Raw genomic sequence first — 80953 nt, 5'->3', positions numbered from 1 at the left:
ATTGTCTGTTCTAACTGACTTGACTGTTCCTACCCAGTTACGATAAGCTTTCAAATCACTTCCATTTGATTCATAAGATGCATTTGCTCTTATTTGAACAGTATCTCCTACTTTGTATTTCAGAGCAATTGGTTGTTGAAGATCTTGCTCTAAAACATAAACACTTTGAACAGTATTTTGGCCATTTTTATATGTTACTGTATATGAATAATTTGATTTTGATTTATTGTCTGCTCTAACTGCTGATATAGTACCTACCCAAGTACGATAAGCTTTCAAATCACTTCCATTTGATTCATAAGATGCGCTTGTTTTTATTTGGACAGTATTACCAATTTTATATTTTGCACCTCGTAAGTCTGTATTAACTTTTTGTTTATAATAATTTGCTACTAAATCTCTAAATTGATACATATCATAACCTTGAGCAAAAAAACGGTTACCTCGATTTGACCAATACCAATCTGGGTCTACGTGATCAGTTCCACCCCATTTATATGATATATTTCTATGACTTGCCAAATTCCCATCCAACTTTTTGTTTGACTCAGATACTACTTTTGGCTCACCCAAATTATATGCAATTAATTGATCAGCTGTCCAACTTGCTAAGTTTGTTATTTGTCTTGCAAATTGTTCTTTTGAAGTTACCCTCGTTTGTTCAATTTGAATACCATACTTATTTCCAAACGGTCCTGACCCCCACGCCTTCAAACGTGTATTGGCTATTGTCTTAATAGAATTAGCATCAACAAATGAATGAACAAAAGCATTTTCTTGATTTCGTACCATATAGGTAATCTCATTATCTACAGTAGAACCTTCCGTAGCCACTTCATGAATAATTACTAGAGATGGTTTACCTGAATCAAATTCCATGCTAAATCCACCATTTTTTTTTGAATCTTGCATATTAATTTGAAGTTTCACACTCTCACTTGCTGGCTTTATTTTATTTTTCAAAATATAATCATTTACAGCGCTTGCTGCAGAAACTTCACTTGAAAAAAATATACTTGCCATAGACAATATAAACACAATTAACGATATCTTATTCTTATTTTTCACTCAATACTCCTTATCTACACGCATATTTACATTATAATGTTATAACAGAGAAAAAGCAAAAAATGTTTAAATTTATATTTTAAAATAACAAAACTAGCCTAAGTGACTCGTACATTATTTATCAATTCTACAGACTATCTATAAAATATTATACAAATTTACAAACAACACATAAAATTATAGTTTTGAATATATTTATCTCATATTTTATATATGATAATTATGTTTTGTCCGAAAACGAAAAAGAGTAAAATAAATTCAATCCCTTACTCTTAAAAATTCAATTGCTCAATTCTGTAGTTTTATATATATTCTTAAACTGACAAGATAATAGTTGTCTTTTAAGTTAATAATACAAACTATAGATAACATTAACTATAAAGTAATACTTTAACTCTAAGCACATTAAAAGCACATGTAATCTGCTGCACGATGTGAAAACGATCAGTAATAATTTCAGCATTTGGGAACACAACTTTAATTAATCTGCCATAGCTAGCATTCATATCCATAACCAAATATTTAACCTTAGTTATTTCACTTTGAGGAGATTGAAGGAAGTCATTGATTAATGAATAAATCCTTCTATCATCAATCAACGTATGAAGTTCATGAGTAACTCCATCAATTGCTATGAAAGCCATTTCTTTTTAAGATCAAATAGTATGTGGTAATATAGTTTACAAGATATACTTTGCCTAGGTAGTACAAATTTACTAGGTAGTTGAGAAGAAGAGGTTGATGAGCAATGGCGGCACATAAAATGAGGTGTTGATAATTTAAGTATTGTTTTCAAACCATTAATTTCAGTTGATTGAATTTTTCTTTTATTTGGAATATTACCGTGATCATACAAATTAGATGAGTCTAACCAATCTACATCAAATTTTTATAATGGGAGGGAATTAGTTCGTAGCTTCCAGTGATTATATTACATGTAATTCCATACTTGTAATATTCATAGAATAAGCAGTCATCATTGAATTTTAAAAACTCATTTTGTAAATCTAGTAATTCTCGTGTAAACTTATCCATGTAACAACTCCTTTAACTTGTTGGTTTTGACGCATATCACTGTAAAGTAGTTGCTATTTTTTTGCAAAAAAATCGTGTGGATTTTTTACAATTCCACACGATCTATTATAGAGCCAATATAATTTAATAAACTTTAATTTACAATGAAAATTCGATACTATTTTTTATTACAAACATTCTCAAACTTTTCACTAGTCACTTTCCATGTAAAATTATTTTCTATTCTCTCATGAAGATTTTCTTTTATACTATCACGATAATTTTCATCATTTATTAATTTTTCAAGTGCAGATGTCAAGGAATCTTGATTTTCTTCAATAATAATTCCATAATCAGGAGAATTTATTACCTCGACAGTCCCACCTCTGTCAGTGGCGATAACAGCACATTTCATAATCCCAGCCTCTAAAATAGAAGTAGGCAAGCCCTCAGGATACATAGAAGGATAGCAGAAAATATCAGTTCTGTTTAATAAAGTAATTGTATCATCAAAGTCTAACTTTCCTACGAATAATATATTTCTTTGTTTATATTGTTTCTTCAACTCATCTAATATAGGACCATCACCTGCTATTACTAACTCTATATTTTCAGTATTAGCTAAAGACATGAAAGACTTTAGCAACATTTCCACACCTTTTTCTTTTATTATACGACCAGCATATGTAATGACAAGTTTATTTTTAAATTCATGCTTAAATTTTTTATTTTTAAAAGAATCATAAATTGTCTCATCAACTGAATTATAAATAACACCTCTTGATCTTATTTTAAAATGTTCAAGCCAAGATGTGGAACGCTTAGATACTGCATAAAAGTTATCAGTTAGCTTTTTTAGCCTCCATGTTAGCATATGTTCATAGATGGCCCCAAACCAATCCAAAAATTTATTATTAACAGTAAAGTGATCACTTCCATGTTCAAGAACCATTGAAGGAATATTAAATTTTTTTGCATATTTTAAACCTACCAAAGTTGTTAGATGGAATCTTGTCTGACATGCAATAAAATCAATGTTTCTCTTCTCAAGTTCTTTCATAATTATTTTGTATTCACTATTTTTTTTAATAATAGGATAACGACTTTTAAAAAGATTGTATACTGGTAATCTAAAAATTTCAAATCCTTCATCATTTACTTCATAGTCTTTTAATAAATCGTCATACTTGGTTGTCACAATGATGATTTTATAATTCTTTTTTTTCATTTCTAACATCAACTTATCAGTATAGCGCTCAACTCCTCCCAAAAAAGGAAGATAGTATCCAGAAAAAATTGCTATTGTTTTATCCATTTTTTGCCTCTTTATTTCTTACTGTATTTACCAGATTCATTAACTCCTTAATAATATCTGCTCTTAAAATGACTAAAACTAATGTATAAACCATCACTCCAACACCCGCTTGTATAATATAATTCAAGAAAGATATCCTCATAATATTATTTAAATATCTAACAATAAAAAATACAATCACTCCACTTATTAAATATTTCCAAGTGTCTTTCATTAATCTTGAAATTTTAAAAGTGTCTCTCAAGACCCAAAATTGATATAAAGTAACAGCTGCTTCGGTAGAAACAGTAGCCGCTGCAGAGCCATATACACCCCATATAGGTATCAAAATTAAATTCAGTACAATGTTTGTAATTAACCCCATGATCGCGGACATTGTAAAATCTTTTAATCTATTAGTTGGTAATAAATATTGCATACCAGTTATATTTGCCCATGCAACAAATACAATCATTATTGATTGTATAAACATCACTAACCCTACAGGCTCATATTCACTACCAAAAAAATAAATTGCAAAAGTGCTTGAAACAGCCATAACACCAAACATTAAGAGTATCCCAATAGCATTTACTAAAGAAAAAGTCTTCTGAATTATTTTTTCAACTTCTTCATGTTGATTATTTGAAACCAGATTAGAAACTCTAGGTATTACTGCGGCACTCAAACTTGTAACAATCGTTAATGCAACCCTAATTATTTTATCTGATTGATCAAAAAATCCCGAAGATACTACTGAATCCATACTTTCAAGCATAACTTTATTTAAAGCAAGATATACTTGCATAATAATTTGAGGTAAAAATAGCATAGAAACAGGCTTAAAATGATGTTTTAGGTTTATTTTCCTTATATCAAGGGGGGCAATTTCATTTTTGATAAATGTCCACGTACTCAAATTACCTAATAATGATGATACAGGTGCGGTAGCTATGTAAATCCACAAATCAGAAGGTTCTTTTACAAATACAAAGGTTACTATTACAGTTACAATCCTGACGACAGTATTCCTTAAAATAATCTTTTTAAATTCCTCTACTCCCATGAAATACCAAGAGATATCTGTAAGAGTAGCTATTAGCATAATTGATTGTATCAGATAGTAAGAATACCATTTTCTAAAAAAGAAGAAGAGAAGGAAAAGAAATAGTGCTATAGAAATGAAAGTCGCGAAGGCTTTGATGATCATAAGTTCCCAAAAGATTATACTCCTTTTTTCCTTATCATCTTGTACATATGCTATCTCTCTGTTTCCATAAGTTAAAACACTCAGATTGGCAAATAATACAAAGAATGATAAAACTGAAAAAGTATAAGCATTAATACCAATTCCTGTTTTCCCCAATACTCGAGAGACATATGGAACTGTTATTAATGGAAATAAAAGCATCAAGACTTGATAACCAGTATTATATATTATGTTTTTAACAACTTTCATTAATTAGTCTCCTGATGCTTATTATTGTTTTATTAATCCGTATATTGTTGTAAAAATTAGATGAAAATTTGAAAATACTGCAATAGCAAAAACTCCTATCATAAAATATTTATTTTTATTAATTTTTAATTTAAATTTATCATATCCAAAGAATATAAGTAAAATTGGTATCATAGGTGTAAAATATCGACCTTGCGCTCCACTAATTGCTCCCGTAGTTGCACCATCAAAGCTTAAGAATCCATAGTAAACACCAAATAAATTAAGAGCAAAAATCAATAGGGCAAAAATACTCATTGAAATCTTATTTACAAACTTCATTTCGCTTAATAATATCAAAGCCATCATCACCATCCATATTCCGTATTCCCATTTAGGTACGAAATTAAATTCTTGATATGGTGCAACTAGCAAGCCCATAGATGGGTCTCGACCATCTCCACCGTTATTAAAAATAAATGTTCTGATCATTCTCATAATAACATGAATTGGCCCACCGTAGCTCATTGACATAACTGTAAATAAAGCGAATGCAAGTGTCAAAATACCCATTCCCAATAATACTTTCATACTATTCCTTAGAGAACAAATCCAATTCCATAGTTTTATTACTTTTTCTTTTATTTTATTGAGAAAAACAATTTCATTATCACAATATAATATTAATGCTGGGATCAATAATATCAATAAGTAGAAATTTCTTTTTGCAAAGAGGGCAATCAATATAGTAGATATAATTAACTCTTTACCAGTGGATTTTGTAAATTTACGTTCATAAATAGCGTTAATTGCTAACATTAGAAAATAACTTGTAATTACATAACTAGTAGCATCATAAGATAAACTTGCTGATTGATTTATTATAACAGGACTAAGTGTTACAGCTGAGAATAGTAACCTTCCAACTTTAAGTCTCTTAATAATAAAGTACATAGATATAATAACAAATAGCATGGATATAAGACGAGCAAATATGATTATAACACCCAGAGAAGAATATACATGGTAGCCTATCCATACACCTATAGCTGGAACTATATGACCCCAAAAAACGTAGTCATAGCGATAATCAATGTTTCTAGGTAGGTTTTCATAGTTTGTCGTCTTCACTTTGGTAAAGTAATATTTTTTCAAGACAACATCTAATCCATTTTCATATGGTTCTTTTTGTTTCTTCATTCCTGAGCTTATATTAGTTTCACCATAAGTGGATACATCAATATTAATTCCAACAATTTTACCTGACACAGCTAAGTGATAACGAGCATCTGGCTCATTAAAAATTGGCATTACTAGTGTCATTATAGTACCAACAAATAGACCAATAATTAAAAAATATCTAGGTATATTTTTTTCTTTAAATTTATTTATTTTTTTAAATTCCATATTTACCTCGATAATTAATATTTTTTAAGTATTAAAATGCCTGATAGCATTACAATTAATAATATTGATACAAATATTATTCCTATACGTAAGTAAGGATTAATTGGAGTATCTGTTTTTTCACCATTCTTCAATAATTCTATAGCATTATACTCATTATTATTGGTAGAATAGTCAGGTATATAACCATTTACAAGATAATTTTCAAACTGAGCTTTTGAAATACTATCAGTGCTAACTGAAAACTTATAAATTTTATTGTTATCCTGAATACCCGATTTTTGATTTACTTGACATATAAAGTAATCACCATTATCAGAAAGACCTCTTAACTGGATCAATGATTTATTAGCTTGTTCATTTTCCTTTTTATTGTAGCTAAATTGAGTTTTTGACAATTCAATCTCATCTTCTGTCCCATCAATATTAATAACTTTACCACCGTCGAAAACAAAATTTGAATTCTCTCTTACTTTTGAAGCTAAATCCTGTTCATAAATGTTAAAGTCTTCTTTTTTCCACGAAAAGACATCTTTGTCCTTTGATAATAGATAGACATCTCCATTTTCTGAATATTTACCAATAGTATAAGAAGCTCCATGTAACAAATTATTTTCGTGTCCATCAAAAGTAACAAAATTAATTCCATATGTTCTAATCAATGGAGAAACTGCTTGGATTATTTGTCCATTCTCATCAGTATAATCAACATAAACTCCCTGAATTTCACTATTGTTTTTTGAAGTAAATTTATAATTAGGAAATTCCTTATAACCACTTCCATCATTAAATTTGAAGTCAATATTATAATCTGCTTGAGATGAAACATGACCAGTAACGATAATTTTATTTGTACTGATATCTTTTAAATTTACAGAGTATGACTTAATAAATAGTGCATTTGCAATTTTACGATTAACAGATTTTTCTGCATCCTCAAAATTTGAAAACTGATAATTAATATAATTTCCTTGTTGTGGACCAACTTCAATTTTTTTAAAATTATCAATTAATTCATCTTCATGTGGAACATTTATATTTTCAACAACGAAGTTGGGAGAAGCATGTAAAGTCACAACTCCATTTCCAGATAATTTTTTTCGATCAATATTTAACTCATAAATTACTTGCTGTCCATAGTCAGCAGACAGAGCATTTGAATCATTTTTAGCTTTAATATTGGATATGTCTATTTTTAATCCATCAACAATTTTCGAAGAACCAACTTCAACAATATCTGTATCATCGTTGATAAATGTACCAGTTACCATTCTTCTTTTGTAATCTGTTTCAAATATAGTATATCCCTTTTTTAATTTTGCAACTATTTTTCCGTCCTCGTTTGTCATAAACGATCTATTAGACCCCGGAGTTGTCATTTTTACTGGTTTTTCTTCTTTACCATTATCATCATTATTAAGATAATTTAAAAAGTCCTTACTATTTTTATATAGGCTACTAATAACAACTGTAGCTTCTTCGGATTTTAATTTTTTCCCAGGTTTTAATTCAATCCCTTTGGAAACTTCAACTGAAAAATCTGTACTTGTTTCTGCATATTTAACTCTTACTATGGAATATGATTGATGTTGAAAATTTTCTTTAGTCAATTTTCCATTTATCAACTTATCATATACTACCGAATAATTTGTAGCTAAAACACCTCTTCCAGATTCTGGAATATTATTATACAGAATCTGGGCTATTACTTCTTTTTCATCATCCTTAACATCTGCCGTAACTGTTACAGAAGGAAGTATTGCAATTAAAAAAAGCAATAAAATCTTAATTTTCTTCATAGCTAACCTCCTACTTTTTAAATAGAAACACTATGTCCCTTGCCCAATTTGAGAAATCAACATAATACTTTCTCGAAAAGAGCAATTGACGTATTGTTCCACTAAATCTTCTATCTTTTGCATTATTATATCTTTGAAGATAAAAATTTAAATAATTTTTAACTAAGCCACTTTTATCTGAATTTCTTTCTTGAGCAACATCGTATAGAATTTGGTAATAACTTAATACAATTAATAGCTCTGAAACATGTCTTGAATACGGTTGTTTTAGATTTAACAAATTTCCACTAGCATTTCCTCCATGCCTTTTATGGACTCCTACAGCTTCATTTAAATTGTAGCCTGTTCCTAAGAATCCCGATATACCAGCAAATAGATTGTCGTGTGAAAGTATTCTATCCTCCGTCCATTTAGGAGTAATTTGATCTAAAAATGATTTTCTTATGCAAAAAGTCCAACCTTGTCTGTAATTTACATAATTTATATTATTTGGATATTGACTTATTTTTTGAGAGTCATCTTTAAATTTATATTGATTAGGAACTGTTGCTTCTTCAGATATTTTTATTATATCAATATCGGCACTCAAAACATCAATTTCCTTATTATTTTCCATTATGTCTACTTGTTTTCTATTTTTATCTAGATACCATGTATCATCTTGATCTGAAAAGAAAACATAGTCAACCTCATAATTTAAGACATCAAAAAGTAATGCACGAAAATTTAATCGCCAACCTAAATTTTTTTTGTTTTTTTCTATAATCCAATTAGACAACGAATTTTCTTCAATAAAAGATTTTACAATTTCTACTGTAGAATCAGTAGATTGATCATCTCTGATAAAAACATAATCTGGTTTCAATTCTTGATTTTTTATTGATTCTAATTGTTCCTTAACAAATTTTTCACCATTATATGTGGCCATTAAGACTGCTGTTTTTACCATCTTATTCCTCTATTGCTTTTATTGTATTAACAAGTCCCTGCTCTAAAGAAACTTTTTTACGCCAACCCAGAAGCTCAATTTTTTCTGTGTTCAATCTAGTTCTTCCCATTTTGCTATATCCTAATCCCATCTGCTTTGGAATATCAAAAACTACTGATATATTTCTTTCCGCAAATATTTCTGTTAACTTTTTAGCTAATTCTCGAATTTGGATAGGTTCATCTTCATTAGCAACGTTATAGGCATTAGCATTTTCTCCGTCAAGCAAAACCAAGAATAAAGCTGATACTGCATCAGCAATATAGCAAAATGCTCTCTCAGCAGTTCCGTCACTCTTTAATATAATGTCTTCTGAGTTAACAACGTTTAATAATAGGTCACTCATTATACGTCCATCATCCTTCAATTGCATACCTGGACCGTATGAATGTGCAATCCTAGTAATAGTAAATGGTACACCAAATTGATCATTAAATGATTTTAAGAGTGTTTCCGCCATGCGCTTACTTTCTGGATAACATGCCCTACTTTCTAAGATATCAAAACCACCATAGGAATTTTCATCAATATAATCACTGATAGCTTTACCATAAACTTCACGAGTAGATAAAAATAATAAATTTTCTATAGGATGGTCCTTAGCAAAATTCAAAAGATTTAGAGTCCCAATTGTATTAGCATTAATTATCCCCACAGGGTCATTTATAATAAATTTTGGACTTGCATTACTTGCTGCATGAACAATATAATCAATTTTCCCATCATATGTAAACTCTTTTGTTACGTCATGTCTAATTAAATCAAAATATTCATTTGAAATTAAAGAAGAAAATTTTAAACTTGCTTTTTCAATGTTCCTAACAGTTCCAATAATTTTTATATTATATGCAAAATTATCATTTAAATAGGCAAGTGTATAAATCATATAAGTCGCCAACATCCCGCTAGCACCCGTTACTAATACTGTTTTACCTTTTAACTTATCCCAAGAAATATAATTTTGACTTGTAATTAATTTCAAATCGTTTTGTATAACTTCGTCTTTATAATCTATCATTACCACTAAATCCCATATATTTGTTCATTTTCTCGTGCATCAAATAGAGCCTTAAACATATAAAAATCATCAGGTGTTGTGATCTTTATATTTTCTGTTGGACCTTCAACAACAGATAATGACTTACCATATCCAAACATTAATGTTGAAGAATCAATTGAATCAACTATACCATCACTTAACGCTTGTTCATGAACTTCTAAAATTTCATCTAACCAAAAGCTTTGAGGCGCTTTCGCTATTAATGAATGATTCCTATCTGGGACTGATTGGACTTTTTTCTCATCATTAACAATTAGAAATGTTTCCTTAGCTGGTGCTATAGTAACTGCAGAGCTATTTTTTTCCACTGATTTTATATTATCAACAATTACTTTTTCATTGATCAGCGGTCTAACTCCATCGTGAATAATTACAACAGCTTTTTCATCTCCAGAAATTTCTTTAGCAGCAATTAGCCCATTATATATTGAACCTTGACCAGTTTCCCCACCAGGGACGATACTTTTTACTTTTGAAAGTCTAAATTTATAAGTTAAATCTTCCATATAATTTATCCAATCAGCAACACAGACAACTACCACTGCATCAACTTCAGGTGTATTTTGAAACAATTCAATGGTATGTACAATTATTGGTTTCCCATGAACTTCTAAAAATTGTTTTGGCTTGGCTTTTTTAGATTTCATACGACTGCCCACACCACCTGCAAAAATAAGACCAATATTCATTGTTTATCTCCTAATCTTTCCAATACCATGTATAGTAACTATGATTTTCTCTTTTATTTTCTGGTGGTAATTCCATATATGAATCACCATATAACTGTTTTAGATATCTATCATGGTCCTGTATTTTTCTTGCCTTAACATCTTCGAACATAATATCTTCATATTCTTCAAATATCTCTTTAGGGAAAAATTCCTTAGCCCTGTACCTAGAATCCGTAAAACCGATATATGGGACATCCTGATTATCATATTTTTGCATTAATTGATCTAGAATTTCTGCCCTCTCTGTCCATTTTCCATGATAAACTACAAACCTAGGAAAGCGTAAAAATAATCTTGCAAATGCATAAATTGCTTTAGAACCACTTGCATATGCAGGAAAACTTGTACTAAGTAAATTTTCAGCATTATTTTGGACACTCTTCATAAAGCTAAGTCTTTCATGCTCATTTTCAGGTAATCTATCCATAGGAAAAATGTCGATAAACAATCCTGTCCACGGATGCATCTTATCTGTTTTGCTGATAAATTGAGTGCTATTATCATATAATTTTGCAAATGATAATAGATTTTTTTCAGTTGAGTAATGAAGAAGCGAATATCTATCATCTTGTGATTTCTTCAATTCCTCAATTAATTTATTATAATCCGAACGATATAACATTATATCAATGTCATCGTCCCAAGGAATAAAACCTTTATGCCTTATTGAACCTAGTAATGAGCCACCACCAAGTGAATATTCAATATTATTTTCTCTAGCAATACTATCAATGTAACTTAACATATCTAGTTGAATTTTTCTAATCTCTTCTATCGTCATTTTTTTCATAAAGACTATGGTTACTCCTTTTTAGACTCTTCTAGTTCACTTTTCAGCAAAGATACTTCTTGTATTAAGACCTTTATTTGGTTATCTTTTTTTGTGTCACTGCTTGTTTTCATAAGTTCTAAAACAAAAACAAATACTAGTCCTACAAATAGGAGAAAGTTCATTGTTAATGCAAATCCAAGCTGATGAGCAACAAAAGATACCACCTGTGGAAAAAGTGCAATAAAAATAATTCCTAAGCCGACAACTAACCACGGAGCAGAACGTCTTAATGAAAAAGCATTTTTATTTATCATTTTAACTATGTAATAAAAAATAGCAAGTGCTAAAATAATCATTTCAATTCTTAAAAACGTAGACATTATTCAGCCTCCTTCATTATTCCAGCAATCAAAATAGAAGTCAGAACATCCATCATGTACGTAACTGATTTAAGCGCACTTATACTTGATTCCCCCTCTGTTCTTTCAAACATATGAGCTGGAACCTCCTTTACTTTATATCCATGTTTCATCAATCTAACAATACTTTCAGGTTCTGGATATGCCATTGGATAATTTTTAGAAAAATAATTAATAACTGATCTATTAGCTGCTCGATACCCACTAGTAGTATCATAAATTTTATTACCCGTTACAAACTTTATAGCAGCAGAAATTAAATTGATGCCCATTCTTCTTGCTACTGTTGATTGAAAATTATCACTGCTTTCATCAATAAATCGAGAACCTATAGTAAAATCATATTCTTCATTCAATAATGGAGTAACGACTTCCTCAATGCTTGCTATATCATGCTGTCCATCACCATCAAACTGAACAGCAATATCATAACCTTTTCTTAGAGCATAAAGATATCCTGTTTGAACCGCACCACCAATGCCTAAGTTTTGAACTAAATTAATATGATTTAATTTATTTTCTATCAAAACATCTAAGGTTTTGTCTTTTGAGCCATCATTAATTACAACATAATCTAGCACAAATGGTACTGTATTATGCTCTTTATAATTTTCAACCATTCTAACAGTATTTAAAATACTCTTTTCTTCATTGTATGCAGGTATTATTAAAAGTACTTTCTTCATGCTACTCCTTATTATATAAATTAAACAATATTAAAGCTCTAAAAACAATTATATGTTTTTTTTGATTTTTTGTATATTTATATTTTATTAATCTTTTAAATCTTTCAATAAAGCTCTTCTTGTCTATATCAACAAAATTTTCTATTAGTTCTTTATCACGGTCACCTATCTGGTCAGAAAAAAGTTTAACTATAATCTCTGCTTGATCTTGTGATTGATGTATTAAAGTCCAGTATCTAGTGAATATTTTTTTAGGACCTTCTCTTAAAATTTTAAATTTTTTATCTAATGTTCTAGCCCCTAATACATTATTATCGTGTTGTCGATATAATTCTGTCGGTTTATCAATATATACTAATTCTCCAAGCGCACTTGCCAAGAGTGCTAGATACCAATCATGCATAATTATATTATCCGTTACCGTCCATTTATCAGCGAGGGCATTATTAATCATACTTACACCGCCAGTAACACTATTCTCCGTTAACTCTTGAATCAACTTAGTATTTGCATGGCCGCTCTGAGATTTAATCATACTTTCATTTAGAACTTTCAAATCTCGGTCAACAACCTTCAAGTCGGTATAATACATCATTGGTTTTGAATTATCATGTTTCTTTGCCTCAGTTAAAGCTATTTCAAGTTTTTCAGGTAACCAATAATCATCTTGATCACTAAAAAAATAGTAATCTGCTTTGTTATATTTAATTAAAGAATAGAAAGACTTTATAACTCCAAGATTCTTTGGTTCTTCTTCATTAATAAACTTTATTCTGCTATCTTCAGATACATATTTTTTTATAGTCTCAACAGTACTATCAGTTGAACCGTCGTCCCTTATTAACAATGTCCAATCAGAAAATGTCTGATTCTGAATGCTTTCTATTTGTTCAGCCAAATATTTCTCACCATTATAAGTTGACATTACAATATTAACTTTCATCTGTAAATAACTCCTCATATTGTGATACTATCTTTTCCCAAGTATAATTTTTGATAATAATATCGCATGATTTTCGTCCATAGGCTTTTTTTTCGTATTTGCTTATTTCATCAGCCCTGTGAATTAGGTCAGTCAATTTATTTTTTTCCCAATAAAGAACACTATCTTGGGCAACATTTCTATTAAATGAGACATCTAAAACTAGACTGAGCTCTGTCGACCATAGAGCTTCAAGAAGTCCTGGATTTGTCCCTCCAACTTCATGTCCATGTATATAGGCATGTGCATTTTTACGTATATTTTTCAGCAATTCCTTATTATAGACTGTACCAACAAATTTTATTCTTTCATCCTGTTCAAAGTTAGTTCTTTGTTTCAGTTCTTCATAGAAATTATTTTGTTCATAATTTGTAATTATGACTAAATCTTTAGTAGTTGTCGATTCCATGAAGGATTTTATTATTACTTCGTAATTATTTTCTGGAACAAATCGACCAACAACTAAATAATACTCATCAGGTACTACATCCTTTTCCCTATACCATGGTGTGGCAATTTTATTTTGATCACTTATATCAGTACCATACGCAATAACTTGGGACATAAATGGCTTATATTCTTCTTTTAGGTAATCATCTATTCCTTGATTATCTGCAATAATTAAATCCGCCTTTTCAACCATTTTTCTCTCAGAATACTTCAAATATTTTCTTATCGGATAACTCCATTTTGAGCGTCGCCATTCCAGACCATCTGGATTTACGAATAACACTCCCCCTGCCTTGTGGATTTTCCTAGCAACAGGAGAAATGAACGCTCCAATTGTATTTCCCAGAATATAAAAAATTGGTTTTTCAATATTTTCATTGCCAATAAGACTTAAAGAATATTTTATGGCGTCTAGATCATAGAATATTACCTTGGCACCACCCATATTACGAGCTTTAATATTAAAAACATCTGCACCTTTATAATCGAAATGAGTGTGATTTTCACTATCAGAAAGATTAGCAACATGATATTTGATATTTTTATTTTTTTGGTTAGTAACAAGTTCATCAACAAAGGTTTCAAATCCACCATACTTAGCAGGTAAACCACGTGAACCAATTATAAAAACGTGTCTCATATTGCTCAACTTTCTATTATTTATTTCATCATTTCATTCAATGCATCTTGCCATGTAGGAACAATAAAGCCCGTTGCTTTCGTTTTTGCCAAACTCATAATTGAATTTTTAGGTCTCTTAGCTTTTTGGACAAATTGGCTACTGTCAACTGGTGTAATTGAAACATCAGAATCTTTTAATATTTCTTTTGCAAATCCATACCAATTCGTTACTCCATCATTTGAAAGGTGGTAAGTCCCAAATTCTTTGCGATTGTCAACTAGATATGTCATAAATTCCGCAAGAGTCCTAGTCCATGTTGGACGACCAAATTGATCATCAACTACTGTCAAAGTATCATGTGTTTTTGCTAATTTTTGCATTGTAAAAACAAAATTATTTCCGTATTTTCCAAATACCCAACTGGTTCTTATAATATAGTGGTTAGGTACATACTTTCTTACTGCTTCTTCACCTAAAAGTTTTGTTCTACCGTATTCAGTTTGTGGATCAGTTTCATCTTCTTCAAACCACTCCTGATCAGTAGGTTTGTCACCATTGAATACATAATCTGTAGAAATGTAAACAAGCGTAGACTTATATCTAGCAGACTCTTTTGCTATGTTTTCAGTTCCAACTACATTCACTAAATAATCAACCTCTTTGCCCTCATCTTCAGCCTTATCAACTGCAGTATATGCGGCACAGTGGTAAACAATTGTTGGTTTAACTTCTGCAAATGCTTTTTCAACTGCATCTGCATCTGTAATATCTAACTCGCTTGAGTCGGTTGCAACATAGTCAATAGATCTTTCATCTAAAAGATTTCTTAACTCTGTACCTAACTGACCATTTGCTCCTGTAATTAAAATCATTTTTCCACTTCTTTCTTAAAAATTTAATGAGCTTGTCCATTATGACAAACTGCTTCAATTCTATAACCATCTGGATCAATAATAAAGCAGTCGTAATAATTTTCATGATAGTTACTCCTATAACCTGGAGCACCATTATCAAAACCGCCATTGTTAAGAGCGGATTCATAAAACTCATCTACTTGTTTATTATTTTTCGCTTCAAACGCAATATGCATTGGATAGACTTCACCTTGATAAATTGCAAAATCTCCAAAAGGATCTGCACTTATACCATCAGAAAAGTTAGTATAATCATCTCCAAAACGATGAATTACATAGTCTAAAGACCTGAGAGTTTCCTCATAAAATTTTTGTGATGTTTGATGGTTTCTAACTCCAACAGCAAGATGGTTTATCATAATATCATTTGCCTCTTTAAATCTTATTGATTATTCTTTGCATAATTAGCTTCAACTTCTTCTTTCTCAGCTTTCCACCAATCTTCATGATCTTTATACCAATTAATTGTATCAACTATTCCTTCTTCAAAATTAGTAAATTCTGGCTCCCAGTCCAATTCATCACGTAATTTTGTAGAATCAATAGCATATCGTAAATCATGGCCTGCACGATCTTGAACATGATCATATGCATCAGAATCTTGTCCCATTTTTTCTAAAATTAACTCAAGAACTTCCTTATTATTTTTTTCTCCATCTGCACCAATTAGGTAAGTTTCTCCTTTTTGACCTTTAGTCAAAATAGTCCAAACTGCAGAAGAATGGTCATTTGTATGAATCCAGTCACGAACATTTTTACCATCACCATATAGTTTTGGCTTAATTCCACTCAAAATATTAGTAATTTGACGAGGTATGAATTTTTCAATATGTTGATAAGGACCATAATTATTTGAACAATTAGATATTGTCGCATCTAACCCAAATGATCTAACCCAGGCGCGAACTAATAAGTCTGAACCTGCTTTTGTAGATGAATATGGACTTGATGGATTATATGGAGTTTTATCAGTAAATTTTTCTCCATCTCCTTCACCATGACCGGGCAAGTCTTCACGTAATGGAAGATCTCCATATACTTCATCCGTTGAAACATGGTGGAAACGAATTCCATACTTACGGGCTGCTTCAAGCAAGGTAAAAGTTCCAACTAGATTTGTTTGAACAAATGGACTTGGATCTTTGAGTGAATTATCGTTATGACTCTCTGCAGCATAATGTACAATAGCGTCTGCATTTGATGCAACTTTATCCACAACATCAGCATCAGCAATATCACCAACAACTAGCTCAACTCTATCACCTAGAATCTCTTCTATATTAGCTTTGTTTCCTGCATAAGTTAATTTATCAAGAACAGTAATATGTACATCTGGATAATTATTATATACATAGTGGACAAAATTACTTCCGATGAAGCCAGCTCCACCTGTTACTACTATATTTTTATATTCAGTCATTTTTCTAATACTTCTTTCAACTATTTAATTTTTTCAACTATATATATCTATAATTCTTCTTTTTTAAGCGGAACTACATCTTTTAACAGCGGATGATTCTCATCTGCTTCTGAAACTTCTGCAGCTTCAAGATTTTCCCATTTAATATCTAATGCTGGATCTGCAAAATTTACAAATGCATATTTTGGTTTAAGTTCTAAGGCCCAGTAATCATTAACAAGATAGCTATAAGAAACTTTATCGCTTAAAACCTGAAATCCATTGGCAACTCCACGTGGCACAAAGATACCTTTGCTTGCATCAATTTTAGTTTGATAAACATTACCAAAAGTATCACCTTCACGTAAGTCTACCCAAGATCCAAGGACTTGACCTTCATCAGCTACTGAAATATATTTATCCCAAGGTTCTGCATGAAGGCCACGCAAAACATTTTTTCTAGAAAAAGATACATTATTTTGTAATTTTCCTTCAGCAAAGAACGATTCAGGAAAACCTAGAGGTATCATTTTTTCTTTTTGAAAGTTTTCTTTAAACCATCCACGATTATCTCCGTGGACAGGTATATCAAATTCCAACATTCCTGGAATTTCTTCAATTTTTTTTGCTGCTAGCTCTTTCCCAAAAAAAGTATCAGTCATTTTACAATTCATCCTCAATCAGTCTTAACAAGTATTGTCCATATTCATTTTTCTTAAGTGGTTGCGCAAGTTGACGAACTTGATCGGCAGAAATATATCCCATACGATAAGCTATTTCTTCAAGGTTAGCTACTTGAACACTCTGCATTCGTTGCACTGTTTCAATGTATTGGGCTGCTTCCAACAAGCTTTCGTGTGTTCCTGTATCAAGCCATGCAAATCCACGCCCCATTAGTTCTACTTCTAAGTCCCCACGATTTAGATAAGCAGCATTAATGTCTGTGATTTCAAGTTCTCCACGAGGACTTGGTTCAATATTTTTAGCGATTTCAACAACATCATTATCATAGAAATATAGACCCGTGATAGCATAATTCGATTTAGGTTTCTCTGGTTTTTCTTCAACAGATATTGCTTTCATATTCTCATCAAATTCTACAACACCAAAACGTTCTGGGTCTTTAACCAAATAACCAAAAACCGTTGCCCCACTGTCTTTTGCAGCAGCCTTCTGAAGCATTTTTGAAAGCCCAGGTCCGTGATAAATATTATCTCCTAATATTAAAGCTACTGAATCTTCTCCAATAAAATCTTCTCCGATAATAAAAGCTTGAGCTAATCCATCAGGACTTGGCTGTTCAGCATAGGATAAGTTTATTCCAAATTCGCTTCCATCTTGAAGTAATTCTTTAAATCTTGGCAAGTCTTGTGGTGTAGAAATTATTAGTATATCCTTAATTCCCGCTAACATCAATGTTGATAATGGATAATAAATCATCGGTTTATCATAGACCGGCATAAGTTGTTTACTTGCAGCACGAGTGATAGGGTATAAACGTGTTCCTGAACCGCCTGCTAAAATAATTCCTTTCATATTCACCTCTTTTTTAAAAAGTCATTCTTTAATATTATACCATAATTTATAATTTTTTTATCGGTCTTATATACTAGTTATATCAATGTCTAGCATTTTTCTTACTTTTTTTGAAAACTATTTCATACAAAAAAAGCAAAGTGGGATGTACTTTACTTTACTTTACTTTTCTTTTCTTTTCTTTTCTTTTTTAACTTAATATATATTTTTTTACTGAAGGTATCCTTTGCAACGCAGGTACAATCAACATAATAATTATAATTCTAACCGGTATCTCAAAGATCTTAAAGATTCTACCTTGTGCAAAGTATTGTACTTTGACTGGAACTTTAAAGTAAATTTGAATTAAAAGTGGTGTAAAGATAAATGTTCCTATCAACATAATCACTATAACAGCAAAGCTAGTATAAGCCCAATCTTTTGTACTTTTGGCATCTAATTTTTTCTTATAAAAGAATAATCCATAAAAGAAACCTTGAACAGCCTCTAAAAGAGTAAAGGCAAGTATAAAGTGACTTCCGCCGCCACCACCAGTTGCCATATTAATAATATCTGATAAAACAAAAGTAATTGGAGCAAGTATTGGACCTGCAACAGCACCAATAAGTACATTTGGAACAAAGCTAAAGCCAACTTTTAAAGTACCTGGAATTATCCACACTGATAATTTTCCAATAATAAATTTCAATGCCATAAGCATTGCTAGTGTAACCGTAAGCCTAGTTGTTAGTTTAGGAAGGTATTTGTCTGTAAATTTTTTCATTGAGCTCTCCTCTGAATTTTGGTGAGCTGTTAAAAATTGCTTGGAATATCCAATATAATTTCTTGACAGCGAATGCATTCTACAAACCGCGTCGATTGAATCGGCTTCGTTCCGGGGCAACATCCCATCCCACGGACACTTGACGCTTGTAAAACTACTCTGTAATAAAATATTACTTTCTGATTATAGCATAAAAAATGAATCTAAGTATCGAAATAAATACTATAAGAACTTATAGTATTTATCACAGCACTAATTGTTATGTTTTCTTTAATAAATTAAAAGCTCCAAATATTAATTTCCTAAACTTTTCTCAAGATCCACGCTAACTAGATAGTCTAAAATCTTATCTGCAAATTTAGGGTTTTCTTTCAGTTCATTGATAACCCCATTTAAATCAGATGAGTTATCAGTAATGATGCCATCAACGTTAATTAGTGCCATTTTTTTCATACTATCAATATCGTTAACTGTCCATGCATAGACATTTTGCTTTCTCAGATGTGCCTCATCAACAAAAGATTCATTTAAAGTCGTTTGCTCCATCGTATATCCATCTGCATCAGTACGTGGGAAAATAAAATTATAGGGCAGAATAAAATATGTCTTGAGTTTACTGTTTTTCTTAACTTCTTTCACAGCATTATAATCAAGAGAATGTATTTCATGACCATAATCCATTAGTTCTTTTTCATACTGTTTAACAAAATTTGATACATAATCTTTGGAATCATAACGTGTAGTCTTGATTTCAACTAAAAGTTTTTGTTTATGAGAATTTGCTGCTTTCAAGTAATCATCAAAACTTACAACTGGCGCTGAAGAGCCATTTTCTTTTGCAACAAGTTTCGTCAATTCTGCAAGTGTTAATTCTTGTGGACGCTTGTTAACACCCGTAAGAACTCGCAAGTTTTCGTCATGCATAACTACAAACTTCTTATCAGATGTTTCTTGAATATCCATTTCAACATAATCAGGATGAGCTGTTTTAATAGTATGCTGCAAGGCTGGAATAGTATTTTGAACACCATATCTTGCATCAACTCCACGATGTGAAATATTGAGAGCAGGATGTTCAACTGTATCTACTAAGAATATCCAATTCCCTACAACGTAAAAGAAAACTGTAAAACTAACAAATGTTAAAACAAGCCATCTTGGAAAACGAGTTTGTTTGACATCTTTTTGATTAATTAGTGCATCTGGCTTAACTTTTTCATTTGATAAAAGAAGTTGAATTAGGATAAAGTTAGCCCACAAAATGATAAACAAACTGACTAATTGTACTAAAGATAGGTTTAATATTCCCATAATCAGAGGAATTGGTTTAGCAAGTCCATCTTCAATATATTGGAATATGTAGACTAATATATATACAATTACTGCAACAATTGTAGAAATTGCTGATACCATAAATAATCGAAGAGTATAATACCAAAACTTTTTTTTAGTAATAGCTAAACTTTCCTTCATCGCCTGGGCAAAACTCATGTCGTTCATAATCATCAAAGGCAGTACAAACATCAACCTCAAACCAATATAAGCGACCGCAATCGATAGAACTGCAATACCTAGAGCAATCCACCCATTGTTTGATAGAAAATCTAAAATAAATTGTGGTATGACTACCTTATCAAGCAATCGTGTTTTGAAAATCGTTCCAGCAAAGGGGATCACCAGAATGAAATATATAGTCAAGAATATTGCGGAGGGTCCAAAAAGTCGCGGAATAGATCTATAAGTATCTTTGATAATTCTACTAATTTGAAATGTTGAACTATCAATTTGACTGATACCTCTAATTAAAAAGCTAAATTGAATAAAAACCGAAAAGATTATAAAAAGAAAAATCAGTATAAATCCTAATAATGCAAACGGTTTAGAGAGGAACATCCCCAAATTATTGTAGGAAATGTATGGGATATCATTCCACTCCATTACTTTATGAAAGCCAAAATTTGCCGAAAAAATTACTATGTCTAAATAAAAACTTATAAACAGTGATAGAAAAATTGTCCTATCCCATTTTTTAAAAAACTGCTTGGTGTTTGATTTAATAAAAGTTAAACTTGATTTCATATTCCAACCCCTTTCAATTTACAGATTTGATTATATAAAAATAAACCACTGATTTCTAGCGGTTTATTTTTTTATTTATAATCTCAATAAGGATTTTATTAATTTTGGAAGCTTTGAACATCACGCGCAATAACTAATTCTTCATCAGTTGGAATTGCAAGAACCTTAACTTTTGCATCATCAGTTGAAATAACACCTTCGAATCCACGAACGTTTTTAACTGGATCAATTGTTAAACCAAACCAACTTAAGTCAGTAGCAACTCTTTCACGAATGTCAGCAGCATTTTCACCAACACCAGCTGTAAATACAACTGCATCAGCTCCATTTAATACTGCAAAGTATTGACCAATGTATTTTTCAACACGATCAAGATACATTTCATAAGCTAAAATAGCTTTTTCGTTGCCTTCTTTTATACCAGCTTCAACATCACGCATATCACTTGAGATATCACTGATTCCAAGAAGACCAGATTGTTTGTTTAACATATCAACAACGTCTTGAGCAGTTTCTAGATTTTCATCTTTAGAAATGATGTATGGGAAGATTGAAGGGTCAATATCGCCAGAGCGAGTTCCCATCATGATACCTGCAAGTGGAGTGAAGCCCATTGAAGTATCAACTGATTTTCCACCATCAACAGCAGTAATTGAACCACCATTTCCAAGGTGACATGTGATAATCTTAAGATCTTTGATATCTTTTCCAAGAATTTCAGCAGCTTTTTGACTTACATATTGATGGCTTGTTCCGTGAGCACCATATTTACGAACTGAGTAATCAGTATAGTATTTATTTGGCATTGGGTAACGGAAAGCTTTTTCTGGCATTGTAGTGTGGAAAGCAGTATCAAATACAGCTACACTAGTAATGTTTGGAAGTAGGTGTTTAAAAGCTTTAATTCCTTGTAAGTTGGCAGGGTTATGAAGAGGAGCCAACTCAGATAATTCAGCAATTTCTTCCATTACTTTATCATCAATAAGAGTTGATTTTTTGAAAATTTCTCCACCAGCAACAACACGATGACCAACTCCTGTTATTTCATCATATGAAGAAATGATTCCAAGACGGATTAAGTCATCTAAAAGGATTTTTACAGCTTCTTCATGATTTGGAATATCAAGAGTTTGAGTATCTTTTTCATCTCCCCATTTAACTGTTGAGATAGATTGAGGGAGTCCAACACGCTCGATAAGTCCTTGAGCTAATACTTCTTCTTGAGGCATTTCATATAGTTGCCATTTAAGACTTGAACTTCCAGCGTTAATTGCAATTGTTTTTGACATTTTTAAATCTCCTAATTCTTAAAATCATTCAACGAATTTACTTGTAACCGTTTTCGAATTAATTATAACACATTCTTTGTGAATTCAGCCATAAATTGCTGTACTATTTCTGTCTCAGTTAGACTTGATAAGTTATATACAAAAGTCGGTTCGTTTGTGATTTTTTTATCGAATACAAAAATTGCCTTAGGAGAATTCTTAAACAGATTTTGCGGTAAAGCAATCAATGCTGATAAGTGGGCTGAATCTTTCATCCATCCCTTCAATTCATCTGCCTGTCCACTAGTCAATAAATCTACAGGAGCAAGGAAAATAGCAATACCATCATCTTTTAGATAATTAAGTGCCTGTTCCATCAATAAATGGTGAGCATATGTATGTTCATCTTTATCCGTTGCGACATGGAAATTATTTGCTTCCTCATCATCAGGATAAAAACCAATTGGTAAATCGCTAATGACTACATCGCTAGGTTCAATTAAAAGTGGCTTGACAGCATCCTGTTGCATAAATTCAACCTTAAGCTTTATAACATCAGCAATACTTGCTGCCAAATCAATTAAGAGATCATCAACTTCTATTCCAGTATAAGATATATTCTTATCAGAGTTTGATAAAAGCGTTGATGCCATATTACCAGTACCAGAACCAAGTTCAACAATTGATATGTCTTTTTGTGGTTTTAATGTATCAATTATAAAATTGATAATATAAGCAATACTATCAGGAGTAAATTGATGATTTGCCTGTAATTTTGCAAATTGTCCTCCTTTGATTAGAACAAATTGAAATGCTTTTTGCCATTCTTGTTGACTAAGATTTAAAGAATGAAGTTTCTCATTATTTTTTTCAACCATTTCGTTTGAAGATTTACCTTCCACATAAGCAACATTTTGCTCTATCAAAGCATCGTAGAAATGAGTATGTAATTCTTGCTCAAGTGTTTGTGTGTTTTCAATAATTAAATTAAAAGCTTCTTCAACTTTTTGAATATCCATCTATTTTTCACCAACCTTCCAAATCATGTTAAACCATTCTTCACCACCAAGGTTTGATTTCGACTCACCGTCATAAGTAAAACCTTTTTTTTCATAATATTTGATAAGGTAATCATGACAAGTCAGAGTAATTCCTTTTCTTTTAGTTCCTCTAGCTAAATCTTTCATTGCTTGAATCAAAGCATCACCGATTCCAGCTCCTTGGAATTTTTCATCAATTGAAAGGCTAGTTATGGCAATATAGCCACCCTCTTCAGGATTTTCATCAACATGACTAAATAGTTCATCTGTTAAGTGTTTATCAGTTATTACTGCACCTTCCATATATCCAGCAAATTTACCATCAACTTCTGCAATATAAAAAGTGTCAGGTGTTTTTTCTGCCCTTTCTTCCATAGCCTCACGAGTTGTTGCTACGTTACCAAAGTTGTCAATCTCAACACGCATTACATCATCGATATCATTAGATTCGACATTTCTAATAATCACTTCTATTTTATTTTTATTCATTATTATTCCTATCTATTAATAAATATCTCTAGTTTAATTATAACATGGACTCATTTATAATTAAATTGCCCAAAAGTCTGAAATAGAAAACAAAAAAACCACCGAAGTGGTTTAATAAAGATGTCTATTAACGACGTAGTCCTAATGAAGAAATTAATTCACGGTAACGTTGAACATCTTTTTCACGTAGGTAACCTAAAAGATTACGACGGTGACCGATTTTTTTCATCAATCCACGGTAAGTAGCGTGGTCTTTTTTATGTGATTTAATATGATCGTTTAGGTGGTTGATTTCCCAAGTTAGTACAGCGATTTGTACTTCTGGTGAACCAGTATCACCTTCGTGACGAGCGTATTTTGCGATAATTTCATTTTTTTTCTCTTTTGAGATTGCCATGTTATTTCTCCTTTAATTTTAAGTACATCCGAGTTAACGTTTGGCACGCGTATTACCAAGATGCCTTCTTGTAGAAAACTACCTAATTATGATAAACTATTATTATTGAAATTTCAAGTAATCAAGCATTTATTTATGCATTTAGCTTGTATTTTATGGTAAAAAGTGTCAAATTATATATATAAAGATTGACAATATTAGAAGGAGAACGTTTTGGAAACTCAAACAATTAAAAAGTTGACCTCTGCTGGTCATTTAATAAATATGGACGATATTATCAGGGAAGGGAACCCAACTTTACGAGAAGTTGCGGCTGATGTTGAATTCCCATTGTCTGATGAAAACATAATCTTGGGAGAAAAAATGCTTAATTTTTTAAGAAATTCACAAGATGAAGTTACTGCTGAAAAAATGGGACTTCGTGCTGGAGTAGGTATTGCAGCACCTCAACTAGATGTTTCTCGTAAAATCATCGCTGTCCTAGTGCCGAATGCAGAAGAAATTGAAGAAAATGAAAAAGGGGAAGAAATTGTTATCCCTCCTAAGGAAGCATATAGCCTAGCAACAGTGATGTACAATCCTCGTGTTGTTTCTCATTCTGTTCAAGATGCTGCTCTTGCCGAAGGAGAAGGATGTCTGTCAGTTGATCGCGATATTCCTGGATATGTTATCCGTCATGCTCGTGCAACAATAGAATACTTTGACAAAGAAGGAAATAAGAAAAAAATTAAACTAAAAGGATATAATGCAATAGTTGTCCAACATGAAATTGATCATATCAATGGTATCATGTTCTTTGATCGTATTAATTCTAAAAACCCGTTTGCTACTACTGAAGGTATGCTATTACTTGATTAATTTGCTAAAAATATAATATTTATTGACTGATATTTTTTATCAGTCTTTTTTATTTTATAAATAAAAAAAAATCGAAGCATAAATGCTTCAATTAATTTTTTAATATATTTAGTAAGTCAAAATTGAATATTTTTTCTTACCACGACGTATAACTGTTAGCTCATCTTCAAGCTTATCTTCACTTGTCAAAGTATAATTTGTATCAGTTTGGCGTTCTCCATTAATATAAATAGCACCATTTTGAACATCTTCACGCGCTTGACGTTTAGAAGGAGAAATTTTTGCAGTTACTAGAATATCAACAATATTTAAATTATCTTCTGGCTTAACAGCATAATTTGGAACATCCTTTAGACCTTGTTTAATTTCTGAAACCGAAAGTTCTTTAATATTTCCTGAAAATAATTGCTCAGAAATTTTAACAGCTTGTTCGTAAGCATCTTTACCATGGACTAGTGTTACAACTTCTCTAGCAAGAACCTTTTGACCAAGCCTCTCATGTGGTGCTGCTTCAAACTCTTTACCGATTTCTTCAATTTCTTCAAGACTTAGGAAAGTAAAAATTTTCAAGAATTTAACAACATCAGCATCTGCTACATTCAACCAAAATTGATAAAATTCGTAAGGTGATGTCTTATCAGCATCAAGCCAAACTGCATTACCTTCTGACTTACCAAATTTCTTACCTGTTGAATCAGTAATAAGAGGCACTGTAATTACATGAGCGGTTTCACCTGTTTTTTTACGGATTAATTCCGTACCAGCAACCATATTACCCCATTGGTCACTTCCACCAACCTGAAGGGTAACTCCTTGGTCTTGGTTTAAGAAGTAAAAATCGTATCCCTGTAATAACTGGTATGCAAATTCAGTATATGAAATTCCTGATTCAATACGGCTCTTAACAGACTCCTTACTCATCATATTATTAATTGTAAAGTGTTTACCAACATCACGTAGAAATTCTAAGACGTTAATTTTACTAAACCAATCGTAATTATTTGCCATTACGGCAGCATTGTCACCTTCAAAATCTAAAAAGCGTTCTAACTGCTTTTTAATTCCTTTTGTCCATTCCAAAACAGTTTCAGTTGTTTGAAGCGAGCGTTCTGTATCCTTGAAGCTGGGATCTCCAATCATTCCAGTTGCTCCTCCTACAAGAGCTATTGGGCGATGACCTGCAAGTTGTAAGCGACGCATATTTAAAATTGGAACTAAATGTCCTAAATGAAGACTATCAGCTGTAGGGTCATAGCCTGTATAGAAAGAAACACTCCCTTCTTGTAATGCTTTTCTTAAAGCGTCTTCATCAGTAGTTTGAAAAACTAAGCCACGTTCGACTAATTCATCAAAAATTTCCATGCTATAACCTCCTTGTTTTTTTTATACTCTATTAACTATATCCAACGTATTTTAAAGCTTAAGAGTATTTTTTAAATTAATATTTTTATTATAGCAAAATTCTACGGCTTTTGTTATAAATTTTTTGATTATTTTATTGTAACTAGTTAGCCGATTACTAACATTTTTGGTATAATTGCGGTATGAGTGATAAGAATAATGAAAAAAATCAAAATAAATCTTCTCAAAGAAAAGACCTGAGCAAAAATAAGGTCAATGTAAATGAAGAAGTATGGTGGCAAAAAACTAAAGATTTCTTCAGTATTGCGTTTATGTCTACTAGAGGTATTATATATACTCTCTTAGTTGTCCTGCTATTAGGAATCTTATTTGCTGGTGGATTAGGAGCTGGATATTTTGCTAGTTTAGTCGATGATGTAAAAGTACCGAGCAAGGAGGAACTTGGTAAGAAAATCAATAATATCCATGGTACTTCTTCACTAGTATACAATAACAATAACTTAATTGCTCCAGTATCATCTGATCTTATTAGGACTAAAGTTGACAGCAAGGATATTTCTCAAAATATCAAAAATGCTATTATTTCAACTGAGGATGAAAATTTCAATGAGCATAATGGTGTTGTTCCCAAAGCAATACTTCGTGCAACCTTAGGTGAAGTTGTTGGTCTTGGAAGCTCTAGTGGTGGTTCAACAATCACACAACAATTAATTAAGCAACAAATTTTAGGAGATAGCCCAACATTTAAAAGGAAGGCTTCTGAATTTGTATATGCACGAGCTGTTGAGAAAGATTTTACTAAGGATCAGATTTTAACGGATTACCTCAATGTTTCTCCTTTTGGACGAAATAATAAAGGACAAAATATTGCAGGTGTACAAGAAGCTGCAAAAGGAATTTTTGGAAAGAATGCATCTGAAGTAAATGTACCTCAAGCTGCATTCATAGCTGGTCTTCCTCAGAGTCCTATTACTTATAGTCCATATGCTGCAGATGCTAGCCTTAAGAATCCTAACGATTTATCATATGGACTTGCTAGAAAAGATACTGTTCTTTTCAATATGTATCGTAATGGATATATTAGCAAAAAAGAATATGAAGAATATAAATCCTACGATTTAACTAAAGATTTCATCGCTTCTAGTTCACCTGATACAATTAGTCATGATTATCTTTACTATACAGTCATTAACGAAGCTGTTGACCACATTTATGACTATCTAATCAAAGAAGATAAGGTTTCTGAAAGTGACCAAAAAAATGATGCTACCAAAGAGGAGTATCAAAAGTTAGCCCTACAACAGCTACAACAAGGTGGGTATACAATTCAATCAACAATTGATCAAGGTATCTATAGCGCTATGCAGACTGCCGTGGCTAATTATGGTGGTATTCTAGATGATGGTACAGGTGAGGTGCAAGTTGGAAATGTCTTAATGGACAATAAAACAGGTGCAGTATATGGATTTATTGGAGGACGCAACTATCAGGAAAATCAAAATAACCACGCTTTCGATACTAAGAGGAGTCCCGGTTCAAGTATTAAACCTGTTCTCACTTACGCTCCTGCAATCGAGCAAGGTATTATTGGAAGTGCAAGTCGTTTAAGCAACTACCCAACAACATATTCAAGCGGTCAACAAATAATGCACGTTGATAGCGCGGGTACAAATGAAATGATGACTGTTCAAGACGCTTTAAATACTTCTTGGAATATCCCCGCGTATTGGCTGCATCAGACAATGCTACAGGAAGATAAATCTCCAGAACCATATATGGAAAAAATGGGATATAAAGTTAGTGACTATAATATTGAGAGTTTACCTTTGGGTGGAGGAATTGATCAATCGGTTGTTCAGCAAACTAATGGATATCAAACACTTTCAAATGGTGGAAAATATCAAAAGCAACACGTTATACAAAAAATAACTGATGACAGTGGGAAAGTTATTTACGAATGGAAATCAGAGCCCGTAAAAGTATTTTCTAAAGCAACTGCTTCAATTATGAATGATTTATTAAGAGGACCGGTAAGGTCTAAAATAACTACCAAATTTGCGGACTATTTGTCTGGAATTAATCCAAACCTTACATCTGCAGTTGATTGGACTGGAAAAACAGGTACTAGTGAGTCATATACAGATGCATGGTTAATGTTATCAACACCTACTGTCACTCTTGGTGGTTGGATTGGACATGATGACAATTCACCACTTGGAAACTACACTGGTTACGAAAATAATTCAAATTATATGGCTAACCTCGTAAATGCAATAAATAATGCTAAGCCAGGTGTATTCGGGGATGGGCAAAAATTTGAAATTGATCCAAGTGTTACCAAAAGTACAGTATTAACTTCTACTGGTGAAAAACCAGGTAGAGTGGAAGGTGGACCTCTTACAATAACTCTGAGTGGACAAACAACAACAAGTTATTGGGCAACATCTGAAGGAGCTCCAGTTACTCGTTACCATTTCGCTGTTGGAGGAACTGATGCCAACTATGCTGATGCCTGGAGCAGGATAGTCAATTTCACTGGTAATAACAGCAGAAACACTGGTAATAATAGATAGTTTTTGAAATTCTTAATAAAAAAGTTTCTTAATCAAATTTAACAAAAAAAACGAGCTATATAAAATTTTAGATTTATAATTTTATATAGCTCGATTTTTTATTATACATTTTACTACAAATATTTTTTTAGAGATATTTTTATTACTAAAAAATAAAAGCATACTCGAAAGTATACTTAGACATAAATATTTTATAAGAAATCCGCAAGCTCTGCATCTTCTTCGTTTTTATTACCTTCTTTTTCAATTGTTGAAATCATAATTCCTTCAACTGCACGTTCAACTAATCCATCAACATCCATACGCTTTTCATATTGAATAGCATTTTCTAATTTAGGATTTGTCTTCGGACTTGGTGGTGCAAAAATTGTACAGCAATCTTCATATGGTTGGATAGAAATATCAAATGTATCAATCTTTTCTGCAATTTCAATAATTTCTAATTTATCCATTGTTACAACTGGACGGATAACTGGTGTATTTGTAACCTCATTAATTACAACCATACTACCTAGAGTTTGACTTGCAACTTGTCCTAGACTCTCACCATTAATAATAATTGATGCCTCTCTGCGATTACGAATTTCATCAGTAATACGCATCATGAAACGGCGAGTAATCGTCATTAAATAAGCTTGAGGTACATTATTTTTAATTTCCTCTTGAATCTCTGTAAATGGGACTTCAATAAAGTTAATATTACCACCAAAAGAAGTAAGCTTTTCAGTTAAATCTTTCGCCTTTTGAAGAGCTCCTGGGCTTGTATAAGGGGGACTTGCAAAATGGACAGCTTCAATTTCAACCCCACGTTTAAGAGCTAAATAGCCAGCAACAGGAGAATCTATTCCACCTGAAAGCATTAGCATACCGCGACCACTAGTCCCAACAGGTAGACCACCAGCTCCTTTAATTGTTTCGTAAGAAAGGTAAGTAGCGTCTGGACGAATTTCAACACGAAGATTTAGGTCAGGCGCCTTCATTTGTACCTTAGCATGGGCAATATTATCAAAAACAAGTCCACCAAGATCTTGGTTAAGTTCGGTACTATCAAGTTCAAAATCATGATCGCTTCGCTTAGCAGTAATCTTAAAAGTCATACCAGCAGTATAGACATCGTTCATAAGCTCAACTACAGCTGCACGGATAGCATCCATATTTTTCTCAACCTTAATACTAGGTGAAAAATTTTGAATTCCAAAAACTTTAGTTAAACGCTCTGCTACAACTTCGTAATCAGCACCATTTAAAATAATGTGAGTTCTATCTCGTTGAGCATCAACTGAAAGCTCAGGCATATCAACAAGAACTTGCTTAATATTACGGGCAAGTCGACCAATGAACTTACCACGATTTTTCCCTTTTGTTGAAAGTTCGCCGTAACGAACCATAATTTCTGTATATTTCACGTATCTCTTCCTCTATTGTCTTGGTTTTAAAAATGCTAACAGAAAGCATCCTGAAGCGAATAAGAATAACTGGTTCCACTTGATTGATAAAAGAAACAATATCAGTGAAACAGCAAGGATCTTATAATTTGGTTTCTTCCTCATATTGTACTTTCCTATCTAATCTTTTGGAATTTATCGTAAAGATGATTAAAGACTGTCAAGAACTGCTCTACCTCAGCCATGCTATTTTCCTCATCCAAACTAATACGAACAGCAGATGTAGCAACTTCTGGTCGAACATTCATTGCAATCAAAGTACTAGCAGCAGATCCAGCTTTTGAACTACATGCACTTGTTGTAGAAATAAAAATTTCTCTTTCTTCAAATGCATGAACCAGAACCTCTCCCCGAACCCCTTTAATTCCGAAGGTAATAATATTCGGTACAAAATTTTCAGTCCCTGAAAAAATCTCAACGCCATCATATGTTGTAAGCTGATTAACTATTACTTCTTTCATTCGTGCCAAATGTTGATTTTTTGCACTCATATCTTCTAGAGTCAGTCGTAAAGCACGTGCAGTTGCAGCAATACCTGCAATATTCTCAGTAGTTGAGCGAAGATTATTTTCTTGACCTCCACCTGAAAGTAAGGGTTCAATTTTTTTGCCTTCCTTTATGTAAGCAAGACCTACTCCTCGAACCCCGTGGAACTTATGACTTGAAAAACTAGCCATATCTACACGGTCAAGTAAGTAATTTTCTACAGGAACCTTACCTATCGCTTGAACAGCATCAACATGAAAGGTAATATTTGGCTTATCTGATAAAAGTTCAGCTATTTCTTTAAGCGGTTGTATACTACCGACTTCATTATTTACAGCCATTATAGAAACAACAGTAGTATCATCATCAATTAAGGCAGCTAATTTATCAACATTGACAAATCCTTTTTTATCAACAGGTGCATAATCAACGTTAAATCCGCGTTTTTCAAGCCAATGAGCAGATTCTTTAATTGCTGGATGCTCAATAGCTGAAACAATAATATGTTTCCCAAACTTTTCTTTTTCAAGAGCTGTACCCTTTAAAAGCCAGTTATCGCTCTCAGTACCACCACTAGTAAAGTAAATTTCATCTGTATTAACATTGATTAATTCAGATATTTGTTTACGACTCAGTTCTAATAATTTATCAGCCGTATTTCCTAGACTATGTAGGCTACTTGGATTTCCCCAAATTCTTGTAGCTACATCTGTATATGTTTTCAAAACCTGTGGATAAGGCTTGGTTGTTGCAGCATTATCAAAATAAATCACAGCTTTCTCCTCTAATTTTTTTATAATATTAAATCTTGTAATCAAGCACTCATAAGTATAACAAAAAAATAGTTCATTTTCATAGTATTTTAGTCAATTTTTATCTATAAATACTTTCTGACAAAAGTATCAAAAAAACCAGTGCTTGGCACTGATTAATTTCTTCCTCCACGATACTCCAGAAAATCATATAATAAGCTACTATATTCTTCATTCATTGAGTAATCTTCAAGAGTATTAACATTCTTACGCATTTGTCGCGCTTTAGCTGAGGTAATTTCACCTCGAGCTTCATATTCTGCAATTAATTTTCTTTCCAAGTAATAACCCCGCGTCATTTCATCAATATTATTTGGCCTATAGTGGGCAAAGAGACGTTTAAAGTCACCTTCCGCAACTAGCTCTGCTGACCGCAATCTATCAGACCCTAATAAATTAATCAAATTTGAATCGTATACATCATACAAGTTATAAAGTGATGATAGTACTAACTCAGTATTTTGAAGGTATAGATCCTTAAGTTCTTGTTTATCTTCATCGGTTAGAATTGGAGTTTTTCTTGCGCTGCCTTTTTTACGACGGAAGAGGTGTAAGAATTCCACAATAGCCATGTGTGCTGCCCTAAAAAGAATTGTAACAGCAAAAGTTAATGACGACACCAAACTATGAGTAATCGAACGCTCTAATTCTTTTAGATAACGATGGTACACACGGTAAGTATTTATACTAATTTCACCATTTGAATAAGCACTATTTAAGCTATCTTCTTCAATTTGTAAAATCATAAGCTGTAAATTGTTGAAATCCTCGGTTGCTTCTTCACTTTCTTGCATCAAAATAAATTTTTGAATTCTTTGAGTATAATTATCAATGGTTGCATAATAACCATCTTTTACACGTGTTTTTTCTAGATCATCTTGTAGGGCTAATACAACATCGTTTAATATCGCAATCTGACCAAAATAATTAACTTTACCTTCTTTTTTAGGAGCAATCATTGGTAAGATTATGATTCCGGACAAGAAGCTTAACATTGTAACTCCTGCTGTAGTAAAAATCATCATATTATATTTTTGAGCAACAGCATGTGGAATCAACATTATAGTAGCAATACTAACTGTACCTTTAACCCCGGCAAAAGTTAAGAGCATCAAGTCGCTTTTATATCTTTCAAAGGGTTGTTTTCTCTTAATACTTATAATCTTATAGTAGATTGCTAAAAGAACGAATCTAGTAGCAAACAAGACTACCGTAAGTACAAATACTATTAATAACAGTGTCCAGTTATCATATGAGTCATTTTTTAAAACAGGATGGGCTATTGTTTCAAGCTCAATTCCAAGAAAAATAAATACTACACCATTTAACATGAAGACAATTGTATCCCAAATTGTACTCGATACTTGATTGACTTGGGCATCAAATAATGTAATTTTTTTAAAGCCCGCTGCCTGAAGAACACCAGCTACTACTACTGCGATAATACCTGATACATGTAGTAACTCTGATAAACTAAAGGCTAAAAGGGGCATCATGAGTTCTAAAAGCAAGTAACCTACTACATCTTGAGCGGCAACATCCTCCATAAGAGAAAGAATTGTATTATTCAGCCAAGATACTAAATATCCAATAAGCGCTCCACCTAGGGCAGATATTACAAATTGAACACTTGCATTTGCCAGTGAAAATTTACCTGTTGTTAAAGCAAGAAGCGCAAACTGGAAGGCAATAATACCACTTGCATCGTTAAGCAAACCTTCTCCTGAAAGGATACTTTTTATTCTTTTAGGAAAATCAAAACGACTTGCTAAAGATGATACTGCTACTGCATCGGTTGGACCTAAACTTGCTCCAATCGCAACACAAGCAGCCAAGGGCATTGTAGGGAAAAATGAATGGGCAGCAAACCCCATGACAACGGCAGTGATAAACACGACTGGAAGAACTAAAATCGCGACAGTTCGCCAGTGTTTCATAATACTTGGAACATTGGCTTCCTCCCCTTCCCTAAAAAGCAAAGGTGCTATTCCAAATGCCAAAAAAACCTCTGGATCAAATTTTAATATTTGATCGGCTCCAAAGGTTGCCATTATTATACCTAATACTACTTGAATAAAAGGCAAGGGGATTTTCGGAAACACTCGGTTTATAATGTTTGATGCTATTAAAGCAGACAAAAAACCGATTATAAAAAATATTAGTTGATGATCCACTAAATTCTCCTTATTTAATCAATTATTAGGAATTATAAATTGTTTAAATCTTTATATTTTTGTTTAAAAAGAGCTTTTTGCATTGCTAATTTTTCATCAATATCAGTACAAGATTTATTATCAATCATACGTTGGCAACGTTTAAATTCTAATTGAGCCATTTTTCTTTTCATTCTAGCTCTCTTTGCTTCATTAGAAGAAAATTTTTCATAGAACTTTTCCTTGTACTCAGGATGTTTTGCTAATTTCTCTTTAAATTCTTGTTTTTCAAGATAGACTTCACGCATCATATTCAAACGTTTCATGAATTCTTCTTCTGAAATATTTTTTCTCATTTTTTTCTCCAAAAATAATGTAGGGTGGAACATTCCACATTTCATTCTGTTATTTTACTATTATACCACCAAAAATACAAGACATACATTTTGATAACTTATCCTTAAAAATACCGTTAATATTTTACTTATAGATAAATTAAGGGTAATATTATAGATAAAAGGAGGTTCTAATATGGAACAAGAGTATACAAAAATTCTGATTGGTGTCGATGGCAGTGATGAGGCTGAAAAAGCTTTTACTAAAGCAGTTCAAGTTGCTATTAGGAATAAAGCTGAATTAGTGATTGTTAATATTATTGATTCAAGAGCCTTTCAAGGAATTAGTGGTTTTGAGAACGTTATTGCTGATGATACACTCAAATCTGCAAAAGAGTTTGTTGGCAGATACGAAAAGATTGCACGTGATGCTGGTGTAGAAAATATTAAGACTAGAATCGAGTTTGGTAGTCCTAAAGTTCTTCTATCTGATACTGTTCCTCGTGAAGAAGGTGTTGATTTAATTATGGTAGGCTCAACTGGTCTTACAGCAATTGAGCGCCTACTTATTGGAAGTGTTGCTGAATATATTATTCGTAATGCTCCTTGTGATGTCTTAGTCGTAAGATAATTTACAAAAAAACTGTTGTAGTCAACAGTTTTTTTGTATGCATTATTTGATAAAAAAATGAAGACCTTAATCTTCATTTTTATAAATACTTTTTAGTCAAGTTTGAAATCTTCACCTAAGAAATCAGCAAGTGAGAATCCTTCTTGAGTTTCTGGTAGTTCGTAATCACGTTGTGGTTTACGTTTGTTATTGTTACGACGTGGTTTACGTTCGCTACGTCCTTCATTATCAGAATCTTCACGTGGAGCACGAGCTGGTGCTTCTTCTAAAGCTTTGATTGAAAGAGATACGCGTTCTTCTTCAGGTTTAACATCAAGAACTTTAACTTTAACTTCTTGTCCAGCAGTAAGAACATCTTTTGGATTTTCAACACGAGTGTGTGAAATTTGTGAGATGTGAACTAATCCTTCAACACCTGGGAAAATTTCAACAAATGCACCAAAATCAGTTAAACGTTTTACAGTACCATCAAGAACTGTTCCAACAGCAGCTTTTTCTTCGATATCAGTCCAAGGTCCAGGTGCTGTAGCTTTAAGTGATAATGAGATACGGTTAGCATCTTCATCAACTTTAAGAACTTTAACGTTGATTTTATCTCCAACAGATACAACATCTTTAGGGTTTCTTACGCGTCCATGAGCAAGTTCAGTAACGTGAACAAGTCCATCAACACCACCAAGGTCCACAAATGCACCGAAGTCAGTTAAACGAGCAACTGTTCCTTCAACTACAGAACCTTCTTCGATTTTTTCGAAAACTTCTTTACGAGCAGCTGCAGCTGATTTTTCAACTACTGCTTTACGAGATAAGATGAAACGGTTTTCTGAAGCGTTAACTTCAATAATTTCAGCTTCAACGTCTTGTCCTACAAATTTTGCAGTATCACGAACGAAATATGTGTCAATCATAGATGCTGGGATGAATCCTCGTACACCTTGATAATCCACTGAAAGTCCACCTTTAACGTTTCTTAGAACTTTAACGGTTACAACTTCGCCTTCTTTACCTTCAAGAGCAGTCCATGCTTTACGAGCATCTAAACGTTTCTTAGAAAGTAAGAATACAGTTGCACCTTCAGACTCTTTACCAACGATTTGTTTTACAACTAAAAGTTCTAATTCATCACCTGGTTTTACAAAAGTATTTATATCAGCGTCACGTTCACTTGTTAATTCACGTAAAGTAAGTACGCCTTCAACACCAGTTCCAACGATAGCTACAGAAGCTTGATCACCATCTACTGAAAGGATCTCACCTTTTACGATATCGCCAACTTTTACGTCACCGACGCTGTTTAATAGTTCTTCAAATTCATTCATTATAAAATTTCTTCCTCCTACGACTTAACTGACACACAGTCTTGTATTGATTTTATCATATAAAGAGAAAAAATAAAAGAGAAATTGTATTTATTCATAAAAATGCAAAAAAAGAACACAAATAAACATCTAATAAAAATAATATTAATTATTCAACTATTTTATTTCTAATATCCCTACCACTCATATCATTGATTTGTTATTTACTTAATTTTAACATTTAAAACTATACAAAAAAACACCTTGCGGTGTTTTTTCTCTGTCATAATAATACAAATTATTCTGCAGCGTTTGCGTCTTTGAGACCGTATTTTTTGTTGAAACGATCGACACGTCCGTCTGCTTGTGTGAATTTTTGACGTCCTGTGTAGAATGGATGTGAATCACTAGAAATTTCAACACGAATTAGTGGATAAGTGTTTCCGTCTTCCCATTCAACAGTTTCTTTAGAAGATTTTGTTGAACCGCTCAAAAATTTGTAACCAGTTGTAGTATCCATGAATACTACTGGTCCATAATTAGGATGGATATCTTTTTTCATTGTCATTTTCCTTTCTGCCCTGAACTGTTTGCCAATTCAGAGATTGGTGAGACCACTCACAGTAGTCAAGCACTATATAGTTTATCAAAATCAAGAAGAATTTGCAATAGAATTTGCTTTATTCTTCAATAATTTTTATATCTACTCCAAGAGACGTCATTTTTTCAATAATATTATCATAGCCTCTTAAAATAAATTCAATATTATTAATTTTAGTCTGACCTTCAGCAATAATTCCTGCATTTACCAAAGCCGCACCTGCGCGAAGATCTGTTGCAGTAACTTCAGCTCCTCTAAGTCTATTTGGTGCACGATAACTAACTATGTCACTATCTACCTTCATATCAGCTCCCATTTTGACAAGTTCACCAACATGATTCACACGCTTTTCATATATTGTATCAACAATTTTTCCATGACCATTGGTCATTAACAAAAGAGGTGTGATAGGTTGCTGTAAATCTGTTGCAAATCCTGGATAAGGGACTGTTTTAATGTTAACAGCTTTCAAATCTTCAGATTTATAGATTTCAATTGAATCTTCTCTTATAGTCATTCGAACACCCATTTCTTCTAACTTAGAGATAAATGATTCAAGATGCTCATAAATAACATTATTAACTACTACTCCGTCACCGAATGCAGCAGCAAGGGAAATATAGGTACCGGCTTCAATACGGTCAGGAATTACTGTATGTCTTGCTCCTCCAAGTGTTGGAACTCCATCAATTCTAATTTCATCTGTTCCAGCACCCTTTATCTGAGCACCCATACTATTCAAAAGAGTTGCAACATCAATGATTTCTGGTTCCCTTGCTGCATTCTCAATAATAGTTCTACCTTCAGCCTTTACAGCTGCAAGCATTGTATTTATTGTTGCACCAACACTAACCATATCCATAAAGATATTTGTTGCTTGTAATTTTTCACCTTCTGTAGTAAGGTGCATTGCATTTTCTTTGTAAGTCATTTTTGCACCAAGTGCTTCAAATGCCTTTATATGAAGATCAATAGGACGAGGTCCAAGATCACATCCTCCTGGTAGACCAACAGTAGCTTCACCAAATTTTCCAAGTAAAGCTCCATTAAAATAATATGAAGCACGAAGACTATTAATCTTACCGTATGGAAGGGGCATACTCTTAACTGTTCTAGGATCAATCGTTAATGTTTCACCATCACGCTTAACCTTTGCTCCCATTATTTCCATTATTTCAATTAAACTTGAAACATCAGAAATATCAGGAACACCATCTAAAACAACAATATCATCTGCTAGGATAGTAGCTGGAATTAGAGCTACTACGCTATTTTTTGCTCCAGATATTGTAACCTCACCTTTTATTCGATTTCCGCCATTAATTAATATTTTTTTCATTTATATACAATCTCACAAATTATTTTTTTATAACAGATGCTATTTTAACACAAAAATTCACCGTTTTACACAAGAAATTATTTATTAGCTACAGCCGCTTGCAATTCTTGGTAAATTTGCTTGTTCTCATCAACATTTTTGCTTACTGCTCCACTCGCAAAAATATGACCACCACCACGATGATTTTTAGCAATCTCATTAATAACGGTTGTCTTACTTCTTAGATTTACTCTATAATATCCTTCAGGCTGTTCAACAAAGAGAACCCATGCTTCAATACTTGCTACACGACCTGGTGTCGGAACAACAGAACTCACTTCGCTTTCTGTAACTCCATATGATTTCAAGAGCTCTTGACTAAGAGTAACATAAGCAGCTCCATTTTCATCAATTATAATATTTTCAAAAACATAGCCTTGAAGTTTTGCAATATTCAAGTCTACACTGTCCATTTGACGACCAAGTTTTGCAAAATCAAAATCTTGTTCTCTCAAAATTGATGCTAAATACATTGTCCTTGAAGTTGTCGCTGGATACAAGAAACGTCCAGTATCTCCAACAATACCAGCATATAACATACGTGCACTTGCTGAATTAAGTTTTAAGCCAAAAGTCATAGCAAATTCCGTGATAATTTCACTTGCAGATGATGCAGAATCATCAACATAAAGAAAATCTCCATAAGCATCATCATTTGGATGGTGATCAATCTTAATTAGAAAATCTCCAGTACTATATCTTGCATCGTCAATTCTTGGAGTATTTGCAGTATCGCAAACAATAACAAGAGCGCCTTTGTATGTATCATCAGAAATTTGATCCATAGTAGTTAAATATGTAAGACTTGGTTCATCATAACCAACTGCGTAAACTTTTTTATCAGGAAAATTTTCTTTAATTATTTCCTTAAGTCCAACTTGGCTTCCCAAAGCATCTGGATCTGGTTTTTGGTGACGATGAATAATAATCGTATCATATTCTTTAATCTTATCTATAACTGTCTTCATTTCTTGCATTTAACTACCACCCTTTTTCACTACTATCTACTTTTTCTTTTGCTGATAAAAATACTATTGAACTTGTACTGTAATCAAAGCTTTACTGATAATTTTATAATCTAAGTAAACCTCAACGTCAATAACTGCGCCACGTCTTGTTTCTGAAATTACTTTTGGATACACCTCTAACTCATCATCGATGCTTACAGCATCCATAAAATAGATATTTAGTTGGTCAATTAGAATATTTTTATTTTTTGTTTTTGTCATCACACGTCCAGCAATGTTTGAAATAATTTCAACCATCACACCATTTGAAATATTACCCATAGAGTTCATCATGAATGGATCTACGGTGAATGTATAATAGCTCTGAACCTCATGAATTGCGTTTGCAACATCATCACTCATAGTGTGAGAAAATTGATTTTGCTCTTGTGATTCTTGTAAACTACGTAGAACATCTCCACGGCTGACAACACCTGTAAACATTTTTTCAGAGTTTACTACTGGCATTAATTCAAAACCATCAAAAATCATTTTTTGACTAGCACTGGCCACTGTCATATCAAGTGGAGCCACAATAGGATTGCGAGTCATAACCTTGTCAATTGATGTGTTTAATGTTTTACCAGCTACATCGCGCATGCTTACGATACCTACAACAAGTTTATGTTGATTTACTACTGCAAAGCGACTATCATTAGTCTTTTTAACCAAATCATTATAATCCTTAATTGTGCTGTCTTCTTTAAGAGTAGGTACATTTGTTTGATAAACGTCAGCTACTGTAACTATATCTTTTTTAATTAGCTCGTTACTCAAGGCACGATTTATACGGCTAGCAACTGTAAATGTATCAAAAGTTGTACGCATAACCGGAATTTCAACTTCATCTGCTAATTTTAATACTTTCTTATCAACAGGTACCCCACCTGTAACAAGTACGGCATTTCCTTCTTCAAGGGCTAAAAGTTGGATATCTGTTCTATCTCCAACAATCAAAAGTCCACCGATAGAAAGGTATTTTTTGATATTTTTTTCAGTCATAGCACCAATTGCAAATTTATTAAATTCACGATCCATACCAGCATGACCACCTAAAATCTCTGCATTTGAGATTTTAGCAATTTCTTCATATGTTAAGCGTTCAATAATTCTTTGTTCACGTGTTGCAATACGAATTGTACCTGCACGGTCAACAACCGCAACCAAACCTCTACGTTCAGCCTCTTTAATGGCACGATAAGCAGTTCCATCACTTACTGAAAGTTTCTGTGACAGTCCTCGAACACTGACTTTTTTCCCGATCTCTAAGTCTTCAATATATTCAATAATTTCCTGGTGTTTACTCATTTTCTTTTAAATATTCCCATCTTTCTATTTTGTATTGTGTGAAAATAACAATTTCTTTTGTATATTTATTAGCCGATTTATAATCTCTTATCTTTTTAAATCCAACATTTTCTGCAACCCTAGAACTGGCAATATTTCTTTTGTCAACAATTATTTCTAAACTCTTAAGTCCAAATTCACGAAAAGAAAAATCAGTCAATGTTCTAATTGCTTCCGTCATGAAGCCCATTCCCCAATATACTTTATTTAGGACATATCCTATCTCAACATTCTTATCATTGAAATTAACCTTTATAAAATCAATAGTACCAATCATTTTACTATTTTCTTTGAATTCAATTGCCCATTTGCCTAAGGGTTTTGCCATAAAATTATGTGTAATGGAATATTTAGTTTCTTCTATGGTTCTATGTGGTGGAAATATGTATATTAAATTCTCTTCATCTGAAGAATATTTAAACATGTCATTCGCATCAGATATTTGAATAGGACGTAGTAGCAACCTCTCGGTTTCAATAACGTTATATTCAGCAAGTTTAACCAGTATATCCATTACAATATTAGTACCTTTCCATATATTACAGAAAAATCAGTTTCTAGTATTATTCTACCATATTTGTTATAATGCAGGTATGGAAACGAATTTAAAAAATAGAATTGATATGGCTGCAAACGGGGAGCATCGCTTTAACCCAGATGAACAAAGAAAATATCTTAATACTTTTCGCGAAAGAGTCATTCTTATCATAACCTACGATGATTGCATGAAGAAAGAGGTTCTTTCATCGTTTGATAAAATCCTTGAAGACATCCAAAGCAAGTATGACGATATCACAGTAAAAATCAATGGGACATTACCAGATGATATAAGCATGGCTTATGTCAAAAAAGCTAAGGACCATAACGCTGCAGTCACAATTGTTGCTGAACCTTGGGAGTCTACTGTATTTGGAATAATAATACATTCAAGTAAAGCTGTTAATATTGAACATTGTGATATTTATGACCAGTACAAAGATATCCTTACTACAAGAGAAACAATAAAAAAGAAAAAAGAAAGCTTGTGGAAGAAAATCTTCGGCTAACTCTCTATTAATAGAAAAGCTAACATAAGTTGGCTTTTTTTATTTTCAAATAAAATCAAAAAAGGGCACATACCTTGCCTACTTAGTGCTGCTACCGTCAGGTCCTGACACGCTTCATAAACAAAATATTGCCCCAAAAAGTATTATAACATACTCTAATTTTTTCGTCTAGCCTTAAAAAACATTTGCATTATTTTACTGCACTCTTCTTGTAAAATCCCTGATTCCACCTGTACTCGATGATTTAACCTGGTATCCTCAAGAATTTGATAAAGTGAAGAAACAGCACCAAATTTAGCATTTGTAGCACCAAAATAAATCTGAGGAATGCGAGCAAGCCCAATAGCTCCTGCACACATTACACAAGGCTCAATAGTTACAAACATAGCACAATCTGTAAGTCTCCAATTCCCAACATATTCATTTGCTAGATTAATAACACAAACTTCAGCATGGTCTACTGCTCTTTGTTGAAGCTCTCTTTGATTAAAACTTCTGGCAATAATTTCTTTATCTTTGACAACCACTGCTCCGATGGGAACTTCTTCATTATCATACGCCTTCTGAGCTTCCTTTAGTGCCTCTTGCATAAAATATTTTTTTTCATCTTCTGTAAAAATTTGGATATCAGAAATCATTAAAATCCCATTTCCTATGTGGCTCAGCTAGTTCAACTGGAATTGCACCTGCCTCAGTCTGAGCTTCATCTCTCAAGATTTCTAAATAATTTTCAGAACTAATATGAGTCGGTGCATGTTGAGGTAAATGTGTCAAGACTAATTTTTTCACACCAGCTTCTCTAGCAATCTTACCTGCTTCAAAGCTTGTCAAATGCGCAAAATGCTTTTCTTGACCTTTAAATAAATAAACATCCGCTAAGAACATATCTGCCCCTTTAGTAAACGGAATTAAATCATCAAACCATCCCGTATCTCCTGTAAAGACAAGAGTCTGCCCTGTTTTTCTTTCAACAATTCTCATAGCATAACATACAACTGGGTGTACTGTTTCAATAAAGGTTATATCAAACGGTCCAATTTTTTGTCCATTTTCATAATCATAAGCATGACCATTAGAAACGTTTGCTAATGTTAAATTTTTAAAGTTAACTTCATCTCTATTGTGTCCATAAATATCTAAAATCATAGAATCCCACTCAGGATCAGTTTTAGGCCAAAGTTGGCGATACTGTTGCAAAACCCCTAAGTCAGCAATATGATCTTGATGATAATGGCTTATAATTACAGCATCAAGTTGTAAGGGAGAAAGTTCATGTTCAAGTTCAGTTACTGCACGACTTCCAGCATCAATTAATAAATTAAAACCAGATTCACTAGTTAACAAAAAACTTGTAGTCCCAGCATCTTTATAGGGATATCCTCCCCAACATCCTAGAGTAGTTAATTTCATAAGAGCCTCGCTTTCTATTATTACCTTAATTATATTTTAAACTTTTTCTACTATATTTAAAAGAAAATAAATATCCTACTAGTTAAAGACTTATGCCTAATTATTTCCTAGACAAAATAAATACCCCCGGTCGCAACCGAGGGTATTTAAGGAGTTTTATGAAAAAGAAAAGTTTACTGATAATTAAATCAGTAGGATAAGTCGCATATACGACTTTTTAAGGGCTACGCTTAGTATATGGTTCAAACCTTAAATGAAACTTAAAATATCAATTGTTTTCCACTTTTATTTTTGTTTACCTTTTCTCAAATTTTTGGTAATACAAATACAATTGTTTTTTTATAATTAAAAAACAGTTTTGAAATTTCCAAAGCTTTTACTGTAAGCTGTTTTTCAAGATATAATTATCGTTTTTTATTTTTACTTGTCAGTTTAATGGCAATATTTCCAATTAATTGAGTGATGAATACCAGGATTAATAGGATAATTAGAGCAGCAAAAGTCACATCATTGTGATATCTTTGATATCCTTTTGAAATTGCAAGCTGTCCAAGCCCACCACCACCTACTGCTCCGGCCATTGTAGTTAATCCAATCAAACTAATCATTGTGAAATTCGATGCACGAATAATAGGAACTAACCCTTCTTTGAGGTAGACACGAAAGACTATCCCAAGGTCACTAACACCCATAGCACGCGCAGCTTCAATGACTCCCGGGTCGACTTCCAACAATGCATTTTGAATTTGACGTGCATAGAATGGGACAGTAGCTACAACTAATGGTGGTATAGCAGCAGTAGTCCCAACAATTGTTCCAACAACAAATCTAGTAAATGGAAAAATAACTGCTAATAAAATAATAAAGGGAATACTACGACCAATATCAACTAATTTATCTAAAAAATTATAAACATGCTTATTTTCTTTTAATCCATCTTTACCTGTAAGAATAAGAACAATACCTAAGAATAAGCCAAGAACGCCTGCAATAAGGGCTGAAACAACAACCATATATACTGTTTCAAGCGTTGCTTGTACAAACTCATCAGGAAGTTGGCTTGCATACGGAAAATATTTTTCTATCATTTATTGCCTCCTAGTTTTTCAATCTTAACATTTTGACTTAGAAGATATTCTGATACTTCTGCTAAATCTGGCTGTTTATCAAAGCTCACTAATAAAGTCCCAAACGGTGTATCTTGTAAATATTCAATATTTCCGTAAAGAATTGTAGCTGTTATACCAAATCTCTTAAATAATTCTATAATCACCGGGTTTACAGTATTATTTCCAGCAAACTTAAGTTCAAAAATATCTGCATCCTTATTATAGGTAAGAATTTTCTTCTCGGCTTGCTCAATGTGTGTAGCTGTTCTAATAAAATCTTGTGTCAAGAGTTCTCTTGGTTCATTGAAAATATCAATTACATATCCATCTTCAAGAACACGTCCTTTTTCCATTACGGCAACCTTATTACAAATTTCTTTTACTACCTGCATTTCATGCGTAATTATAACAATTGTAATGCCTAGAGCTTCATTAACTTCTCTAAGTAATTCAAGAATTGAAAGTGTTGTCTTAGGGTCCAAAGCACTTGTCGCTTCATCACATAGTAGTATTTTCGGATCATTTGCTAATGCACGAGCGATAGCTACACGTTGTTTTTGACCTCCAGAAAGTTGAGATGGATAATAATCTTTTTTATCTAGAATACCTACTAAATCAAGAAGGCGTTCAATTTTCACTCTTTCTTCTTCCTTTGTTAGTCCGCTTCCTTTTAAAGGAAATTCAACATTTTGATAGATTGTTCTACTCTCCATCAAATTAAAATGTTGGAAAATCATACCGATTTTTTTACGTTCTTCCCTAAGTTCCTTATTGCTAAGCTTTTCTAAATTTTTTCCATCAACAATTACTTCTCCACTTGTTGGAACTTGAAGTAAATTTATAACACGAACCAAAGTTGATTTACCAGCCCCAGAGTATCCTACGATCCCGTAGATATCACCTTTGTCAACTCTTACTGAAACGTCATCAACAGCGACTAATTCTTTATCTTTTTGTTTAAACTTTACAACTATATTTTTTAAATCAATCATTATTCATCACCTTTATCATTTAAAAGCCAAAGGAGCCTGAGAGCTCAGACTCCTTTACACTATATTATTTCCAAGCTGGAATATCATTTCCACCTGAAGTTTTAGAAATCAATTCTGCTATTTTATCAGTTTGATAAGCTTTCACAATTTTCTTGAAGTCTTCTTTATCTTTATTTTTACCATCTACAGCGATAACGTTTTTATAGATATCTCCAACTTTATCCAAGTTATCAGTATCTAAATACAAAGCATCTGTTTTAGGTTTAAGACCAGCATCGACAGCGTAGTTAGTGTTAATTACAGCTGCTGCAACATCTGGTAATGCTGCTGGAATTTGAGAAGCATCAAGTTCTTTAATTTCAACTTTTTTAGTATAAGTATCAATATCTTTTACTGTTGGTGACTCTGGTGCATCTGATTTCAACTTAATTACATCAATAGAGTTAAGCAATTGAAGTGCGCGTCCACCATTTGTCACATCATTTGGAATGGCGATTTTGTCTCCGTCCTTGATGTCTTTATAATCTTTCAATTTATCAGAGTATAGACCTAGTGGTGAGATTAGTGTGAATCCAATTTGCGTTAAATCTTTACCTTTTTCTTTATTATAGTTTTCTAAAAAGGCAATATGTTGGAAAGCATTTAAATCAATACTTCCATCTGCTAAAGCATCGTTTGGAGTATTGTAGTCACTAAATTGTTTAATTTTTAAATCAATACCTTCATCTTTAACATCTTTTACAACTTGTTCCCAAACTTCTTTTGCCGAATCTGATACTACACCAACAGTGTAAGTTTTTTTGTCACCATCAGCTTTTTTTGAATCTTTACTCCCACATGCTGCAAGTGATAGAACTGCTACTGCTGCAAATAAACCTGCTATTAATTTACTCTTTTTCATTTATTAAATCTCCTTAATACCTCTGTTTTTTTGATGTAAGAATATAATACCACGGCATTTACAATATGGCAGCAAAAATAATTTATAGGGGGTTAAAAATTTTTTATGGCAAAAAAATACGAATAACTAATCCGTATTTTCTATCTCTGAATACTTAGAATCCTGTTATTTCCAAGCTGGTATATCATTACCATAAGACTCTTTATCTGAAATTTCAATCGTTTTATCAGTTTGGTATGCTTTTACAATTTTTGCAAAATCTGGATTGTCTTTATTTTCTGCCTTAACTGCAATAATATTTTTGTAGATATCTCCTACCTTAGAAAGATTATCCGTATCAAGATAAATAGCATCTTTTTTAGGCTTTAATCCACTATCAACTGCATAGTTTGTATTTATAACAGCAGCCGTAACATCCGGAAGTGTAGCTGCTGTTTGAGAAGCATCTAGTTCTTCAATCTTCACATCTTTAATGTATTTATCAATATCCTTGATTGATGGTGATTTAGGTGCATCATCCTTTAATTTAATAACTTGAATAGCATCTAATAATTGTAATGCACGCCCACCATTTGTGACATCATTTGGAATGGCAATTTTATCTCCATTTTTAATATCTTTATAATCCTTAATTTTATTTGAATATAATCCTAAGGGAGAAACAAATGTATAGCCGATAGAAACTAAATCTTGTTTCTTTTCTTTATTATAGTTTTCCATAAATGCAATATGTTGGAAAGCATTCAAATCAATACTTCCATCTGCTAGCGCATCATTAGGTGTATTGTAATCACTAAATTGCTTTAATTTAATTTTTATACCATCTTTTTCAACAACCTTCGCAACTTCATCCCAAGTTAGTTTGGCGGTATCTGAAACAACACCAATTGTGTATATGCGTTCTTTTTCACCTTCTTTATTCGAAGTTGCTTTTTCCTTGTTTCCACAAGCAATCAAAGTTAATATTGTTGCAGCTGCAATAATTCCTGTAAATAATTTACTTTTTTTCATGATTAGATCTCCAATAATTTTCTCTGTAGTTTTGACTACTCACTCATCTTATCATGTAACTTTTTGTCTAGATCAAAAGTTTTTTTATAGGCACTTTTAATATTCATATAATGAAATTTGGTAAACAAAACAAAAAGGAGAACTTTCGCATTCTCCCTTTTTAATATACAAATTTATTTGGTCCAAGCAGGTATATCATTCCCGTCAGAATTTTTCTTTATTAATTCAGCAGTCTTGTCAGTCTGATATGCTTCAACAATCTTTTTAAAATCTGGATTATCTTTATTTTCAGGCTTTACAGCTATGATATTTTTATAAATATCATTAACTTCTTTTAAACGTTCAGTGTCAAGGTAAATCGCGTCTTTAGTAGGTTTTAATCCTGCATCAAGTGCATAGTTGGTATTAACTGTTGCTGCTGCTACGTCTGGTAGTGAAGAAGCCGTTTGAGAAGCATCAACTTCTGTAATCTTAATCTTTACATTATACTTCTCAATATCATTTACAGTTGGTGAAGCTGGCGCATCACTCTTTAGAGTAATGATATTTATTGCATTAAGTAATTGCAAAGCACGGCCACAATTAACTACATCATTTTGAATAGCAATTTCATCGCCATCCTTGATATCTTTATAATCCTTAACTTTCTTAGAATATAGTCCTAATGGAGAGACATATGTAAATCCTATTGATACAATATCTTGTTTATGACTCGAATTATACTCATCGAGAAATGCAATATGCTGGAAGGCATTTAAATCAATACTTCCATCAACAAGAGCTGCATTTGGCGTGTTATAGTCACTGAATTCTTTTATTTCAAGATCTATTCCGTCTTTTTCCTTTAGATCTGCTGCTACACTCTTCCAGATTTCTTTCTCACTATCTGATACAACTCCAACCTTGTAGCTCTTTGCCTTGTCCTGAGTTTTTGAAGATGATTTTCCATTACCACAAGCAGCTAGAGTTAGTAATGCAGTAGCAGCAACTATAGCTGTAAATATTTTACTTTTTTTCATGAATAAGTACTCCTTAAAATTTATTAAACTTATCATATCATCAAAAAGATTATCTCAACCTTCAAAATTTTTTATGACAACATATGTAAATTATATCGTATCCTTATTTTCACGAATTCGCTCAATAGATTTTTTTAATTCCTCTTTATAGCTTAAATCATTCATCAATGGAAAATCAACTTTTGAAACTACTCCTTCTCTTGATAAAATTGTAGGATAAGAATAAAATATATCTTCTTTTGAATCATAAGTTGATACTGGTAAAGGTTGACCTGTTTCATTCCAAATACTTTTTAATATATACAGAACACTTGGTGCAATGCCAAATGCAGTATATTTTTTTACATTAAAAATTGACCAACCTCCATATCGTGACTTGCTCAAAAGTTCATCTTTTTGAGATTTTGAAAGATCAAGGTCAATTACGGCTACTTGGGTTTCGCCATGTTCTCCAATTATCATACCCTTACTTGCATCATAGTCCGCATCAATAAGTGCATTTCTTAGGCGATTTGTGTCTAATACTGTCCCACTTCCAATAATTTTATGGGCTGGATAATTAAGCAGTTCTTTTAAATAACCTGCAATGACATCACATGGATTTGTTATAGAGATAATCAAACCAGAAAATCCTGATTTACTTATTTTAGGTGCAATTTCACGGGTAATCCTACTAGTTACTCTTAATTCTGCCAAACGGTCACTCTCATGTTCTAGCACTTTAATATCTCCCGGACAATAAATCAATATATCGGCAGAACCTAAGGCAGAATAATCATTTAAAACAATATTTTTTTCAGGATATTCAGAGAGTATCAATCCATCTCTTAAATCCTGATATTCAGCTTGTAACTTATCTTCTTGTTTATCATAGAGAAAGATATCTGAAATCTCTTTTTGCCCCTGAAGGGTATAAGCTATTGTACTTCCTACATGTCCCAGTCCAATTATTGCTATTTTCATTTTCGATTCCTTTTCTCATATTATTTTTTTGTAATATTCTAGCACATATGTTAAGATAAAGATACGCAAGGGGTACTGGAAGTCAATTCTTCTGGTTGAGATTCACCCTCAGAACCTGATACGGTTAATACCGTCGTAGGGATGTGTTACTATATGTTTATAGATAATACATCTTCCTTGTGAATTTTAGGAGGATTTTTTTATGTCAAAAACACAAAAGCTAGACTTGAGGATTCTTGTTGAAGCTTCGCTCTGTGCAGCACTCGCAATGACACTTTCATTTTTAAAAGTTAGATTTGGATGGATTGATGTTAGTCTGGGACAAACCGTAATTATTTTATTTGGTTTAAGACGTGGATTAGCACCTGGGCTTATAGCTGGACTTATTTGGGGGTTACTTCATTTTGCAACTGGAGTTGTTGATTATCTTTCACTTTCCCAAGTTTTCATCGAATATATAGTTGCATTTACCTTTGGTGGTACTGCTGGTATATTTCGATCTCGTTTAAAATCAAATACTATATTTTGGACAATAGTAGCCAGCTTCTTTGCAACTTTCGCTAGGTTTTTCTGGCATTTTATTGCAGGAGTAATCTTCTGGAGTCAATATGCGTGGAAGGGTTGGGGAGCAGTATCATATTCTTTAGTTGTAAATGGGCTAAGTGCCATTTTAACAGCCTTAGTCGCAAGTATAGTCTTATCAGCTATTATTAGTAAGTTTCCAAAAATCTTGCAACCATGATATAATTAACCGTGATATACCTCACGGTTATTTTTTATTATCAAGAAAGAGAGAAATAAAACAATATGAAAGATTGGTTCATTAGAATGTTTAAGGGTGTAATCATTGCCCTTGGATTTATATTGCCCGGAGTCTCGGGAGGCGTACTCGCAGCAATTTTAGGCTTATATGACAGGATGCTTCATTTTCTTGCTCATATTCGCGAAAACTTTAAAGAAAATTTCCTATATTTCCTACCTGTTGGAATTGGTGGAATACTAGGAATCGGAATTTTATCAGCTCCACTTGAATACCTCCTTGCAAACTATCAAGTTATTGTCCTATGGGGATTTGCAGGAGCAATCGTCGGTAGCATTCCTTCACTTTGGCGTGAAGCATCAAGTAAGCAAGCCGGCCAACATACGAGAACTGATTTAACTTGGTTAATAGGTAGTTTTATTATAGGTGGATTATTCTTATACTTCATGCCATATATGTTTGGTACACTACCTGCAAACTTTGCTACATTTATCTTAGCAGGAGCACTTATCGCTCTTGGAGTACTAGTTCCAGGACTAAGTCCTTCAAACTTCCTACTAATATTAGGGTTATACAGCCCAATGCTTGCTGGGTTTAAGAGTTTTGACCTTCTAGGAGTCTTCCTTCCAATTACTATTGGAGGAGTGCTTGCGATATTACTATTTTCAAAACTTATGGAGTATCTCTTAGAACACTACTATTCACGCGTCTACCACTTTATCATCGGTATTGTATTAGCAAGTACACTACTTATTCTAATACCGAATCCTAAATCTGCTGAGTCTATTTCATATGCTGGTGCTGGGTTTGGAACATTTATCATTTCACTTATCCTTTTTGGACTGGGAGTTCTATTAGGCCTTTGGATGAGCGGATTAGAAGAGAAATACAAATAGAAAGAATTATTTATGGCTAAGAAAAAACATAAAAAAACCTTAGTTGAACAAATTCTAGATAAGGCAGGGATTGCTCACATAGGTTTGGAAATAAATGCATTAGAGGGTGAAAAACCAGATAATGTATCAGAAGATGACATCTATAAAACATTAGCACTCATCGGAAATAATACTGGACCAGTAATCGGAATCATCCCAATCACTCAACACCTATCCTATAAAAAATTAGCAACTGCTAGTGGCAATAAAAAAGTTGCCATGATACCACTTAAAGATCTTCAAAAAACGACTGGTTATATTCACGGGGCTAACAACCCTGTTGGAATCTGGCAAACTAAGAAATTCCCAATTTTTATTGATAAAGTAGCCCAAGATAAAGAATTCATGATCGTGTCTGCAGGTGAAGTTGGAAAAAGTATCCAGATAAATCCTCAGGACTTAGCAAATTTTGTAAATGCTGAGTTTTCTGACTTAATAGAGTAATTTATAAGCACTTCTCAATATTTAGAGAGGTGCTTATTTTTTGTTCTTTTTACAAAAAGTATTGCAAAAATTCTGTAAAGTGATATTATTTTAGTAAACCTATAATAATTATAAGGTTTACTAAAATACATGTGCTTTAAACTCATTAATAACTAGCTCTTCGTGTATTTTTAATTAAAAAACTTTATGCCTAAATCACTTGAGTCTCTACCAACTCAAATGATATGAAAGAAATTTGCCATCAACAGATTTCTTTTTTTTACTTTTTCCAATATATCGTTGACAGTTATATCGGAAGGTGATATTTTATTTGTATCGGATTCCGATATAAATAAAAAAAGGGAAATAATTGAGTGAGGAAATAAGATGGAAAAAAAAGTTAAAAAATTTTTTCTCTTCTGGCAGTTTGATGAAGAAGAAAAATGGCTAAATGATATGTCTGCACAGGGTTGGCAACTTACAGAAATCAAAAGAATAAAATATACATTTAAGAGTTGTCAGCCAAATACATATATCTATAAACTTGACTATTTAGATAATAGTAAAGAAAAAAATCAAGAATACTTAAATTCTATCCAATCCTTTGGAATCGAAAAAGTTTATCAAACATATAATTTGTTATATCTATCTATGGAAAATGAAAATTCTAGTGATCAAGTATTTGAACTTTTTTCAGATAAGCAGTACCGTATTAATTTTTTAAATAAACTTCTAAAATCTAGTACAATGACTATTTCTTGTTTTATATTAAATCTTCTTTTAGTATCATCAAATACAGAATTAATGCTAGCTCCTTATATTTCCACAGCACTTATAATCTTGATAATTATATGGTTAAGTGGATTATCAAAAATCAACAAAAAGAAAAATGTTCTCGAAAAACAATTAATTAACTAAAGAGGTTATAAGATGGAAAAAACTGTTTATATAAAATTAAATGATTTTGTTAAAGAAGAAGAATATTTGAATAAATTAGCAAAAGAAGGATGGCGCTTAAAAAGAATTTCTTCTACTAAATATTATTTATCTGATTGTCAACCTGATAGATATCAATATAAAATATATTTTACTGATAGAAATCAAAAAGAGACAAAAAAATATATTGATTTTTTAAAAGAAATGAATATAAGATATATAGGACGAAATAGCGAAAAATTATATTTAGAGAAAGAGACCTCAGATGGGGATTTCGACTTATTCTCTGATAATGTATCAAAGACTAACTATCTAAACAGAGTAGAAAGATATCTTTGGTCATCCTTTTTAGCATTTTCATGCATCATGTTGTTTACTTTTATTCCAGCTATTAAAGAATTTCCAACATGGACGATTACAAGAAAACTATTGTTCTCATTTGGATTCTTGGCAATTAGTATTTTAGTTATAATGCAACTAAGCAGAATTTATAAAATTCATAAAAGCAAAAAAGAGATTGAAAAAGAACAGATAATCAGCGAGTGAGGTTAGGATGACAGAGAAAAAAATATTTAAAGCATTTCTTTTTTGGAATTTTGATAAAGAAGAAAAATGGTTAAATGATATGTCCGCACAGGGTTGGCAACTTGAGGAGGTTAAATTTTCTTTTTATTATAAGTTTTACAAAGGAAAACCTAATGAATATACATATCGATTGGACTATTTAAATGGTGGTAAAAAGAAAAATAAAGAATATCTAGACTTTCTGCAATCATTTGATGTCCAAAAAGTTGGCCAATATTTAAATTGGGTATATTTAGCAAAAGAAAACACTGATAATGAAGAAGAATTTGAACTTTTCTCAGATAACCAATCTAGGATTGACTATTTAAATAAGTTGATAAGATTTTCTATAATATTATTAGTCTTTTCAATACTACTTTTTCTATACTCATTACTATTTCGTGGCACAAAATATTATAAATTACTTTTTATATTATCAATTGTTGATATTTTAATATGGGTACTGTGTTACTTCAAACTTGATGAAAAAAAGAAAATATTAAAAAATGAAAATATAGTTAGTGAGTGAGGGAAAATGGCTAAATCAAAAAAAATAGTATTAACTGAGGCTGTCTACTATATCTTACTGTCTCTCTATGAGCCCTTGCATGGCTACGGAATAATGCAAAATACTGAAGAGATGTCAGGTGGTAGGGTTAAACTTGCTGCAGGAACACTTTATGGAGCCTTAAATACTCTAGTTGATAAAGAATGGATTGTTGAACTCGAAGAAGCCGATAATTCACGTAAAAAAGAATATTTAATAACTGAAGAAGGAAAAACCGTCGTTCAAGAAGAAATCAAAAGACTGCAAGAATTATTAGACAACGGACTAAAAGTAACTGAAGAATATTAGTAAGGAGAACAAAATGAAAAAAGAAAAAACATTATCTGAAAATTTATTTGATTTAATAAAGATTTTTGGTTTTATTATCATAGTATCACTACCACTTTCTTTAATAATGATTGCATCATCATTAAGTACAAACTCACCTATATATATAGATGTATTAATCTCAATCATTTTGCTAGCTTTGATATTATTTATAATAAAATTAACTTTGAATTATTATCGTAATGTCTCAAAAAAACAATTACTTACATTATCAAAAAAAGATGTTTTAAAAGACATACTTTACCTTTTAGCCATTCGTATAATTGTTGTTATCTTGACCATTGCAAGTTCAACTATATTTAAAAGCGATACGACTAGCAATGATCAATTGCTACTAGATTTTGGTAAAAACACATCACTACCGTACTTTATAGCATTTATATTATGTATCATCATAATAGCACCTTTATTTGAAGAACTTGTTTTTAGAGGAATCTTCCCAGAATTATTCTTCCAAAATAAATATAAGAACTTAACAATGATAGTAAGTTCTGCTATTTTTGCTTCTCTTCATGGTTTCGATAATATTATAAGTTTCTCTATGTATTTCTTAATGGGGCTAATACTATATCTTGCATATCAGAGAAAGGGAAATTTATCGGATTCAATTCTGGTACATGCTCTAAATAATTCTATAGGCGCCATAGCATTAATAGTAATGTATTTCACTATATCTTAAGTTTATAAACATAAGATAAATATCAAACAAGGCTTCCTTTACAAATAGTAATGGAAGCCTTGTTTATATTAAAATAAATTTACGATAATACCTATCCCAAAATAAATATTATCGTGCTATAATTAATTTATGTTTTTAAAAATATTTGCCTTAATTTACCCAATAATAGCAATATTGCTGGTAAGTTTATTCTTTCGTTTCTTTCACATTAGAAGCTTTTCAAATTTTAGGGTTCCTGATTTAGTAACCTTCTTTACTATATTTGGAATTCGCTTCTTTTCCCTAAAGTTTACGCAGATGAGTGCACTTCCTTATTTTCTAATCATCATATCAATTGTTGGATTAATCATTTTATTTAATCAGCTATTTAGATTACGTCGATTTGATCTAGGATCTTTTATTAAGCTATTCTGGCGTCTAACTTTCTTTATTGCCCTTGCATTTTACTATGCATTGATAATTATTTTATTTATCAAATAATTACTTGTTTCCAAGTTCTTGTAAAAGGACTTGGAATTCTTCATTTGTAAGGGTAATTCCTTTGCCCATTTTTGTATGATCCGGACTCCACGAACGGATATCATACTTAGCAGGTGCACCGTTCCAAGATACACGATTTAGCTCCTTAGTCCAGCCCTTTTCATTTTCTGATAATACAATTAATGATTCTTCAATTTCAAATTTTAATTCTGCCATAATTAATACCTTCCTTGTCTTTATATACGTATTTATAATTTAAATTTTTCATCTTAAAAACGCCAGTGGCGTTTTTTTTTAATATTCCAAGCGTTGAATCTCGACTCCTGTATACTCTTTCACGGCGTCAATTGCATGGTGATAACGAGCAAGATAGCCGAATTCATCCCGTTCTCCATCTCCCTTATCATCAAGCATAACAACCTTGTCCATAAGACCAAATTCATCAAGTTGACGCATCAATTCTTCATGAAATTCATAGCGACTTTCTTCCCAAACCATGTTTCTAAAACCATCATTAACATATTTAGTAATTGGTGGGATAACTAAGATTAAATCCATTTTTTCCTGTCTAATAGTTCTTTGGAAAAGTGGTTCTAAATCTTCTTGTTCTTCTTTTGATAAATATAGTTTTGCATAAACTCGTGTCACTATAGCATCCGTGTCCAAAAAAACAATTCCGTTATTAGATGGTGAACAAATTTCATTTGAGTTTGCATCATATTGTCCTAAAATGAGGCGGGCATAGTCATCCAAACGCAATTCATCATCATCAATATTTGAAACTTCTTCATAGTAACGAGCATACTCTTCCGAGAATGGTGCACTAATAGAACGTGCTAAACGACGGACAAGTGTTGATTTTCCTGTTGATGCTCCACCCATAAAGGTAACAACTTTTGAAAAGTGACGACGAAATACACGGTTAATATCATTCCAATGAGCTTGCGGATTTTCACGAATCATAGTTGAAGATATTAAAATATCGTGTCGATCTGCTCTTTCAACAGAATATGTATTGCCATCATCTGTTGGGAAACGCTTTGAAAGTTCAGTTACATATTCTTCTTCACCAACATAGAAAGTAATATGGAGATTCTTCTGGACTGTATTTTCGTAAATCAAACTTAATAAGCGTTCAGTCCACACATCCCATCCATCAGGCATTGGTGGCATTCCATTTTCATCAAGTTTTGCTACTTTAATGTCCGCTTCATCATTGAAGGCCTGGCGTAAATAACGGTATCTTTTTTCTAAATTAAGACCAATTTTATCTCCACGATCCCCATCATAGCCAGATGCAACCAATAAAACTCCATCATTAAGAGCTGCCGTTTTGTATATTTGTTGTTGGTGCCCAATATGAAGGGGGGCAAAAGTTCCAAAATATATTCCGATTTTTTGTCCTTTTAATTTTCCTTTTGAAATATTATTAGTAGTCATAATTCTAACCTTTTTTATTTAATATCCTTTTCATTTTATCTCTAATCGCGTACCAAACATAAATACCATAGAGTGAGTTAATAAACATCATTGAATTAAGTACAAGCATTGATAAAGCAGACGACCCGCTTTCTGCTAAGCGTATACTCCATATAATTATATTTATTATATTAACTGTTAGCCAAAAAATCCACTGAGAACTATATCCATAGGTCATCAAAAATTGTGCGATGATTGAAGCCGGAAGGATTGCTGAACTCAACCAAACTAGATTACCCCCAGCCTTAATTGATATATAGACCATTGCAAAGTATAGTACAATTGCACCAACAAATGATAATATAGCAGCTTTTCTTGATAATTTTTTCGGTTCAATTTCGGTAGTAGAGGCATGTTCCATCACCTTCTCCCAAGCATAAATCCCTACAAATTGCATCATCAGATGAAAGCTTTGAGAAATAATATCCCCAACTAGCAGATTATTTACTGCTACAAATAACCAAGAAACACATGAGCCTATTCCCCATAAATAATTTGTTAACTTTCCTCTTGCAATCAAAATCAAATTTACAATTGTGAAAACTCCCGTGATAAATCCAAGTAACCCACCTGAGCCATTTGAATCAAAAATAAAAGCTAAAAAAACGGAAAAAATCATGAAAAATAGTAATAATTTTTCATTTATATCAAGGCTTTTAAGTTCATCCCAAACACGTTTTGGGTTAAATACTTCTTTCATTCCTCTAAGAAAAATATCCATATGACTCCTTATACTAAACATTTTCCTAATTATATCAAAAAAATGAGGTAAGTGCTTTGAGCACTACTTCCTCATTTAAATACATTTATTATTTAACCTTGAAATTAATCTTATCATTGGAAACACCAATAGTTACAGTATCACCCTCTTTAATTTCACCAGCCAATAATTTCTCGCTTAGTTTATCTTCAAATTCTCTTTGAATGGCACGGCGTAATGGACGGGCTCCATATTCAGGATCAAATCCAGTTTTAGCAATATGTTTTGCTGCTGTGGGTGTAACCTTTAAGTTAATATTTTGTTCCTTCAAACGCTCAATTACTGATTTAGCCATTAATTTAACAATATCTTGAACTTCATCTTCTGTTAAATTGTGGAATACTAATGTTTCATCAACACGGTTTAAGAATTCAGGTCTGTATGCTTTCTTCAACTCTTCTAAAATGCGTGATTTCATAGCCTTGTAGTCAGCAGCTGAATCTTTAGCACCGAAGCCAACAGTCTTTTCGTCCCTAAGAGCAGTCGCTCCAATATTACTTGTCATGATGATAATAGTATTTCTAAAGTCTATTTTACGACCCTTACTATCTGTTACAAAACCATCATCAAGGATTTGTAGAAGGATATTGAAAACATCTGGATGAGCTTTTTCAATTTCATCTAGAAGAACTACTGAGTAAGGTTTCTGACGGACCTTTTCAGTAAGCTGTCCACCTTCATCAAAACCTACATATCCTGGGGGAGCTCCAATCAAACGACTAGTAGAGAATTTTTCCATGTACTCACTCATATCGACACGAATAAGATTATCTTCACTACCAAATACTGAAGCACTCAAGGCTTTAGCAAGCTCAGTCTTACCGACACCAGTAGGTCCTAAGAACATAAATGAACCAATAGGACGTCTTGGATCGCTCACGCCACTTCTTGAACGGCGAATTGCACGGCTAACAGCTCCAATAGCTTCATCTTGACCAATCACACGCTCGTGTAATTCAGATTCTAGTTTGACTAAACGGCTTGCTTCTGATTGTGTCATTTGACTAACTGGAACACCTGAAAGATCACTAACAACTTCAATGATATCAAGTTCTGTAACTTTTGTATCATTAGTCTTTTTCTTACGTGATAAATGCTTATCAAGTTTTTTCTCAATTAAAGACTTTTGCTCTCTTAATTCTTTAATTTCTAATAACTCATGGCTCAAAAATGCTAAATTAATTTTTTCATCAATAGCTTTTAAATCTTCTTGAGCTTTTTGATAAGTACCGTCATGTTCTAAATTATTAATTTTAACACGAGCAGATGCTTCATCCAAAAGATCAATCGCCTTATCTGGTAATTTACGATTAGGCATATAACGTACACTATTCTTAACTGCAGCATCAATTGCTGAATCTTCTATTTTTAAATTATGATACTCTTCGTACTTAGACTTAAGACCTGAAAGAATTGCAACCGTATCATCAGCACTAGGTTCTTCAACCACAACACGCGCTAGGCGTCGTTCTAATGCTGAATCTTTCTCGATTTTCTTTTGATATTCATCGAATGTTGTTGAACCTATTAATTGTAAATCTCCACGAGCAAGAGCTGGTTTTAGAATATTAGATGCATCAAGTGTTCCATCCATTCCTCCGCCTGAACTCATAATTGTATGAATTTCATCAATAAACAGGATTACATCGTCTGAACTGCTTACTTCGTCGATTATCGCTGTCATACGGTCTTCAAATTCTCCACGGAACTTAGTACCAGCAAGGACTGCTGAAATTTCAAGCGACATTAAACGTTTATTTTGTAAATCTTCTGGAACATCATTTGTCACAAGTTTTATCGCAAGACCTTCTGCGATAGCAGTCTTCCCAACACCTGGTTCTCCTACAAGAACCGGATTGTTTTTGGTACGACGGCTTAAAATTTGCAGCACGCGTTCAACTTCTTTGTCGCGTCCTATCATCGGATCCATCTTACCATCACGAGCAAGTTTGGTCATATCACGCGCCACACTATCTAGAGTTGGCGTCTTGCTGTTTGGATCAACAGCACCTGCAGCCTGTCTCTTAGAAGCAGGCAACACTGCTTTACGATTCATAATTGGACGGATATCCAAACGAGTCTTCTCAAGAAATTCCTTCAATAGTTTATTAACGTTGACACCAAGCGTATTCAAAATCCTATGTGCATAAGAGTCTGAGTCTGAGACCAAAATATAAAATAAATGATCTGTTCCAATCTCATTTTTTCCATTTTCATTTGCTAAATACTGAGAAAGCTCTAGTAATTCTTCAAGTCTTGGTGAAAAACTTGTTGTGGCTTTTTTAGGGAGTTCTGGTAAACCTAAACTGGCCGTTTCAAGCTCAATATCGATATCTTCTTTTTCAAGTCCTTGATTGTGGATACTTGCTGAACCATGATTATCATAAAAATCGGCAAAAGCCGCCAACAAATGTCCACTACCAATTACTGTCGTTTTATACTCTAAGGCAATTTGTTCTGCTTCAGATAATATCGCCTCGACAGTAGGAGTAAATTTTAATCTATTATTATATTTCATCTTCTCTATCCAATCTTCGTAAGAATGATTTTAACATTGCTGATCTGAAGGCATCTGAATCCTTCGAATCGAAGTTTGAATCACTCAACATTGCTAATACAAAATTACCTTCTCGATAAGAAATCAACTCTTCTTCAAAAAGAAATTGCACTATATCTTTGGCTATTTTTTCACTCAATAAAAGTGGTATTTTTTCGTCTAATTCTTGCAAAAGGGCATGTTTGTTAGAATATTTGATTTTAACTATCTTAATATATCCTCCACCACCACGTTTGCTTTCAACTTCATAACCACGAGGTAAGGTAAAACGAGTTTTTATGACATAATTAATCTGACTAGGTACCACGTCAAAAGTTTCTGCAAGTTCTGAACGTTTTATCTCAATCTCTGCAGTGGCTTCCAAAAGCTTTTTGAGGTACTCCTCAATCATGTCTGATGTATTTTTTGCACTCATTTTATCCTCCTTTCTTAACGTCAATAATCATTGACCTATTTTGACCTTAACATATATTATAACCAAATTTCTTAAAAAAAGCCAAGAAAATAGCCGGTAATAAAAGATAAACTTACCTTCCTTAAAAAAGAAATTAACCAGTAATCAAAATGTGCATCCAGAAAACCAACATATTGCCTAAAAAAACAATAGACAGCGAAAAACCGAGTGCCTTAAAACTTGCAAGCTTGCTTGCTCTAGTTTTACGGACATCGAATTATCTGCAAATCACAATAAGTCTGACTAAAATACATTATCTAATGGAAGCAAATAAACAACGAAAAACCGAGTACCTTAAAGCTCCTGACTTTAGTCTGGTTAACTTTACGGACATCGACTTATCTGTAAATCACAATAAATCTGACTAAAATATATTATCTAATGGAAGCAAATAAACAACGAAAAACCGAGTGCGACTTCTACTTGCAAGTTTTACTTGCATTAGTAGAATCGACATCGCGTTATCTGAAAACTGACATAGGTCAAATAAAATGTATTATCTGAAAGAACACTAATAAACAGCGAAAAACCGAGTGGAGGCTCGGTTTTTCTAGGAGTTTTTTTATTTAAGGAGTTTTGTTAATCCTACTTATAATTTGAGTAAAAACTAGTTGCTAACTTGATAGCAAATTTGCTCTGTGGTTTTTGAAATTACACCAATAGAATCAACGATTTATGAAAAAAGTTTACGAGCTTCACACTCGTTGGTTTGGTTATAGAAGGTGCATCACCTGTCTATGTATATATAATATATTTTTTCTTAAATTAACTCATCGGTCTAAAGACCTATTTAATCTTTTGTTGTTTTTCTAGTAAGATTAGTTATTACAATTTCCGTTTTATATATAACGACAAAAATCTTTTCCCTAACATAATCAATTACACTTCCTATAATAAAAATCAGCAGCACTGCTTTGGCAGATTGAACAATAAAATTTAAAGAACCGTGTCCAATAAACTTTCTTACATCAAATAAGTTAAACCAGAGAACTTTTCTCATCAAAATATGATCATGAAATAAATAGACTCCAAACACTTGTTTTGATACAAAATTTATTAAATTATTAGAGAAACTTGGCAAGCTGCAAAATAGTATAAAGATTAGTAGAGCAATTATCAAGTTTATATAGCCAAAATTTAAAAAAGCACTAGAATTTTTGACATTTAATTTTTGAAACTCACTTATAATCTGTGTAAAATTCAAAAATAAAACTGGAAGCGATAATAAAAATAAAATAATTATTTTTTTATTTTTAATGAATCTTTCATGCCCATATATTTTAAGATAGGCACCAATTATAAAAATTATGACAAATCTAAAGAAGTAGCTGGTAAACTCTCTTTGATTTTCTTGGAAAAATGCTGTAGGAACTATATATCCCATGACTATACCAATTATAATTAAATATAATAATTGTTTTTCTTTGAGAGACTTTATCATGATTTTAATAAAAGGAGACAATAAAATCAATTTAAAATAATCGGTAAAAAATCCATATCTTACTGTTGAAACTGGAAACCAATACTGCATAAGAGGCGTATTATTAGGAATTAAGTTAAAAAAAATTAATATATAAGCAATTCCCACTGAATAGAAAAGTACTTGCAGCCATAATTTTACAATATTCTTTATATTAAGCTCTACATTTATTTGAAAGTATCCAGATATTAATATAAATAGAATTACTGCGGGTTTCCCTCCCATTGCAATTAACTTATATAAAGCAAATGGGTGCGTTCCTGGTAGTCCATCCTTTATCATACCTGATTTAAAAACACCGTGTACAATTAAATGATGCACTATAATCATAAGCATTGTAATAATTCTTAACAATTCAAAACGGCTGTCTCTTTTTTTTCCTTTAGTCATATTTTAAAAATTCACTCCATTCTCGTTTCAAAACCAAAACCATCCTTTATATTTATAACTAATCAAATACATCAATTTCTGACAAATTATTTCGCAAAACTTGATAGTCAGGATTTGTATCCCAATTTTTATCTTCAAAAACTTTTTGTGCTTCTTTGCGTGCTACTTCTACAATGTTATAGTCATTTACCAAATCGGCTACAGCAAATTCTGGAAGACCGGATTGACGAGTACCAAAAATTTCTCCAGATCCTCTCATCTTTAAGTCTTCCTCCGCCAAAACAAAACCATTATTGGTTTCAGTCATAATTTTCATACGCTGCTTACCCTGGTCAGTTTTAGGATTGGCAACGAGTATTGCATAAGATTTCTTGCTGCCACGACCAACACGACCACGTAATTGATGGAGCTGGCTAAGCCCAAAGCGGTCTGCATCCATGATGACCATTATTGTAGCGTTGGGAACATTAACACCAACCTCAATAACTGTCGTTGATACCAGAACATCGTAGTTTTTATTCTTAAAATCATCCATTATTGAATCTTTTTCATCGGGCTTCATACGCCCATGTAAAAGTGCAACATTTATATCCTGACCAAAATAATCTGTTAACTCTTGATAAAGATCCTGAGCATTTTTCAAATCAAGTGCTTCACTCTCTTCAATCAAAGGAGAGATGAAATAGACTTGCGCCTTCTTATCAAGTTCCTCTTTAATCCAGGGAAGGACTTGTTCAAGTTGCTCATGCTTAACCCACCTAGTCGTTATTGGAATACGGCCCGCTGGAAGTTCATCAATGATTGACACATCCATATCACCAAAGGTGGTAATAGCAAGGGTTCGTGGTATGGGAGTTGCCGTCATCATCAAAACATCGGGGTTCATCCCCTTCTCCCTTAAAACTTTCCTCTGATTAACCCCAAAACGGTGCTGTTCGTCGGTAATAACTAAACCAAGATTATTGTAGCTTACACTATCTTGAATAAGGGCATGAGTACCCACAATCATATCAATAGTTCCATTCTCAAGCTCTTCCAAAGTCTGGCGTTTAAGAGCTGGCTTCATCCCACTAGTCAAAAGTCCAACATTTAATTCTGGGAAAAGAGTTTGCAAGCTTTCAAGGTGTTGATTAGCTAAAATTTCAGTTGGAACCATCATAGCTGACTGATATCCACCAGTATAAGCTGCATACATTGCAACTGAAGCAACTGCTGTTTTACCGGATCCTACATCTCCCTGCAAAAGACGATTCATGTGACTAACTGAACTCATATCTGTTAAAATTTCAGTCAGTGCCATATTTTGAGCATTTGTTAGCTCAAAAGGTAGTTGATTTATCTTTGCCTCAACGAGCTTTTCATCATACGAAATACGGATACCCACCGTTAATTTTTTTTCTTTAAATCTGAGAGCTTGTAATTTCAATTGAAAATAGAATAACTCTTCAAATTTCAATCGCCTCATAGCCTGCTTATGAGCTTCTTCATCAAGTGGAAAATGCATCCCAAGTACCGCTTCACGTCTACCAATAAGTCTATATTTTTCAAGTAGGTAAGGTGGAAGACTTTCTTCCAATAACTCAATTGCTCCAGCATCAATTGCAGTTTTAATTAGAGCGACTAAGTTATTTTGCTTAACTCCCTGCATAACATGATATACAGGTTGAAATCCATTGTCTACTTGAGGCAAAATTTTCATCCCCATAATGGCAGTCTTTTTGGCATCCCACTTACCATATATGGCAATAGTTTTACCTACTTCCACCTTATCAGCTAGATAGGGTTGGTTAAAAAATGAGACAGAAATAACTGCTTCTTCCTGTTTAATTTTGAAAGATAGACGATTCTTTTTAAAACCGTAAAATTGAACATTCGCTGGCGTGACAACTTCTCCAACGATAGTAGCCCTTTCTCCATCCATCAATTCAAAGATTGAGCGACTAGCAAAGTCGTCATATCTGAAAGGAAAATAGCAGATTAAATCTTCAATTGTATATATTCCTAATTTTTGATATTTTTCCAATGACTTGGGGCCAACACCCTTCAAGTATTGAATCGAGTCTGTAAGTTTCATAATTTAAGTATAACACAATTGAAAAATTGTATAAAAAAAGAGACCAAAAGTCTCTTTGAAATTTTAATTTTATTCAACGCTAAAGATGTATGGGTATACTGGTTGACCACCTTCATGAAGTTCAACCTCAATTTCTGGATTTCCCTCTTCAAGGTCTTCTGCAAGTCCTTCAATAAAGTCCTTATCACCATCTTCTCCGACATAAATTGAAACAATTTCGCTTTCAATATCAATCATTTTATCAAATGATGCCATGATTGAATCGTACATACTTGGAGTTGAAGCAACGATTTTGTTATCAACCATTCCAAGAATATCACCTTCATGAATTTCAAGTCCATCAATAGTTGTATCACGAACAGCATGAGTAACTTGCCCACTAACCACATCAGTAAGCGCAGAAGTCATACGTTCTTTGTTTTCTTCTAATGATTTACTTGGATCAAAACTCAACATTGATGTAAATCCTTGAGGCACTGTCTTAGTTTCAATAACTACTGTTGGTACTTCAACCACATCTGCCGCTGTCTCAGCTGCCATGAAAATATTTTTATTATTTGGTAAAATGATGAAATTTTTAGCATTAACTTCTTCAATTGCCTTAACAATATCTTCAGTTGATGGGTTCATTGTTTGACCACCAGATATAACATAGTCAACACCTAAATCTTTAAAGATAGTAGCTAGACCATCACCTGCAGCAATAGCAATTACACCGAATTCTTTCGCTGGTTGTTTTTTAGCTTCCTCAGCACTTGCTTCTTTTTCAAGAACAGCATCATGTTGATTACGCATATTATCAACTTTTACTTTTACTAAGCTACCATATTGTAGACCTTCTTGCATTACAAGTCCTGGATCTTCAGTATGAACATGAACTTTAACAATTTCATCATCGTTTACTACTAGTAATGAATCACCAATTTCATTTAAGTATGAACGGAATTCATCATAGTCAAATTCCTTCTTAGCAGTTGGTCCTTTGCCTAATGCAACCATGATTTCAGTACAATATCCATATTTGATATCTTCTGTTGCTACATGACCCGCCACTGCCTTATGATGCTCAGCATTTACCATTTCATCCATAACAGCTGGAGTTGCAGTAAAGTCTTCACTTTCAATGTATTCACCAGTTGCGGCAGCTAAAAAGCCTTCATAAATATAAGTAAGTCCTTGGCCACCTGAATCAACAACACCAACTTCTTTAAGAACTGGAAGCATATCTGGTGTCTTTGCAAGAGCAATTTTTGCACCCTCAAGAGTTGCACGTAATACTTCAATTGCATCATCGGTTTCATTTGCTTTTTTAAGTGCATAAGTTGCAGCACCACGGGCAACTGTTAAGATTGTTCCTTCAACTGGTTTCATAACAGCTTTATAGGCAACCTCAACACCATTTTGAAGGGCAGCAGCTAAATCATGACCATCTAATTCATCAAGACCAACAACTTTTTGTCCAAATCCACGGAATAATTGACTTAAAATAACTCCGCTATTACCACGGGCACCCATTAGTAAACCTTTTGAAAGGATTTGAGCTACATCACCTACTGTTGAAGCAGGTCTGTCAGCAACTTCTTTGGCACCATTTGTAATTGTCATTCCCATATTTGTACCAGTGTCTCCATCAGGAACTGGGAAAACATTTAGAGAATTTACATATTCTGCTTGACTATTTAAGCGACTACTGGCCGCTTGAATCATTTCTTGAAATAAGCTTGCATTTATATTTGACATTTTACTCAGATACCACCTTCACATCCTGCACAAAAACATTTACTGTACTTGCAACTATACCTAGTTGATTTTCTAAATTAAATTTAACTCGTTCTTGAATGTTTTTTGCAACTTCATTTATCTTAACTCCATAGCTTACAACAACATATACATCAACAATAACTCCAGTTTCATCATTCGAAACGACTACACCTTTTGAGTAATTTTCTTGACGTAAAATGACTTTGAAGCTATCTTTAACAGCTCGTTGGCTTGTCATACCAACTACACCGAAAATCTCAGTTGTACTTGCACCTACGACCGTTGAAATTACATCATTATCAATTTCAACATAACCGTTTTTTGTATTAATAGTAACAGCCATTTTTTTCTGCTCCTTAGAATTTAATCGTAATAAGTGTACCATAATTTCGAAAAATAAAAAAGCCGTGACTAAACACGACGGACTTTTTATTCTATTGATTAATCAATAATAATTAGATACGTTCAACTTTACCTGATTTAAGTGCACGAGCTGAAGCCCAAACTTTTTTAGGTTTTCCATCAATAAGAACTGTAACTTTTTGTAAGTTAGGTTTTACTTGACGTTTAGTTTTATTCATAGCGTGTGAACGGTTGTTTCCTGATACAGTCTTACGACCTGTAAAGTAACATACTTTAGCCATCTTTATATCTCCTATTTATTTTTTCGTTAATCATAGATAACATACTAGCCTATTTTATCATAAATTTGCTCCATTGCAAGTACTTTGCTATAAAAAATTGCAAAATAAATTATTCAGTTCCATAAGTTTGTAAGATTAAAATAATTAAAAGTAGTCCATTTCGGACTACTTTTTTAGTTATTTTTAATTTTCTTAATGTAATTATAAGTCTTTCTGTGAATAGCATTTGGATTGTTATCATAAATTTTCGCAAACTCACAAATTATAGTTGGAATAATTGAAAGGACCGCAATTATTAACCAATGAATTGGTGCAATACTAGTCATTCCAAATATTTCTCTAATAGGTGTTAAAACTAATAGTGCAAATACTACTATCATCGTAAAAGCACTATAAACTAAAGGTTTATTAGCTGAAATAGATGTATTTTTTATGGAACCTTTACTGCGCACATTAAAGATATGTAAAATCGATGTCCATCCGACAGTCAAGAATGCCATAGTTTCACCTAAAACTAAATCTGGACCAAAACCTCCGACAGTCATCCTATCTCCAATATAAAAGGCAATCAATGATACAATCGCACATACTAAAGTCTGTCTTAGGATCATATTGAGCATACTTGGTGTAAAGATACTTGCATCACGTTTAATAGGTTTCTTAGCCATTATATCTTCATCAGATTGCTCATTAGCAAGTTGCAGACCTGGAATACCGTCACCTAACAAGTTAATAAGTAGAAGCATTACTGGTGTTAAAACGATTCCCCAACCTGCAATTTGAGCAAAGAGCATAATAAATATCTCACTTAAGTTACATACTAGAAGGAAGAGGATTGTCTTTTTTATATTCTCGTATACATTACGTCCAACCTCAACTGCTTCAACAATTGTTGAGAAATTATCATCAGTTAAAATCATATCTGAGGCATTTTTTGCTACCTCCGTACCAGTTTGCCCCATGGCTATACCAACATCAGCAGCTTTCAGAGCCGGAGCATCATTTACTCCATCACCTGTCATAGCTACAACCTCGCCTTGAGCCTGCCAAGCCTCAACAATCCGAATTTTATCCTCTGGTGAAACCCTTGCATATACTGCGTAATTTCTAACAGTATCATTTAACTCGACATCTGACATTTCTGCTAAGGCTGAACCTGTTAAAACTTTCTTGCCTTCAGTTAAAATACCAATCTCTTTTGCAATAGCTGCTGCTGTGGCTGCGTGGTCTCCCGTAATCATTACCGTTGTGATTCCAGCTTTTTTTGCCTTAGCAATCGCTTCTTTAACTTCTGGGCGTGGTGGATCAATTAGACCAATTAAACCAACAAACTCCATATTAGTTTCCAATGCTTCAAGATTATCCATCTCTGGAATCTCTTTAACCTTTTTCACTGCAAGTGCAATGACACGAAGCGCCTTATCTGCATATGAGTCATGAACTTCGGAAATCTTTTCCCATTGTTTTTCATCACGCGCAATAGGTATACGGTCAAGTGCTCCCTTGGTAATTACTAGATAGCCATCATCTTCGTTAAATACCACAGTCATTCTTTTTCTTTGGGACGAAAAAGGAATTTCAGCTACTTTTTCATATTGGCTTTCAAGGTCTTTTTTATCAAATCCCTTGTCATTCAATAAACTGATAATTGCAAGTTCTGTGGCATCGCCAATATACTGTATTTGACCATCTTCTTTTGTTTCAATACTTGCATTACTAGCTAAAGCTAGTTGTTTTAACATTTGTTCTTCCTCAGCATTAAATTCTGACTTTGTGAGAACAGATTGATTCTTATTAAACCAAAGTTCTTGAATTGTCATTTTATTTTGAGTAAGAGTACCTGTTTTATCTGAACAAATAACAGATGTATTTCCTAGTGTCTCAACTGCCGGTAGTTTACGAATTAGTGCATTCTTACTAACCATTTTTTGAACTCCGTTTGTTAATGACAGAGTTACAATCAACGAAAGTGTTTCAGGAACTGCAGCAACAGCAAGGGAAATAGCAACCATAATCATTTCATCAAAACTAGAACCGCCACGCAGACCTATAGCTAACAAGAAGAAAGCTGAACCGATAGCAATCCATGATATAACTCTACCTAAAGAATCTAATCTTAATTGAAGGGGAGTTTTTAAATTCTCACTATTATTTAAATGACCGGCAATTTGTCCCATCTGAGTATTCATTCCAGTATCAGTAACAACCGCCTTACCATGACCTGCTGTCACTACTGTGCTTGAAAACACCATATTTTTTTGATCACCAACGGCTACCGTGCCATCAATAATTAAACTTGCATCTTTTTCAACGGGCTCGCTTTCGCCTGTCAAAGCAGCTTCATCACAGGAAAGACTTGTTGCTTCTAGAAGTCTAGCATCACTTGGAACAACACTACCAGTTTCTAAAATAATAATATCTCCTGGAACCAATTCGGTTGCTTCAATACTTATGCGCATACCGTCTCGCAAGACCAAACAACTTGGTGCATTCATATCAGCTAAGGCATCTAATGCTTTCTCTGCCTTTCCTTCTTGCGTAATTGCAAGAACAACATTTAACACAACGACTGCTAGAATAACTATCGGCTCAATAAATCCTTCATTTTCCTTAATTGCTAGTAAAAATGATAAGGCTGTCGCCACTAGCAAAACAATTGTGGATACATCACTTAATTGATGTAAAATTCTTTTTAATAAACTTGTCTTCTGCTCTACTTCGAAAACATTTTTACCATATTTTTCTTGTCTGTCTTTTACTTGATTTTCTGTTAGTCCTACTTCTACATTTGTGTCCAGTTGACTAACGACTTTATCTAAGTTTTCACTATACCATTTCTTCATATCTATCTCTCCTTTTCAGTAGGTATCTATTTTAAGATTTCATTAATTTATCTGCATTTTCTTCTTCAGAAATTCAGGCCTATTGACAGTTTAGAGTTGGAAATCTCCTTGAATGAAGCTTTCTAAACTATATTTTATTTTTAAATTTTTGGTCCTAAAAAGTGCAAAAAGGTGCAATTCCCCAGGGAATCACACCTTTTCCATCTCATTTGGTCTTGGGGATCAAATAAGATCTAAGTTTTATTTCAATTTATTGTTTTCCATGATTTCATCAATGAAGCCATATTCAAGAGTTTCTTGAGCACTCATCCAGTTATCACGTTCAGCATCCTTATTAATCTTCTTGAGAGTTTGACCAGAATTTTCAGCAAGAATCTTTTCTAAAGTATTACGTGTTTTAAGCAAATGCTCAGCAGCGATAGCCATATCAGTTTGTTGAGTACCACCACCAGTACCACCCATCGGTTGGTGAATCATATATTCAGCATGTGGCAACATGAAACGTTTGCCCTTAGTACCACTTGAAGCAATGATTGTACCCATACTTGCTGCCATACCCATAACAATTGTTTGGACATCAGACTTGATGAAGTTCATTGTATCAACGATTGCAAGACCTGCACTTACAGATCCACCAGGTGTGTTTACATAAAGATAGATATCTTTAGTACTATCTTGAGCATCTAAGAAAAGTAATTGGGCAATTACTGTGTTTGCCATATTATCTTCGACTTCTCCAGTAAGCATAATAATGCGGTCTTTTAAAAGACGAGAATAGATGTCATATGCGCGTTCTCCGCGGCTTGATTGTTCAATGACTGTTGGAACTAAATTCATTTTATCTCCTTTAAAATACTTGTTTATTCTAAAAAGTTAACTTTGATTACCTTATCGATTTAAGGCTACTATTTAATTTTACAATATTGGTCAGTTAAGGTCAAATAAATTGTCTAACCTAATAAAAGCTAAGTTTTTAAAATTGATTCATTATTAATTATACAGAAATATCTTTTGCCTATCTATAAGACCTGAGAACCATTTTTTAAAAAAAGAGCAATATATGCTCTTTAATCTTACACTAAACCACTGTCTCTCAGTAGCTCTTCTAAATAAGTTCCTTCAACCTTTTTCCACAATTGTTTTTCAAATATTTTAGCTGGGAAAGGTACTTTAATATCTTCTAGTTTTTGACCATCCATCAAGCGATATGTTGATTTCAACAATGTGCGAATATCAAATGCAGACGCAAAGACTTCTGGTACACCACGGTCAACATTTAAAAGTGTATAAACAGCTTCCATAGCAGTACGTACAGAGTATTCAGTTGTAAATACCGTATCTCTTTCAGTTTCAGCAAAATTTCCAATAAAGGCTAAGTTTTTAGAACCTTCAGGAACAACTTGTGGACGATCCCCTTCTGCACGTGGCATAAAGTAAGAAGTTATGTAAGGCATATATACAGGTACTGTATTAATTGAATTTTTAGCAAGATTAGGAATTTCTTCAACGGGAACACCCATATGATACAGCCATTCTTGCGCAATCTCATTTCCTGAACATTCAGTGATTTTCTTCTTGATGAAGTCCCCTGGTTCATCTGAAAGCAATCCATAAATCCAAACTACAAGTTGATCATGAGGTTGTTTCTTAAAATGTGGTTGACGATTTAAAGTATAACTAAGCATCCATCCTGAATCTTTAGCAGTAACTATTCCTCCTGTAACTACTTTACCGGCATAAGGATCACGTTTACTGATTTTTTCGATATATGGAGCAACCTTATCATCTAAAGTTGTTGCAGTAGCTGAAACATGCCAGCTTTCGTCAGGTATGTTTTTAAAGAATTTAGCTGGTTTACCAAATTTACTATCTTGAGCAGCTAAATGTTCCCATAACGACCAGCTAGCTCCTGAATCATGAGTTACGGGAGCAGGTGTATCATTGTCGCCATAAGTCGTACTTTCTGTAATACTACCATTTGTGACAAATACTAAATCGTCAGAAGTTAAATCAATATTTTTTTCTTTACCTTCTTGTTGAACTACCAGTGTTGAAGCGATAACTTCATCATTAATATGCTCAACTAAGATATTTTTAACAGCAGTATCATATTGGAAGTGAACATTATGTGATTTCAAGTATGATACAAGAGGTAAAACTAGTGATTCGTATTGATTATATTTAGTAAATTTAAGCGCAGATAAATCTGGGAGCCCATCAATGTGATGAATAAAACGCATAATGTAACGACGCATTTCCATTGCTGAATGCCATTCTTCAAAGGCAAACATTGTGCTCCAATAAATCCAGAAATTTGATTCAAAAAATTCTTCTGAAAATACATCAGTAATCCTCTTATCATTTAAATCTTCTTCTTTTGTAAAAAATAGTTTTGCCATCTCCTCAGCAGATTTATCACTAAGAGTAAACTTACCATCAGTAGGTATTCTTTGACCACGATTTTCAATTACACGACATTTTGAATAATTAGGGTCTTCCTTGTTTAGCCAATAAAATTCATCAAGAACAGATGCATCTTCAACTTCTAATGATGGAACTGAACGGAATAAATCCCAGAGACATTCGAAGTGATTTTCCATTTCACGACCACCACGGATGATGAAACCTCTATCTGGATTATATATACCATCTAAACTTCCCCCTGCAAGCGGAAGTTCTTCTAGAATATGGATGTTTTCTCCCTTCATTTGCCCATCACGTACCATAAATGCCGCGGCTGCAAGTGAAGCTAGACCTGAACCAATAAGATATGCTGATTTATTATCAACATTTTCAGGTTTTTTAGGTCTTGCGAAAGCTTCATAATTTCCATTTGATCTGTACATTATTTTTCCTCCCGTATATGTAAGATATAGGTTCATTATAGCCTTTATAATCATGAATATAAAATATTTATTATAATAATTTAATTAAATAACATGGATTAAAAAAACAATCCTGAACTAGCTTAAGAGCTTAGGATTGTTTGTAATATTATAAGTTTTTATATTAATGAAGAAAATACTCCAACAACAAAATTTTCTGGTGAAAAGTCTTCTAAATCATCCAATCCTTCTCCAAGACCAACAAGTTTAACTGGGATCTTCAAAGTGTTTTCAATGGCAAATACAATACCACCTTTAGCACTTCCGTCTAACTTAGTTAAAATAATACCAGTTAAAGGAGCAACTTCTGAAAATTGTTTAGCTTGTTGAGTTGCATTCTGACCTGTTGTAGCATCTACTGCTAATAAAGTCTCATGCGGTGCATCAGGTAGTTCACGTTTGATGATACGAATAATTTTTTCAAGTTCCTTCATCAAGTGGTCTTTATTTTGAAGTCTTCCTGCAGTATCAATTAAAAGAACATCGTAATCCTCATCCTTTGCTTTTTTAACAGCATCAAAAACAACACTTGCAGGATCTCCGCCTTCTCGACCAACTACTACTGGAACTTGGCTACGGCGTCCCCATTCAACTAATTGATCTGTGGCTCCTGCTCTAAAAGTATCTGCCGCAGCAAGAAGTACTTTTTTACCTTCTAGACGGTAACGATTTGCTAGTTTACCAATTGTTGTTGTTTTACCAACACCATTTACCCCAACAAAGATAAATACTGAAAGTCCATCATCTTGTAAATTAAGAGTATGGTTTAGTCCATTGTCATCAAGAGTATCAGCTAATTTTTCAATAATTACATTCTTTACATCTTGACGTTTTCTTGGATTCTTGAGTCGTACCTCTTCACGCAATTCTTCTGCAATTTCAAGAGATAATTCATAACCTACATCGCTAAGAATAAGTGCTTCTTCAACATCTTCAAAGAATTCTTCATCAACACCACGAAAGTTGGCCATCAAAGCATTCAGACGATCTCCAAACGAACGACTTGTTTTCTTGAGTGATTTTTCGTACTTTTCTTCAACTTCTTTTTCGTTTTTTAGCGGTACTACTTCTTCAGCAACAACAGGTTCTTCAGTTACAGGTTCTTCTTCAACAACTTCTTCTACAGGTTGAGAAACATCCAACTTTTCAGTTTCTTGTGGTGTCGCTTCTTCCTCGATATCACTTTTTTCAACAATATCTTCTACTCTAACTGTAGGAATGTCTCCCTCAGATTGCTGAACCTTTATCTCAGGTTCAGCATCTCTAGGTTCTTCCACATTTTCAATTACTTGAACTGCTTCTCCAGATTTTTCTGTCTCACTAATTTCCTTTGCAATTTCTTCAGCTTGAAGTTGTGCTTGAAGCTCTTCCTGACTTTCTTCTTTCTTTTTCTTACCAAATAATCTATCAAATAATCCCATATCACTTTTCTCCGAAATCTATTTTTATTTCTTATATAGTCTTATCTTTCCCCTAAGGGAAAAGAACCTTATTTCAAGATATAATTTTCAATTGCCCATGCAATTCCATCTTCATCATTTGTTAAAGGAATAACATGGTTTGCTCTTTCCTTGACCACAGGGACTGCATTTGCCATTGCCATACCATAGCCTGCCCAATCAATCATTGACAAATCATTTTCTTCATCACCTATAGCCATTACTTCTGACTGGTCAATTCCTAAAATATCTATCAATTTATTTAGACCAGTAGATTTTACAACACCTTTAGGCATAAATTCAAGAATGATATCTCTTGATTTGAATGCTTCAAATTTTTCAAGTAAATTAGCAGGTAATTCCTTAATTTTCTCATCTAAGAAATCTACTTCTTTACAACAAATTGCCTTATTATAAATCCTGTCTTTAGGGAGTTGATCAATTGGAAGCTCAACGTATTTTAGAATTGGATTTATTTTTTGATAATCCGTATATCCATCAACCTGATAGACTGTATCATCACTTACAATTGACAATGGTAAGTTAAGACTTGATGTAACATCATGAATTTCTTTAAGCTCGTCTACCGAAAGTGAATCCTTAGTCAAAATTTCACCAGTATTCTTTTGAACTAAACCACCATTGAAAGTGATACTGTATTCATCTGAATCTACTAGATTTAATTCTGACAGAAGATGCTCAATTGACATCAGAGGACGACCTGTTGTTATTACAATTTTAACTCCTTTTTCTTTAGCTCTTTCAAGGGCTTTTTTATTTCCCTCCGAAACTTTTTTTTGACTATTTAAAAGGGTTCCATCTAGGTCTAAGGCTAATAATTTTATCATTTTTCCTCCTCAAGTATTTTCTCATCTATATCTTTAAGTTTTACTGAAACTATTTTTGAAATCCCTGACTCTTGCATGGTAACTCCATACATTACATCGGCTGCGGCCATTGTACCTTTTCTATGGGTTACAACGATAAACTGGCTAGCTCCATCAAATCGTGACATATAGTCACCGAAACGTTTAACATTGGCTTCATCAAGTGCCGCCTCTACTTCATCGAGTACAACGAATGGTACTGTTCTGACACGTAATATAGCAAATAGTAGAGCCAATGCTGTCAGAGCTTTTTCTCCACCACTCATCAGATTTAAGCTAGCTAGTTTTTTACCAGGTGGCTGAACAGCTATCTCAACACCAGCTTCAAGTAAGTCATCACTTGTAAGCTCTAAATCAGCATTCCCGCCACCAAACATCTGCGTAAAAGTAGTCTTAAAGCTTTCACGAATGGCTTCAAAAGTTGTTTTGAAGCGCACCTTAACTTCTTCGTCCATATCAGAAATTGTTGTAAGGAGCATTTCCTTAGACTGAAGCAAGTCTTCTTTTTGTGTATTAAGGAAGTCATAGCGCGTGCTTACTTCCTCATACTGACTTATAGCATCTAAGTTGACTACACCCAAAGATCGAATAGCTTTTTCCAAGTCACGCAATTTCATTTCAGATTGTTTAAGATCTTCAATGTCAGTTGACTTATCTTTTGCCTCTTCAAAACTCATGTGGTAATTATCAGTCAAGAGACTTTGTCTGCTTAAAAGATAATTCTTAGATTGTTCAAGCTCCATTTCAAGCCTTGTTCTCTTATCACCGACAATTTGTCGTAAATTAATATTTTCGGCATTTGCATCTTCTAAATCATCAAGTTGAGCTTGTAAATCCTCTGATTCAAATTTGATTTGAATAATCTTACGATTGCAAGATTCAAGTCGTTCTTCAACTTCTACAAGTTTACTTGATAAGTTGTCTCTTTCTTCAAGACTCAAATCACTTGGCTCAGTTAGACTTAGAGTTAATCCTTTAATCTCTGCCAGTGTATCTTCAAGTTCTCTTTCTAAACGACTTAATTCTGTTGCTGAGAATCTAAGTTCACTACTCACTTCTGAAAGTTTAAGGCGAGTTTCTTGAATATCATTTTGCAACTTATCTTGAATTAATTTAAGGTCTGCTTGGTTTTCGCGAATTTGACTTAAGTCACCATCTATCTTAACTTTTTTTATAGCGATACCTGATAATTCTTGTTCTAATTCTTTATTTTTATTAGTTAAACTTTCAAGTTCCAGAGAATCCTTGCTTGTTGAGATGAAAGAAAGTTGAATTTTAAAATCTTCTTCCTCTTTTTGCAACTGTTCAAGCTTAATTTGTTTCTCTTGACTAGCAAGCCTAGCCATTTCTCCTGCTTGGCGAATATTTTCAAGCTCTGTCGTTAGTGAATCACGTTTATTTTGTAATTCTTGAACTTTTAATTCAGCAGTCCTTAAAGTTTCTTCCAGCTGTGGAAGGGTTTTTTTAAGATTATCTATTTCTGCAACTGTAAAAGTCGTTGAATTTCGTTTGCCTGCACCACCCGAATAAGAACCACCTGGCATAAGAAGGGTTCCATCAAGTGTTACGATACGAACTGAATAGTTTAACGCTTTTGCAATCTGACTGGCATTTTCAGTGGTATCCACAATTGCAGTTGTACCTAATAGACTTGAAAGGGCCTTAAATATTCTTGTTTCAAACTCGACTAGGTTCAAAGCTACATCAATAAACCCATTCATACCTTGAAGCTTATTAATATTGTTTTGTGAAAGTTCACGCTCACGAATACTTGTAAGTGGTAAGAATGTTGCACGTCCTTGACGACTTTTCTTAAGATAGTCAATAGCCTTACGAGCTGAGTTTTCATCCTCAACAATAACATTTTGAGCACCAGCTCCAAGTGCTATCTCCATGGCAGTAGCATATTGAGAATCAAAACTAATAAGGTCCGCAACTGGACCAACGATTCCTCCAATATTATCTGCGTTTTGCAAGACCGCTTTTACACCTTGATAGTAATTACTGTGATTTGCTTGAATGTTCTCCAAACTAGTTAGCTTAGCTCTTTGATTCTTCAAAATATCAAGCTGATCAAACATTGCATTTTGTGCTTTTTGAAACTCTTGACCAGCTAAGGACTGAGCGGAAGCTATCTTCTTATATTCATCTAGCAAGCCCTCAACATCAAGTTTGCTCTTTTCAACTTCCATCTTACTTTGCTCAAGAAGCCTTTGATTTTCTGCAAATTTTTCTTCCAACTGTTGAGAATTTTCATTTTGTTCTCTTGTAGTTCGCAGAATATTATCAATCTCAGCCTTATTCCTTGTAATCTGGTTAGTGATTTCTGCTTCCTTATTTACTAGGTCAACATAATCTGTTCTCAACTGTTCCATAATTACTTCTGGACTGTCAGAATATTTTCCTTGTTCAATTTCTAAAGCAATAAGTTCCTTTTCAAGGATAGACTTCTGTAACTCATTTTCCTCAATAGAAATTTGAACTTCTTTAAGTTTTTCTTGATAGTCTATTTTATCTATTTCTGCAGTTTTGAGGCGTTCTTCAACTTCAGCCTTAGATTTATCTGAAGCATTCTTTTGACTATCAAAAAGTTCTATTTTCCCTTGGTAATCAGATTTTAGTCTCGTAAGACTAACAACTTCAGTTTGAAGTTCTTCTTTTTGAAACTCAAGTTTCTGTCTCTTATCTTTAATTGAAGAATTCGTTAACTCAAATTTCTTTTGCTTCTCTGCAATCTCAGATAACTCTTTTTTTATCTTTTCTAATGATTCTTCACGCTCATCATAGGAAACTTTTTCCTTTATAATTTGAGCTACAACCACTGAAAGTTCTAGCTTAACTCTTTCTTCTTCTAAACCTTGATATTTAAGAGCAGTGTCTCGTTGGGCTTTTAAAGGCGCGAGTTGTGTATTCAATTCATATAAAATGTCGTCTAAACGATCTATATTTTCTTGTGTGCTATTTAACTTGCTCTCTGTCTCTTTCTTGCGCCCTTTATATTTTAGTACACCTGCTGCTTCTTCAAAGATAGCTCGGCGTTCTTCGGGCTTACTGTTGAAGATTGATTCTATTTTCCCTTGAGAAATTATAGAGAATGAATCACGCCCAAGACCTGTATCAGTAAAGAGATCATGAACATCTTTTAAACGAACTTTTTTCCCGTTTATTAGAAACTCACTATCACCATTACGATATAGTCTTCTAGTTATAGAGACTTCTTTTTCCGAATTTAGATACTTATCTTCATTATCAAATGTAACAATTACTTCTGCAAAGTTAAGCGCCTTACGATTTTGGGTACCAGCAAAAATAATATCCGGCATTTTTGCACCACGTAAACTTTTAGCAGATTGTTCACCAAGTGCCCAGCGCAAGCTTTCAGTTACATTTGACTTTCCAGAACCATTTGGACCAACAATTGCAGTTATTCCTTGGTCAAATTGGATCTTTGTTCGGTCAGCAAATGATTTGAAACCAATCATTTCTATTTTTTTCAGAAACATTAATTTTCTCCCTGTTGTAAAATACTTGTTTCTACAACAAGATTATCATTACTATCAAGAGCATTTTTTGCTGCAGCCTGTTCAGCAGCTTTCTTTGATTTCCCTGAACCACGACCAATTTTTTCTTCATCAAGATAAACCTCTACATCAAAAATTCTCTGATGTGCTGGTCCACTCTCGTTAACAACTTCATAACTAATATTTACATCTCCATTAATTTGAAGCGCTTCTTGTAGACTTGTTTTAAAATCGACAACTTTTTCAAACTCACCACTTTGGACAGTTGGGATAATCACCTTGTATATAAAAGCTTCTGCAGCATGGAAGTCTTTATCAAGTAGAAGTGCACCTAAAAATGATTCAAATAGATTTTCTAAATTTGTATCACGACTTCTTCCACCGCTTTTTTCTTCACCGTGGCCAAGTAAAATGTATTTATCAAAATTACAAACTCGCGCAAAATTAGCTAGACTCTCAGTTCTAACAATATTTGAACGCATTTTTGACAGTTCCCCTTCAGGACGGTCTGGATATTTCTTAAATAGGAATTCAGAAATCGTTAATTCCAAAACCGCATCTCCAAGAAACTCCAACCTTTCGTTGTTTGAAGCTTTTGGGAGACGTTGTTCATTTGCATAACTCGAATGAGTAAATGCCTGCTCAAGTAATTTTAAATCAGAAAAGTTTACTGAGAAGCGTTCAGTTAATTCATTATTTAATTCATTAATTTTATTCATTTTTTTCTCCTTGTTAGTATTATAGCAAAAAAAACGATTGAATTCCTCAATCGTAAGTATGTATTAAATATCAAATAATGGACTCGCTTCAATATGTGAAGTATCAAATACCTTCACTTCATTGCGAGCGTCAATGTCATTTTGCATAAGTGTGTTGACCATGGTCATGTGTGCTAATTCTTTGATATTATTTTGTTGACTACGGTGACCTAAAAATATTTTTTTAGTCTTATTACCTATAACATCAATTGCTGCTTTCGCCCCATCTTCATTAGATAAATGTCCGTGATCACTAAGGATACGCTGCTTTATTCTCCATGGATAGCCTCCCATACGCAGGATCTCAATATCATGGTTACTCTCCATTAGATACGCATCAGCATTTTCAATGGTCCCAATCATTCTATCACTCACATATCCTGTATCAGTAAGCATAACAAAGCTTTTTCCATCCTTCATGAATTTATAAAATTGTGGAGCTGCCGCATCGTGGCTAACACCGAAACTTTCAATATCTAAGTCACCAAAAGTTAATGTTTTCCCCATCTCAAAAACATTTTTTTGTTCCGGAGCAATCTTCCCACACGACTCTCCGATAGCATCCCATGTTTCTTGGTTTGCATATAAATCAAATTTATACTTTCTTGCTAAAACTCCAAGTCCTGCCACGTGGTCCTTATGTTCGTGAGTAATAAGTAAGGCATCAATATCAGCAATATTTCTGTCTACTTGTGAAAGTAAATTTTCAATTTTTTTACCTGATAGTCCTGCATCAACTAGAATCTTTTTCTGTGGACTTTCAAGATAAAAAACATTTCCACTACTACCTGATGCTAAAACACTATACTTAAATGCTGATTCTTCCAATTTATTTCCTCGCTTTAAAAACTGGGAATATTATTCCCAGTCGTCTTCTTCTTCAACTTCTTGAGTTAGAGTTGGGTTGTAAGGTAAGATGATTGTGATTGTAGTACCACTTTCACCATCACTCGAAGCCCAAATATAACCATCATGTAACTTAATAACATCACGTACAATGGCAAGACCAAGACCTGTACCACCTTGTTCCCTATTTCTCGCTTTATCCACACGGTAGAAACGATCAAATACTTTTGGTAGGTCCTTTTTAGGAATCCCCATGCCTTCATCAGATATTTTAAGTAAAAGCTGATTACTTGTTTCCTCTAATGATACTGTAATATTTCCACCTTCTGGAGAATATTTGATAGCATTATTCATGATATTATCAATAACTTGACCCATCTTGTCCGTATCAATTTCAATCCAAATTGGATTGAAAGGAATTTTCCTAATAATTTTTATCGTTTTATCAAGACCAGTAGTCGCAGACATTTGGTCAAATCGATTCAATTGGAAGTGAAGGAAAGCTACGAAGTTAACTACTTCTTTGTCAGCAATCATATCTTCCCTATCCATTCTTGATAAGGTTAATAAATCACTTATCATTCGAATCATTCTATTTGTTTCTTCTAACGACACACTTATAAAGTTAGGTGCAATATCTGGATCTTTCCAAGCACCTTCATCCAAAGCTTCAAGATAACTTTTCACACTTGTTAGTGGTGTCCTAAGCTCATGAGAAACGTTTGCCACAAAGAGACGACGCTCTCTTTCAGCTGTTTCCTGCTCTGTTACGTCATGAAGAACTACGACAAGCCCTGAAATGAATCCACTGTCCCTTCTAAATAGAGCAAAGTGGAGCTGAATACTTACGTATTCACCCATTTCATTTTCACGATCTACAATTATCTCTGGTGACTGTGTTAAAAGATCTCTAAAGCTATATTTTTGTGCCAATCCAAGGACATCTACAATACGCCTTGAAAGTATATTTTTTTCTGTTTCATCCAGCATACTAAGTGCTGCTGCATTTGCCATTACGACTTTACCACGACGGTCAGTTGCAATAACTCCGTCAGTCATATAAGTCAAAATTCCGTTTAATCGATTATGTTGGCTTTCAAGAGTATCTTGAGTCTTTTCAATCTCTTCACCAAGTTTAATAACATTATCAT

General features: G+C 33.1%; 75 protein-coding genes, 1 other RNA gene, 1 pseudogene and 2 riboswitches (1 of these 79 running past the window's edge). Of the genes and pseudogenes, 13 read left to right on the top strand and 64 right to left on the bottom strand.

Features of this window, described 5'->3' with window-relative positions; all coding sequences use genetic code 11:
* The 25 genes and pseudogenes from BG261_RS09750 to rpsO form a co-directional block, all read right to left on the bottom strand.
* Window positions 1-1068 (bottom strand): annotated as a pseudogene (locus tag BG261_RS09750) (N-acetylmuramoyl-L-alanine amidase); the annotation flags it as partial.
* Window positions 1069-1439: 371 nt separating this feature from the next.
* Window positions 1440-1712 carry a transposase gene (locus BG261_RS09745; protein ID WP_070793118.1) on the bottom strand — a complete coding sequence of 91 codons (273 nt, stop codon included), beginning with the start codon at window positions 1710-1712 and terminating at the stop codon, window positions 1440-1442.
* A 548-nt stretch (window positions 1713-2260) separates the two neighbouring features.
* On the bottom strand, window positions 2261-3397 hold the full coding sequence (locus BG261_RS09740; protein ID WP_070793117.1) for a glycosyltransferase family 4 protein: 1137 nt from the start codon (window positions 3395-3397) through the stop codon (window positions 2261-2263).
* The gene (locus BG261_RS09735) at window positions 3390-4835 is read right to left on the bottom strand and encodes an oligosaccharide flippase family protein (RefSeq protein ID WP_070793116.1); all 1446 of its coding nucleotides are present in this window, start codon (window positions 4833-4835) and stop codon (window positions 3390-3392) included. Before BG261_RS09735 ends, BG261_RS09740 begins: the two co-directional genes overlap by 8 nt.
* A gap of 21 nt (window positions 4836-4856) precedes the next feature.
* Entirely contained in the window at window positions 4857-6221 is a 1365-nt protein-coding gene (locus BG261_RS09730; RefSeq protein WP_070793115.1) for a DUF2142 domain-containing protein, read from the bottom strand.
* Window positions 6222-6235: 14 nt separating this feature from the next.
* On the bottom strand, window positions 6236-8020 hold the full coding sequence (locus tag BG261_RS09725; RefSeq protein WP_070793114.1) for a hypothetical protein: 1785 nt from the start codon (window positions 8018-8020) through the stop codon (window positions 6236-6238).
* 10 nt (window positions 8021-8030) lie between these two features.
* Complete coding sequence (locus tag BG261_RS09720; protein ID WP_070793113.1) at window positions 8031-8969, bottom strand: glycosyltransferase; 939 nt, start codon at window positions 8967-8969, stop codon at window positions 8031-8033.
* A 1-nt stretch (window position 8970) separates the two neighbouring features.
* Window positions 8971-10026, bottom strand: a complete 1056-nt coding sequence (locus tag BG261_RS09715; RefSeq protein WP_070793141.1) for an NAD-dependent epimerase/dehydratase family protein — start codon at window positions 10024-10026, stop codon at window positions 8971-8973.
* 5 nt (window positions 10027-10031) lie between these two features.
* Window positions 10032-10757 (bottom strand): IspD/TarI family cytidylyltransferase, encoded by a 726-nt coding sequence (locus tag BG261_RS09710; protein ID WP_070793112.1) that lies wholly within the window; start codon window positions 10755-10757, stop codon window positions 10032-10034.
* Between the two features lie 10 nt (window positions 10758-10767).
* Window positions 10768-11589, bottom strand: a complete 822-nt coding sequence (locus BG261_RS09705; RefSeq protein ID WP_070793111.1) for a LicD family protein — start codon at window positions 11587-11589, stop codon at window positions 10768-10770.
* Window positions 11590-11600: 11 nt separating this feature from the next.
* Complete coding sequence (locus BG261_RS09700) at window positions 11601-11951, bottom strand: DUF2304 domain-containing protein (protein ID WP_070793110.1); 351 nt, start codon at window positions 11949-11951, stop codon at window positions 11601-11603.
* Window positions 11951-12676, bottom strand: a complete 726-nt coding sequence (locus BG261_RS09695) for a glycosyltransferase family 2 protein (protein ID WP_070793109.1) — start codon at window positions 12674-12676, stop codon at window positions 11951-11953. Before BG261_RS09695 ends, BG261_RS09700 begins: the two co-directional genes overlap by 1 nt.
* Before the next feature lies 1 nt (window position 12677).
* Window positions 12678-13619, bottom strand: coding sequence for a glycosyltransferase family 2 protein (locus BG261_RS09690; protein ID WP_070793108.1), 942 nt, complete (start codon window positions 13617-13619; stop codon window positions 12678-12680).
* Window positions 13609-14748 (bottom strand): beta 1-4 rhamnosyltransferase Cps2T, encoded by a 1140-nt coding sequence (gene cps2T, locus BG261_RS09685; RefSeq protein WP_070793107.1) that lies wholly within the window; start codon window positions 14746-14748, stop codon window positions 13609-13611. Before cps2T ends, BG261_RS09690 begins: the two co-directional genes overlap by 11 nt.
* Window positions 14749-14768: 20 nt before the next feature.
* Window positions 14769-15602, bottom strand: a complete 834-nt coding sequence (gene rfbD / locus BG261_RS09680) for a dTDP-4-dehydrorhamnose reductase (protein ID WP_070793106.1) — start codon at window positions 15600-15602, stop codon at window positions 14769-14771.
* Between the two features lie 23 nt (window positions 15603-15625).
* Window positions 15626-16003, bottom strand: coding sequence for a VOC family protein (locus BG261_RS09675; RefSeq protein WP_070793105.1), 378 nt, complete (start codon window positions 16001-16003; stop codon window positions 15626-15628).
* A gap of 23 nt (window positions 16004-16026) precedes the next feature.
* A complete protein-coding gene (gene rfbB / locus BG261_RS09670; RefSeq protein WP_070793104.1) occupies window positions 16027-17064 on the bottom strand; it encodes a dTDP-glucose 4,6-dehydratase in 1038 nt (345 codons plus the stop codon).
* 47 nt (window positions 17065-17111) lie between these two features.
* Window positions 17112-17705: a dTDP-4-dehydrorhamnose 3,5-epimerase family protein gene (locus tag BG261_RS09665; RefSeq protein WP_070793103.1), complete on the bottom strand. Its 594-nt coding sequence runs from the start codon at window positions 17703-17705 to the stop codon at window positions 17112-17114.
* 1 nt (window position 17706) lies between these two features.
* Window positions 17707-18579: a glucose-1-phosphate thymidylyltransferase RfbA gene (gene rfbA / locus BG261_RS09660; RefSeq protein WP_070793102.1), complete on the bottom strand. Its 873-nt coding sequence runs from the start codon at window positions 18577-18579 to the stop codon at window positions 17707-17709.
* Between the two features lie 190 nt (window positions 18580-18769).
* On the bottom strand, window positions 18770-19342 hold the full coding sequence (locus tag BG261_RS09655) for a folate family ECF transporter S component (RefSeq protein WP_070793101.1): 573 nt from the start codon (window positions 19340-19342) through the stop codon (window positions 18770-18772).
* Between the two features lie 64 nt (window positions 19343-19406).
* Window positions 19407-19506: riboswitch (THF riboswitch) on the bottom strand.
* Between the two features lie 130 nt (window positions 19507-19636).
* Entirely contained in the window at window positions 19637-21421 is a 1785-nt protein-coding gene (locus BG261_RS09650) for a glycerophosphoryl diester phosphodiesterase membrane domain-containing protein (protein WP_070793100.1), read from the bottom strand.
* Between the two features lie 98 nt (window positions 21422-21519).
* Entirely contained in the window at window positions 21520-22710 is a 1191-nt protein-coding gene (locus BG261_RS09645) for an acetate kinase (protein ID WP_070793099.1), read from the bottom strand.
* Window positions 22711-22772: 62 nt separating this feature from the next.
* Window positions 22773-23708 (bottom strand): class I SAM-dependent methyltransferase, encoded by a 936-nt coding sequence (locus BG261_RS09640; protein ID WP_070793098.1) that lies wholly within the window; start codon window positions 23706-23708, stop codon window positions 22773-22775.
* Window positions 23709-24218: a GNAT family N-acetyltransferase gene (locus BG261_RS09635; RefSeq protein WP_414653955.1), complete on the bottom strand. Its 510-nt coding sequence runs from the start codon at window positions 24216-24218 to the stop codon at window positions 23709-23711.
* Window positions 24219-24345: 127 nt separating this feature from the next.
* Window positions 24346-24615, bottom strand: a complete 270-nt coding sequence (rpsO, locus tag BG261_RS09630; protein WP_070787691.1) for a 30S ribosomal protein S15 — start codon at window positions 24613-24615, stop codon at window positions 24346-24348.
* A gap of 264 nt (window positions 24616-24879) precedes the next feature.
* Here rpsO and def point away from each other — a divergent pair, with 264 nt between their 5' ends.
* Complete coding sequence (gene def / locus BG261_RS09625) at window positions 24880-25473, top strand: peptide deformylase (RefSeq protein WP_070793139.1); 594 nt, start codon at window positions 24880-24882, stop codon at window positions 25471-25473.
* 108 nt (window positions 25474-25581) lie between these two features.
* Here the strand turns inward: def and tyrS are convergent, their stop codons facing one another.
* Complete coding sequence (gene tyrS / locus BG261_RS09620; RefSeq protein WP_070793097.1) at window positions 25582-26835, bottom strand: tyrosine--tRNA ligase; 1254 nt, start codon at window positions 26833-26835, stop codon at window positions 25582-25584.
* Between the two features lie 182 nt (window positions 26836-27017).
* Between tyrS and BG261_RS09615 the strand changes: the two genes are divergently transcribed.
* Complete coding sequence (locus BG261_RS09615) at window positions 27018-29408, top strand: transglycosylase domain-containing protein (protein ID WP_070793096.1); 2391 nt, start codon at window positions 27018-27020, stop codon at window positions 29406-29408.
* A gap of 191 nt (window positions 29409-29599) precedes the next feature.
* Here BG261_RS09615 and thiI read toward each other — a convergent pair whose 3' ends face one another.
* From thiI to BG261_RS09595, 4 genes are all read right to left on the bottom strand, one after another.
* Window positions 29600-30814: a tRNA uracil 4-sulfurtransferase ThiI gene (gene thiI / locus BG261_RS09610; protein ID WP_070793095.1), complete on the bottom strand. Its 1215-nt coding sequence runs from the start codon at window positions 30812-30814 to the stop codon at window positions 29600-29602.
* A 155-nt stretch (window positions 30815-30969) separates the two neighbouring features.
* On the bottom strand, window positions 30970-32112 hold the full coding sequence (locus tag BG261_RS09605; RefSeq protein ID WP_070793094.1) for a cysteine desulfurase family protein: 1143 nt from the start codon (window positions 32110-32112) through the stop codon (window positions 30970-30972).
* 155 nt (window positions 32113-32267) lie between these two features.
* Window positions 32268-34325 carry a cation:proton antiporter gene (locus BG261_RS09600; RefSeq protein WP_070793093.1) on the bottom strand — a complete coding sequence of 686 codons (2058 nt, stop codon included), beginning with the start codon at window positions 34323-34325 and terminating at the stop codon, window positions 32268-32270.
* Between the two features lie 32 nt (window positions 34326-34357).
* Window positions 34358-34660 (bottom strand): hypothetical protein, encoded by a 303-nt coding sequence (locus BG261_RS09595; RefSeq protein ID WP_070787685.1) that lies wholly within the window; start codon window positions 34658-34660, stop codon window positions 34358-34360.
* Between the two features lie 175 nt (window positions 34661-34835).
* Between BG261_RS09595 and BG261_RS09590 the strand changes: the two genes are divergently transcribed.
* A complete protein-coding gene (locus BG261_RS09590) occupies window positions 34836-35270 on the top strand; it encodes a universal stress protein (protein WP_070793092.1) in 435 nt (144 codons plus the stop codon).
* Between the two features lie 92 nt (window positions 35271-35362).
* On the opposite strand, the gene rpsA is transcribed toward BG261_RS09590, so the two are convergent.
* The 6 genes from rpsA to BG261_RS09560 form a co-directional block, all read right to left on the bottom strand.
* The gene (rpsA, locus tag BG261_RS09585) at window positions 35363-36589 is read right to left on the bottom strand and encodes a 30S ribosomal protein S1 (RefSeq protein WP_070787683.1); all 1227 of its coding nucleotides are present in this window, start codon (window positions 36587-36589) and stop codon (window positions 35363-35365) included.
* Window positions 36590-36866: 277 nt separating this feature from the next.
* On the bottom strand, window positions 36867-37130 hold the full coding sequence (locus BG261_RS09580; protein WP_070787682.1) for a type B 50S ribosomal protein L31: 264 nt from the start codon (window positions 37128-37130) through the stop codon (window positions 36867-36869).
* A gap of 118 nt (window positions 37131-37248) precedes the next feature.
* Window positions 37249-38508, bottom strand: a complete 1260-nt coding sequence (murA, locus tag BG261_RS09575) for a UDP-N-acetylglucosamine 1-carboxyvinyltransferase (protein ID WP_070793091.1) — start codon at window positions 38506-38508, stop codon at window positions 37249-37251.
* A 77-nt stretch (window positions 38509-38585) separates the two neighbouring features.
* Window positions 38586-39524: a DHH family phosphoesterase gene (locus BG261_RS09570; RefSeq protein WP_070793090.1), complete on the bottom strand. Its 939-nt coding sequence runs from the start codon at window positions 39522-39524 to the stop codon at window positions 38586-38588.
* Window positions 39525-39578: 54 nt separating this feature from the next.
* Window positions 39579-40862, bottom strand: a complete 1284-nt coding sequence (locus tag BG261_RS09565) for a DRTGG domain-containing protein (protein ID WP_070793089.1) — start codon at window positions 40860-40862, stop codon at window positions 39579-39581.
* Entirely contained in the window at window positions 40855-41415 is a 561-nt protein-coding gene (locus BG261_RS09560) for a GNAT family N-acetyltransferase (RefSeq protein WP_070793088.1), read from the bottom strand. Before BG261_RS09560 ends, BG261_RS09565 begins: the two co-directional genes overlap by 8 nt.
* 79 nt (window positions 41416-41494) lie before the next feature.
* On the opposite strand from BG261_RS09560, the gene BG261_RS09555 reads away from it, so the two are divergent.
* Entirely contained in the window at window positions 41495-41947 is a 453-nt protein-coding gene (locus tag BG261_RS09555) for a YueI family protein (RefSeq protein WP_070793087.1), read from the top strand.
* 47 nt (window positions 41948-41994) lie between these two features.
* Here BG261_RS09555 and ffs read toward each other — a convergent pair.
* The 9 genes from ffs to BG261_RS09510 form a co-directional block, all read right to left on the bottom strand.
* Window positions 41995-42092: signal recognition particle sRNA small type (gene ffs / locus BG261_RS09550), an RNA gene on the bottom strand.
* Window positions 42093-42102: 10 nt separating this feature from the next.
* Entirely contained in the window at window positions 42103-42585 is a 483-nt protein-coding gene (tadA, locus tag BG261_RS09545) for a tRNA adenosine(34) deaminase TadA (protein WP_070793086.1), read from the bottom strand.
* A complete protein-coding gene (locus BG261_RS09540; RefSeq protein WP_070793085.1) occupies window positions 42575-43357 on the bottom strand; it encodes an MBL fold metallo-hydrolase in 783 nt (260 codons plus the stop codon). The genes tadA and BG261_RS09540 overlap by 11 nt, the downstream gene beginning before the upstream one ends.
* Before the next feature lie 404 nt (window positions 43358-43761).
* Window positions 43762-44445, bottom strand: a complete 684-nt coding sequence (locus BG261_RS09535; protein WP_070793084.1) for a methionine ABC transporter permease — start codon at window positions 44443-44445, stop codon at window positions 43762-43764.
* On the bottom strand, window positions 44442-45458 hold the full coding sequence (locus tag BG261_RS09530) for a methionine ABC transporter ATP-binding protein (RefSeq protein WP_070793083.1): 1017 nt from the start codon (window positions 45456-45458) through the stop codon (window positions 44442-44444). Before BG261_RS09530 ends, BG261_RS09535 begins: the two co-directional genes overlap by 4 nt.
* A gap of 64 nt (window positions 45459-45522) precedes the next feature.
* Window positions 45523-46359, bottom strand: a complete 837-nt coding sequence (locus tag BG261_RS09525) for a MetQ/NlpA family ABC transporter substrate-binding protein (RefSeq protein WP_070793082.1) — start codon at window positions 46357-46359, stop codon at window positions 45523-45525.
* A gap of 165 nt (window positions 46360-46524) precedes the next feature.
* Window positions 46525-47370 carry a MetQ/NlpA family ABC transporter substrate-binding protein gene (locus BG261_RS09520; protein WP_070793081.1) on the bottom strand — a complete coding sequence of 282 codons (846 nt, stop codon included), beginning with the start codon at window positions 47368-47370 and terminating at the stop codon, window positions 46525-46527.
* Window positions 47371-47543: 173 nt separating this feature from the next.
* Window positions 47544-48389: a MetQ/NlpA family ABC transporter substrate-binding protein gene (locus BG261_RS09515; protein WP_070793080.1), complete on the bottom strand. Its 846-nt coding sequence runs from the start codon at window positions 48387-48389 to the stop codon at window positions 47544-47546.
* A 90-nt stretch (window positions 48390-48479) separates the two neighbouring features.
* Complete coding sequence (locus BG261_RS09510; protein WP_070793079.1) at window positions 48480-49352, bottom strand: lactate/malate family dehydrogenase; 873 nt, start codon at window positions 49350-49352, stop codon at window positions 48480-48482.
* 58 nt (window positions 49353-49410) lie between these two features.
* Window positions 49411-49511: riboswitch (TPP riboswitch) on the top strand.
* Between the two features lie 43 nt (window positions 49512-49554).
* Between BG261_RS09510 and thiT the strand changes: the two genes are divergently transcribed.
* From thiT to BG261_RS11770, 9 genes are all read left to right on the top strand, one after another.
* Window positions 49555-50094: an energy-coupled thiamine transporter ThiT gene (gene thiT / locus BG261_RS09505; RefSeq protein ID WP_070793078.1), complete on the top strand. Its 540-nt coding sequence runs from the start codon at window positions 49555-49557 to the stop codon at window positions 50092-50094.
* A gap of 65 nt (window positions 50095-50159) precedes the next feature.
* On the top strand, window positions 50160-51008 hold the full coding sequence (locus BG261_RS09500; RefSeq protein ID WP_070793077.1) for a DUF368 domain-containing protein: 849 nt from the start codon (window positions 50160-50162) through the stop codon (window positions 51006-51008).
* Window positions 51009-51020: 12 nt separating this feature from the next.
* Complete coding sequence (locus BG261_RS09495) at window positions 51021-51491, top strand: aminoacyl-tRNA deacylase (protein WP_070793076.1); 471 nt, start codon at window positions 51021-51023, stop codon at window positions 51489-51491.
* A gap of 366 nt (window positions 51492-51857) precedes the next feature.
* Window positions 51858-52388: a DUF2812 domain-containing protein gene (locus tag BG261_RS09490; protein ID WP_070793075.1), complete on the top strand. Its 531-nt coding sequence runs from the start codon at window positions 51858-51860 to the stop codon at window positions 52386-52388.
* A 12-nt stretch (window positions 52389-52400) separates the two neighbouring features.
* Window positions 52401-52952: a DUF2812 domain-containing protein gene (locus tag BG261_RS09485; RefSeq protein ID WP_070793074.1), complete on the top strand. Its 552-nt coding sequence runs from the start codon at window positions 52401-52403 to the stop codon at window positions 52950-52952.
* A gap of 7 nt (window positions 52953-52959) precedes the next feature.
* A complete protein-coding gene (locus tag BG261_RS09480) occupies window positions 52960-53499 on the top strand; it encodes a DUF2812 domain-containing protein (RefSeq protein ID WP_070793073.1) in 540 nt (179 codons plus the stop codon).
* A 6-nt stretch (window positions 53500-53505) separates the two neighbouring features.
* Complete coding sequence (locus tag BG261_RS09475; RefSeq protein ID WP_070793072.1) at window positions 53506-53826, top strand: PadR family transcriptional regulator; 321 nt, start codon at window positions 53506-53508, stop codon at window positions 53824-53826.
* A gap of 13 nt (window positions 53827-53839) precedes the next feature.
* Window positions 53840-54544: a CPBP family intramembrane glutamic endopeptidase gene (locus BG261_RS09470; RefSeq protein WP_070793071.1), complete on the top strand. Its 705-nt coding sequence runs from the start codon at window positions 53840-53842 to the stop codon at window positions 54542-54544.
* A 129-nt stretch (window positions 54545-54673) separates the two neighbouring features.
* Window positions 54674-55024: a DUF3397 family protein gene (locus tag BG261_RS11770; protein WP_075201864.1), complete on the top strand. Its 351-nt coding sequence runs from the start codon at window positions 54674-54676 to the stop codon at window positions 55022-55024.
* On the opposite strand, the gene BG261_RS09465 is transcribed toward BG261_RS11770, so the two are convergent.
* From BG261_RS09465 to BG261_RS09375, 19 genes are all read right to left on the bottom strand, one after another.
* Window positions 55025-55240 (bottom strand): YdbC family protein, encoded by a 216-nt coding sequence (locus BG261_RS09465; RefSeq protein WP_070793070.1) that lies wholly within the window; start codon window positions 55238-55240, stop codon window positions 55025-55027.
* A gap of 78 nt (window positions 55241-55318) precedes the next feature.
* On the bottom strand, window positions 55319-56464 hold the full coding sequence (locus BG261_RS09460) for a nicotinamide-nucleotide adenylyltransferase (protein WP_070793069.1): 1146 nt from the start codon (window positions 56462-56464) through the stop codon (window positions 55319-55321).
* Window positions 56465-56468: 4 nt separating this feature from the next.
* Window positions 56469-57224, bottom strand: a complete 756-nt coding sequence (pnuC, locus tag BG261_RS09455) for a nicotinamide riboside transporter PnuC (protein ID WP_158007199.1) — start codon at window positions 57222-57224, stop codon at window positions 56469-56471.
* Between the two features lie 88 nt (window positions 57225-57312).
* Window positions 57313-59781: an ATP-dependent Clp protease ATP-binding subunit gene (locus tag BG261_RS09450; protein WP_070793067.1), complete on the bottom strand. Its 2469-nt coding sequence runs from the start codon at window positions 59779-59781 to the stop codon at window positions 57313-57315.
* Complete coding sequence (locus BG261_RS09445) at window positions 59771-60235, bottom strand: CtsR family transcriptional regulator (RefSeq protein WP_070793066.1); 465 nt, start codon at window positions 60233-60235, stop codon at window positions 59771-59773. Before BG261_RS09445 ends, BG261_RS09450 begins: the two co-directional genes overlap by 11 nt.
* Before the next feature lie 829 nt (window positions 60236-61064).
* Entirely contained in the window at window positions 61065-62144 is a 1080-nt protein-coding gene (locus BG261_RS09440; protein WP_070793065.1) for an acyltransferase family protein, read from the bottom strand.
* A gap of 58 nt (window positions 62145-62202) precedes the next feature.
* Window positions 62203-64218, bottom strand: coding sequence for an ATP-dependent DNA helicase RecG (recG, locus tag BG261_RS09435; protein WP_070793064.1), 2016 nt, complete (start codon window positions 64216-64218; stop codon window positions 62203-62205).
* Window positions 64219-64287: 69 nt separating this feature from the next.
* Window positions 64288-65958 (bottom strand): DAK2 domain-containing protein, encoded by a 1671-nt coding sequence (locus BG261_RS09430; protein WP_070793063.1) that lies wholly within the window; start codon window positions 65956-65958, stop codon window positions 64288-64290.
* Window position 65959: 1 nt separating this feature from the next.
* Window positions 65960-66322 (bottom strand): Asp23/Gls24 family envelope stress response protein, encoded by a 363-nt coding sequence (locus BG261_RS09425; protein WP_070787654.1) that lies wholly within the window; start codon window positions 66320-66322, stop codon window positions 65960-65962.
* 112 nt (window positions 66323-66434) lie between these two features.
* Window positions 66435-66623, bottom strand: a complete 189-nt coding sequence (gene rpmB / locus BG261_RS09420) for a 50S ribosomal protein L28 (protein WP_070787653.1) — start codon at window positions 66621-66623, stop codon at window positions 66435-66437.
* A 173-nt stretch (window positions 66624-66796) separates the two neighbouring features.
* Window positions 66797-69466: a cation-translocating P-type ATPase gene (locus BG261_RS09415; protein WP_070793062.1), complete on the bottom strand. Its 2670-nt coding sequence runs from the start codon at window positions 69464-69466 to the stop codon at window positions 66797-66799.
* Between the two features lie 240 nt (window positions 69467-69706).
* Window positions 69707-70303 carry an ATP-dependent Clp protease proteolytic subunit gene (locus BG261_RS09410; RefSeq protein ID WP_070787651.1) on the bottom strand — a complete coding sequence of 199 codons (597 nt, stop codon included), beginning with the start codon at window positions 70301-70303 and terminating at the stop codon, window positions 69707-69709.
* A 236-nt stretch (window positions 70304-70539) separates the two neighbouring features.
* A complete protein-coding gene (locus tag BG261_RS09405; protein WP_070793061.1) occupies window positions 70540-72312 on the bottom strand; it encodes an oleate hydratase in 1773 nt (590 codons plus the stop codon).
* A gap of 158 nt (window positions 72313-72470) precedes the next feature.
* The gene (gene ftsY, locus BG261_RS09400) at window positions 72471-73772 is read right to left on the bottom strand and encodes a signal recognition particle-docking protein FtsY (protein ID WP_070793060.1); all 1302 of its coding nucleotides are present in this window, start codon (window positions 73770-73772) and stop codon (window positions 72471-72473) included.
* A 68-nt stretch (window positions 73773-73840) separates the two neighbouring features.
* A complete protein-coding gene (locus BG261_RS09395; RefSeq protein WP_070793059.1) occupies window positions 73841-74638 on the bottom strand; it encodes a Cof-type HAD-IIB family hydrolase in 798 nt (265 codons plus the stop codon).
* A complete protein-coding gene (gene smc, locus BG261_RS09390; protein WP_070793058.1) occupies window positions 74635-78180 on the bottom strand; it encodes a chromosome segregation protein SMC in 3546 nt (1181 codons plus the stop codon). The genes BG261_RS09395 and smc overlap by 4 nt, the downstream gene beginning before the upstream one ends.
* On the bottom strand, window positions 78180-78908 hold the full coding sequence (rnc, locus tag BG261_RS09385) for a ribonuclease III (protein WP_070793138.1): 729 nt from the start codon (window positions 78906-78908) through the stop codon (window positions 78180-78182). Before rnc ends, smc begins: the two co-directional genes overlap by 1 nt.
* 72 nt (window positions 78909-78980) lie before the next feature.
* Window positions 78981-79784 (bottom strand): MBL fold metallo-hydrolase, encoded by an 804-nt coding sequence (locus tag BG261_RS09380; protein ID WP_070793057.1) that lies wholly within the window; start codon window positions 79782-79784, stop codon window positions 78981-78983.
* A gap of 30 nt (window positions 79785-79814) precedes the next feature.
* Window positions 79815-80953 carry the 3' portion of an ATP-binding protein gene (locus tag BG261_RS09375; RefSeq protein WP_070787646.1) on the bottom strand. 277 nt of this gene lie beyond the right edge of the window, so 1139 of the gene's 1416 nt are visible here — the last part of the coding sequence; its start codon lies off the right edge, out of view; it ends in the stop codon at window positions 79815-79817.

The sequence above is a fragment of the Floricoccus tropicus genome (assembly GCF_001832905.1).
Lineage (GTDB): Bacteria > Bacillota > Bacilli > Lactobacillales > Streptococcaceae > Floricoccus > Floricoccus tropicus.
The sequence above is the reverse complement of the archived record's forward strand: the minus strand, read 5'-3'. Positions and strand labels throughout refer to the sequence as shown.

Coding starts and splice junctions, on each gene's coding strand:
- BG261_RS09475 (WP_070793072.1), top strand. CDS start 53,506: ATGGCTAAATCAAAAAAAATAGTATTAACTGAGGCTGTCTACTATATC.
- BG261_RS09540 (WP_070793085.1), bottom strand. CDS start 43,357: ATGAAATTAACTACTCTAGGATGTTGGGGAGGATATCCCTATAAAGAT.
- def (WP_070793139.1), top strand. CDS start 24,880: ATGGACGATATTATCAGGGAAGGGAACCCAACTTTACGAGAAGTTGCG.
- BG261_RS09635 (WP_414653955.1), bottom strand. CDS start 24,218: ATGAATAAAAATAAAATAGAAGTGATTATTAGAAATGTCGAATCTAAT.
- cps2T (WP_070793107.1), bottom strand. CDS start 14,748: ATGAGACACGTTTTTATAATTGGTTCACGTGGTTTACCTGCTAAGTAT.
- BG261_RS09640 (WP_070793098.1), bottom strand. CDS start 23,708: ATGGATATTCAAAAAGTTGAAGAAGCTTTTAATTTAATTATTGAAAAC.
- BG261_RS09445 (WP_070793066.1), bottom strand. CDS start 60,235: ATGAGTGCAAAAAATACATCAGACATGATTGAGGAGTACCTCAAAAAG.
- BG261_RS09465 (WP_070793070.1), bottom strand. CDS start 55,240: ATGGCAGAATTAAAATTTGAAATTGAAGAATCATTAATTGTATTATCA.
- BG261_RS09450 (WP_070793067.1), bottom strand. CDS start 59,781: ATGAAATATAATAATAGATTAAAATTTACTCCTACTGTCGAGGCGATA.
- BG261_RS09740 (WP_070793117.1), bottom strand. CDS start 3,397: ATGGATAAAACAATAGCAATTTTTTCTGGATACTATCTTCCTTTTTTG.
- BG261_RS09515 (WP_070793080.1), bottom strand. CDS start 48,389: ATGAAAAAAAGTAAAATATTTACAGCTATAGTTGCTGCTACTGCATTA.
- BG261_RS09395 (WP_070793059.1), bottom strand. CDS start 74,638: ATGATAAAATTATTAGCCTTAGACCTAGATGGAACCCTTTTAAATAGT.
- BG261_RS09460 (WP_070793069.1), bottom strand. CDS start 56,464: ATGACTACTAATAATATTTCAAAAGGAAAATTAAAAGGACAAAAAATC.
- BG261_RS09500 (WP_070793077.1), top strand. CDS start 50,160: ATGAAAGATTGGTTCATTAGAATGTTTAAGGGTGTAATCATTGCCCTT.
- BG261_RS09655 (WP_070793101.1), bottom strand. CDS start 19,342: ATGAAAAAATTTACAGACAAATACCTTCCTAAACTAACAACTAGGCTT.
- BG261_RS09730 (WP_070793115.1), bottom strand. CDS start 6,221: ATGGAATTTAAAAAAATAAATAAATTTAAAGAAAAAAATATACCTAGA.
- BG261_RS09705 (WP_070793111.1), bottom strand. CDS start 11,589: ATGAAAAAAATGACGATAGAAGAGATTAGAAAAATTCAACTAGATATG.
- BG261_RS09725 (WP_070793114.1), bottom strand. CDS start 8,020: ATGAAGAAAATTAAGATTTTATTGCTTTTTTTAATTGCAATACTTCCT.
- rpmB (WP_070787653.1), bottom strand. CDS start 66,623: ATGGCTAAAGTATGTTACTTTACAGGTCGTAAGACTGTATCAGGAAAC.
- BG261_RS09735 (WP_070793116.1), bottom strand. CDS start 4,835: ATGAAAGTTGTTAAAAACATAATATATAATACTGGTTATCAAGTCTTG.
- BG261_RS09440 (WP_070793065.1), bottom strand. CDS start 62,144: ATGACTAAAGGAAAAAAAAGAGACAGCCGTTTTGAATTGTTAAGAATT.
- BG261_RS09430 (WP_070793063.1), bottom strand. CDS start 65,958: ATGTCAAATATAAATGCAAGCTTATTTCAAGAAATGATTCAAGCGGCC.
- BG261_RS09520 (WP_070793081.1), bottom strand. CDS start 47,370: ATGAAAAAAAGTAAATTATTTACAGGAATTATTGCAGCTGCAACAATA.
- BG261_RS09700 (WP_070793110.1), bottom strand. CDS start 11,951: ATGTCTACGTTTTTAAGAATTGAAATGATTATTTTAGCACTTGCTATT.
- BG261_RS09595 (WP_070787685.1), bottom strand. CDS start 34,660: ATGAGAAAAAATATTTCAGAAGAAGAATTCATGAAACGTTTGAATATG.
- BG261_RS09535 (WP_070793084.1), bottom strand. CDS start 44,445: ATGATAGAAAAATATTTTCCGTATGCAAGCCAACTTCCTGATGAGTTT.
- BG261_RS09525 (WP_070793082.1), bottom strand. CDS start 46,359: ATGAAAAAGAGTAAATTAATAGCAGGTTTATTTGCAGCAGTAGCAGTT.
- murA (WP_070793091.1), bottom strand. CDS start 38,508: ATGAAAAAAATATTAATTAATGGCGGAAATCGAATAAAAGGTGAGGTT.
- BG261_RS09490 (WP_070793075.1), top strand. CDS start 51,858: ATGGAAAAAAAAGTTAAAAAATTTTTTCTCTTCTGGCAGTTTGATGAA.
- BG261_RS09415 (WP_070793062.1), bottom strand. CDS start 69,466: ATGAAGAAATGGTATAGTGAAAACTTAGATAAAGTCGTTAGTCAACTG.
- BG261_RS09715 (WP_070793141.1), bottom strand. CDS start 10,026: ATGATAGATTATAAAGACGAAGTTATACAAAACGATTTGAAATTAATT.
- BG261_RS09495 (WP_070793076.1), top strand. CDS start 51,021: ATGGCTAAGAAAAAACATAAAAAAACCTTAGTTGAACAAATTCTAGAT.
- thiT (WP_070793078.1), top strand. CDS start 49,555: ATGTCAAAAACACAAAAGCTAGACTTGAGGATTCTTGTTGAAGCTTCG.
- BG261_RS09710 (WP_070793112.1), bottom strand. CDS start 10,757: ATGAATATTGGTCTTATTTTTGCAGGTGGTGTGGGCAGTCGTATGAAA.
- recG (WP_070793064.1), bottom strand. CDS start 64,218: ATGAAACTTACAGACTCGATTCAATACTTGAAGGGTGTTGGCCCCAAG.
- BG261_RS09590 (WP_070793092.1), top strand. CDS start 34,836: ATGGAACAAGAGTATACAAAAATTCTGATTGGTGTCGATGGCAGTGAT.
- BG261_RS09565 (WP_070793089.1), bottom strand. CDS start 40,862: ATGAGTAAACACCAGGAAATTATTGAATATATTGAAGACTTAGAGATC.
- pnuC (WP_158007199.1), bottom strand. CDS start 57,224: ATGGATATTTTTCTTAGAGGAATGAAAGAAGTATTTAACCCAAAACGT.
- BG261_RS09615 (WP_070793096.1), top strand. CDS start 27,018: ATGAGTGATAAGAATAATGAAAAAAATCAAAATAAATCTTCTCAAAGA.
- BG261_RS09480 (WP_070793073.1), top strand. CDS start 52,960: ATGACAGAGAAAAAAATATTTAAAGCATTTCTTTTTTGGAATTTTGAT.
- BG261_RS09650 (WP_070793100.1), bottom strand. CDS start 21,421: ATGAAATCAAGTTTAACTTTTATTAAATCAAACACCAAGCAGTTTTTT.
- smc (WP_070793058.1), bottom strand. CDS start 78,180: ATGTTTCTGAAAAAAATAGAAATGATTGGTTTCAAATCATTTGCTGAC.
- BG261_RS09485 (WP_070793074.1), top strand. CDS start 52,401: ATGGAAAAAACTGTTTATATAAAATTAAATGATTTTGTTAAAGAAGAA.
- BG261_RS09510 (WP_070793079.1), bottom strand. CDS start 49,352: ATGAAAATAGCAATAATTGGACTGGGACATGTAGGAAGTACAATAGCT.
- BG261_RS09720 (WP_070793113.1), bottom strand. CDS start 8,969: ATGGTAAAAACAGCAGTCTTAATGGCCACATATAATGGTGAAAAATTT.
- BG261_RS09675 (WP_070793105.1), bottom strand. CDS start 16,003: ATGATAAACCATCTTGCTGTTGGAGTTAGAAACCATCAAACATCACAA.
- BG261_RS11770 (WP_075201864.1), top strand. CDS start 54,674: ATGTTTTTAAAAATATTTGCCTTAATTTACCCAATAATAGCAATATTG.
- BG261_RS09560 (WP_070793088.1), bottom strand. CDS start 41,415: ATGGATATACTGGTTAAACTTGCTGAATATAACGTTATTGAAACCGAG.
- rpsA (WP_070787683.1), bottom strand. CDS start 36,589: ATGAATGAATTTGAAGAACTATTAAACAGCGTCGGTGACGTAAAAGTT.
- BG261_RS09555 (WP_070793087.1), top strand. CDS start 41,495: ATGGAAACGAATTTAAAAAATAGAATTGATATGGCTGCAAACGGGGAG.
- BG261_RS09570 (WP_070793090.1), bottom strand. CDS start 39,524: ATGCAAGAAATGAAGACAGTTATAGATAAGATTAAAGAATATGATACG.
- BG261_RS09665 (WP_070793103.1), bottom strand. CDS start 17,705: ATGACTGATACTTTTTTTGGGAAAGAGCTAGCAGCAAAAAAAATTGAA.
- BG261_RS09580 (WP_070787682.1), bottom strand. CDS start 37,130: ATGAAAAAAGATATCCATCCTAATTATGGACCAGTAGTATTCATGGAT.
- BG261_RS09645 (WP_070793099.1), bottom strand. CDS start 22,710: ATGTCAAAAACAATTGCAATTAACGCTGGAAGTTCAAGTCTTAAATGG.
- rfbA (WP_070793102.1), bottom strand. CDS start 18,579: ATGAAAGGAATTATTTTAGCAGGCGGTTCAGGAACACGTTTATACCCT.
- tadA (WP_070793086.1), bottom strand. CDS start 42,585: ATGATTTCTGATATCCAAATTTTTACAGAAGATGAAAAAAAATATTTT.
- ftsY (WP_070793060.1), bottom strand. CDS start 73,772: ATGGGATTATTTGATAGATTATTTGGTAAGAAAAAGAAAGAAGAAAGT.
- tyrS (WP_070793097.1), bottom strand. CDS start 26,835: ATGGAAATTTTTGATGAATTAGTCGAACGTGGCTTAGTTTTTCAAACT.
- rfbD (WP_070793106.1), bottom strand. CDS start 15,602: ATGATTTTAATTACAGGAGCAAATGGTCAGTTAGGTACAGAGTTAAGA.
- BG261_RS09470 (WP_070793071.1), top strand. CDS start 53,840: ATGAAAAAAGAAAAAACATTATCTGAAAATTTATTTGATTTAATAAAG.
- BG261_RS09530 (WP_070793083.1), bottom strand. CDS start 45,458: ATGATTGATTTAAAAAATATAGTTGTAAAGTTTAAACAAAAAGATAAA.
- rpsO (WP_070787691.1), bottom strand. CDS start 24,615: ATGGCAATCTCAAAAGAGAAAAAAAATGAAATTATCGCAAAATACGCT.
- BG261_RS09405 (WP_070793061.1), bottom strand. CDS start 72,312: ATGTACAGATCAAATGGAAATTATGAAGCTTTCGCAAGACCTAAAAAA.
- rfbB (WP_070793104.1), bottom strand. CDS start 17,064: ATGACTGAATATAAAAATATAGTAGTAACAGGTGGAGCTGGCTTCATC.
- BG261_RS09690 (WP_070793108.1), bottom strand. CDS start 13,619: ATGAAAGTTAATATTGTAATGTCAACTTATAATGGTGAGAAATATTTG.
- BG261_RS09695 (WP_070793109.1), bottom strand. CDS start 12,676: ATGAAGAAAGTACTTTTAATAATACCTGCATACAATGAAGAAAAGAGT.
- BG261_RS09425 (WP_070787654.1), bottom strand. CDS start 66,322: ATGGCTGTTACTATTAATACAAAAAACGGTTATGTTGAAATTGATAAT.
- BG261_RS09745 (WP_070793118.1), bottom strand. CDS start 1,712: ATGGCTTTCATAGCAATTGATGGAGTTACTCATGAACTTCATACGTTG.
- BG261_RS09410 (WP_070787651.1), bottom strand. CDS start 70,303: ATGAATTTAGTTCCAACAGTCATTGAACAATCAAGCCGCGGAGAACGC.